The 113,871-nt window shown below is 68.5% G+C and carries 96 protein-coding genes, 3 tRNA genes and 1 riboswitch (2 of these 100 cut by a window edge); of the genes, 55 read left to right on the forward strand and 44 right to left on the reverse strand.

Annotated features, from left to right (window positions below; genetic code table 11):
- Both ACG00X_RS01015 and ACG00X_RS01020 read left to right on the forward strand, forming a co-directional pair.
- A protein-coding gene (locus tag ACG00X_RS01015) for an adenylosuccinate synthase (RefSeq protein ID WP_394486045.1) crosses the window boundary here: on the forward strand, positions 1-1,316 show its 3' portion. Its footprint begins 16 nt before the window's first position; only the last 1,316 of its 1,332 coding nucleotides appear in the window; the start codon falls outside the window, past its left edge; its stop codon occupies positions 1,314-1,316.
- A 28-nt stretch (positions 1,317-1,344) separates the two neighbouring features.
- Positions 1,345-1,866, forward strand: a complete 522-nt coding sequence (locus tag ACG00X_RS01020; protein WP_394486047.1) for a phosphoribosyltransferase — start codon at positions 1,345-1,347, stop codon at positions 1,864-1,866.
- Positions 1,867-2,131: 265 nt separating this feature from the next.
- Here ACG00X_RS01020 and ACG00X_RS01025 read toward each other — a convergent pair.
- Positions 2,132-2,216: transfer RNA gene (locus tag ACG00X_RS01025), tRNA-Leu, on the reverse strand.
- 68 nt (positions 2,217-2,284) lie between these two features.
- Here ACG00X_RS01025 and rnr point away from each other — a divergent pair.
- A complete protein-coding gene (gene rnr, locus ACG00X_RS01030) occupies positions 2,285-4,597 on the forward strand; it encodes a ribonuclease R (protein ID WP_394486048.1) in 2,313 nt (770 codons plus the stop codon).
- Positions 4,598-4,611: 14 nt separating this feature from the next.
- On the opposite strand, the gene ACG00X_RS01035 is transcribed toward rnr, so the two are convergent.
- The gene (locus ACG00X_RS01035; RefSeq protein WP_394486050.1) at positions 4,612-5,964 is read right to left on the reverse strand and encodes an NAD(P)H-hydrate dehydratase; all 1,353 of its coding nucleotides are present in this window, start codon (positions 5,962-5,964) and stop codon (positions 4,612-4,614) included.
- Positions 5,965-5,974: 10 nt separating this feature from the next.
- Complete coding sequence (locus tag ACG00X_RS01040) at positions 5,975-7,228, reverse strand: NAD(P)/FAD-dependent oxidoreductase (RefSeq protein WP_394486053.1); 1,254 nt, start codon at positions 7,226-7,228, stop codon at positions 5,975-5,977.
- Between the two features lie 317 nt (positions 7,229-7,545).
- Between ACG00X_RS01040 and rpsB the strand changes: the two genes are divergently transcribed.
- From rpsB to ACG00X_RS01140, 20 genes are all read left to right on the forward strand, one after another.
- Positions 7,546-8,292 (forward strand): 30S ribosomal protein S2, encoded by a 747-nt coding sequence (gene rpsB, locus ACG00X_RS01045; RefSeq protein WP_394409478.1) that lies wholly within the window; start codon positions 7,546-7,548, stop codon positions 8,290-8,292.
- 69 nt (positions 8,293-8,361) lie between these two features.
- Entirely contained in the window at positions 8,362-9,255 is an 894-nt protein-coding gene (tsf, locus tag ACG00X_RS01050) for a translation elongation factor Ts (RefSeq protein ID WP_394486055.1), read from the forward strand.
- Positions 9,256-9,337: 82 nt separating this feature from the next.
- Complete coding sequence (gene pyrH / locus ACG00X_RS01055; protein ID WP_394486056.1) at positions 9,338-10,048, forward strand: UMP kinase; 711 nt, start codon at positions 9,338-9,340, stop codon at positions 10,046-10,048.
- Between the two features lie 25 nt (positions 10,049-10,073).
- Positions 10,074-10,634, forward strand: a complete 561-nt coding sequence (gene frr, locus ACG00X_RS01060; protein WP_394486058.1) for a ribosome recycling factor — start codon at positions 10,074-10,076, stop codon at positions 10,632-10,634.
- An 8-nt stretch (positions 10,635-10,642) separates the two neighbouring features.
- Positions 10,643-11,383: a polyprenyl diphosphate synthase gene (uppS, locus tag ACG00X_RS01065; protein ID WP_394486060.1), complete on the forward strand. Its 741-nt coding sequence runs from the start codon at positions 10,643-10,645 to the stop codon at positions 11,381-11,383.
- A gap of 15 nt (positions 11,384-11,398) precedes the next feature.
- Positions 11,399-12,235, forward strand: coding sequence for a phosphatidate cytidylyltransferase (locus ACG00X_RS01070; protein WP_394486061.1), 837 nt, complete (start codon positions 11,399-11,401; stop codon positions 12,233-12,235).
- A 7-nt stretch (positions 12,236-12,242) separates the two neighbouring features.
- Positions 12,243-13,427, forward strand: coding sequence for a 1-deoxy-D-xylulose-5-phosphate reductoisomerase (ispC, locus tag ACG00X_RS01075; protein ID WP_394486062.1), 1,185 nt, complete (start codon positions 12,243-12,245; stop codon positions 13,425-13,427).
- Positions 13,418-14,782, forward strand: coding sequence for an RIP metalloprotease RseP (rseP, locus tag ACG00X_RS01080; RefSeq protein WP_394486063.1), 1,365 nt, complete (start codon positions 13,418-13,420; stop codon positions 14,780-14,782). The genes ispC and rseP overlap by 10 nt, the downstream gene beginning before the upstream one ends.
- Positions 14,783-14,801: 19 nt before the next feature.
- Entirely contained in the window at positions 14,802-17,159 is a 2,358-nt protein-coding gene (gene bamA, locus ACG00X_RS01085; protein WP_394486064.1) for an outer membrane protein assembly factor BamA, read from the forward strand.
- A 2-nt stretch (positions 17,160-17,161) separates the two neighbouring features.
- Entirely contained in the window at positions 17,162-17,668 is a 507-nt protein-coding gene (locus ACG00X_RS01090; protein ID WP_394486066.1) for an OmpH/Skp family outer membrane protein, read from the forward strand.
- Positions 17,669-17,680: 12 nt separating this feature from the next.
- Entirely contained in the window at positions 17,681-18,709 is a 1,029-nt protein-coding gene (lpxD, locus tag ACG00X_RS01095) for a UDP-3-O-(3-hydroxymyristoyl)glucosamine N-acyltransferase (protein WP_394486067.1), read from the forward strand.
- Complete coding sequence (gene fabZ, locus ACG00X_RS01100; RefSeq protein ID WP_394486069.1) at positions 18,706-19,167, forward strand: 3-hydroxyacyl-ACP dehydratase FabZ; 462 nt, start codon at positions 18,706-18,708, stop codon at positions 19,165-19,167. Before lpxD ends, fabZ begins: the two co-directional genes overlap by 4 nt.
- A gap of 162 nt (positions 19,168-19,329) precedes the next feature.
- Complete coding sequence (lpxA, locus tag ACG00X_RS01105; protein ID WP_394486071.1) at positions 19,330-20,121, forward strand: acyl-ACP--UDP-N-acetylglucosamine O-acyltransferase; 792 nt, start codon at positions 19,330-19,332, stop codon at positions 20,119-20,121.
- Between the two features lie 3 nt (positions 20,122-20,124).
- Positions 20,125-21,258 (forward strand): lipid-A-disaccharide synthase, encoded by a 1,134-nt coding sequence (gene lpxB, locus ACG00X_RS01110; RefSeq protein ID WP_394486073.1) that lies wholly within the window; start codon positions 20,125-20,127, stop codon positions 21,256-21,258.
- Positions 21,230-21,850 (forward strand): ribonuclease HII, encoded by a 621-nt coding sequence (gene rnhB, locus ACG00X_RS01115; protein ID WP_394486074.1) that lies wholly within the window; start codon positions 21,230-21,232, stop codon positions 21,848-21,850. Before lpxB ends, rnhB begins: the two co-directional genes overlap by 29 nt.
- Complete coding sequence (locus ACG00X_RS01120) at positions 21,838-22,617, forward strand: TrmH family RNA methyltransferase (protein WP_394486076.1); 780 nt, start codon at positions 21,838-21,840, stop codon at positions 22,615-22,617. Before rnhB ends, ACG00X_RS01120 begins: the two co-directional genes overlap by 13 nt.
- Positions 22,618-22,940: 323 nt before the next feature.
- Complete coding sequence (gene hemP / locus ACG00X_RS01125) at positions 22,941-23,129, forward strand: hemin uptake protein HemP (protein WP_394486079.1); 189 nt, start codon at positions 22,941-22,943, stop codon at positions 23,127-23,129.
- Positions 23,130-23,215: 86 nt separating this feature from the next.
- Positions 23,216-24,409, forward strand: a complete 1,194-nt coding sequence (locus tag ACG00X_RS01130) for a hemin-degrading factor (RefSeq protein WP_394486081.1) — start codon at positions 23,216-23,218, stop codon at positions 24,407-24,409.
- 93 nt (positions 24,410-24,502) lie between these two features.
- Positions 24,503-25,684, forward strand: a complete 1,182-nt coding sequence (locus ACG00X_RS01135) for a DUF2325 domain-containing protein (RefSeq protein ID WP_394486083.1) — start codon at positions 24,503-24,505, stop codon at positions 25,682-25,684.
- Complete coding sequence (locus ACG00X_RS01140) at positions 25,681-26,049, forward strand: hypothetical protein (RefSeq protein WP_394486085.1); 369 nt, start codon at positions 25,681-25,683, stop codon at positions 26,047-26,049. Before ACG00X_RS01135 ends, ACG00X_RS01140 begins: the two co-directional genes overlap by 4 nt.
- A gap of 45 nt (positions 26,050-26,094) precedes the next feature.
- On the opposite strand, the gene ACG00X_RS01145 is transcribed toward ACG00X_RS01140, so the two are convergent.
- Positions 26,095-28,206: a TonB-dependent siderophore receptor gene (locus tag ACG00X_RS01145; protein ID WP_394486086.1), complete on the reverse strand. Its 2,112-nt coding sequence runs from the start codon at positions 28,204-28,206 to the stop codon at positions 26,095-26,097.
- Positions 28,207-28,394: 188 nt separating this feature from the next.
- On the opposite strand from ACG00X_RS01145, the gene ACG00X_RS01150 reads away from it, so the two are divergent.
- From ACG00X_RS01150 to ACG00X_RS01175, 6 genes are all read left to right on the forward strand, one after another.
- Positions 28,395-28,571, forward strand: a complete 177-nt coding sequence (locus ACG00X_RS01150; RefSeq protein WP_394486088.1) for a hypothetical protein — start codon at positions 28,395-28,397, stop codon at positions 28,569-28,571.
- Entirely contained in the window at positions 28,568-29,719 is a 1,152-nt protein-coding gene (locus tag ACG00X_RS01155) for a PepSY-associated TM helix domain-containing protein (RefSeq protein WP_394486090.1), read from the forward strand. Before ACG00X_RS01150 ends, ACG00X_RS01155 begins: the two co-directional genes overlap by 4 nt.
- 75 nt (positions 29,720-29,794) lie before the next feature.
- Positions 29,795-31,054, forward strand: a complete 1,260-nt coding sequence (gene glgC, locus ACG00X_RS01160) for a glucose-1-phosphate adenylyltransferase (protein ID WP_394486091.1) — start codon at positions 29,795-29,797, stop codon at positions 31,052-31,054.
- The gene (gene glgA / locus ACG00X_RS01165; RefSeq protein ID WP_394486092.1) at positions 31,051-32,511 is read left to right on the forward strand and encodes a glycogen synthase GlgA; all 1,461 of its coding nucleotides are present in this window, start codon (positions 31,051-31,053) and stop codon (positions 32,509-32,511) included. The genes glgC and glgA overlap by 4 nt, the downstream gene beginning before the upstream one ends.
- Positions 32,512-32,587: 76 nt before the next feature.
- Complete coding sequence (locus ACG00X_RS01170; RefSeq protein ID WP_394486093.1) at positions 32,588-34,102, forward strand: S1/P1 nuclease; 1,515 nt, start codon at positions 32,588-32,590, stop codon at positions 34,100-34,102.
- A gap of 20 nt (positions 34,103-34,122) precedes the next feature.
- Entirely contained in the window at positions 34,123-34,464 is a 342-nt protein-coding gene (locus ACG00X_RS01175) for a hypothetical protein (protein WP_394486094.1), read from the forward strand.
- Position 34,465: 1 nt separating this feature from the next.
- Here the strand turns inward: ACG00X_RS01175 and ACG00X_RS01180 are convergent, their stop codons facing one another.
- The 3 genes from ACG00X_RS01180 to ACG00X_RS01190 form a co-directional block, all read right to left on the reverse strand.
- Positions 34,466-35,350 (reverse strand): EamA family transporter, encoded by an 885-nt coding sequence (locus tag ACG00X_RS01180; protein ID WP_394486096.1) that lies wholly within the window; start codon positions 35,348-35,350, stop codon positions 34,466-34,468.
- Positions 35,350-36,171 carry a posphoenolpyruvate synthetase regulatory kinase/phosphorylase PpsR gene (gene ppsR, locus ACG00X_RS01185; protein ID WP_394486097.1) on the reverse strand — a complete coding sequence of 274 codons (822 nt, stop codon included), beginning with the start codon at positions 36,169-36,171 and terminating at the stop codon, positions 35,350-35,352. The genes ACG00X_RS01180 and ppsR overlap by 1 nt, the downstream gene beginning before the upstream one ends.
- A 166-nt stretch (positions 36,172-36,337) precedes the next feature.
- Positions 36,338-38,680 carry a YncE family protein gene (locus tag ACG00X_RS01190; protein WP_394486098.1) on the reverse strand — a complete coding sequence of 781 codons (2,343 nt, stop codon included), beginning with the start codon at positions 38,678-38,680 and terminating at the stop codon, positions 36,338-36,340.
- Between the two features lie 297 nt (positions 38,681-38,977).
- Between ACG00X_RS01190 and ppsA the strand changes: the two genes are divergently transcribed.
- The 7 genes from ppsA to dnaB all read left to right on the forward strand — a co-directional run bounded on the left by ppsA (position 38,978) and on the right by dnaB (position 46,731).
- Positions 38,978-41,374, forward strand: a complete 2,397-nt coding sequence (gene ppsA, locus ACG00X_RS01195; protein ID WP_394486099.1) for a phosphoenolpyruvate synthase — start codon at positions 38,978-38,980, stop codon at positions 41,372-41,374.
- Positions 41,375-41,453: 79 nt separating this feature from the next.
- A complete protein-coding gene (locus tag ACG00X_RS01200; protein WP_394486100.1) occupies positions 41,454-43,496 on the forward strand; it encodes a VC_2705 family sodium/solute symporter in 2,043 nt (680 codons plus the stop codon).
- A gap of 134 nt (positions 43,497-43,630) precedes the next feature.
- Positions 43,631-43,993 (forward strand): 30S ribosomal protein S6, encoded by a 363-nt coding sequence (rpsF, locus tag ACG00X_RS01205; RefSeq protein ID WP_373716746.1) that lies wholly within the window; start codon positions 43,631-43,633, stop codon positions 43,991-43,993.
- Positions 43,994-44,055: 62 nt separating this feature from the next.
- Positions 44,056-44,349 (forward strand): primosomal replication protein N, encoded by a 294-nt coding sequence (priB, locus tag ACG00X_RS01210; RefSeq protein ID WP_394486101.1) that lies wholly within the window; start codon positions 44,056-44,058, stop codon positions 44,347-44,349.
- A 44-nt stretch (positions 44,350-44,393) separates the two neighbouring features.
- Positions 44,394-44,684, forward strand: coding sequence for a 30S ribosomal protein S18 (gene rpsR / locus ACG00X_RS01215; protein WP_394486102.1), 291 nt, complete (start codon positions 44,394-44,396; stop codon positions 44,682-44,684).
- 12 nt (positions 44,685-44,696) lie between these two features.
- A complete protein-coding gene (gene rplI, locus ACG00X_RS01220) occupies positions 44,697-45,149 on the forward strand; it encodes a 50S ribosomal protein L9 (RefSeq protein WP_394486103.1) in 453 nt (150 codons plus the stop codon).
- 157 nt (positions 45,150-45,306) lie between these two features.
- On the forward strand, positions 45,307-46,731 hold the full coding sequence (gene dnaB, locus ACG00X_RS01225) for a replicative DNA helicase (RefSeq protein ID WP_394486104.1): 1,425 nt from the start codon (positions 45,307-45,309) through the stop codon (positions 46,729-46,731).
- Positions 46,732-46,766: 35 nt separating this feature from the next.
- Here the strand turns inward: dnaB and ACG00X_RS01230 are convergent, their stop codons facing one another.
- Positions 46,767-48,068, reverse strand: a complete 1,302-nt coding sequence (locus ACG00X_RS01230) for an MFS transporter (protein WP_394486105.1) — start codon at positions 48,066-48,068, stop codon at positions 46,767-46,769.
- Positions 48,069-48,267: 199 nt separating this feature from the next.
- Here ACG00X_RS01230 and ACG00X_RS01235 point away from each other — a divergent pair, with 199 nt between their 5' ends.
- A complete protein-coding gene (locus tag ACG00X_RS01235; RefSeq protein WP_394486106.1) occupies positions 48,268-49,392 on the forward strand; it encodes a PA0069 family radical SAM protein in 1,125 nt (374 codons plus the stop codon).
- A 54-nt stretch (positions 49,393-49,446) separates the two neighbouring features.
- On the opposite strand, the gene ACG00X_RS01240 is transcribed toward ACG00X_RS01235, so the two are convergent.
- The 14 genes from ACG00X_RS01240 to argA form a co-directional block, all read right to left on the reverse strand.
- On the reverse strand, positions 49,447-51,120 hold the full coding sequence (locus ACG00X_RS01240; RefSeq protein ID WP_394486107.1) for a phosphoethanolamine transferase: 1,674 nt from the start codon (positions 51,118-51,120) through the stop codon (positions 49,447-49,449).
- 112 nt (positions 51,121-51,232) lie between these two features.
- Entirely contained in the window at positions 51,233-52,864 is a 1,632-nt protein-coding gene (locus tag ACG00X_RS01245; RefSeq protein ID WP_394486108.1) for a response regulator, read from the reverse strand.
- Between the two features lie 265 nt (positions 52,865-53,129).
- Positions 53,130-54,281 carry a molecular chaperone DnaJ gene (gene dnaJ / locus ACG00X_RS01250; protein WP_394486109.1) on the reverse strand — a complete coding sequence of 384 codons (1,152 nt, stop codon included), beginning with the start codon at positions 54,279-54,281 and terminating at the stop codon, positions 53,130-53,132.
- 68 nt (positions 54,282-54,349) lie between these two features.
- On the reverse strand, positions 54,350-56,320 hold the full coding sequence (dnaK, locus tag ACG00X_RS01255) for a molecular chaperone DnaK (protein WP_394486110.1): 1,971 nt from the start codon (positions 56,318-56,320) through the stop codon (positions 54,350-54,352).
- 129 nt (positions 56,321-56,449) lie between these two features.
- A complete protein-coding gene (gene grpE, locus ACG00X_RS01260) occupies positions 56,450-56,965 on the reverse strand; it encodes a nucleotide exchange factor GrpE (RefSeq protein ID WP_394486111.1) in 516 nt (171 codons plus the stop codon).
- A gap of 80 nt (positions 56,966-57,045) precedes the next feature.
- Positions 57,046-57,468 (reverse strand): RNA-binding S4 domain-containing protein, encoded by a 423-nt coding sequence (locus tag ACG00X_RS01265; RefSeq protein WP_394486112.1) that lies wholly within the window; start codon positions 57,466-57,468, stop codon positions 57,046-57,048.
- A complete protein-coding gene (gene hemH, locus ACG00X_RS01270) occupies positions 57,465-58,559 on the reverse strand; it encodes a ferrochelatase (protein WP_394486113.1) in 1,095 nt (364 codons plus the stop codon). The genes ACG00X_RS01265 and hemH overlap by 4 nt, the downstream gene beginning before the upstream one ends.
- A 19-nt stretch (positions 58,560-58,578) precedes the next feature.
- Positions 58,579-59,547, reverse strand: coding sequence for an adenylate/guanylate cyclase domain-containing protein (locus tag ACG00X_RS01275; RefSeq protein WP_394486114.1), 969 nt, complete (start codon positions 59,545-59,547; stop codon positions 58,579-58,581).
- Between the two features lie 161 nt (positions 59,548-59,708).
- Positions 59,709-61,913, reverse strand: coding sequence for an RNA polymerase sigma factor RpoD (gene rpoD / locus ACG00X_RS01280; protein WP_394486115.1), 2,205 nt, complete (start codon positions 61,911-61,913; stop codon positions 59,709-59,711).
- A gap of 335 nt (positions 61,914-62,248) precedes the next feature.
- Positions 62,249-64,195: a DNA primase gene (gene dnaG, locus ACG00X_RS01285; protein ID WP_394486116.1), complete on the reverse strand. Its 1,947-nt coding sequence runs from the start codon at positions 64,193-64,195 to the stop codon at positions 62,249-62,251.
- Between the two features lie 9 nt (positions 64,196-64,204).
- Positions 64,205-67,114, reverse strand: coding sequence for a putative bifunctional diguanylate cyclase/phosphodiesterase (locus ACG00X_RS01290; RefSeq protein ID WP_394486117.1), 2,910 nt, complete (start codon positions 67,112-67,114; stop codon positions 64,205-64,207).
- 541 nt (positions 67,115-67,655) lie between these two features.
- Positions 67,656-67,952 carry an H-NS histone family protein gene (locus ACG00X_RS01295; protein WP_394486118.1) on the reverse strand — a complete coding sequence of 99 codons (297 nt, stop codon included), beginning with the start codon at positions 67,950-67,952 and terminating at the stop codon, positions 67,656-67,658.
- A 447-nt stretch (positions 67,953-68,399) separates the two neighbouring features.
- Positions 68,400-68,678, reverse strand: coding sequence for an oxidative damage protection protein (locus ACG00X_RS01300; RefSeq protein ID WP_394486119.1), 279 nt, complete (start codon positions 68,676-68,678; stop codon positions 68,400-68,402).
- A gap of 77 nt (positions 68,679-68,755) precedes the next feature.
- The gene (argA, locus tag ACG00X_RS01305) at positions 68,756-70,099 is read right to left on the reverse strand and encodes an amino-acid N-acetyltransferase (protein WP_394486120.1); all 1,344 of its coding nucleotides are present in this window, start codon (positions 70,097-70,099) and stop codon (positions 68,756-68,758) included.
- Positions 70,100-70,186: 87 nt separating this feature from the next.
- Here argA and ACG00X_RS01310 point away from each other — a divergent pair, with 87 nt between their 5' ends.
- From ACG00X_RS01310 to ACG00X_RS01340, 7 genes are all read left to right on the forward strand, one after another.
- Complete coding sequence (locus tag ACG00X_RS01310) at positions 70,187-70,579, forward strand: VOC family protein (RefSeq protein WP_394486121.1); 393 nt, start codon at positions 70,187-70,189, stop codon at positions 70,577-70,579.
- A gap of 28 nt (positions 70,580-70,607) precedes the next feature.
- Positions 70,608-74,531 carry an ATP-dependent RNA helicase HrpA gene (gene hrpA, locus ACG00X_RS01315; protein ID WP_394486122.1) on the forward strand — a complete coding sequence of 1,308 codons (3,924 nt, stop codon included), beginning with the start codon at positions 70,608-70,610 and terminating at the stop codon, positions 74,529-74,531.
- A 175-nt stretch (positions 74,532-74,706) separates the two neighbouring features.
- The gene (locus ACG00X_RS01320; RefSeq protein WP_394486123.1) at positions 74,707-76,500 is read left to right on the forward strand and encodes an HDOD domain-containing protein; all 1,794 of its coding nucleotides are present in this window, start codon (positions 74,707-74,709) and stop codon (positions 76,498-76,500) included.
- 10 nt (positions 76,501-76,510) lie between these two features.
- Entirely contained in the window at positions 76,511-78,901 is a 2,391-nt protein-coding gene (locus ACG00X_RS01325; protein WP_394486124.1) for a protein kinase domain-containing protein, read from the forward strand.
- A gap of 226 nt (positions 78,902-79,127) precedes the next feature.
- Positions 79,128-79,496, forward strand: coding sequence for a DUF4398 domain-containing protein (locus tag ACG00X_RS01330; protein WP_394486125.1), 369 nt, complete (start codon positions 79,128-79,130; stop codon positions 79,494-79,496).
- 23 nt (positions 79,497-79,519) lie between these two features.
- Positions 79,520-80,431, forward strand: a complete 912-nt coding sequence (locus ACG00X_RS01335; protein WP_394486126.1) for an OmpA family protein — start codon at positions 79,520-79,522, stop codon at positions 80,429-80,431.
- A 57-nt stretch (positions 80,432-80,488) separates the two neighbouring features.
- Positions 80,489-80,905: a hypothetical protein gene (locus tag ACG00X_RS01340; protein ID WP_394486127.1), complete on the forward strand. Its 417-nt coding sequence runs from the start codon at positions 80,489-80,491 to the stop codon at positions 80,903-80,905.
- A gap of 172 nt (positions 80,906-81,077) precedes the next feature.
- Here ACG00X_RS01340 and ACG00X_RS01345 read toward each other — a convergent pair whose 3' ends face one another.
- From ACG00X_RS01345 to ACG00X_RS01415, 15 genes are all read right to left on the reverse strand, one after another.
- Positions 81,078-81,422: a zinc ribbon domain-containing protein YjdM gene (locus tag ACG00X_RS01345; RefSeq protein WP_394486128.1), complete on the reverse strand. Its 345-nt coding sequence runs from the start codon at positions 81,420-81,422 to the stop codon at positions 81,078-81,080.
- A 65-nt stretch (positions 81,423-81,487) separates the two neighbouring features.
- Positions 81,488-81,563 (reverse strand) — tRNA-Asn (locus tag ACG00X_RS01350).
- Positions 81,564-81,635: 72 nt separating this feature from the next.
- Positions 81,636-81,711: transfer RNA gene (locus tag ACG00X_RS01355), tRNA-Asn, on the reverse strand.
- A gap of 36 nt (positions 81,712-81,747) precedes the next feature.
- Positions 81,748-83,883: a TonB-dependent siderophore receptor gene (locus ACG00X_RS01360; protein WP_394486129.1), complete on the reverse strand. Its 2,136-nt coding sequence runs from the start codon at positions 83,881-83,883 to the stop codon at positions 81,748-81,750.
- 68 nt (positions 83,884-83,951) lie between these two features.
- Positions 83,952-84,056, reverse strand: a riboswitch (TPP riboswitch).
- 88 nt (positions 84,057-84,144) lie between these two features.
- A complete protein-coding gene (locus ACG00X_RS01365; protein WP_394486130.1) occupies positions 84,145-85,206 on the reverse strand; it encodes an NAD(P)/FAD-dependent oxidoreductase in 1,062 nt (353 codons plus the stop codon).
- 136 nt (positions 85,207-85,342) lie between these two features.
- Positions 85,343-85,666, reverse strand: coding sequence for a ferredoxin FdxA (gene fdxA / locus ACG00X_RS01370; RefSeq protein WP_394486131.1), 324 nt, complete (start codon positions 85,664-85,666; stop codon positions 85,343-85,345).
- Positions 85,663-86,415 carry a uroporphyrinogen-III C-methyltransferase gene (gene cobA, locus ACG00X_RS01375; protein ID WP_394486132.1) on the reverse strand — a complete coding sequence of 251 codons (753 nt, stop codon included), beginning with the start codon at positions 86,413-86,415 and terminating at the stop codon, positions 85,663-85,665. The genes fdxA and cobA overlap by 4 nt, the downstream gene beginning before the upstream one ends.
- Before the next feature lie 82 nt (positions 86,416-86,497).
- The gene (locus ACG00X_RS01380; protein ID WP_394486133.1) at positions 86,498-87,784 is read right to left on the reverse strand and encodes a sulfate adenylyltransferase subunit 1; all 1,287 of its coding nucleotides are present in this window, start codon (positions 87,782-87,784) and stop codon (positions 86,498-86,500) included.
- Positions 87,785-87,921: 137 nt separating this feature from the next.
- Positions 87,922-88,887, reverse strand: a complete 966-nt coding sequence (gene cysD, locus ACG00X_RS01385) for a sulfate adenylyltransferase subunit CysD (protein ID WP_394486134.1) — start codon at positions 88,885-88,887, stop codon at positions 87,922-87,924.
- A complete protein-coding gene (locus ACG00X_RS01390; RefSeq protein ID WP_394486135.1) occupies positions 88,884-89,642 on the reverse strand; it encodes a phosphoadenylyl-sulfate reductase in 759 nt (252 codons plus the stop codon). Before ACG00X_RS01390 ends, cysD begins: the two co-directional genes overlap by 4 nt.
- Entirely contained in the window at positions 89,639-90,133 is a 495-nt protein-coding gene (locus ACG00X_RS01395; protein ID WP_394486136.1) for a DUF934 domain-containing protein, read from the reverse strand. The genes ACG00X_RS01390 and ACG00X_RS01395 overlap by 4 nt, the downstream gene beginning before the upstream one ends.
- A 7-nt stretch (positions 90,134-90,140) precedes the next feature.
- Positions 90,141-91,856 (reverse strand): nitrite/sulfite reductase, encoded by a 1,716-nt coding sequence (locus tag ACG00X_RS01400; protein ID WP_394486137.1) that lies wholly within the window; start codon positions 91,854-91,856, stop codon positions 90,141-90,143.
- Between the two features lie 12 nt (positions 91,857-91,868).
- On the reverse strand, positions 91,869-92,633 hold the full coding sequence (locus ACG00X_RS01405; protein ID WP_394486138.1) for a sulfite exporter TauE/SafE family protein: 765 nt from the start codon (positions 92,631-92,633) through the stop codon (positions 91,869-91,871).
- A 127-nt stretch (positions 92,634-92,760) separates the two neighbouring features.
- Entirely contained in the window at positions 92,761-93,684 is a 924-nt protein-coding gene (gene ybiB / locus ACG00X_RS01410) for a DNA-binding protein YbiB (RefSeq protein ID WP_394486139.1), read from the reverse strand.
- Between the two features lie 70 nt (positions 93,685-93,754).
- Complete coding sequence (locus ACG00X_RS01415) at positions 93,755-94,315, reverse strand: outer membrane beta-barrel protein (protein ID WP_394486140.1); 561 nt, start codon at positions 94,313-94,315, stop codon at positions 93,755-93,757.
- Between the two features lie 240 nt (positions 94,316-94,555).
- Here ACG00X_RS01415 and ACG00X_RS01420 point away from each other — a divergent pair, with 240 nt between their 5' ends.
- Positions 94,556-97,486: an HD domain-containing phosphohydrolase gene (locus tag ACG00X_RS01420; protein WP_394486141.1), complete on the forward strand. Its 2,931-nt coding sequence runs from the start codon at positions 94,556-94,558 to the stop codon at positions 97,484-97,486.
- 22 nt (positions 97,487-97,508) lie between these two features.
- Here ACG00X_RS01420 and ACG00X_RS01425 read toward each other — a convergent pair whose 3' ends face one another.
- Positions 97,509-98,546 (reverse strand): ornithine cyclodeaminase, encoded by a 1,038-nt coding sequence (locus tag ACG00X_RS01425; protein WP_394486142.1) that lies wholly within the window; start codon positions 98,544-98,546, stop codon positions 97,509-97,511.
- 358 nt (positions 98,547-98,904) lie between these two features.
- On the opposite strand from ACG00X_RS01425, the gene ACG00X_RS01430 reads away from it, so the two are divergent.
- Positions 98,905-99,330 carry an Lrp/AsnC family transcriptional regulator gene (locus ACG00X_RS01430; protein WP_394486143.1) on the forward strand — a complete coding sequence of 142 codons (426 nt, stop codon included), beginning with the start codon at positions 98,905-98,907 and terminating at the stop codon, positions 99,328-99,330.
- 40 nt (positions 99,331-99,370) lie between these two features.
- Here ACG00X_RS01430 and ACG00X_RS01435 read toward each other — a convergent pair whose 3' ends face one another.
- Positions 99,371-100,861 carry a Ppx/GppA phosphatase family protein gene (locus ACG00X_RS01435; RefSeq protein ID WP_394486144.1) on the reverse strand — a complete coding sequence of 497 codons (1,491 nt, stop codon included), beginning with the start codon at positions 100,859-100,861 and terminating at the stop codon, positions 99,371-99,373.
- A 67-nt stretch (positions 100,862-100,928) separates the two neighbouring features.
- On the opposite strand from ACG00X_RS01435, the gene ACG00X_RS01440 reads away from it, so the two are divergent.
- Positions 100,929-101,792, forward strand: a complete 864-nt coding sequence (locus tag ACG00X_RS01440) for a dienelactone hydrolase family protein (RefSeq protein WP_394486145.1) — start codon at positions 100,929-100,931, stop codon at positions 101,790-101,792.
- 81 nt (positions 101,793-101,873) lie between these two features.
- Positions 101,874-102,656, forward strand: a complete 783-nt coding sequence (locus ACG00X_RS01445) for a ZIP family metal transporter (RefSeq protein WP_394486146.1) — start codon at positions 101,874-101,876, stop codon at positions 102,654-102,656.
- Positions 102,657-102,735: 79 nt separating this feature from the next.
- On the opposite strand, the gene ACG00X_RS01450 is transcribed toward ACG00X_RS01445, so the two are convergent.
- On the reverse strand, positions 102,736-103,437 hold the full coding sequence (locus ACG00X_RS01450) for a TetR/AcrR family transcriptional regulator (protein WP_394486147.1): 702 nt from the start codon (positions 103,435-103,437) through the stop codon (positions 102,736-102,738).
- A gap of 150 nt (positions 103,438-103,587) precedes the next feature.
- On the opposite strand from ACG00X_RS01450, the gene ACG00X_RS01455 reads away from it, so the two are divergent.
- From ACG00X_RS01455 to ACG00X_RS01485, 7 genes are all read left to right on the forward strand, one after another.
- Positions 103,588-104,736: an MFS transporter gene (locus ACG00X_RS01455; protein WP_394486148.1), complete on the forward strand. Its 1,149-nt coding sequence runs from the start codon at positions 103,588-103,590 to the stop codon at positions 104,734-104,736.
- Positions 104,737-104,847: 111 nt separating this feature from the next.
- Positions 104,848-105,261: a DUF2147 domain-containing protein gene (locus ACG00X_RS01460; protein WP_394486149.1), complete on the forward strand. Its 414-nt coding sequence runs from the start codon at positions 104,848-104,850 to the stop codon at positions 105,259-105,261.
- A 17-nt stretch (positions 105,262-105,278) separates the two neighbouring features.
- Positions 105,279-106,175, forward strand: a complete 897-nt coding sequence (locus ACG00X_RS01465; protein ID WP_394486150.1) for a TorF family putative porin — start codon at positions 105,279-105,281, stop codon at positions 106,173-106,175.
- An 11-nt stretch (positions 106,176-106,186) separates the two neighbouring features.
- The gene (locus ACG00X_RS01470) at positions 106,187-107,794 is read left to right on the forward strand and encodes a xylulokinase (protein ID WP_394486151.1); all 1,608 of its coding nucleotides are present in this window, start codon (positions 106,187-106,189) and stop codon (positions 107,792-107,794) included.
- Between the two features lie 13 nt (positions 107,795-107,807).
- Complete coding sequence (locus ACG00X_RS01475) at positions 107,808-108,500, forward strand: class II aldolase/adducin family protein (protein WP_394486152.1); 693 nt, start codon at positions 107,808-107,810, stop codon at positions 108,498-108,500.
- Positions 108,493-109,995 carry an aspartate aminotransferase family protein gene (locus tag ACG00X_RS01480; protein ID WP_394486153.1) on the forward strand — a complete coding sequence of 501 codons (1,503 nt, stop codon included), beginning with the start codon at positions 108,493-108,495 and terminating at the stop codon, positions 109,993-109,995. Before ACG00X_RS01475 ends, ACG00X_RS01480 begins: the two co-directional genes overlap by 8 nt.
- Positions 109,976-110,650 (forward strand): hypothetical protein, encoded by a 675-nt coding sequence (locus ACG00X_RS01485; RefSeq protein WP_394486154.1) that lies wholly within the window; start codon positions 109,976-109,978, stop codon positions 110,648-110,650. The genes ACG00X_RS01480 and ACG00X_RS01485 overlap by 20 nt, the downstream gene beginning before the upstream one ends.
- A gap of 76 nt (positions 110,651-110,726) precedes the next feature.
- Here the strand turns inward: ACG00X_RS01485 and ACG00X_RS01490 are convergent, their stop codons facing one another.
- From ACG00X_RS01490 to ACG00X_RS01505, 4 genes are all read right to left on the reverse strand, one after another.
- Entirely contained in the window at positions 110,727-111,161 is a 435-nt protein-coding gene (locus ACG00X_RS01490) for a universal stress protein (protein WP_394486155.1), read from the reverse strand.
- Between the two features lie 81 nt (positions 111,162-111,242).
- Entirely contained in the window at positions 111,243-112,055 is an 813-nt protein-coding gene (locus ACG00X_RS01495; protein ID WP_394486156.1) for a sulfurtransferase, read from the reverse strand.
- Between the two features lie 107 nt (positions 112,056-112,162).
- Positions 112,163-113,065, reverse strand: a complete 903-nt coding sequence (locus tag ACG00X_RS01500; protein ID WP_394486157.1) for a DMT family transporter — start codon at positions 113,063-113,065, stop codon at positions 112,163-112,165.
- On the reverse strand, positions 113,065-113,871 hold the 3' portion of the coding sequence (locus tag ACG00X_RS01505; protein ID WP_394486158.1) for an aromatic ring-hydroxylating oxygenase subunit alpha. 327 nt of this gene lie beyond the right edge of the window; 807 of the gene's 1,134 nt are visible here — the last part of the coding sequence; the start codon falls outside the window, past its right edge; it ends in the stop codon at positions 113,065-113,067. Before ACG00X_RS01505 ends, ACG00X_RS01500 begins: the two co-directional genes overlap by 1 nt.

The following is a 113,871-nucleotide window of genomic DNA, read 5'->3' on the forward strand; positions in this document are numbered from 1 at the left end:
GTGGACGCAATGTGGTCGTCGTCGGCACCCAATGGGGTGACGAAGGCAAGGGCAAGGTCGTCGACTGGATGACCGATCACGCCGAAGGCGTCGTGCGCTTCCAGGGCGGCCACAACGCCGGCCACACACTGGTCATCAAGGGCGTGAAGACCGCGCTGCAACTGATCCCCAGCGGCATCATGCGCGACGGCGTGGCCTGCTACATCGGCAACGGCGTTGTGCTGGACCCGACGCATTTGCTGTCGGAAATCGAGCGGCTGGAGAAGGCGGGCGTCGAGGTGCGTTCGCGCTTGTTCATCAGCGAGTCCTGCCCGCTGATCCTGCCCTTCCACGTGGCCGTCGACAAGGCGCGTGAGGCGCTGCGCGAGACCAGTGGCAGCGGCAAGATCGGCACCACCGGCAAGGGCATCGGCCCGGCCTACGAAGACAAGGTGGCCCGCCGCGCGCTGCGCGCCCAGGACCTGAAGCATCCCGAGCGTTTCGCCAAGAAGCTGCGCGAATTGCTGGAGCTGCATAACTTCGCTTTGCGTGGCTATCTGAAGGGCGAGGAGCTGGCGTTCGAGCCCATCTTCGAGCAGGCCATGAAGATGGCTGAAGCCATCAAGCCCATGCTGGCCGACGTCGGCTACCTGATCCACAAGGCTCACCAGGCCGGCCAGAACATCCTGTTCGAGGGTGCGCAGGGCACGCTGCTGGACATCGACCACGGCACCTACCCCTACGTGACATCCAGCAACTGCGTGGCCGGCAACGCGGCGGCCGGTGCCGGCGTGGGGCCGCAGATGCTGCACTACATGCTGGGCATCACCAAGGCCTACACGACGCGCGTCGGCTCGGGTCCGTTCCCGACCGAGCTGGACTGGGAAGTGCCCGACACGGTCGGCCACCACCTCTCGACCGTTGGCCAGGAGCGCGGCACCGTGACCGGCCGCGCGCGCCGTTGCGGCTGGCTGGACGCTGCGGCGCTGAAGCGTTCCATTATCATCAATGGCATCACCGGCCTGTGCCTGACCAAGCTCGACGTGCTGGACGGCCTGCCGGAGATCAAGGTCTGCGTCGGCTACGAGCTGGACGGCAAGCAGCTCGACATCCTGCCGCTGGATGCCGACGAGATCGAGGCCTGCACGCCGATCTACGAAACCTTCCCGGGTTGGACGGAAACCACCTTCGGCATGACGTCCTGGGACAAGCTGCCGGCGAACGCGCGCAGCTACCTCAAGCGGGTCGAAGAGGTCATCGGCGCGCCCATCGACATGGTGTCCACCGGCCCCGACCGCGAGCACACGATCGTGCTGCGCCACCCTTATTCCGCTTGAACCTCTCACTCCACGGAGACGCCACACCATGCTGACCGACGACGGCAAACACCTTTACGTATCCTGGGACGAGTACCACCTGCTCACCGAACGCCTTGCCCTGAAGGTGCATGCTTCGGGCTGGCAGTTTGATCAGATCCTCTGCCTGGCCCGCGGCGGCATGCGCCCGGGCGACGTGCTGTCCCGCGTGTTCGACAAGCCGCTGGGCATCATGTCCACGAGCTCCTACCGTGCCGAGGCCGGCACCATCCAGGGCCGCCTGGACATGGCCAAGTACATCACCATGCCCAAGGGCGAGCTGGCGGGCCGTGTGCTGCTGGTGGACGACCTGGCCGACTCCGGCGTGACGCTGAAGGCGGTGGTCGAGCGCCTGCGCGGCATGCCGGCCATCACCGAGCTGCGCTCGGCCGTGATCTGGACCAAGAAGGTGTCGGCCTACACGCCCGACTACTACTGCGAGATGCTGGAAACCTCGCCGTGGATTCACCAGCCGTTCGAAGAGTACGACGGCATGGGGCCGGAAGCGCTGGCGAAGAAATTCGTCGTTTGACGGGAATGGGTGAGTGGCACGACTTGAAAGCTCGGTTTGTGCCGCCACTCGACGATGGGCCCATCGAGGGCCCATCGTCGGGGACTCGGTCACGCAAGCGCGACCCCGGTTTGCCGGTTCAGCGCTTGCATGCACAGAAGCTTCGCCTGGCGTCGGGCAAGCCGCAGGGCTTGCCCGCGGTCCCGGCGGCAAACCCTTCGAGTTCTCTCCTGGGTGCCAAAAGAAAAAAGGCCGGCGCTTGCGCGTCGGCCTTTTTTCTTTTGTTTGGTGCCCAGGAGAGGACTCGAACCTCCACGGAGTTACCCGCTAGTACCTGAAACTAGTGCGTCTACCAATTCCGCCACCTGGGCAAGGTGCTCAAAACTTCTGTTGAAGTCCTGAGCCGTTTCAGGGAAAGAGGGACTATATCATCAAAAACTTGAAGAACACAAATGTTTCGCCTGCGGGCGAGGGCGCCGGGTTGCTCGGCGAGGTTGAAGGCACGCTGCAAGGCCACCGGGACGGGCATGGATTCCTGATCCCTGACGATGGCTCAGCCGATGTCTATCTGTCGGCACAGGAAACCCATGCCGTCATGCATGGTGACCGCCTGCGGGTGCGCGTCACGCGTTTCGACAAGCGTGGGCGGCCCGAGGGGCGTGTGCTGGAGATCCTGGACCGCAAGAAGCGGCCCATCATCGGCCGGCTGCTGCTGGAGTCCGGCGTCTGGCTCGTCGCACCCGAGGACCGGCGCATGGGGCAGGACATCCTGATCCCCAAGAACGGCATCGCCAATGCGGCCGCAGGCCAGGTCGTTGCGGTCGAGCTGACCGAGCCGCCGTCGCTGTACTCGCAGCCGGTGGGGCGTGTCGTCGAGGTGCTCGGCGAGATCGACGACCCGGGCATGGAGATCGAGATCGCCGTGCGCAAGTACGACGTGCCGCATCGTTTCAGCCCCGACACGCTGGCGCAAAGTGCCAAGCTGCCCGAGCGGCTGCGCGCCGTGGACCTGAAGCAGCGGGTGGACCTGCGTGACGTGCCGCTGGTGACGATCGACGGCGAGGACGCGCGCGACTTCGACGATGCCGTCTACTGCGAGCCCTTCAAGCAGGGGCGTGGCAAGAAGGCCTTCGACGGCTGGCGGCTGCTGGTCGCCATCGCCGACGTGTCGCACTACGTGAAGCCCGGTGAACCGCTGGACGCCGACGCCTATGAGCGCGCGACATCGGTCTACTTTCCGCGCCGCGTCATCCCGATGCTGCCGGAGAAGCTGTCCAACGGCCTGTGCTCGCTGAACCCCTACGAGGACAGGCTGAGCATGGTGTGCGACATGCTGGTGTCGAGCGACGGCACCGTCAGCGCCTACCAGTTCTATCCGGCGGTGATCAGCTCGCATGCGCGCTTCACCTACACCGAGGTCGCGGCCATTCTCGGCAACACGCACGGCCCCGAGGCGGCAAAGCGCCGTGAACTGGTGCCGCACTTGCTGCACCTGCACGAGGTCTACCGCGCGCTGTTGGCCGAGCGTCAGCGCCGCGGCGCGATCGATTTCGAAACCACCGAGACGCAGATCGTCTGCGACGACAACGGGCGTATCGAGAAGATCATCCCGCGCACACGCAACGAGGCGCATCGGCTGATCGAGGAGGCCATGCTGGCCGCCAACACCTGCTCGGCGGACTTCATCCTGACCAACAAGCATGCGGCGCTGTACCGCGTGCACGAAGGGCCGACGCCCGAGAAGCGCCAGACGCTGCAGGCCTACCTGCGGTCGCTGGGCATCGGCATGGGCATCTCCGACGACCCGGTGCCGCGCGAGTTCCAGCAGCTCGCCGAGGCGACGAAGGACCGCCCCGACGCGCAGCAGATTCACCAGATGCTGTTGCGGTCCATGCAGCAGGCCATCTACACGGGCACGAACTCCGGCCACTTCGGTCTGGCGTATCCGGCCTACACGCATTTCACGAGTCCCATTCGGCGCTACCCCGACCTGTTGGTGCACCGGGTGATCAAGGCGCTGCTGGCATCCAAGCGCTACACGCTCGATGCGGCCAAGATGCAGGTGCCGCAGGCGCCCAAGCGGCCCGGTCGAGCGGCGCCGCCGAACCCGGCGGAGGCGCGCAACGAGGCGGAGCGCTGGGAGGTCGTCGGGGCGCATTGCAGCGCGAACGAGCGCCGCGCCGACGAGGCCAGCCGCGACGTCGAGGCGTGGCTGAAATGCCGCTACATGCGCGACCGGCTGGGCGAAGAGTTCGCCGGCACGGTCAGCGCGGTCACGTCGTTCGGCCTGTTCGTCCAGCTGGATGCGCTGTACGTGGAGGGGCTGGTGCACATCACCGAGCTCGGCGGCGAGTACTTCAAGTTCGACGATGTGCGGCAGGAACTGCGCGGCGAGCGCACCGGCATTCGCTACGCCACGGGCGCGCGCGTGCAGGTGCAGGTCAGCCGTGTCGACCTGGACGGGCGTCGCATCGACTTCCGGTTGGTGCGCGACGCCGACGACGTTCGAGCGCCCGGGCGAGGTGCGGCGGGCAAGCCGGCCGCCAAGGCGCCATCCAAGGCTCCGGCCAAGAAGCGCGCCCCCAAGACGGCCGTCGAGGTGTTGGACGAGGTGCGCCAGGCGGACCGCGACGTGAAGAAGAGCCGCAAGGAAGTCGTGGCCACGCTGCATCCGATCAAGGCGGCCAAGCGGGCGGCGACCAAGGCCGCGAAGAAGACGTCGGCCAAGCCGCCCGCTCGCAAGCGCCGCTGAGCCAGCGGCGCTTGTCAGCGCCGTGCGGCCAGGCGTTCGATGAGATCGCCGGCGCGCAGCACGCCGCCGGCTTCGCCGGCCCGGCCGTGCGCGTCGACGCCCGCGCAGGCGATGGCATGGCCGCTGGCGCCAGGCTGCTGCGCCCACAAGCCACCCAACCAGCCGGCCAGCACATCGCCGCTGCCGGCGGTGGCCAAAGCCGGCCCGCCGCTGGCGCAGATGGCCGGGCGTTCGCCGGGCGACGCGATGATGCTGCCGGAGCCCTTGAGCACGACCGTGCAGGCCAGGCGTCGGGCCAGTTCGCTCGCGGCGGCGAGGCGGTCGGCCTGCACAGCGCTCGTGTCGCAGCCCAGCAGGCGGGCGGCTTCGAGCGGGTGCGGCGTCAGCAGCGTCGAGCCGGCGGTGCGTGCGCGCACGAGGGTCTGCAGTTCGTCGTCGGCTGCGATGGCGTTCAGCGCATCGGCGTCGATGACCAGCTTTGGTGCCTCGCGCAGCAGGGCGGGCAGCGCATCGGCGATGGTGGGCCCCGCGCCGCAGCCGACGACGCCCACCGCCTGCGGCAGGTCTGCGAGCCGGCCGCGCATCAACTCGGGCTGGCCGGGGTCGGCTGGTTCGGTGGCCGGCAGGCCCAGCAGGTCGACATAGACGCGGCCTGCGCCACAGGCCAGTGCCGCGCGTGCGGCGAGCCGTGCGGCGCCCTGCATGCCGGGCGCGCCACCGACGATGAGCACCTGGCCGTGGCTGCCCTTGTGGCTGGTGGGGTTGCGCTGCGGGAGGGGCGACGGGCCGAGCAGGTCGGCGCTGGCCACCTCGTCGGGTGTGATGCCGAGGTCGTCGAACCACAGCTGGCCGCCATAGCCGCGGCCCTCGCCGGTGAAGAGCCCCGGCTTCAGGGTCAGCAGCGCCAGCGTGTGGTCGGCCCTGACGGCCGCGCCGCCCGCCGCCTGGCCGGTGTCGGCCAGCAGGCCGCTGGGCAGGTCGACGGCGAGGATGGTTGCGCCGCAGGTCTGCATCGCGGCGATGGTGGTCTGCAGCGCAGCATCGGGCGGGCGGTTCAGCCCCAGGCCCAGCAAGGCGTCGATGACCAGAGACGGCTGGGGTGGCGCCGTGTGGCCGACGTGCACGGGCAAGCCGATCTCTGACAGTCGCCGCGCTGCGACCCGTCCATCGCCGCCGTTGTTGCCTGGCCCGCAGGCGATCCAGATCGGCCCTTCGCCCCGCCGCAACGCGAGCGCCAGCTTGGCGACGGCCAGGCCGGCGCGCTCCATGAGGTCTGGTGAGTGCGCCAGCGCGCGCGCCTCGATGCGCCGGCTGGCGGCCACGTCGAACAGGGGCAGGGTGGAGCGGGTGGGCAGCAGCGCTTGCATGCCCGCGAGCTTAGGCGAGCCGCTGCGGCCCCAGTGCGGCGATGTCCATCGCGGGGTGGGTGCCGGCGATCTGCTGGGCAAGCACCAGTGCCGCGCCGCACGACTGCCCCCAGCCCTGGCCACCTGGCGACAGGTTGAGCCACACACCCGGCCGGCCGCTGGCGCCCAGCACCGGCAGCCCGTCGGCGGCCACGGCGCGCCGGCTCTGGCTGTGCTGCACCTGCTGCCGCAGCACTGAGCCAGGGAACCAATGCTGCAGGCCGCGATGCAGACCTTCGAAGTCCGGCTTGTGCTTGGCCTTGGCATCGGTCACGGCAAGGTCGCCGCTGATGCGCACGCGCTGGCCGGTGCGGGCCACGACGATGCCGCGGGAGGCATCGATCCAGGCGGCCTTGGGGCCGAGGTCGGGATGAGCTTCCAGCAGGCGTATCGGGGCGGTGACGGAGGTCTCGTGCTGGGCCGCCAGTGGCAGCCGTTGCGCGCCCAGCAGCGATTGCGCGGCCAGACCGTTGCACAGCACGACGGCGTCGAAGCGCTCGTCGCGCACTTCCGGCCGCTGCGACACGATGTCGCTGGCATCGCGCTCCGCGAAACGCGAGGAGTTGTCCGCTGGCGGCACGTATTCGTGGCGCAGCGTCGGCCCGCTGCCATCGGCGCTGAGCGCTCGCACCGTCGTGTTGAACCGGAATCGCACGCCCAGGCGCTGTGCGTGGTGACGCATCTGTTGTGCAAACAGCCGCGGGTTGCCGGCGCCGCCGCCCGTCAGCGCGAGGGCGCCGGCCAGCGGGGCGTCGGGGTCGAGCCCGGGCTCGCGCAGCCGGGCCTGGCTCGCGTCGAGCAGTTGCACCTGCGCGCCGAGTGCCGCCCAGCTGTCGAGTCGCGACTCGGCGGCTGCCAGGCGCTTGGCGTCCGTCAGTGCCACGAGTAGGCCATCGGTGCTTTCGTCTTCCAGGCGCAGGCTCTGGCGCAACACGGCCGTCCGGGCGAGTCCCAGCAGGCTCAGGGCTGCCAGTGCGGCGCCCGCCTCGCCGCCGCGGCGCCCGGCGCGCCAGCGGCGCCAGCGCCACATCAATGGCGCGGGCGGTGCCGTGTTGATGAGTTGCGGCAGAAACGGAGACAGCAGCGCGCTGCTGGCGAAGCTGGCGCGCCCGGCGATGCTGCCGCCGCGCTCGAAGACGTGCACCTGGCAGCCGAGCGCGGCCAGCTCATAGGCAGTCGTCACGCCAGCCAGGCCGGCGCCAACCACCGCGACGCGGCGGCTCAAGCGAGCACCTGCGAGGGGGCGGCTGCGCGCAGGCAGGTGGCCGCAGCAAGGCGGCGTCGGCGGAGGAGGGCCATCGGTCGTGTATACTCTGCAGGTTTTGCTGGTGGCTGGCGCACTCGATGCGCTGCAAAAGCCCCGGCGAAACGGTTGTGAGGGTGTGTGGCTGAGGTATTCAGCGCCACTCGTCACAGCAAATCGCAAACCGGCCACTCAAAGGTGTTGTGTTTGCGGCCTTGAAAGCCAGCTCCGACGGCTGTTTTCAGGCGCTGCAACGCAATTCGGGCCGGATTTTAGACACAACCTTCGGAGTTAGACCCATGTCTGTCACGATGCGCGAGATGCTGGAAGCCGGCGTCCATTTCGGCCACCAAACCCGCTTCTGGAACCCCAAGATGGCCCCGTATATCTACGGCCATCGCAACAAGATCCACATCATCAACCTCGAGAAGACGCTGCCCGCGTTCAACGATGCGATGAAGTTCGTGCGCTCGCTGGCTGCCAAGCGCGGCACGATCCTGATGATCGGCACGAAGCGCCAAGCCCGTGAGTTCATCGCCGCCGAAGCGCAGCGCGCCGGCATGCCCTATGTCGACTCGCGTTGGCTGGGCGGCATGATGACCAACTTCAAGACGGTCAAGACCTCGCTGAAGAACCTGAAGGACATGCAAGCCCAGGTCGAAGCCGGCACGCAGCCCGCGATCAAGAAGGAAGCCCTGCTGTTCCAGCGCGACATCGCCAAGCTGGAAAAGAACATCGGCGGCATCCAGGACATGACTGCGCTGCCCGACGCCATCTTCGTCATCGACGTCGGCTATCACAAGATTGCCGTCGCCGAAGCCAAGAAGCTGGGCATTCCCGTCATCGGCGTGGTTGACACCAACCACTCGCCCGAAGGCATCGACTACGTCATCCCCGGCAATGACGACTCGGCCAAGGCTGTGGCGCTGTACGCCCGCGCCGTCGCCGACGCCGTGCTCGAAGGCAAGGCCAACGCCACTGCCGACGTGCTGGCTGCCGTCGCCCCCGCTGGCGACGAGTTCGTCGAGGTTTCCGAAGAGGCTTAAGCCCCTTCCACCCTGCATTGAAAGGGGCCGTCGTGCCCCTTTTTCTCAACTGAGATCTGGAGAAACGAAATGGCTGCTATCACCGCAAGCATGGTGGGCGAACTGCGTGCCCGCACTGACGCCCCGATGATGGAGTGCAAGAAGGCGCTGACCGAGGCCGATGGCGACCTGGGCCGTGCTGAAGAGATCCTGCGCGTCAAGCTGGGCAACAAGGCCGGCAAGGCCGCCTCGCGCATCACCGCCGAAGGCGTGGTGTCGTCTGCTGTGGTCAATGGCAATGGCGCACTGATCGAAGTGAACTGCGAGACCGACTTCGTCTCGAAGAACGACGCGTTCCTGGCCTTCGTGGGCGCGCTGGCCGGCCTGGTGGCCGAGCACAACCCGGCCGACGTGGCTGCGCTGGCTGCGCTGCCCCTGTCGCAAGAAGGCTTCGGCCCGACGGTGGAAGACGTGCGCAAGGGCCTGATCGGCAAGATCGGCGAGAACATGACGATCCGCCGCTTCCAGCGCTACAGCGGCAGCAAGCTGGCTGCTTACCTGCACGGCACCCGCATCGGCGTGGTCGTCGAGTTCGAGGGTGACGAAGTGGCCGCCAAGGACGTGGCGATGCACATCGCCGCCATGAAGCCTGCCGCGCTGTCCAGCGCCGACGTGCCGGCCGACCTGGTGGAGAAGGAGCGCAAGATCGCCACCGAGAAGGCTGCCGAATCCGGCAAGCCGGCCGACATCGTCGCCAAGATGGTCGAAGGCTCGGTGCAGAAGTTCCTGAAGGAAGTCTCGCTGCTGGACCAGGTCTTCGTGAAGGCCGCCGACGGCAAGCAGACCGTGGGCGCCCACCTGAAGGCTGCCAACACGACGGTCAAGGGCTTCACGCTGTACGTCGTGGGTGAAGGCATCGAGAAGAAGGTCGATGACTTCGCGGCCGAAGTGGCCGCCCAGGTGGCGGCAGCCAAGGGTCAGTAAGACTCTTGCGATAGAAGAAGGGCGCCAAGTTGGCGCCCTTTAAACTTGCGGGCCACGCAGCCCCCCGAATTCAGAGGACACCATGCCCGCGTACAAACGCATCCTGCTCAAACTTTCCGGTGAAGCCCTGATGGGCGACGACTCCTACGGCATCAATCGCGCGACCATCGTCCGCATGGTGCAGGAAGTCCGTGAAGTGACGCAGTTGGGCGTGGAAGTGGCCGTCGTCATCGGCGGCGGCAATATCTTCCGCGGTGTGGCCGGCGGCTCCGTCGGCATGGACCGTGCCACGGCCGACTACATGGGCATGCTGGCCACGGTGATGAACTCGCTCGCGCTGGCCGACACGATGCGCCAGGAAGGCATGACGGCACGCGTGATGTCGGCCATCGCCATCGAGCAGGTCGTCGAGCCCTATGTGCGCCCCAAGGCGCTGCAGTATCTGGAAGAGGGCAAGGTCGTCGTCTTCGCCGCCGGCACCGGCAACCCCTTCTTCACGACCGACACCGCCGCGGCGCTGCGGGGTGCGGAGATCGGCGCCGAGATCGTGCTGAAGGCCACCAAGGTCGACGGCGTCTACACGGCCGACCCCAAGAAGGACCCGCAGGCCACGCGCTACGCCAGCATCACGTTCGACGAGGCGATCTCGCGCAACCTGCAGGTCATGGACGGCGCTGCCTTTGCGCTGTGCCGCGACCAGAAACTGCCGATCAAGGTGTTCAGCATCTTCAAGGCCGGCGCGCTGAAGCGCGTGGTCCAGGGCGAAGACGAAGGCACGCTGGTCCACGTTTGAGCGAATCCACGAGAGACGACAGATCATGAGTACTGCTGACATCAAGAAAAACGCCGAGGCCAAGATGGCCAAGTCCGTCGATTCGTTGAAGGGCGAGCTGCAAAAGATCCGTACGGGCCGTGCCCACCCTGGCATCCTCGATCAGGTCAGCGTCGACTACTACGGCTCCATGGTGCCCATCTCGCAGGTGGCCAATGTGACGCTGCTGGATGCCCGCACCATCTCCGTCCAGCCCTGGGAAAAGGGCATGGGCGCCAAGATCGAGAAGGCCATCCGCGAGAGCGACCTGGGCCTGAACCCGTCTTCTCAGGGCGACCTGATCCGCGTGCCGATGCCGCCGCTGACCGAAGAGCGCCGCAAGGACCTGACCAAGGTCGTGCGCAACACCGGTGAAGACGCCAAGGTGGCCGTGCGCAATCTGCGCCGCGACGCCAACGAGCAGGCCAAGAAGCTGCTGAAGGACAAGGAAATCGGCGAGGACGACGAGCGCCGCAGCCTCGACGAGGTGCAGAAGCTCACCGACCGCGTGATCAACGAGATCGACAAGCTGGTCGCGGCCAAGGAAGCCGAGATCATGGCGGTTTGAGCACCGCCTTGAGCAAGACTGCCAACCCGGCGCAAGACCGCCTGCCCCCGCCGCGCCACGTCGCCATCGTCATGGATGGCAATGGCCGTTGGGCCAAGAAGCGCTTCCTGCCGCGCTTTTTCGGCCACAAGGCCGGCGTGGACACCCTCGTCAAGGTGGTGCAGGCCTGCATCGACCGTGACATCGAGCAACTGACCGTTTTCGCGTTTTCCAGCGAGAACTGGAAGCGCCCGAGCGACGAAGTGTCCGGCCTGATGGGGCTGGTGCTGGCGGCCGTCAGCCGCTACCTCGCCAAGATGGGCGCGATGGGCGTGCGCATCCGCATCGTCGGGGACCGCGAGGCGGTTTCCGAGAAGCTGCGCCAGGCCTGGGACGAAGCCGAGACGGCGACGCTCGACAACACCAAGCTGACGCTGAACGTCGCGTTCAACTACGGTGGTCGCTGGGACATCGTCCAGGCCTGCCGCAAGGCCATGGCTGCGGGCGTTCCGGCGGCGGAGCTGACGGAGGCCAGGTTGTCCGAGTTCATGGCGCTGGCCCACGCGCCGGACCCGGACCTCTTCATCCGCACCGGCGGCGAGGTGCGCATCAGCAACTTCATGCTGTGGCAGGTCGCGTACACCGAGTTCGTGTTTTCCGATTGCCTCTGGCCCGAGTTCGGCGAGAGTGAGCTCGACGCTGCCATTGCCGCTTTCCACGCACGTGATCGGCGCTTCGGCGGTGTCAAGGAAGCGCCGAGCGGCGCCTGACCGGAATCCCCTGCCATGTTGAAGACCCGTGTCATCACCGCCATCGTCATGTTGGCCATCCTGTTGCCGGCGCTCTTCGCGGCATCGCCCTGGCCCTTCGCCGGGCTGACCGTTCTCATGATCGGCGCCGCCGGGTGGGAATGGTCCCGTCTCAACGGGCTGCCTGGCACCGGCGCCATGGCCGCCGGCATGGCCCTGGCGCTGGCCTGCGTCTGGACGCTGCTGATCGGCGGGCTCAACGCGCCGCCGGGCTGGGTCTGGTGGCTGGCCAGCGGCATCTGGGTGCTGGGCGGCGCGTATGCGCTGCGTGCCGGCCCGTCGGGCTGGCCGCGCATCGCGCCGGCCGGCCGGCTGGCGCTGGGTGGCCTGCTGCTGTGGGGCGCCTGGCTGGCCATCGTGCAGGCCAAGGTGCTGGGCATCAACTTCCTGCTGTCGGTGTTCTGCCTTGTGTGGATGGCCGACATTGCGGCCTACTTCTGCGGTCGGGCCTTCGGCCGGCGCAAGCTCGCACCGGCCATCAGCCCGGGCAAGAGCTGGGAAGGCGTTTGGGGCGGGCTGGCCGGTGTCATCGTGCTGGGCTTCGTGTGGGTGCATGTCATCGACAAGCAACTGGCGGTCGACTCCCCGAGCCTCTACACGGTGCTCGTGCAAAGCCGCGGCTGGGTGTCGCTGCTGGCGCTCGTGTTCCTCGCCGCGATGAGCGTCGTCGGCGACCTCTTCGAATCCCTCGTCAAGCGCGCCGTCGGGGCCAAGGACAGCAGCAACCTGCTGCCCGGCCATGGTGGCGTGCTGGACCGCATCGACGCGCTGCTGCCGGTGTTCCCGCTCGCTCTCGCGCTGATCAGCCTCTGATCCCACCATGACCCGCCAACGCATCTGCGTCCTCGGCTCGACCGGTTCCATCGGCGTCAACACGCTGGATGTCATCGCCCGTCACCCCGAACGTTTCGAAGTCGTGGCGCTCAGCGCCATGAGCCGTGTGGACGAGCTGCTGGCGCAGTGCCTGCAGTGGACGCCGCGTTTCGCCGTGATGCCCGAACGGGCCGCCGCAGCGCAGTTGCGCGAGCGGCTGCGTGAGGCCGGTTGCGCGACGGAAGTGCTCGACGGCGCCGCGGCGCTGGCCGATGTGGCGGCCCACCCCGACGTGGACGTGGTCATGGCGGCCATCGTCGGCGCGGCGGGCCTGGCGCCGGCGATTGCCGCCGCACGCGCGGGCAAGCGGCTGTTGCTGGCCAACAAGGAGGCCATCGTCGTCGGCGGCGCGCTGTTCATGCGCGCGGTGGAGGAGGGTGGTGCCACGCTGCTGCCCATCGACAGCGAGCACTCGGCCATCTTCCAGTGCCTGCCCGAGGACCGCTCGACCTGGCACGACCGCATCGATCACATCGTGCTGACGGCCTCCGGCGGCCCGTTCCGCAGCCGCGACCCGAAGACGCTGGCCGACGTGACGCCCGAGCAGGCCTGCGCCCATCCGAACTGGGTCATGGGTCGCAAGATCTCGGTCGACTCCGCGACGATGATGAACAAGGCGCTGGAGGTCATCGAGGCGCGTTGGTTGTTCGACCTCGCGCCCGAGCAGATCCGCGTGCTGATCCACCCGCAGAGCATCATCCACTCGATGGTGGTCTGCCGTGACCAGTCGGTGCTGGCGCAACTCGGCACGCCCGACATGCGCGTGCCCATCGCCTACGGCCTGTCCTTCCCCGAGCGCATCACGTCGGGCGCGAGCCGGCTGGACCTGCTGACCACGCCCAGCCTGACGTTCGAGGAAGCGGATGCGACGCGCTTTCCCGGTCTTCACCTGTCCTGGCAGGCGCTGCGGGCGCCGGAAGGCAGCACGACGGTGCTGAACGCGGCCAATGAGGTTGCCGTCGATGCCTTCCTGAATGGCCGCCTGCGCTTCGACCGCATCCACGCGCTGAACGCGCACTGCCTCGAGGCGATCGCGCCGGACGCCGCGGACTGCGCCAGCATCGAGGGCCTGCTCGCACTGGACGCCCGCGTGCGCGTGCGAGCCCAACAGCAGGTGTTGGCATGGAGCTGATCCAGAAGGCCTTCTGGTTCCTCATCGCGATCGGCATCCTGGTGCCCATCCATGAATGGGGGCATTACCGCGTCGCTCGCGCCTGCGGCGTCAAGGTGCTGCGCTTCTCGGTCGGTTTCGGCCGTGTGCTGTGGCGCCGCGTCGGCCGCGACGGCACCGAGTTCGTGATCAGCGCCATCCCGCTGGGCGGTTATGTGCGCATGCTGGGCATGGGTGATGAGCCCGTGGCTCCGCATCAGCGCGATCAAGCCTTCCGCTACCTGTCGGTGGGCCGGCGTGCCGCCATCCTGGCTGCCGGGCCCGCGGCCAACTGGCTGCTGGCGATCGGCTTGTTCGCGCTGGTTGCCTGCATGGGCAGCGAGCAACCCAAGGCGCTGCTTGGCACGCCGCCGGCCGCGTCGCTGGCCGAGCGTGCCGGCGTACAGGCCGGTGACTGGGTGCGGGCCGTGTCGCCCGACGGGCAGCAATGGAGCGATGTGCAGTCCTTGCCGGAGCTGCATGCCGCCGTCGCACGGGCGCAGGCGCTGGGTGAGAGCCTGTACCTGACCGTCACCGATGTGCAAGGGCACGGATCGCGCAGTGTTCGGCTGGAAACCGAACGGCTGGCGGGGCGTTCGCCGGATGCGCGACTCGCTGCCGACATCGGCCTGGTGCCGGAGGCCGAGCCGGTGATCCGTCAGGTCGTGGCTGGTGGCGCGGGCGCTGCCGCCGGCCTGCAGCCGGGCGATCGCGTGCTGACCATCGACGGCCAGTCGGTGCCGGACGCGGGCTTTCTGCGCGATGCCATCCAGCGCGCGCATGACGGCGAGCAGCCCCGCACCATGGCCTGGCGCGTCGAGCGTGCCGGTCAGGTGGTCGAGCTGAGCCCAACGCCGCGCCTGGCAGACGATGCCGGGCGACGTGTGGGGCGGCTGGAGGTCGGGGTGGGCACCATGCCGGCGATGGTCGTCGTGAGTTACGGGCCGCTGGAGAGCCTGTGGCGCGGCGCGCAGCAGAGCTGGGACATGGCCGTGACGACCGTGAAGCTGATCGGGCGCATGCTGGTCGGTGAAGCGTCGGTAAAGAATTTCAGCGGGCCGCTGACCATTGCAGACTACGCCGGGCAGTCGGCGCGCGCCGGGCTCTCTCCGTTCCTCGACTTTCTGGCGAAGATTTCCATGAGTCTGGCTGTCTTGAACCTGCTGCCGCTGCCGATGCTCGATGGCGGACACCTCATGTATTATCTTTTCGAGGGTCTGAGTGGCCGCCCCGTCTCCGACTGGTGGCAGCAGCAACTGCAGCGAGCGGGTTTGCTGATCCTGATGGTGATCATGGCCTTGGCCCTTTCCAACGATTTCAGCCGCTACGCGGGCTGACACTGAAACTCCCGGTCTCATGTCCTTTTCTTTCAGTTCGGGAGCGCCGCGCCGCCCCTTCCGCCTCGGCTTGCTGGCTTTGGCTGTCACGGGGATGTTCCAGTCCGGGATGGCTTGGGCGGTTGATCCCTTCGTGCTGAAGGACATCCGCGTCGAGGGCCTGCAGCGCACCGACCCGGGTACGGTGTTCGCGTCGCTGCCGTTCCGCATCGGCGATACGTACAACGACGAGAAGGGCGCGGCCGCACTGCGCGCGCTGTTCGCCACGGGGCTCTTCAAGGACGTGCGCATCAGCATCGAAGGTGATGCGGTCGTCGTCATCATCGACGAGCGCCCGATCATCGCCAACGTGAACTTCGTCGGCCTGAAGGAGTTCGATACCGAGGCGCTGTCCAAGTCGCTGAAGGATGTCGGCATCGGCGAAGGCAAGCCTTTCGACAAGGCGCTGGCCGACCGCGCCGAGCAGGAGCTCAAGCGCCAGTACCTGACGCGCAGTCTCTATGGCGCCGAGGTCACGACGACGATCACGCCGATCGAGCGCAATCGCGTCAACGTCAGCTTCAACGTGACCGAGGGCGAGCCGGCCAAGATCGCCGAGATCCGCATCCTGGGCAGCAAGGTGTTCTCCGAGAGCACGCTGCTGGGCCTGCTGGAGCAGACGACCTCGGGCTGGCTGACCTGGTACACCAAGACCGACCGCTACTCGCGCGCCAAGCTCAATGCGGACCTGGAAACCATCCGCAGCTACTACCTGAATCGCGGCTACCTGGAGTTCGCCGTCACCTCCACGCAGGTGACGATCTCGCCGGACAAGCAGAGCATCAGCATCGCCGTCACGGTCAGCGAAGGCCAGCCCTACACGGTCACCGGTGTGAAGCTCGAGGGTGATTTCCTCGGCCGCGAGGAAGACTTCAAGCATCTCGTGTTCACCAAGCCCGGCCAGGCCTACAACGGCGAGGCCGTGGCGCAGACGACGCGTGCGTTCAGCGACCTGTACGGCACCTACGGCTATGCGTTTGCGCGCGTCGACAGCAAGCCCGAGATCGACCGCGCGACCGGCCAGGTCGTCGTCACCTTCGTCGGCGAGCCGCAGCGCCGCGTGTATGTGCGCAAGGTCATCATCTCCGGCAACTCGCGCACGCGTGACGAAGTCATCCGCCGCGAATTCCGCCAGTTCGAGGCGGCCTGGTACGACGGCCAGAAGATCAAGGCCTCGCGCGACCGGGTCGAGCGCCTGGGCTACTTCAAGGACAAGGAAGTCAACATCGACACCCAGGAGGTGCCGGGTGCGCAGGATCAGGTGGATGTGATCCTGACGGTCGCCGAGCGCCCCACCGGCGCCATCACCGTGGGTGCGGGTTATTCCAGTCAGCAGAAGCTCTCGTTCACGGGCTCCATCCGCCAGGACAACGTGTTCGGCTCCGGCAACTATCTGGGCATTGACGTCTCCACGGCGAGCACTGGTCGGCAGTTGCAGATCAGCACGGTGGACCCCTATTTCACGGTGGATGGTGTCTCCCGGGCCATCGATCTGTTCTACCGCACCACCAAGCCGATCAACACGCTCGGCGAGGAGTACCGGTACATCACCAAGGGCGGTTCGATCCGGTTCGGCGTGCCGTTCTCCGAGCTCGACACAGTGTTCTTCGGCGTCGGCTATGAGCAGACGGACATCACGACGTCCAAGGGCCTGCCGCAGGCGTACTTCCTGTTCACCCACCAGTACGGCCAGCGCAGCAACTCCATCCCGCTGACGATTGGCTGGCAGCGTGACAGCCGAGACAGTGTCGTCACCCCGATGAAGGGCCGCTACCAGCGCCTGAACATCGAGGCCAGCGCCATCGGCGATGTGCAGTACGCGCGCCTGAATGCCCAGTACCAGGAGTACTTCGAGGTCACCAACAAGATCACGCTGGGCATCAACAGCGAACTGGGCTGGGGCGAAGGGCTGGGTGGCAAGCCCTACCCGATCTTCAAGAACTTCTACGCTGGCGGTCTGGGTTCGGTGCGGGTCTTCGAAGCGGGCTCTCTGGGGCCGGTGGACCCGACGGGTTCCTACAGTGGCGGCAATCGGCGCTTCAACGCCAATGCGGAGCTGTACCTGCCGGTGCCTGGCAGCGGCAACGACAAGAGCTTCCGCATCTTCGGCTTCCTGGACATGGGCGGTGTCTGGGGGCCGGAGACCAAGCTCAACTGGAAAACACTGAGTGAAGACACCGCGCATGACGGGCGTTACATGATGCGCATGTCCGGCGGTATCGGCCTGAGCTGGCTTTCGCCGATGGGTCCGCTGCGCCTCAGCTACGGCAAGCCGATCCGCAAATCCAGCAAGGATAGAATCGAAAAATTCCAATTCCAGATCGGGACTGCATTCTGATGATGAGCAAGCTCTTGCAATCGGCGGCTCTGGCCGCGTCGATGATGGTGGCCAGCGCGGCCGTGCAAGCCCAGGACCTGAAGATCGGCTTCGTCAGCAGCGAGCGCGTGCTGCGCGAGGCCAATCTCGCCAAGGCAGCCCAGATCAAGCTGGAGACGGAATTCGGCAAGCGCGAGAAGGATCTGCGCGATCTGGAAACCAAGCTGCGCGGTGCCGCCGAGAAGCTCGAGAAGGACGCTCCCACGCTGTCCGAGGCTGAACGCAACCGCCGCCAGCGCGACATCGTCGAGCAGGACCGTGACCTGCAGCGCAAGAAGCGCGAATGGCAGGAAGACCTGACCCAGCGCAAGAACGAGGAGCTGTCGGTCGTGGTCGAGAAGGCGAACAAGGTCATCAAGCAGATCTTCGAAACCGAGAAGTACGACCTCATCCTGCAGGACGCCATTCACTTCAGCCCGCGCGTGGACATCACCAAGAAGGTGATCGACACGCTGAACGCGCAGAAGTAAGCCGGGCCCGCCATGAGCTCGACAGCCGTCGCGCTCTCCGACCTGATCGCCGCCTTGGGCGGCGATTTGCTTGGTGGAGCCGATATTCGCATCGATGCCATCGCGCCGCTGGACGAAGCGGGCGAGCACGGCATCAGCTTCCTCGCCAACCCGCGCTATCAGTCGCAGCTGGCGACCACCAAGGCCGCTTGCGTCATCGTGGCGCCCGCGCTGGCCGAGGCCGCTGCTGCGCGGGGTGCGGCCATCGTCACGCCCGATCCCTATCTGTACTTCGCCCGCCTGACGCAGTGGTGGGCTGCGCGCGTGCGCCCCGCCGCGCAGCCCGGCGTGCATGCCAGTGCCATCGTGTCGCCGCAGGCGCAGCTGGGCCGGGATGTCGAGATCGGCCCGCTGGCGGTTGTCGAGGCCGGTGCCGTCATCGGTGACGGTGCGCGCATCGGGGCGCACTGTGTCGTCGAGCGCGGCGCGCAGGTTGGTGCGGGCACCCGCCTGGCGCCGCGTGTCGTGCTGGGCCATGGCTGCCGCATCGGGGCGCGCGGCATCGTGCACAGCGGTGTGGTCATCGGTGCGGATGGTTTCGGCTTCGCGCCATCGCGCCAGGGGTACGTGAAGATCGAGCAGCTCGGCAACGTGCGCATCGGCGACGACGTCGAGATCGGCGCCAACACCTGCATCGACCGCGGCGCGCTGGCCGACACTGTCATCGAGGATGGCGTCAAGCTCGACAACCTCATCCAGATCGCGCATAACGTGCACATCGGCCGCAACACGGCGATGGCAGGTTGCGCGGCCGTGGCGGGCTCCACACGCATCGGCGCGAACTGCACCATCGGTGGCGCGGCCAACATCATCGGCCACCTGACGTTGGTGGACGGCGTGCACATCTCCGCCGCCACGACCGTCACCCGCAGCATCAGCGAGCCGGGCGTTTACAGCGGCCCTCACCCCTTCGAAGAAAATTCGAGCTGGCAGAAGAACGCGGCAACGCTGCGCCAGCTTCACAGCCTCAGAGAGCGTGTGCGCGCGCTGGAAAAGAAATGACGACAGACACGATCACGATGGACATCCACGAAATCCTGAAGCGCCTGCCGCATCGCTATCCCATCCTGCTGGTGGACCGTGTGGTCGAGCTGGTCAAGGGTGAGCGCATCCGTGCCATCAAGAACGTCTCGATCAACGAGCCCTTCTTCCTGGGGCACTTTCCGCACCGGCCCGTGATGCCGGGCGTGCTCATCCTCGAAGCCATGGCCCAGGCCGCGACGCTGCTGGCGCTGCGCAGCATGGACATGGTGCTGGACGAGAACTCGGTGGTGTACTTCGCCGGCATCGACGGTGCGCGCTTCAAGCGCCCGGTCGAGCCGGGTGACCAGCTCGTGCTGGAAGTGACCTTGGGCCGCGCCAAGGCCGGCATCTACAAGTTCGCTGCCAAGGCGCTCGTTGGCGACCAGGTGGCCGCTGAGGCCGAACTGATGTGCACGATGCGTCGCATCGAGGCATGAAATGAAGCCCCTCGTCCAGTCCCGCGCTGCTGAACGCAGGCGTGCCCAGCCGGTCCCCCGAGGGGACGGCGATGCTTGCCGGGTTGACCGGCAAGCACATCGCCTGGGCGGGCCGGCTTGGGAGCGGCCCGGCGCTCGGCCCGCAAATTGAGTCTGCGACCCATGTCATTGATCCATCCCACCGCCATCGTCGACCCTGCGGCGCAGCTGGATAGCAGCGTCGAGGTCGGCGCTTACTCGCTGATCGGGCCGCACGTGAAGATCGGCGCCGGCACCAAGGTCGGCCCGCATGTCGTCATCGAAGGCCACACGACGATCGGCCGCGACAACACCTTCTTCCAGTTCAGCTCCATCGGCGCGGCGAACCAGGACAAGAAGTACGCGGGCGAGCCGACGACGCTGGTCATCGGTCACCGCAACACCATCCGCGAGTTCTGCACGCTGAACATCGGCACGGTCCAGGACCGTGGCGAGACCCGGCTCGGCGACGACAACTGGATCATGGCTTACTGCCATATCGCGCACGACACGGTGCTGGGCAACCAGAACACGCTGGCCAACGGTGTGACCTTTGCCGGCCACGTGACGGTGGGCAATTGGGTGACCATCGGTGGCTTGAGCGGCATCCTGCAGCGCATGCGCATCGGCGACCACGCCATGATCGGCTTCCAGGCCCACGTGGCCCATGACGTGCCGCCGTTCATGACGGTGGACGGCAATCCGCTGGCGGCGCGCGCCGTCAACGTCGTCGGCCTCAAGCGCCGCGACTTCAGCACCGAGCGCATCGGCGTCATCCGCCAGATCCACAAGCTGCTCTACCGCAGCGGCCATTCGCTGGACGAGGCCCGCGTGGCGATCGAGGCCTTGCGCGGCTCGGAGGGCGGCGTGGCCGATGGCGACATCGACAACATGCTCGCCTTCCTTGCCGCGTCCACGCGCGGCATCGTTCGCTGATCGATGCACAGCGCGCCACGTCTGGGCATGGTGGCCGGCGAGGCCAGCGGCGATCTGCTGGCCGGCCTGCTGCTGCAGGGGCTGCGCGAGCGCTGGCCCGGGCTGGTGTCGCAAGGCATTGGTGGCCCGAAGATGATCGCCCAGGGCTTCGAGACCTGGTGGCCGCACAGCAAGCTGTCGATCTTCGGGTACGTGGATGCGCTGCTGAACATCCGCGAGCTGCTGGCCATCCGCAAGCAACTGGGCAACCGCCTGATCGAGCGTCGCCCCGATGTCTTCATCGGCGTCGATGCGCCGGACTTCAATTTCGGCCTGGAGACGCGGCTTCGCGAGGCGGGCCTCAAGACCGTGCACTTCGTCTGCCCGTCGATCTGGGCCTGGCGGCCCGAGCGCGTGCAGAAGATCAAGGCGGCGGCCGACCACGTGCTGTGCCTGTTCCCTTTCGAGCCCGAGATCCTGCATCGCGCCGGCATCGGGGCGACCTATGTCGGCCACCCGCTGGCCGATGCCATTCCCATGGAGCCACCGCGTGTGGCCGCGCGCGAGGCCTTGCAACTGCCCGAGGGTGACACGGTCATCGCGCTGCTGCCGGGCAGCCGCAAGAGCGAGATCAACTACATCGCGCCGGCGCTGATCGGTGCGGCCCGCCTGCTGGCCCGGCCGGGGCGGCGTTTCGTCATGCCCGTCGTGCCTGGGCTGCGCGCGCTGGTCGAGCCTTTGCTCCGAGACATGGGCGGCGCGGACATCCAGCTCGTGGATGGCCAATCGCACGCTGCGCTGGCGGCCTGCGACCTGACGCTGGTGGCCAGCGGCACGGCCACGCTGGAGGCGGCGCTGTTCAAGCGGCCCATGGTCATTGCTTACCGCATGAACTGGCTGAACTGGTGGCGCATGAAGGACAAGGGGCTGCTGCCCTGGGTGGGGCTGCCCAACATCCTGGCGCGCGAGTTCCTGGTGCCCGAGCTGCTGCAGCAGGCCTGCACGGCCGAGGCGCTGGCGCGCGAGGCCGAGGGCCTGCTGGCCGACGCGCCGCGCCGCGCCGCGCTGCACGGGCGTTTCGTGCAACTCCATGAGCTGCTGCGGCAAGACACCGCGCGGCGAGCCAGTGATGCGATCGCGACGCTCATCGCAGCCTGAGCAGGTGTCCCTGGACTGGGCGCCCGCGGGCCTTGTGGCCGGCGTGGACGAGGCCGGACGCGGCCCGCTGGCCGGCCCGGTGTTCGCGGCCGCCGTCATCCTCGATGACCTCCAGCCCATCGCCGGCCTGGCGGATTCCAAGGCGTTGACGGCCGCCCGGCGTGCGCGGCTGTATGACGAGATTCGCGCCAAGGCGCTGTGCTGCTGCATCGCGCAGGCATCGACCGAGGAGATCGACCGCATCAACATCCTGCAGGCCACGATGCTGGCCATGCAGCGCGCGGTGCAGGGGCTGCGCCTGAAGCCGGTGCTGGTGCAGGTGGACGGCAACCGTCTGCCCACGCTGCCCATGGCCGCCGAGGCCATCGTGAAGGGCGATGCCAAGGTGCAGGCGATCTCGGCGGCGTCCATCCTGGCGAAGGTGGCGCGTGATCTGTTCTGCGAGCAGATGCATGCGAGCCACCCGCAGTACGGCTTCGCCACGCACAAGGGCTATGGCACGGCCGAACACCTGGCCGCGCTGAAGGCGCACGGCGCCAGCCCCTGGCACCGCCGCAGCTTCGGCCCGGTGCGGGAGGTATGCGCCAAATGAAGCTCGATCACATCACCTCGCGCGACAACCCGGCGCTGGTGCGCCTGCGCAAGCTCGGGCTCGATGCCGGCGGCTACCGCAAGACCGGCAGCGTGTGGATCGAGGGCGACCACCTGCTGCGCGCTGCGCTGCAGCGGGGCTGGCAGCCGGCGCTGGTGGTGCTCACCGAAGGCGCGATGCAGGATGCTGCGCTCGCCGCGTTGGCGGAGTCCGCGCCGCGGGCGTTGGTCGTGCCAACGGCACTGTTCAAGGGCTTGAGCGGGCTGGAGTCGCCGGCGCAGATTGGCGCCGAGCTGACGCTGCCCGCCTCACCGGCCATCGAACCGCAGGCCGCCTCCGTCGTGTTGGACCGTCTGCAGGACGCTGGCAACGTCGGCGCCATCCTGCGCAGCGCGGCTGCTTTCGGCGTGCGCCAGGTGTTGGCGTTGAAGGGCACGGCGGCGCTGTGGTCGCCCAAGGTCGTGCGGGCCGGGCAGGGGGCGCACTTCGGCTTGCGCCTGATCGAAGGTCTTTCGGCCGATGACCTTGCGTCACTTGCCGTGCCGATGATCGCCACGAGCTCGCACACCGAGCATGTGCTGCATCGTGTGGCTTTGCCATCGCCCTGTGCGTGGGTCATGGGGCATGAAGGGCAGGGGGTGTCGCCTGCGTTGATGGCCCGTTGTGCGCTGACCGTCGGCATTCCGCAGCCTGGGGGCGAGGAGTCCCTGAACGTCGCGGCGGCGGCGGCCATCTGCCTGTACGAGAGCGAGCGGCAGAAGGGCTGAGAAGCCCCTCGAGGGGGGGCGCGAGCGGCCTGTTCAGTCGCCGAAGAAGCAAAGCGCTGCCGGCACTTCAGGCCCAACTCGGTCTTCGCCGCCTCGTCATGAAGGCAGCGCCCGCTGCGTTTGCGACCCGCCACCCGGCGCCGCTTGGCGTCTTTCAGATCAGTCGCCATACGTGCCCACGTCGATGTGCGTGGGCACCTGGGTTCTCAGCTCAACGCTTGGAGGGGCGGTTTGTCGATCGCTTGCGGTGCGATGGCCGTCCTGTCGAACGGGAGGCAATGACAGGGCTTGTAATCAAGAATGATTCTCATTACAGTGCTTCCATGCCCGCTGAATCCCAATCGCCCCAACTCCTGGCTTCCCCGGTCGGCGTGCCGCAGCGTGCGGGCGAGCCGCCGCGCATCGACAGTGCCGCACTGCTGGGCCCGCAGGGCGAGGTGGTCATCGTGCACCAGCAGCAGCTCTACCGGCTGCGCGTCACGTCCCTGGGTAAGTTGATCCTCACCAAGTAGTCCTCGCGTCTTTTCATTCACTCCTTCTTTCGATACTCGCGCCAGCCAGCCGCCGCCAGCCCGCGCTCTTTTTTACGGAGCCCCCCGTGCGGAAGACTGTCGACGCGCTGGCCGATGCGGCCGGCCCCGAGCTTGCAAAACGAGATGAAGGCTTGTTGCCGCTGGCCCGCCTGGCGGCCGGCACGAATGCGGCGCGCATGGATCTGCGACAGGCCTATCTCGACGCCCGTGCCATCGACGGTACGGCACAGCACCGCGACATCGCGTCGGCCCTCGGGGCCACCGAAGGCATGTTGATCGACGCGCATGTCGACGCGCCGATCGAGGCCGGTGGGCGCGGGCTTCAGGCGCAGCGTCTGCGCGGTGACTTTCCGCGCCTGTTGTCGGCGCTGAGTCGCGCTGGTGAGTTGATGGCGCTGACACGCAATGCTTACTGCGTGCATGAGCGCACCGGCGTCTATGAGCACTTGAGCGCCTACGGTGAGCCCGGGCGGGAGACCGGCATGGCGCTCGGTGATGAGATCGATCTGCGCCTGTACTACAGCCATTGGGCCCATGGCTACGCGGTGCGTGAAGGCGAGCAGCAAAGCCTGCAGTTCTTCGACGCCCATGGCGTCGCGGTGCACAAGGTCTACACGCGGCCGGCCACCCATATGGCTGCCTGGCAGGCGCTGCGGCTCGGCTGGATCGATGCCAAGGCGTCGGCTCCGCAGTGGCGCCCTTTGCACGAGCCAACCCTTCAGGTCGATGCGGACGTGGATGCCGATGCCTTTCGTGCCGGCTGGTCGTCGCTGCGCGATACGCATGAGTTGTTCGGCCTGCTGCGTCGGCATGGCCTGCGGCGGCTTCGCGCGATGGAACTGGCGGCGCCCGGGTTTGCGCAGCCCGTCGATCACCACGCGGCGCGTGTGCTGCTGCAGGGCGCGGCGGCCAGCGGCCTGCCCCTCATGGTGTTTGTGGGCAACCCGGGCGTCACGCAGATTCACGCGGGTCCGGTGCGGCGCGTGGCGGTCACCGGGCCATGGCTCAGCGTGCAGGACCCGCGGTTCAGCCTGCAGCTGCGTGAGGATGCCATTGCACAGGCCTGGGCGGTGCGTACCCCCACGGTGGATGGCCTGGTCAGCTCGCTGGAGCTGTACGCGCATGACGGCGAGCTCATGGCGCAGTTCTTCGGGCAGCGCAAACCCGGCCAGCCCGAGCGTTGTGCCTGGCGCGAGTTGCTGAACGCCCAGGTGGACGACGGCGGCTGGCGCCATGAGGCGGCGGGGTGCGCGGCATGAGCGGTCCTCGATTCAAAACCGCGCGGTGCGTGGACCCGTCGAGCCGCACCCAGCCTGATTTCGCAACCTGCATCGACCTGGAGACCCCATCAAATGGCTGAAGCCTGTTGTGCCGCGCATGCGGCCCTGCCGCCCGTCACCGGTTCACGCCGACGTCGGCTCTGGGAGCTGGGCAGCCATGCACACTGCCCCGTCATCGGCGTGTGCGTGCCGCTGGAGCGCGTGCGCGTGCTTGCGAAGAAGCTGCTCGTGCTGCAGGGCGACGAGGACGACTACACGCTGCACTGCAGCCTGGTGACGGCCGCCGCACGGCGCAACGCCGTGGCCGAGGCGCTGCAGAAAGACCTGGAGCAGCGTTTTGCGCTCGACCTGCGGGCCGCTGCCCAGTGCAAATGCAGCAACAGCCTGATGACCTGGTGGCGCAACCGCGTCGCGCAGGGCGAAGGCATTGCCGGCGCACTGTGGGCGACGCTCACGCATCCACGTTGCGACGAGTGGCTGGAGATGCGCGTGCTCGGGCAGATCCACATGCTGCAACACCAGGTGGGCGCCGCGCAGCGGGTGGATGTGGCGCGCCACCGCGAGCTGGCGGCCGAACACCAGGCGCTGACGCGCGACTATGCCGAAGTGCAGCAGCGCGTGACAGCCTGGAGTCAGGAGCGCGCGCGTGAGCAGCAGGCCTGGGAGCAGGAGCGCATGCGCCAGCGCGCCACGTTGATCGCGCTGCAGACGCAGCTGGCGCAGGCGCAGGAGCAACTGCAGCACTGGCAGGCGGCGCGCCCGGACCTGCCGGAGCGCGAGCAACTGCGCGAGCGCCTGGCCGAACAGATCGAGCGCAACCAGGCGCTGCAGCGAGAGGTGACGCGACTGTCGTCACGCGTGACCGTTGCGACGACCGCCGAAGCGGTGAGCGCGGCGTTGCCGGCGGACGCTGAGCCTGACTTGCCGCCGCCGCCCGTGCGCCTGGAGCACCGGGTCATCCTGTGCGTGGGCGGGCGTGGCGGCAGCGTGCCGCAGTACCGTCAGGCGGTGGAGGGCTGCGGTGCGCAGTTCCTGCATCACGATGGTGGCGCCGAGCACAAGCCGGCGCAGCTGGAGCCGCAGTTGGCGGCGGCCGACGTCGTCATTTGCCAGACCGGTTGCATCAGCCATGACGCCTATTGGCGTGTGAAAGACCACTGCAAGCGCCATCACAAGCGCTGCGTGTTCGTCGACACGCCCAGCCGCAGCGCGTTCGAGCGCGCACTGGCCCAGGCGGCCACGGAGGCCGCATGACCCGGGCGGCGTCTGGTTCTGCGCAGTTGCTGACGCACTGGCAGCGGCAAAGCCTGGCCGTGCGCCTGGCCTACGACACGGCTCGCCCGTGTGCGATCGGCTGCTATCTGGCACTGGGGCGCAAGCTCATCGACCGAGGTCTGGTGAGTGCGGTCGATGGCGAGGAGCGCATGTACCGCCTGCTGATGCAGACGGCCACCGATGTGATGCTGCCGGAGCCGTGGCGCGAGTTCTGCCTGCGAGCGGCCCTGCATCCGCTGGCTCGCCTGGCGCCGCTGCTGGAGGCGGCCGGCGACGTCGAGCGTGCGGGCGCGCTGTATGCGCGCTGGGACCTTGCCTGGCGTCAGCTGCAAGCCGACGCCTGATGTCGCAGACGCCCCGGCTCGTGGGGCCGGGGTGTTGTCACGACGTCAGAGCTTGTAGCTCAGGGACAGGCCGTAGTTGCGCGGCGGGATGTAGATGGCGCCGGATTGCAGGCCGCCGATGGCCTTCTTGTCGAACAAGTTGTTGACGTTCACGCGCACGGTGGCCTTGTCGTTGAGCTCGTAGGCCGCGAAGGCGTCGGCCTTCACATAGGCGCCCTGCTTGAGGCCGGCGGTGCTGGCGACGTCCGACTGCCAGCGTGCGGCGACGCCCACGCGCAGCGCCGGCAGCGTCGGTACGGTGCTGTCGACCCGCACGTTGAAGGTATTGCGCGGCACCCAGTGGTAGATGTCCTTGCCGTCATCGCCGGTCAGAATCAGCCGGGTGTAGCCTGTCGTGACCTTGGTGTTCTTGCCCAGCCGGCCGGTGGCTTCGACCTCGAAACCCTTGGAATCCACGTCCACCGGCATGTACCAGTACTGGCCGGTCGGCGTCAGGCCTGCGTAGGTCGCCAGGCCTTCCTGTTTGGCGGTGAACAGTGCGAACGTCGTCAGCAGCGACTTGTTCAGCCACTCGGCCTTCACGCCCACCTCGGTGTTCAGGCCTTTGACGGGCGCCAGCAGGTCTCCGTTGATGTCGGCCTGCTCCTGCGGCAGGAAGATGTCGGAGTACGACACATAGCCCAGCACGTCGGGCGTGATGTCGTAGGTGAAGCCGACGTAGGGGCTGACCTTCTCGGTCTTGGGGTCGATCAGCTTGCCGCCGCTGCCGTAGCGCGACTGGCCGCCGCGCACATGGCGCATCGCGTTCACGCCGAGGATGGCCTTGAACGAGTCGGTCAGCTGCAGGCGCGACGCGGCGTACAGGCGAGTCAGGGACTGTTCGCCTGTTGTGCAGGTGGCGCGCTGGCCCCAAGTGGGCTCTGGCACAACGTCACCACCAAACGGCAGCGCCGGCAGCGTCGGGTTCACGTAGCCGGCCGCGCAATCGCCATCCGGCACGAAGATGTCTGTGCTCAGCTCTTCCTCGGAGCGGTTCAGGCCCAGCAGGACCTCATGCTTGCGGCCAAAGGCGCTGAAGCGACCACTGAGGTTGACGTCCAGCACCTCGTTGTCGGTCTTGCCTTCGCTACGGTAGTGCTGGCCGACGAGGCCGGTGTTGTCCGGCTTGAGCGTGCCGTAAACGTAGAACAGGTTGGTCGATTCATTGCCATGGCGCTTGTTGTAAGTGACCTTGGCCTCCCAATCGTCCGACAGGCGGTGCGCGTATTCGATGAAGGCGCTGCGCGATTCGACGTTCCAGTAGTTGTACTTCTGCGCGGTCGAAGAACCCACCGGCAGGTCGGCTTGCGTGCCGTCGGAGCGCAGCAGCGTCAGCGAGCCCCACATGGCGCCGTCCTGCTTGGAGTCGGTAGCGGTCACACCCACGGTCAGCACGCCGTTACGGCCGATCTGGCCGTCCACCACACCGTAGACGGTGGTGCGCTGGTCCTGAAGATCGCGCAGGTAGGAGTCCTTGTCTTCGCGCGCCACCACCAGGCGGCCGGCCCACGAGCCGTCTTTGCTCAGCACTTTGTTGTAGTCCAGGCCGACGCGCTTCTTGTTCCACGAGCCGAAGCCGAGCTCGACCTCGCCGCCGTCTTCATTGGTCGGACGCTTGCGCACGTAGTTGATGGTGCCGGACGCGTTGCCCACACCGGTCAGCAGGCCGTTGGCGCCGCGGATGAGTTCGATCTTCTCGAACAGGAAGGTGTCCTCGCGGCCGACGACCGTGCCCCAGGAGTTGCTCATGCCCAGACCGTCGAGCTGCGTCAACTGGATGTCGAAGCCGCGTGAGTTGAACGTCGCGCGGTTGGTTTCCCATTGCTCGACGTTGATGCCGGTGCCCAGCGCCAGCGCTTCATTGCTGCCAGTCAGGCCGAAGTTGGTGATGTCTTCGCGGTCCAGCGTGCTGATGGTTTGCGGGGTGTCCTTCAGCTCCAGCGCCAGGCCGGTCGCACCCTTGGAAATGCGGTTGGCGCGCTTGCCGGTGACGACGACGGACTCGATGCGCTGCGTTTCGGCCTTGTCCTGCGGCTTGTCCACGGCCTGCGCGTGCACATCGGTCAGCAGGGCGAGGGTGGCCAGCGCACAGGCGCTCAACGGGAACTTGTTCTTCATGGAAGGCGAGGGGAGAAGGAGAGGGTGCCAGGCCGCCGGGGTTCGGGCGGCGCCAGTTGCACGACAGGTTGAAAGGAGGTTCTGACGACATAATAAATACAAATGAGAATGAGTCGCATGTAGTTTCATTTAGACTCCGAAAGGTCGGGCGCCGTTTGTGGTGCGGTGCCGACATGTCAGGAGTCCTCATGTCCACCCACTTCCGTCGCGTCTGGGCCTGGCCCATCGCGCTATCCGTTCTCAGCGCCTCCGGCCTCATCAGCGCCCTCGTCTCCGACGACTGGGGCGACGGCTGGTCATGGCTCGCGCTGGGCCTGCCGCTGGTCGTCATGGCGCGCTACAGCTTCCGCAAGGAGCCCGCATGAGCCCGCGCGCGATTCGCCTTTGGGCCTGGGTGCACAAGTGGAGCAGCCTGGTCTGCACCGTCTTCATGCTGCTGCTGTGCCTGACCGGCCTGCCGCTGATCTTTGCGCACGAGATTGCCCACCTGACCGGCAAGGCGGTGGAGCTGCCTGAGCTGTCCAAGGCTGGGGCGACCGGGCCGCTGGCGACGCTGGATGAAGTGGTCGCGGCCGGCCGCTCGCGCCACCCCGACCGGGTCGTGCAGTACGCATCGCCCGACGAGGAAGACGCCCGCCTCTGGTACGTCACGCTGACGCCGGGGCTCGAGCCCACCGATGACTTCCGCTCCGTGGCGATCGACCGGCGCAACGGCCAGGTGCTGGCCGAGCCCCGCTTCGACCAGGGCTTCATGTACTGGATGGCGCGGTTGCACATCGACCTCTTCGCCGGCCTGCCGGGCAAGCTCTTCCTCGGCTTCATGGGGCTGCTGCTGGTGATTGCCATCGTGTCCGGCGTCGTGCTGTATGCGCCGTTCATGCGCAAGTTGGACTTCGGCACCGTGCGCCAGAGCCGCGGGCCGCGCACGCGCTGGCTGGACCTGCACAACCTGCTGGGCATCGTCACGCTGGTGTGGGCGATGGTCGTGGGCGCGACCGGCGTCATCAACACCTGGGCCGACCTGCTGATCAAGTACTGGCAGCATGACCAGCTCAGCGCGCTGCTGGCGCCCTACCAGGGCCAGCCCCTGGTGCCGCTGGCCGAGCGCGCGCCGCTGCAGCAGACGCAGGCCGCGGCGCAGGCCCACCTGCCCGGCAAGACGATCAGCTTCATCGCCTTTCCCGGCACCGCCTTCTCCAGCCCGCATCACATCACCTACTTCATGAAGGGTGACACCCCGCTGACCGCCAAGCTGCTGCAGCCGGTGCTCGTCGATGCCCGCACCGCCCAGGTGACGGTCGCCCCCGCGCTGCCCTGGTACGTGACGGCGCTGCTGGTGTCGCAGCCCCTGCACTTTGGTGATTACGGCGGTATGCCGATGAAGATCATCTGGGCGCTGCTGGACGTGGTGACGGTCATCGTGCTGGGCAGCGGCCTGTATTTGTGGCTGAAGAAGCGTCGTCAGGCCCCGGCGCCGGCGCGCGCGCTGATGAGGGCCGACGCGGCGGTGTAGTCTGCGGGGAACTCCCGCTGGTGGCGCCCAGGTTGTGCCCGCAGACTGGGAGTCACCCGCCACTGCTGCCGCGTCATGCCCCCCACCCCCTCGCCCCACCAGCTCTCCCGCCGCGCCATTGCCCTCGTCCTGGCCGGCGGCCGCGGCTCCCGCCTCAAGCAACTGACCGATGCGCGCGCCAAGCCGGCGGTCTATTTCGGTGGCAAGTTCCGCATCATCGACTTTGCGCTCAGCAACTGCGTCAACAGCGGCATCCGGCGCATCGGGGTCGTCACGCAGTACAAGAGCCACTCGCTGCTGCGCCACATCCAGCGCGGCTGGAGCTTTCTGCGCGCCGAGCTGAACGAGACGGTGGACCTCATGCCCGCCCAGCAGCGGGTGAACGAGGAGCACTGGTACCGCGGCACGGCCGACGCCGTCTATCAGAACCTGGACATCATCCAGAGCACGGGTGCCGAGTACATCGTCGTGCTGGCGGGCGACCACATCTACAAGATGGACTACTCCAGCATGCTGGCCGACCACGCCGCCACCGGCGCCGGCTGCACGGTGGGATGCATCGAGGTGCCGCGCGCGGAGGCCAGCGCCTTCGGCGTGATGGCGGTGGACGGTGAGCGGCGCATCACGGCGTTCAAGGAAAAGCCCGCCGACCCGCCCAGCATGCCCGGCCGCGACGGCACCTGCCTGGCCAGCATGGGCATCTACATCTTCAACGCCGACTACCTCTACCGGTTGCTCGCCGAAGACCTGGCCGAGCCGGATTCCAGCCACGACTTCGGCAAGGACGTGATCCCCAAGACCGTCGCCGAGGGGCGGGCCGTGGCGCACCCCTTCAGCATGAGCTGCATCAGCAACCCCAACGGTGCGCCGCCCTACTGGCGCGACGTGGGCACGCTGGACGCGTTCTGGGCGGCCAATCTCGACCTCGCCTCCATCAGCCCCGAACTCGACATCTACGACACCGACTGGCCCATCTGGACCTACCAGCGGCAGTTGCCACCGGCCAAGTTCATCCCTGATCACAACGGCATGCACGGCATGACCGTCAATGCCATCGTCAGCGCGGGCTGCATCGTGTCCGGGTCACATGTCGTGCAGTCCGTGCTGTTCAACAACGTGCGCATCCGCTCGTTCTGCAACGTGCACCAGGGCGTGCTGCTGCCCGGCGTCGTGCTGGGGCGCCACTGCCGGCTCACCAAGGTCATCGTCGACCGTGCCTGCGAGGTGCCGGACGGTCTCGTCGTCGGCGAGGACCCGGCGCTGGATGCCGCGCGGTTCGAGCGCACGGAAAACGGCGTGGTGCTCATCACGCGCCAGATGCTGGCCCGGCTGTGACCCGGGTCCTGCAGGTCAGCGCGGAGCTGTTCCCGCTGCTGAAGACGGGCGGCCTGGCCGATGTAGCGGCGGCGTTGCCAGCCGCGCTGGCAGCGGCGGGCCTGCAGCCACGCCTGCTGGTGCCGGGCTTTCCGGCAATTCGCCAATCCTTGAGCCAGGCCAGCGCGGTGGGGCCGGTCGCGCTGCCCTGGGGTGAGGGCGCCGCCACCTTGCTGCGCGGGCGGCTGCCCGGTTTCGAGCTGCCCATCTACGTGCTGGACGCTCCCGGCCTGTTCGACCGCCCGGGCAGCCCCTATGCCAACGAGGTGGGCGAGGCCTACGCGGACAACCATCGCCGCTTCGCGCTGCTGGGCCTGGCCGCCGCGCAGCTGGCTGAGGGCGTGGACCCGGGCTGGCAGCCGGACATCGTGCATGCCCACGACTGGCACGCGGGCCTGGCCTGCGCCCATATCGCCGCCAGCCGCGCGCGCCGTCTCACGCAGGCGCGCACCGTCTTCACCGTGCACAACCTGGCCTATCAGGGCGTGTTCGCGGCCGACCATTTCCGGGATCTGGGGCTGCCCGCTGCTTACTTCGCCGTCGAGGGCCTGGAGTTCTACGGCCAGGTCAGCTTCATGAAGGCGGGGCTGCATTTCGCCGATGCGATCACGACGGTCAGCCCGACCTACGCGCGCGAGATCCAGACGCCGGAGCAGGGCTTCGGGCTCGACGGCTTGCTGCGCCATCGGGCCGGTGTGCTGCACGGCATCCTGAACGGGGTCGACTACGACATCTGGTCGCCCGCGCATGACCCCGTGCTGGCCAGCGCTTACGACGCCCACGACGCCGCCGGCAAAGCCGCCTGCAAGGCCGCACTGCAGCGCGAATGCGGCCTGCAGGAACGCCCCGGTGCGCCGCTCTTCGGCATCGTCAGCCGGCTGACCGAGCAGAAAGGCCTGCCGCTCGTGCTGCAGGCCTTGCCCGGCCTGCTGGAGGCGGGCGGTCAGCTGGTGGTGCTCGGCAGCGGGGACGCGTGGTTGGAGGCCGAGTTCAGCGCGGCCGAGGCCCGCCACCCAGGGCAGGTGGTGCGCCGCACCGGCATGGACGAACGGCTGGCGCACCACATCTATGCCGGCAGCGACGTGATGCTCGTGCCCAGCCGCTTCGAGCCCTGTGGCCTCACACAGCTCTACGGCCTGCGCTACGGCGCGCTGCCGCTGGTCCACGGCGTCGGTGGCCTGGCCGACACGGTGGTGGACGCGACGCTGGAGGATCTGGCCGCAGACACGGCCACCGGCTTCGTGTTCAACGCCTACACGGCCGAGGCCTACGGCCGCGCGCTGCGGCGCGTGTTCGCGCTGTGGAGCCAGCCGGCGTGCTGGGCGCGTGTGCGGGCCGCGGCCATGCGCCAGCGCTTCGGCTGGGAAGGCGCGGCGCAGCGCTATGTGGAGGTCTACGCCCGCGCCATGCAAAGCTGAGGCAAAGGGCGCGATGACTTCCCGCTGCGGCCGCCCGCGCAGCGCAAACTCCACGCTTTTTCGTCCGTCGCCTGCCATGTCCGCCCTCCCACTCGTCCTGCTCCGCCGCCTCGGCGCCGCCGCCCTGGCCGTGGCGCCCCTCTGGTGCCACGCCTGGGGCCAGGAAGGCCATTCCATCGTGGCCGAGATCGCCCAGCGCCGGCTCACGCCGGCAGCGGCGGCAGCGGTCGCCAAGCTGCAGGCAGGGGCCAGCCTGGCCTCGGTGGCGAGCTGGGCCGACGACGTGCGCGGTGAGCGCAAGGCTGACTTCAACCAACACTTCGTCGACATTCCGCGCGGTCAGCACGAGTACGACGAGAAGGTCCATTGCGCGCCGACCGACAAGGGCGACTGCGTCGTGAAGGCGCTGCAGCGCGCCCAGGAGGCCTTGCGCTGCGCGCCCACCGAAGAGGCCCGGCGCGAGGCGCTGCGCTACGTCGTCCACTTCGTCGGCGACATCCACCAGCCGATGCACGCCACCGGCGATCTCGAGGGCGGCAACGGCTTCAAGGTGCATGGCAGCCTGCACGGCCTGACCTGCAAGGGCGCCTGCGCGCTGGAGAGCGGCAACTTCCACTCGCTGTGGGATTCAGGCCTGATCCGCCGCACCGTGTGGAACTGGGGCGCCTACGTCGAGCGCCTGGAGAAGACCTTGCTGGCCACGCAGGACTTCGACCTCAAGAGCGGCGGCGACCAGCCCGCCGACTGGGCCATCCAGTCGCACGCCGTCGGTGAGCTGGTCTGGAACGACAAGCTGATTCCGGCAGACGGCACCATCGACGATGCCTACTACGCGGCCGTGCTGCCCGTGCTGGACCAGCAGCTCGCACTCGGCGGCCTGCGCCTGGCGCGGCTGCTCAACGAGACCTTCGCCGCCGGTTCCTGCAGCGCGCCGGTCGCCGCGTCGGCCTGGCCCGCCGCCGAGAAAGGCCTGCAACCCGCCGCCAACCTCGGCGAGCTGAAGGCGCAGTTCAAGGCCTATCGCGATACCGGTTATGCGCGTGACCAGGCCGTGGTGGCCGACGCCGCCACGGCCTGGGTGCTGTCCCGCGCCAAGCAGGTGGCCAAGCCGGCGCTGGTGCTGGACATCGACGAGACCTCGCTCGACAACTGGCCACTGATGGCGCAGAACGACTACGGCTACATCGTGGGCGGCGACTGCACGATGGCCCCGGGCAGTGCCTGCGGTTCGCTGGCCTGGGAGTCGCAAGGCCGCGCGCCGGCCATTGCCGCGACGCTCAAGCTCTACAAGGCCGCCCGCGCCGCCGGCGTGGCCGTGTTCTTCATCACCGGCCGCAAGGAGGCCGAGCGCGCCGGCACCGAAGCCAACCTGCGCGCCGTCGGCTACGACGGCTGGGCGGGCCTCGTGCTGCGCCCGGACGGCACGCACAGCCGCTACTCCGCCGCCAGCTTCAAGGCCGGCGAACGCGCTCGCATCGTCATGCAGGGCTACCAGGTGCTCGCAACGGTGGGCGACCAGCCCAGCGACCTGGCCGGCGGCTATGCCGAGAAGGCCTTTCTGATGCCCAATCCGTTCTACCGGATTCCGTGAGTTCTTCCAGCAGGCCACCCATGAGCGCAGCCGTTCCCGACCGCATGCAGGACATCTTTGACGAGCGCGTCACTCATTTCGCGCAGGCGGCGCAGCGCCACTTCAAGACCAACGATCTCGTCGTCGTGCTGGACTTCCGTGAGGACCCGGCGCAGCTGGAGGCGATGGACCGACAGCAACTCGCGGCGGCCGATGAGCTGTCGCTGGACCTCCAGTTGAAGCTGGCCCAGCCTGCCGGCGAACTGCTGGCCGAGCACGGCTCGCCGGCGCAATCGTTCTGGTTCCTCGTCATCTTTGACGACGAGCAGGCCGAGTGCGGCGCCGTCAATGCCGCGATGCTGGACGCCGGCGGCGCCGGCTGACTCAAGCCGCCAGGGCGATCACCCCCGCGCCGATCAGCGCCGCGCCGGCAATGCGCCAGGCTTTCTCCTTTTCGCCCAGCAACTGCCCGCCCAGCAGCGCGGCGAACAGCATGGACACCTCGCGGGCCGGCGCCACGCGCGACAGCGGCGCGTCACGCACGGCCAGCAGCACCAGCACATAGGCCAGCGGGCTGATCGTCGCGACGGTCAGCACGCCCTTCCACGTGCGGCGCATCTCGGCCTTGAAGCTGTGCCGGTGGCGCAGCACGACGGGCAGTTGCATCGGCACACGCAGCACGTTGCCGCAGTAGTCCAGCAACAGCGGCGACACGGCCAGCACCTTGACCGCATAGCCGTCCAGCACCGTGTAGCCGGCGATCAGCGTGCCGGTGGCCACGCCCCAGTACACGCCCTTGCGGCGGCGGATGGTGGCGGTGACTTCGGGGTCGGCGCCCCGGCCCAGCAGCCGCGGCCCCATCGTGATCAGCAGGATGCCGCCCACCACGCCGGCCAGCCCCGCCACGCCCAGCGCGCCCAGGTGCTCGTCCAGCAGCAGCACGGCGGCCGTGGCCGACAGCAGCGGCCCGCTGCCGCGCGCCACGGGGTAGACGACGGTCAGGTCGCTGGCCTTGTAGCCGGCGATCAGGCAGTTGAAGTACAGCAGGTGCACGACGGCGCTGGCGACGACGAAACCCCAGGCCATGGGCGACCAGGTCGGCAGCGCGTCCAGGCCAATCCACAGCACGGCCGGCAGCCAGAACACGACGACGCCCACGGAGCAGGCGAACACGAAATGAGGCCCGCCGCCCCATTGCTTGGCGGCGAGGTTCCAGAGCGCGTGGAGGAGGGCGGCGGTGAGAACGAGCGCGAGGGCGGATGCCGGCATCAGTAGATGAGCCGGTCCGGGCGGATGTCGCGCAGGATGGTGGTCGCGATCTCTTCGATGGACTTGTGCGTGGACGACAGCCACGAGATGCCTTCGCGCTTCATCATCGCCTCGGCCTCGTTGACCTCGTAGCGGCAGTTCAGCGGGTCGGCGTACTTGCTGCCGGGGCGGCGCTCGTTGCGGATGGAGGCCAGCCGCTCGGGGTCGATGGTGAGGCCAAAACACTTGCGCCGGTGCGGCACCAGCGATGGCGGCAGCTTGCGGCGCTCGAAGTCCTCGGGGATCAGCGGGTAGTTGGCGGCCTTGATGCCGTGCTGCATGGCGAGGTAGAGCGACGTCGGCGTCTTGCCTGAGCGCGACACGCCGACGAGGATGACGTCGGCCACGTCCAGGTTCTTGGATGACTGCCCGTCGTCATGCGCCAGCGAGAAGTTGATGGCCTCGATGCGGTCGTGGTACTCCTGGCTCTGCGCCACGTCGGAGAAGCGGCCCACGCGGTGGTTGCTCTTGATGCCGAACTCTTCCTCCAGCGGCTCGATGAAGGTGCCGAACATGTCCATCACGCGGCCCTGGCAGTGCTCGCGCACGACCTTGAGCACCTCGCGGTCCACCAGCGTCGCAAAGACGATGGGCCGCTCGCCCTCGCGCATGGCCAGCTCGTTGATCTCGGTGACGACGGCATGCGCCTTCTCCGCCGTGTCGATGAAGGGCCGGCGCACATGGCGCGGCTTGATGGAGAACTGCGCGAGGATGGAGTTGCCGAAGGTCTCGGCGGTGATGCCGGTGCCGTCAGAGACGAAGTAGACGGTTCGGGCGGTCATGGCGGTGGCTCGTGGAGTTCAGGTCGAAGCCATGATATCGACCAGCTCAGGCGCTGGTACTGTTGCGCCCGGGTGTCGATCGACGAGCTTGCGCAGCAAGGGGCCGGCGCGCGCATGCCTGCCGCGCCATCCGCTACTGCCAGGGCCCGCACGCTACCGCAGGGTCTCAGTGGAATGTCCAGACCTGAAGCGCGCAAGCCGTGGCGCCGCTTTTCAGTGTGCTGACTAGGACGCTATTGGCCCCGATGGGCGTGAGCTCGGCATCGTCCAGCCCCATGGAGCCAGTGCGCACGCCGACGTTGTCGCAGCCAGACTTGACGTCTGCGTCGGCCACCGTCGGCGGCTGGTAGGAACCGATGAACTCGCCGCTGGCGTGGTCCAGCAGGACCCGGTAGCCCGGCGCCACGCTAACGGCCGGCGCACAGACGTCGACGTCACCCAAGCGCCGGCAGTCGGTCAGACCGAACTGGCCCAGTTGCAGTTGTCGTAGCGGGGTGAAGTCCGCAGCCTTCAGCACCGCGCCCTTGCCGGTGAGGACTTCGCCATTGATGTCGTACAGGCCCACGTCATCGACGCGGGTCAGGCTGGCGACGTCGGTAAAGCTGGTGGCCCCGGCGTGGAAGCGATAGACGCTCTGGGGCGACCCGTTGAAAAGAGTCATGAATTCAGCGGGGGTTGACGTCCAGGCAAGCGCTGTCGGGCCGTAGTAGCCCCAGCCGTAGTCTGTGGCGTAGTAGCGCGGCGCGTCGCGCAGCAGCAGCGTGCCGCTGTCATACAGCAGGACGGCCCCGGACGGTACGGTGTGGCTCGAAGCTGCGAGCACGAGCAGGCGCTCCGGGTCGGCCGGGTCTACCGCGAGGTCGTTCACCTGGTCATAAGGGACGCCATAGGGGTCGGCGATGGGGGTGATGCTGCGAACGGTTGACAGATCAGTTGTCGACAGCTCGGTGACCGTGCCGCCGGCCAGGGCCGCGTACAGCCGCCTTCCGTCGGACGAGACGGCCAAGTGGGTGGGGGCTCGGCCCAGCGGCGCCGTGCGCAATGTCGCAAGCGTGCTGGGGTGCAGTTCGAGCACCTGGCCGCCGTTGTCGGGCGAGGCCGCGTAGATCACGCCAAGCGCCTGAGCGTAGACGGCGTGGTTGCTGCGCAGGGGGCGGATCACTGTGTCGGTCGGCGCTGCGAAGGGCGCCACCGGGCCGGGGAAGAAGCTGCCCTTGACTGCATTGGCGACGACAGAGGTGGCCGCGTTCTGCACTTGCGTGCCGCTCCGCGCCAGGCCCGACGATTCGATGCGGACCCGTCCGCCACGGGGCGCGAACCAGCGGGTTTCGCGCGCCAGCAGGTCGGCCTGCTTGAAGGTCGTCGTGTCCATCACCGCGATTTCGTAGTCGAGCACCACGCGGATCGCCGGCACTGTGCCGTCCAGGGCCTGCAAGGCCGACACAGGGTAGGTGCGGCGCGTGATCCTGACTGCGGCGTGGACGTTGGTACTGCCCTGCAGAATGAGTTGCGGGTTGTCGACGAGCACCTTCGTTCCCACCGCGTAGGGGAACTCGACAAGGGGCAGGTCGCCCACCTGGGCCAGCACCTGGTCCAGCACCTCGGGCGAGCTCAGGTTCTGCAGCCGGATCGCGTCCTGCCGGACGGTCAGTTGCTCCGACAGGTCGGGCAGTGTGGTTGAGGCGATGCCGCAAGTGGTGGTCGAGCCGGTGCTGTCTGCAAAACAGTGGGCCGTGAGGGTGTCAGTTGACACCTTGCCATTCGCATTGACGCTGACGTCCCAGGTCGCACCGTCAGCTGCCATTAGCCCGGCGATGTCGCCTGTGCCTGTATCTGGGGTAGGCAAGGCGAGGTGGGCCAACATCGCATTCCAGCGCGCCTGCAAGCGCAGGGCGTCGCGTGTCGCGGCCACTGCCGCAGCAGGACTCCTGGCCACCGCGTCGCCCTGCCAGTACAGCGTCGCGGCCTGCTGGGCGCCATCCAGCTCAGCCCGGGTCAGTGCCCGGCCTGCAAATGCGCCGGACTTGAGCAGCCGTGCTACCTCCTGCACCGCGACCTCGGTACCCGGTGATACCTCCACCCAGCCCGTGGCGAAGGCGCGCAGCACGGTGCCGTCGGCCAGCGTCACGCGGATCCATAGGTCCGTGAGCTTGCGGCTGCCGCTGGGCTCGTTGAGGGTGAAGGTGCCGGCATCGGTGGTGCGCGTGCTGGACAGCACCACGGGCGTGGCTGCGGTGGTCGCGTCGACCAACTCGACCAAAGCGCCTGTGGAGGCCGGAACTGTCGCGGCAATCAGAAGGCGGCCTTGTTGCTGGCCGGTGGTGGCATCTTGCGCGGCTGGTGCGTCTATCGCGGGCAAGGAGAACGAGGCGCTGGTTACCAGCGTCGGGAATCCAGGTTGCGCTGGCGTGGTGATAGGCCCGGCGTCACTCCCCATCGAGCCGCCGCCTCCGCCGCAGGCGGACAGGACGCACAGCGACAGCGCGGACACCACGGTTGTCAATCTCATTCTTCGCTCCCTGTTGATCCCCGACTGTCGGGTTTTGCAACCCGTCGTCGTCTTCTAGCTATTGTTGCTCACGTCCTAGAGGGACCTTTGACACCAGCGGCCGATATGGGGTGGGTTACGTGCAGGTACGAACCACCTAGAATCCGCTGCAATTCCTCGCGATCAGCCCATGCGCGCCGCCACCCTCCGACAAGAATCCAGAAATGGGTGGAGCCGCGCCTGCCTTGAGCACCTCTGCTCGGCGAAGGGCCCGGACGACGCGACGACACCGGTTTTTCAACCTCCCGGAGTTTTTCCATGTCCACCCTGTTCGAGGCGACCGCCCTGGTCGTACCGTTTGAGAACCTGAGGATGACCGATGTCGAGGCAGTTGGCGGCAAGAACGCCAGCCTCGGCGAAATGATCTCGCAGCTCGCCGCCAGCGGCGTGCGCGTCCCCGGCGGCTTTGCGACCACGGCGCATGCCTTCCGGCAGTTCCTCAAGCACGAGGGCCTGGACGCGCGCATCGCGGCGCGGCTGAGCTCGCTCAACACCGACGACGTCCGCGCGCTGGCCGAGGCCGGCGCCGAGATCCGCCGCTGGATCGAGAGCCAGCCGTTCCCGGCAGACCTGGAGGCCGGTGTGCGCGCTGCCTACGCGCAGCTCACCGCCGACAACCCGGACGCCACCTTCGCCGTGCGTTCGTCCGCCACGGCCGAGGACCTGCCCGACGCGTCGTTCGCCGGCCAGCAGGAGACCTTCCTGAACGTGCACGGCATCGACGAGGTGCTGCACAAGATGCGCGAGGTGTTCGCCTCGCTCTACAACGACCGCGCCATCAGCTACCGCGTGCACAAGGGCTTCGCCCATGGCGACGTGGCGCTGTCGGCCGGCGTGCAGCGCATGGTGCGCTCCGACCTGGGTTCGGCCGGCGTGATGTTCACCATCGACACCGAGAGCGGCTTCCCCGACGTCGTCTTCATCACGTCCAGCTACGGCCTGGGCGAGACGGTGGTGCAGGGCGCCGTGAACCCGGACGAGTTCTACGTTCACAAGCCGGCCCTGAAGAACGGCAAGCTGGCCATCATCCGCCGCAACCTGGGCAGCAAGCTGCTGCGCATGGAATTCGCGACACCGGAAGAGAAGGCGGCCAGCGGCAAGCTCGTGAAGACGGTCGACACGGTGCCCGAGCACCGCAATCGCTACTCGCTGAACGACGCCGAGGTGACCGAGCTGGCGCAGTACGCGCTCATCATCGAGCAGCACTATGGCCGCGCGATGGACATCGAGTGGGGCCGTGACGGTGTCGACGGCAAGCTCTACATCCTGCAAGCCCGCCCCGAGACGGTGAAGAGCCAGGCCGCCGGCCAGGTCGAGCTGGCCTACAAGCTCAAGGCGCACAGCGCCGTGCTGGCCGAAGGCCGCGCCATCGGCCAGAAGATCGGTACCGGCCCGGTCCGCCTCGTCGACAGCGTCGCCGAGATGGAGCGCGTGCAGCCGGGCGACGTGCTCGTCACCGACATGACCGACCCGAACTGGGAGCCGGTCATGAAGCGCGCCAGCGCCATCGTGACCAACCGCGGCGGCCGCACCTGCCACGCGGCCATCATTGCCCGCGAACTCGGCATCCCCGCCGTCGTCGGCTGCGGCGACGCGACGGACAAGCTGAAGGACGGCCAACTCGTGACGGTGGCCTGCTCCGAGGGCGACACCGGCTACATCTACGACGGCCTGCTGGAAACCGAGGTCAGCGAGGTGCACCGCGGCGAGCTGCCGTACTGCCCCATCAAGATCATGATGAACGTCGGCAACCCGCAGCTGGCGTTCAACTTCGCGCAGATGCCGTCGGGCGGCGTGGGCCTGGCCCGTCTCGAGTTCATCATCAACAACAACATCGGCGTCCACCCCAAGGCCATCCTGGACTATCCGAACATCGACGCCGACCTGAAGAAGGCCGTCGAGTCGGTCGCTCGCGGCCATGCGTCGCCGCGTGCGTTCTACGTCGACAAGCTGGCCGAAGGCATTGCCACCATCGCCGCCGCGTTCTTCCCGCGCCCGGTCATCGTGCGCCTGTCCGACTTCAAGTCCAACGAGTACCGCAAGCTCATCGGCGGCACGCGTTACGAGCCGGACGAAGAGAACCCGATGCTGGGCTTCCGTGGTGCCTCGCGCTACATCAGCGGCGAGTTCCAGGACGCGTTCGCGATGGAGTGCGAGGCCTTGAAGCGCGTGCGCAAGGAGATGGGCCTGACCAACGTCGAGGTCATGGTGCCCTTCGTGCGCACGGTGAAGCAGGCGGCCAAGGTCGTCGACATGCTGGCCGAGAAGGGCCTGAAGCGCGGCGTGGACGGCCTGCGCGTCATCATGATGTGCGAGGTGCCCAGCAACGCCATCCTGGCCGAGCAGTTCCTGGAGCACTTCGACGGCATGTCCATCGGCTCCAACGACCTGACGCAGCTGACACTGGGCCTGGACCGCGACTCCGGCCTGGAACAACTCGCCGGCGATTTCGACGAGCGCGACCCGGCCGTCAAGGCCATGATCTCGCGCGCCATCCGCGCCTGCCGCGCCACGGGCAAGTACATCGGCATCTGCGGCCAGGGCCCCAGCGACCACCCGGACTTCGCCGACTGGCTGGCCGAGGAGGGCATCGTGTCGATCTCGCTGAACCCCGACACGGTCATCGACACCTGGCAGCGCCTGGCGGCCAAGTAAGGCCCCGGCTTCACGACTGAAGCGCGGCCCGGGTTCTCCGCGAGGGGAGCCCGGGCTTTTTCTTGCCATCATCCGGGCCGTGTCCGACGCCTTCCTGCATCGCCGTTACCTGCTGTTCGCGCTGAGCTTCGTGGTGCTGCTGGCTGGCCTGGGGCTGGGCGAGCACTTCGGCCTGGCCAAGGCCTGGATCGGCTACACCTTTCTCGGGGTGACCGTGGCGGTCTATGCCGTCATCGGCATCCTGTGCCGCACGACGGACCCGGCCGAGTATTTCGTCGCGGGCCGCCGTGTGCCGCCGCTCTACAACGGCATGGCGGCCGGCGCCGACTGGATTAGCGCGGCCAGCTTCATCGGCCTGGTCGGCACCCTCTACGCCAGCGGCTACGCGGGCCTGGCCTATGTGCTGGGGTGGACGGGCGGCTTCGTGCTGGTGGCGCTTTGCATCGCGCCCTATCTGCGGCGATTCGGCCAGTACACGCTGGGCGACTTCCTGGCCGAACGCTTCCAGAGCCGCGCGTTGCGCCTGGTCGGGGCGTCAGCGGCCATCCTCGTGTCTTTCGTCTACCTGGTCGCGCAGATCTACGGCGTGGGCCTGATCACGACGCGGCTGACCGGTCTGGCCTTCGAGGTCGGCGTGTTCGTGGGGCTGGGCGGCGTGCTGGTGTGCTCCTTCCTCGGCGGCATGCGGGCGGTCACGTGGACCCAGGTCGCCCAGTACTTCATCATGATCCTGGCCTACCTGGTGCCGGTGATCTGGCTCTCGGTCAAGCAGACCGGGTGGCCGCTGCCCCAGCTGGCCTATGGTCAGCAGCTGCACCAGCTGGCCGAGCGAGAGCGGGCCTTGGTCAACGATCCGGCCGAGCTGCAGGTGCGGGCCATCCACCAGCAGCGTGCGGATGCCGCGGCCGCCCGGCTGGCCGATGTGCCGCGGGCGCTCGCCGAGGATCGCGCGCGCGCGGCGGCGCAGGTGGCGGCGCTGAAGCTTGCGGATGCGCCGCTCGCCAGCATCCAGGCCGCCGAGAAGCAGCGCGCGGCCTTGCCGCGCACACCGGCGGAGGCCGAGGAGCAATGGCGGCGGGAGCAGGTCAGCGAGGCCCGGCTGGCCTTGCCGCTGTCGGGCCTGGTGCCGCACATGCAGCCGTTTGCCGGCAATGCGGAGGGGGCGCCGGCCGGCGAGGCGCAGCGCAATTTCATCGCGCTGGTGCTGTGCCTGATGGTGGGTACGGCCGGCCTGCCGCATCTGTTGACGCGCTACTACACGACCGGCTCGGTCGCCAAGGCGCGCGAATCCGTCGCGTGGTCGCTGGTGTTCATCAGCCTGCTCTATCTGACGGCGCCGACGCTGGCCGTCATGGTGAAGACGGAGGTGTTCAACAGCCTGGTCGGAACCAGTTTCGATCAGCTGCCCGCCTGGATACGTCAGTGGCAACGTGTGGATGCCGGCCTGCTGTCGGCGGTAGACCTCAACGGCGACGGCCGGCTGCAGCTGGGCGAGCTGCGCCTGCACCCGGACCTCGTCATGCTGGTCATGCCGGAGCTGGGCGGGCTGCCCTATGTCATCTCCGGCATGGTGGCCGCCGGCGGGCTGGCGGCGGCTTTGTCCACGGCCGACGGCCTGTTGCTGTCGATCTCCAGCGCGCTCTCGCACGACGTCTACTTCAAGGCCATCAACCCGGACGCGTCGCGCACGCGGCGGGTCACGCTGTCGAAGGCGTTGCTGCTCGTCGCGGCGCTGGCCGCCGCCGCCGTTGCGTCCAGCCGGCCGGCAGACATCCTGGCCGTCGTCACGGCGGCCTTCTCCATCGCCGGGTCCACGTTCTTCCCGGCGTTGATCGCGGGCGTCTTCTGGCGCCGCGCCAACCGGGCCGGTGCGCTGGCCGGCATGCTCGTCGGGCTGGCGGTCTGCCTGTGCTACCTGGCCGCCTCGCATCCGGCCCTGCGGTCCCTCGTCGGCCTGCCCGGCCCGCCGGCGCTGGTGTGGGGCATCCAGCCGGCGTCTGCCGGCGTGTTCGGCGTGCCGGCCGGTGCGCTGGCCCTGGTGCTCGTCAGCCTGCTGACGGCGGCGCCGACGCGGCGCGACCGCGAGTTTGTCGACCAGCTGCGCAGCCGGCCTTCGCCCTGATTTGATCGATCAGCTCTTCCGGGCTAGAATCCTCGGTTCCGCCTTGCTGCGCCCACGTGTCGACGCCGTGGCGCGGCTTCCACAGACCGGCCGTCATCCCGACAACGCCGGGCTGGAATCCACAAGGAGTACTCATGCGTCACTATGAAATCGTTCTGCTGATCCATCCGGATCAAAGCGAACAGGTTCCGGCCATGCTGGAGCGCTACAAGGGTCTGATCACCGCCGGCGGCGGTGTCGTGCACCGTGTCGAAGACTGGGGTCGCCGTCAACTGGCTTACCAGATCCAGAAGCTCGCCAAGGCCCACTACCTGTGCCTGAACATCGAAGCCAGCAAGGAAATCCTCGCTGAGCTCGAAACCGGCTTCCGCTTCAACGACGCCGTGCTGCGCCACCTGACCGTGGTGCAGGACAAGGCCATCACGACCCCGTCGGTCATGATGAAGGCCGTCGAGCGCGAAGAAGCCCGCAAGGCGCCGCAGCAAGAAGCGGCCTGAGCGCAGGTCATCGCTAGAGAACCAGGTTTTCCAAGCAGCAGTGGTTTGAGCGTCAGCACAGCGTGAACCAGCTTCACCTGAAGGCGCAGATCCAGCAACTCGGACAAGTTCGCTACACCCCCGCCGGGCTGATGGCCCTGGATGCAAGCCTCAAGGCTGAATCCGAAGTCATCGAAGCCGGCAAACCGCGCAAAGTCTCCCTGGAGATCAAGGCGGTCGCGGTGGGCGAGGTGGCCAAGCAGTTGCAGGCGCTGGGAGTCGGAGGCGACGCGATTTTTCGCGGTTTCCTGACCCATCAGCGCAACGGCCGGGGCTTCATCGCCCATGTCACCGTGATCGAACCCGCTGCTCCGTAAGACCCGGAAGTTTTGAATCCGGATAGATTTAACAGAGGTCCAACATGCCCCCTCTTCGTGGTAAGGGTCGCTTCTCCAAGGACAAGAAGCCCAAGCGCAACCAACAATCGTTGCTGTTCCGCCGCAAGCGTTTCTGCCGCTTCACCGTCGCTGGTGTCGAGCAGATCGACTACAAGGACATCGACACGCTGCGCGACTTCGTCGCCGAGAACGGCAAGATCACGCCCGCTCGCCTGACCGGCACGCGCGCTTTCTTCCAGCGTCAGCTGACGGTTGCCATCAAGCGTGCGCGCTTCCTGGCCCTGCTGCCGTACAGCGACCAGCACAAGGTCTAAGGAGCTGACGACATGCAAGTGATCCTGCTCGAAAAAGTCGCCAACCTCGGCAACCTCGGCGATGTCGTCAAGGTCAAGGACGGCTACGCCCGCAACTTCCTGATCCCGACCAAGGCCGCTCGCCGCGCCACGGAAGCCGCGATCAAGGAATTCGAAGCCAAGCGCGCCGAACTGGAAAAGATCGCCGCTGCCAAGCTGGCCGATGCCCAGAAGCTGGGTGAAGCTCTCTCCGGCAAGACCGTTCGCATCGCCCAAAAGGCCGGTGTGGATGGCCGCCTGTTCGGTTCCGTGACGAACGCCGACGTGGCCGATGCGCTGACCAAGGCCGGCACCGCCATCGCCAAGTCTCAAGTTCGCCTGCCGAACGGCCCGCTGAAGACCGTGGGCGAGTTCCCGGTCAGCGTCGTGGCTCACACCGATGTGGTCGTGGAAGTCACCGTCCAGGTGGTTGCCGAAGCCGAGTAAATCTCGCTTCCCCTGATGGCGCGGTGACATCGAGTCACCGCAACATCGAACGAAGGCCGATACCCTCCAGGGTTTCGGCCTTCGGTTTTTCCGGCCAGCGTTTTCCCGCACAACCCACCGGTTGGGCCCAGCTCGTCCACAGCGTTATCCACAAGCGATGTCCGCGATCCTTCCCGCTTCTTCCTCCTCCGCGTCGCAAGACGACGAAGTCGCGCGGCTGCGCGTGCCGCCGCATTCGGTCGAGGCCGAGTACAGCGTGCTCGGCGGCTTGCTGATCGACAACTCCGCGTGGGACCGCGCGGGCGACTTGCTGACCGACAGCGACTTCTATCGCTTCGAGCACAAGCACATCTTTGCGGCCATCGGCAAGCTCATCAACGCAGGCAAGCCGGCCGACGTGGTGACGGTGTTCGACGAACTCACATCCGTCGGGCGCGCCGAGGAATGCGGCGGCTTGGCCTACCTGAATTCCATTGCGCAGAGCGTGCCCAGCGCCGCCAACCTGCGCCGTTACGCCGAGATCGTTCGTGAGCGCGCCATCCTGCGCAAGCTGGTGGCCACCAGCGACGAGATCGCGACCGCCGCGCTGAACCCCCAGGGCCGCGCGGTCACGCAGATCCTCGACGAGGCCGAGGGCAAGATCTTTCGCATCGGCGAAGAAGGCTCGCGCAGCCGCCAGGGCTTCCAGAGCATGGACAACCTCGTCGTCGCGCTGATCGACCGCGTCAACGAGCTGGCGGAGGCCGGCCACCAGGACGTCACCGGCGTGCGCACGGGCTTCTACGACCTCGACAAGCAGACCGCCGGCCTGCAGCCGGGCGACCTGATCGTGCTGGCGGCGCGCCCGTCCATGGGCAAGACGGCGTTCGCGGTGAACATCGCCGAGAACGTGGCCATCAACGAGGGCCTGCCCGTCGTCATCTACTCGATGGAAATGGGCGCTGCGCAGCTGGCCTTGCGGATGGTGGGCTCCATCGGTCGTATCGACCAGAGCCACCTGCGCACCGGCCAGTTGGCCGACGACGAATGGGGGCGGCTGTCGGAGGCGGTCGACAAGCTGGGCAAGGCCAGCATCTTCATCGACGAGAGCCCGGGCCTGAGTCCGTCCGAAGTGCGCGCTCGCGCCCGCCGCCAGGCCCGCATCTGCGGTCAGCTCGGTCTGATCGTCATCGACTACCTGCAGCTGATGACGGGCAACGGCGGTGGCAACGAGGAAAACCGGGCGACCGTGCTGGGCGAGATCTCGCGGGGCCTGAAGGCGCTGGCGAAGGAGCTGAAGTGCCCGGTCATTGCGCTGTCGCAGCTGAACCGCTCGGTGGAGCAGCGTCCTGACAAGCGGCCCATGATGTCCGACCTGCGCGAATCCGGCGCCATCGAGCAGGACGCCGACATCATCATGTTCATCTATCGGGACGAGTACTACACCAAGGACGAGTGCAAGGAGCCGGGTGTGGCCGAGATCATCATCGCCAAGCAGCGTAACGGCCCGGTGGGCACGGTGAAGCTGGCCTTCCAGCGCATGCACACCAAGTTCGAGAACCTCGCGCCGGGCTATATCGGCGTGGAGCGCGACGAATACTGAGCGCCGTTCCCGGCGGGCCTTGGAGGCGTGGCCCGTCAGTGTGCCGTCGGCTGCAGGCTGTCCCGCTGCGCCAGCGCAGGGAAGAGCTTGAACCACACGCCGACGACCACCAGCACGCCGACGCCGCCCAGTAGCACCGAGCCGACGGGGCCCAGTAGCGCAGCGGTCGCGCCGGACTCGAACTCGCCGAGCTGGTTGCTGGCGCCGATGAAGACGGAGTTGACGGCGCCCACGCGGCCGCGCATGTCGTCGGGCGTTTCCAGCTGCACCAGCGACTGGCGGATGACCACGCTTACCATGTCGGCGGCGCCGCTGATGGCCAAGGCGATGAAGGCGACGGCGAACGACGTGGTCAGCGCGAAGCCGATCATCGACAGGCCGAATACCGCCACGGCGCTCAGCAGCCAGTGGCCGGCGCGGCGGGCGATGGGCCGGCGTGACAGCCACAGGCCCACCAGCACGGCGCCCAGTGCCGGCGCACCGCGCAGCAGCCCCAGGCCTTCGGGGCCGGTGTGGAGGATGTCGCGCACGAAGATGGGCAGCAGGGCGGTCGCCCCGCCCAGCAGCACGGCGAACAAGTCCAGCGAGATGGCACCCAGCACGACGGGCCGCTGCCAGATGAAGCGGATGCCGGCGGTCAGCTGCGCGATGCCCGGTGCTGCACGGCGCGCCTGCAGCGGCCGGTGCCGGATGGCCAGCACGGCCACCACGGCCGCCACCAGCAGCGCCAGCGACACGCCGTAGACGATGGCGGCGCCCCAGTGCGCTGCGGCACTGCTGGCCGTGCTGTGCTCGATGAGCGCGGCGGCCCAGGGGCCCAGCGCGTACAGCACGCCGCCGAGCGCCGGGCCGGCGATGATGGCCGCCTGCATGGTCGAACTGGACGTGGCGACCGCGCGCGGCAGCAGGGTGGGCGGCACCAGGGCCGGCAGCAAGGCCTGCTGTGCCGGCATCTGCAGCGCGCGCGCACAGCCCAGCACCACCGACAGCGCCAGGATGAGATGCGGCCCGACCCAGCCACCGCCACTGGCCAGCGCCAGGCAGGTGGCCGTCAGCAACTGCAGCCCGAGGCTGGCGGCCAGCAGCAGCCGGCGGTCATGCGAGTCGACCAGATGGCCGGCGGGCAGTGTCAGCAGCAGCGCTGGCAGGAACTGCGCCAGGCCGACGAGGCCCAGGTCCCAGGCGCTGGCGGTCAGGTCGTACATCTGCCAGCCCAGGGCCACCATCAGCATCTGGTTGGCGGCGCCGCCGGTCACGCGCGCGGCCAGCAGCCGCAGGTAGTCGAATTGGTCGCGCAGCCGGGCGCTGCCTGGGGCACTGGGTTCTTGCAGGATCATCGGCGCGAGTCTACTGACGGGATGGGGGTCTACCCTGAGGTCATGGGGGCGGCGCCTTCGTCAATCACTGGTCGCCCTTGCGGCGCGGCGTGAACCGCAGAGGCACGCTGCGCGGGCTGGTGCGCTGCGCCGGGCGCCCAGCCGGGCTGGCGCGCCGTGTCTGCAAGCGCAGCCATTGAATGCTGTATATATTTACAGCATGTCGCGCACGCCATCCCGCATCGCCACCGCCCAGCCGGCGCTGGTCCCCATCGACGCCATCAAGGGCCGCGGCACGGCCACGGCCATGCCGCACCGGTTCGAGCAGCGCGAGCGCGAGCAGTATGACGACGGCTGGGGCTCGCTGGACCAGCAGGCCGCCGAGGAGCATGTGCCCGTTGCCACGCAAGTCATCGAGGAGCTGGCCAAAAAGATCGTCACCAGCAACCAGTCGCCCGACATCTCCTTCGACTATTCGATCAACCCGTATCGCGGCTGCGAGCACGGCTGCGTGTACTGCTTCGCGCGGCCCACGCACAGCTACCTGAACCTCTCGCCGGGGCTGGATTTCGAGACCCGCATCGTCGCCAAAATCAACGCCGCCGAACGCCTGCGCGAGACGCTGGCGTCGCCACGCTACGAGCCGCGCTCGCTGGTGCTCGGCACGGCGACAGACGCCTACCAGCCCGTCGAGCGCCGCCTCTGCATCACCCGCCGCATCGTCGAGGTGCTGGCCGAGGCGCAGCACCCGTTCTCCGTCGTCACGAAGAGCAGCGGCATCGAGCGCGACCTCGACCTCATCGCGCCCCTGGCCGCGCAAGGCTTGGTGTCGGTCTACCTGTCGGTCACGACGCTGGACAACGATCTGGCCCGCATCCTGGAGCCGCGCGCGGCAGCGCCGGCGCGGCGGCTGCGCACGATCAAGGCGTTGGCGGATGCCGGCGTGCCGGTGGGCGTCAGCGTGTCGCCCATCATCCCGTTCATCAACGAGCCGGAGCTGGAGCGCATCCTCGAAGCCGCCGCCGAGGCTGGCGCGCAAAGCGCCTTCAGCATCCCGGTGCGGCTGCCCTGGGAGGTGAACCCGTTGTTCCAGGACTGGCTGCGGCAGCACTTCCCCGACCGTGCCGACCGCGTGATGGCCCGCATCCGCGACATGCGCGGCGGCAAGGACAACGACGCCCGCTTCGGTACGCGCTTCACGGGTGAGGGCGTGTGGGCCGAGCTGCTGCGCGCGCGCCTGCGTCGGGCTGCCGCCAAGCTGGGGTTGCGCACCGAGCGCCGGCCGGTGCAGCTGGCGCTGTTCAACCGGCCACGCAAGCCGTCGGCGCAGGGGGATCTTTTTTAGTCGGTTGGGGACAGAGCTACTCGCTGCGCTCGGGCGGTCTGTCCCGCAAGGTCTTCAGTTTCGGCAACCCGCCAGCAAGTCCCACTCCGGCTTGTAGACATCCGCCCGCGCGCCCACCCAGCCCATCGTGGTGTGGAACAGGTTGTCGTGCGACGCCGGCTTGTCACGCAGCGCAGCCAGGCAGCCGGGCTTCAGTGACGCGGCCAGCGCGCCGTTCTCGGGCACCCACAGGATCATGGGCACATGCGTCTGCTCGGCCGGCGCCATCGCGTAGGGCATGCCGTGCAGGTAGAGGCCGTTCTCGCCCAGCGATTCGCCATGGTCGGAGACGTAGAGCATGCCGACATCGAAGGCCTGCTGCGTCTGCAGCCAGGCGATGGAGCGGGCCAGCAGGCGGTCGGTCGTCACCAGCGTGTTGTCGTACCCGTTGACGACCTGCTGGCGTTCGCAGGATTGCAGCTGGTTGCTCTTGCACTCGGGCAGGAAGGCCTTGAGGTCGTCGGGCGAACGCTTGAAGTAGGCGGGGCCGTGGCTGCCCATCTGGTGCATGACCAGCACGAGGCCGCGCTTGACGCGCTCGGGGTCCAGTGCGGCGATGCGCTTGTCCAGCTCGTGCAGCAGCGCCTCGTCGAAGCACTCGTCGCCGTCGAGTTCGTCCTTGTGGCACAGGCTGCCCGGCAGCGGCGCGGCACCCTCGGGCAGCTTGGACGTGGGGCTGTTGGGCACGCGGTCGCACAGGCCTTTGCAGCCGCTCTGGTTGTCCAGCCACAGCACGGCCAGGCCGGCGCGCTGCAGCACGTCGAGCAGGTTCTCCTGCGGCTTGTCGGCATTGAAGCCGCCGCGCCCCTGCGGCGCGAACATGCAGGGCAGCGAGGCGGCCGTGGCGGTGCCGCAGGAGCTCACGTCCTTCAGGCTGACGACCGGCAGTTTCGACAGTTCCGGGTTGGTGTTGCGCGCGTAGCCGTTGAGGCTGAAGTTCATCGACCGCGCCGTCTCGCCGACGACCAACAGCAGCAGCGGCGGCTTGCTGCCTTCGGCGCGCGGCAGCAGATGAGCATCGGCGCCGATGACGACCGGCGGGCCCTTGGGGCCGGACAGGCTGCGCACGCCGACGATGCTGACCGAGTACACGGCGTTCAGCGGCGTGACCATGTAGCGGATGGACTTGTTGTTGCGCATGGTCGAGGACAGCGTCGCGAACACGCTGATCGCGAGCACCACCATGGCCACCAGGCCCAGGCCGAAGCTGGCCAGATTGCCGCCCAGCCGTTTGCCGGCCGATTGCGCCGGCGCCTTGGGCCGACGCAGCAGCCACCAGGCGGGCAGGGCGCCCAGCACGATCAGGCTGGCGAACAGCTTCCAGCTCAGCAGGTCGCGGGTTTCGCGCACGTCGGTCTGCGCCATGTTCACGACCATGGTGGGATCGAACACGATGCCGTAGCTGCCGATGAAGTAGGCGAGCGAGCCGGCACTCAGCAGCAGCACGACGAGCACGCCCTTGATGAGCCGCGGCCAGGCCAGCAGGCTCAGCACGGCGCCGGTGGCGGCCACCACCATGCCGGCGAAGGCCAGCGTGAAGCCGATGCCGATGCCGGGCTGGGCCTGCAACTGCTTCCACAGCGGCCAGTTGGCCAGCAAGCCCATCCACAGCGCGGCCAGCCAGGCCTGGGTGAGGGGGCGGGAGGTGTCGGGGCGGAACCAGGACAGCAGGCGGGCGGGCAGGGACATCGGCTAGGTGGCGAGGGAAGGGCTGGTAGGGGCCGGGCGGAGGAGGGAACGGCCGGCTGCATTCTCGCGGCGCCGCATGACGGCAAGCCTCGGGAAAAACGGTGGTGAACCTTCAGGCCGCGGCCGGCGTGGAATGGGTGCGCAGCGCCAGCCCGCCGGTTGCGCGGGCCTTGGCGTGATCGCTGCCCATGGGCAGCACATAGCGGGCGTGCAGGTCCTCGATGCGCACGGCCAGCTCGGCGGCTTCTTCGATCTTGTCGGCATGGCGCTTGAGCACCAGGCCGGCCATGTCGATGAGCTTGGCGTTACGCGTCAAGCCGCCCTGCTGGATGAGCAGCTCCACCGCCACCTTGGCCGTGCCGCGCATGGAGTGGCGCATCGCCGTTTCGGCGACGCTGAAGATCTGATGGTGGCAGTCACGGAACTGGTCGACCGCGCCCTGGTGCGCCTCGGAGATGGCCACCAGGATCTCGGTGCTGGCCTTGGCCGAGCAGTGCCGCATGCCCAGGGTCTTCAGGATGGGCATCATCTCCTCGAGCTCGACTTCCTGGCTGGACAGGCGGATCCACAGCGCCGTCAGCAGCGACGCAGCTTCGAGGTCGAAATTACCCTCGTCGGCATGAGCGGTGAACTCGCGCGCCATCACGAGCGCCTGGCCGACGCGGCGCTCCAGCAAGAACGCGAGGCCGCGAAAGACGAGGTCGAAGCGACGCAGCCGGATGGAGCCCGGGGCGCGTTCCATCGCGGCGGTCAGCGCGTCGTGGGCGTACTTGAAGCCTTTGAAGTCTTTCTGGTCGAAGCGCATGAGGCCGACAAGCACGAGGCTGAGCATGTCGAACAGCTTGGAGCGCAGGCCTTGCGACATGGCGCGCTCCAGCATGCGCAGCGCCTCCTCGCGCTGCCCGGCATAAAAACCCAGCGCCCCGCAGCGCTGCAGCCGCAGCAGGCAGCCCGGCGTCAGCGTGGTGGCGATCTGGTAGGTCTTCAGCGCTTCTTGCAGGTCGCCCTGCTCCATCTGCACATGGCCCATCAGGTCGTGGGAGTCCGCGTAGTCGGGCAGCTCGCCGATGAGGTTCTCCAGCGTGCGCCGGGCCTTCTGCAGATTGCCGCTGGCCACTTCGGCGCGCGCGACACCCAGCCGCGCCCAGGGCACGGTCTTGGCGGCGATGATGGCTTCGTACAGCAGCCGGGCGTCATCGAAACGCTTGAGCCGCAACAGCAGCTCGGCGCCGATGCGTGCGGCGTACAGCCAGTACTTGCCCTTGGCTTCGAAACGCGCCAGGCACAGGTTGGCGGCCGTCTCGAAATCCTGGTTTTCGATGGCCTCGAAGATGTCCTTCAGGATGCGCTTGCGCAAGCGGGCGCTGGCCAGCCGCTCGGCGAGGTTGGCGCTGGTGTAGGGCTTGATCAGGTAGGCGTCCAGCGCCGCCTCGGCGGCCTCCGCCACCTTGGCGTAGGTGGCTTCGCTGGTCACCATGACGAAGACGGTGGAGTAGGGCAGCAGGCCCTCGCGGCGCAGTTCGTCCAGCAGGTCCTGCCCCGACGCGTCCGTGCCACCGAAGTGGTAGTCGCACAGCACGATGTCGAAGGTCTGGTGCTCCAGCATGACGCGGGCATCCTTCACGCGCGGCGTCTGGCGCACCGTGCCGACGCCCAGGTCGCGCAGCTGCGCAGACATCAGGCTGCGTGAGGTGGCATTGCTGTCGATGATGAGTGCCGACGCGTCCTGGATGGTGTCGTCCATCAGGAACATGCGACCCCCATGACCGGCCCGGGGCCGGGATGTTGGGTGGGCGCGCGCTTCGTACGGGTCACGGGTGGGTCATCGGTCGGGCAACCCGTTGACTGTAGGACGTCGTCAACCGGCAGCGTGAGCTGGTTTGCCTGGAGTGAGGGCCTGACGTGACTTTAGGCGCAGGGCCGTGCGGATGCAGTCGGGCCGACCCCTTGACACAAAAAAAGCCGCAGGGCCCGGGCGGGCCGCTGCGGCTTGGCGCGTGAGCGCGGGCTTACTTGAACAGGTCCTTGACCCGGTCCGTCCAGCTCTTGGCATTGGGCGAGTGCTTCTCGCCGCCCTTCTTGAGCGATTCGTCGAGCTCCTTGAGCAGCTTCTTCTGGTGCTCGGTGAGCTTGACCGGCGTCTCCACGGCGATGTGGCAGTACAGGTCGCCGGGGTAGCTGGAGCGCACGCCCTTGATGCCCTTGCCGCGCAGGCGGAAGGTCTTGCCGTGCTGCGTGCCCTCGGGCAGCTCGATCTCGGCCTTGCCGCCCAGCGTGGGCACCTCGATGCTGCCGCCCAGCGCCGCCGTGACGAGCGAGACGGGCATGGTGCAGTGCAGGTCGTCGCCGTCGCGCTCGAAGAGGTCGTGCTGCTTGATGCGGATCTCGATGTAGAGGTCGCCCGCCGGGCCGCCGTTCACGCCGGGCTCGCCATTGCCCGCCGAGCGGATGCGCATGCCCTCGTTGATGCCGGCCGGGATCTTGACCTCCAGCGTCTTCTGCTTCTTGACCTTGCCCTGGCCGTTGCAGCTGGTGCAGGGGTCGGGAATGATCTTGCCGGTGCCGTGGCAGTGCGGGCAGGTCTGCTGGATGCTGAAGAAGCCCTGGCGCATGTGCACGGTGCCGGAGCCCCCACATGAGCCGCAGCTCTTGGCGCTGGTGCCCGGCTTGGCGCCCGTGCCGCCGCAGGTCTCGCAGCCTTCCCAGCTGGGGATGCGGATCTGCGTTTCCTTGCCGCGGGCGGCTTCTTCCAGCGTGATCTCCATCGCGTAGCTGAGGTCGCTGCCGCGATAGACCTGCTGGCCGCCGCCGCCGCGGCGGCCGCCACTCTGGCCGCCGAAGATGTCGCCGAAGATGTCGCCGAAGGCCTCGGCAAAGCCGCCAAAGCCTTCCGCGCCCGGGCCGCCACGGCCGGCGCCCATGTTGGGGTCCACGCCGGCATGGCCGTACTGGTCGTAGGCCGCGCGCTTTTGCGCATCGGAGAGCATCTCGTAGGCCTCCTTGGCCTCCTTGAATTTCTCCTCGGCCGCCTTGGCTTCGTCACCCTGGTTGCGGTCAGGGTGGAACTTCATGGCCAGCTTGCGGTAGGCCTTCTTGATCTCGTCCTCGGACGCGGTCTTGGCGACGCCGAGGACCTCGTAGTAATCGCGCTTGGAAGCCATGCTCGTCTCTCAAAAGCAGCAAAGGCCCGGATGCGTCTGGACGCTTCCGGGCCGAGGTCGTCGAAGGATTACTTGCTGTCCTTGACTTCCTTGAACTCGGCATCGACGACGTTGTCGTCGGCCGGGCGCTTGGTTTCGCCCTGATGGGACGAGGACTGCGTGGCCTGCGGCTGCTCGGCGCCACCGGCGGCGGCGCCCGCAGCGGCCTGGGCGGCCTGCTGGTCAGCGTAGATCTTCTCGCCCAGCTTCTGGCTGGCCGTCATCAGCGCCTCGGTCTTGGACTCGATGGCCGCCTGGTCGTCGCCCTTGATGGCTTCTTCCAGGTCCTTGGCGGCGGCTTCGATCTTGTCCTTCTCGGCCGCATCCAGCTTGTCGCCATGCTCGGCCACGGACTTGCGCACGCTGTGCACCAGGCCGTCGGCCTGGTTGCGGGCCTGCACCAGCTCGACCTTCTTCTTGTCCTCGGCCGCGTTGGCTTCGGCGTCCTTCACCATCTTCTCGATCTCGGCCTCAGACAGGCCCGAGTTCGCCTTGATGGTGATCTTGTTTTCCTTGCCGGTGCCCTTGTCCTTGGCGCCGACGTGCAGGATGCCGTTGGCGTCGATGTCGAAGGAGACCTCGATCTGCGGGATGCCGCGCGGTGCCGGCGGGATGCCTTCGAGGTTGAACTCGCCCAGCGACTTGTTGGCCTGGGCCAGCTCGCGCTCGCCCTGGTAGACCTTGATGGTCACGGCCGGCTGGTTGTCGTCAGCGGTCGAGAAGGTCTGAGAGAACTTGGTCGGGATGGTCGTGTTCTTCTTGATCATCTTCGTCATCACGCCGCCCAGGGTCTCGATGCCCAGGGACAGCGGGGTGACGTCCAGCAGCAGCACGTCCTTGCGCTCGCCGCCCAGGACCTGGCCCTGGATGGCGGCACCGACGGCCACGGCCTCGTCGGGGTTGACGTCCTTGCGCGGCTCCTTGCCGAAGAACTCCTTGACCTTGTCCTGCACCTTGGGCATGCGGGTCATGCCGCCGACCAGGATCACGTCATCGATGTCCGACACCGACACGCCGGCATCCTTGATGGCGATGCGGCAGGGCGCGATGGTGCGCTCGATCAGCTCGTCCACCAGGCTCTCCAGCTTGGCGCGGGTGAGCTTCACGTTCAGGTGCTTCGGGCCCGAGGCGTCGGCCGTGATGTAGGGCAGGTTGACGTCGGTCTGCGACGAGTTGGACAGCTCGATCTTGGCCTTCTCGGCGGCTTCCTTCAGGCGCTGCAGGGCCAGCACGTCCTTGGTCAGGTCGACGCCTTGTTCCTTTTTGAACTCGGTGACGATGTAGTCGATGATGCGCTGGTCGAAGTCTTCACCGCCCAGGAAGGTGTCGCCGTTGGTCGACAGCACTTCGAACTGCTTCTCGCCGTCCACGTCGGCGATCTCGATGATGGACACGTCGAACGTGCCGCCACCCAGGTCATACACGGCGATCTTGCGGTCGCCCTTGCCGTGCTTGTCCAGGCCGAAGGCCAGGGCCGCAGCGGTGGGCTCGTTGATGATGCGCTTGACGTCCAGGCCGGCGATGCGGCCGGCGTCCTTGGTGGCCTGGCGCTGGGCGTCGTTGAAGTAGGCCGGCACCGTGATGACGGCTTCGGTCACTTCCTCGCCGAGGTAGTCCTCGGCCGTCTTCTTCATCTTGCGCAGCACTTCGGCGCTGACCTGCGGCGGCGCGAACTTCTTGCCGCGCACTTCCACCCAGGCGTCACCGTTGTCGGCAGCGGCGATGGTGTAGGGCATCAGGTCGATGTCCTTCTGCACTTCCTTCTCGGCGAACTTGCGGCCGATCAGGCGCTTCACCGCGTACAGCGTGTTCTTCGGGTTGGTCACCGACTGGCGCTTGGCCGAGGCGCCGACGAGGATCTCGCCGTCTTCCTGGTAAGCAATGATGGACGGCGTGGTGCGGGCACCTTCGGCGTTTTCGATCACGCGGGTGGTGTTGCCTTCCATGACCGCGACGCACGAGTTGGTGGTGCCGAGGTCAATGCCGATGATCTTTCCCATGTGGAACTCCTGAAGAATCTGTTGGATGTTTTCGAGTTGTGGATAACTTGCGCCGTTTCAAGGGACGGCAGCAGGTGAACTAGTGAGGACAGAGCATGTTGCTGCGCGCCAAGGTCTGTCCCCAAGTCATTAGCGAGGTGCGGCAACCGTCACGAGCGCGGGCCGCAGCACGCGGTCGGCAATCAGGAAGCCCTTTTGCAGCACGGTGACGACCGTGTTGGCGTCCTGGTCGGCGGGCACCATGGAGATGGCCTGGTGCTGGTGCGGATCGAACTTCGTGCCGGCGGCCGGGTTGATCTCGATGACCTTGTTGCGCTCCAGCGCGCTGGCCAGCTGGCGGCGCGTGGCGTGCACGCCTTCGAGCACCACCTCGGCGGCAGCGCCGGGCGTCGCGATGGCGCCTTCCAGGCTGTCCATCACCGGCAGCATGGCCTCGGCGAAAGCCTCGACGGCGAACTTGCGGGCCTTGGCGATGTCTTCGTCGGCGCGGCGGCGCACGTTCTCGACTTCAGCCTTGGCGCGCAGGTAGGCGTCGCTCATCTCGGCGAGGCGGCCCTCCAGCTCGGCAATCTTGATCTCGGGGTTCAGGTCGGCGGCCGTGGGGGGGGTGGCGCCGTCTTCGGGCAGGGGGTTTTCGGTCGTCATGGCATGAAAGGATCGAATCGCGTCGAATTGAGGCGCGATGTCCCGGTTTCAAGAGGGGGATTGGAAAAGTTTGCTCGGGGTCAACCCGGATCGTCGTCGTCCAGCACGGCGGACCAGCGGTCCCAGTCGGCGAGCCGGCGGCGGTCCTGCTTGGTGGGGCGGCCCTGCTCGATGCTGGCGGCCGGCTCGGGTGCCAGGCGCCTGGCCTCGGCGGCCGCCTCGCGTGCGGTGATGCTGGCGGCTGTCTCGGCATAGAGCAGCTGCGCCTGTGGTGCCGGCCCGCGCTGCTGGGACAGGCCCTTGACCTCCACCTCGCGCGCCACCGTGCCGGTGCGCACGCTCAGCAGGTCGCCGACCTTGACGTCACGCGCCGGCTTGACCGGCTGGCCGGCCACCCGCACGCGGCCCAGGTTGATCTCGTCGACGGCCAGCGCGCGGGTCTTGTAGAAGCGGGCGGCCCACAGCCATTTGTCCAGGCGCATGCCGGCCGGCGCGTCGCTCATTCGCTCGCTCCGGCGGTGAGGGCGCGCTGGCGCTGCAGGGCCAGCGTGTCCGGGTGCGGCGCGTCGAGGGGCCAGCCCTGCAGATGCCTCTGCGCGAGGCCGGTGAGCGCGCGCATGCCGGCCGTGTGGTCGTTCAGGCAGGCGATGTAGCCGAAACGCTGGCCACCGGCCGCGAGGAAGGCGGCGCGCGCTTCCTGGTCGATCTCCTCCAGCGTCTCCAGGCAGTCGGCCGCAAACCCGGGGCAGATGACATCGACGGTCTTCAGCCCGCCCTTGGCCAGCTTCACGAGGCTGGGTTCGGTGTAGGGCTCCAGCCACTTGGCCTTGCCGAAGCGGCTCTGGAAGGTGACCAGCCACTGGCCGTCCTTCAGGCCCAGCGCCTCGGCCAGCAGGCGACCGGTCTTCAGGCATTCGCAGTGATACGGGTCGCCGAGCTGCAAGGTGCGGGCGGGCATGCCGTGAAAGCTCATCACCAGCTTGTCGGCGCGACCCTCGCGCTGCCAGTGTTCGCGCACCGTCTGCGCCAACGCGGCGATGTAGGCCGGGTCATCGTGGTAGCGGTTGATGAAGCGCAGCTCCGGCACATGGCGCGTGCGCAGCGCCCAGCGGGCCACGTCGTCGATGACGCTGGCCGTCGTCGCGCCGGAGTACTGCGGGTAGGCCGGCAGCACCAGCACGCGGCGCACGCCTTTGCGCTTGAGGGCGTCGAGCGCGTGCGCGATGGCCGGCTGGCCGTAGCGCATCGCATGCGCGACCCGCACGCGCAACCCGCGCTCGCCGAGCATGCCTTGCAGCAGCTTGGCCTGTTTTTCGGTCCACACCTTCAGCGGCGAGCCATCGGGCGTCCAGACGGTGGCGTACTTCGCTGCCGACTTGGCCGGGCGCACGCGCAGGATGATGCCGTGCAGGATCAGTGCCCACAGCAGCCGCGGGATCTCGACGACGCGCGGGTCCGACAGGAACTGCGCCAGGTAGCGGCGCAGCGCGGGCGCCGTCGGCGCGTCGGGCGTGCCGAGGTTGACGAGCAACACGGCCGTCTCGACGGCGGGGCCGGCGCCGTGGCGCTGCGGCGGTTCGGGGAGGAAGGGCATATCAGCAGGGCGCGGGCGGTCAGCGGCGAGGGCGCGTGCTGCCCAGGCCTTGCGGCACCGTGTCGGCGAAGTGCAGCACCTCGAAGCGCACGACGGGTGATTGCTCGTCGGTAGGCGGGCCGCCGAGGCCGATGACGCCGCGGCCATGCAGCGTGCAGCTGCCGCGCTTGAGGCTCAGCAGTTCGCCCGAATCGCCGAAGCGCACATAGGTGCCGTTGTAGGAGAGGTCGGTCAGCTCGAAGCTGCTGCCCTGCCAGTCGATGCGGGCATGCGAGCGCGACACGCGGCCGTCGGTGATGCAGTAGGTCGCCTGCACGCTGCGGCCCAGCACGATGGGCATGGCGCCGATGTCGAACACGCGGTCCAGGTCGTGCCACACGAGGCGCATGCCGTCGGGATCGACAGAGCGCATGGGTTCGCCGAACTGCGTCGCCGTGTCGTCCGCGCTGACGAGCGGCGCTGCATCCAGGCGATAGACGTGCACCGGCTCCACCCGCCCGCGCACGGGAATGCGGTCCAGGCTGCGGAAACGCCCCTTGGAGGCGTGGTGCAGGCCGGCCAGCACCTCGTCGGTGATGAGGATCTCGCCATCGCCGGCGTGGTCGATGAGCCGGGCTGCGACGTTCACTGCATCGCCGAAGCAGTCGCCGTTGAGCTCCACGACTTCGCCGCGCGCCAGCGCCACCTGCAGGCGCAGGGCCAGCATGGCGGGGTTGCTCTGGCGGCGCGCGCGCTGCACGGTCTTCTCCAGCAGCTCCTGCATGCGCTGCGCCGAGCGCACGCCGTCGCGCGGCGTCTCGAAGGCGGCCATCAGGCCATCGCCCAGCGTCTTGATCAGGTGGCCGCCGCTCTCCAGCACGGCTTCGCTGATCTGGCTCACGGTTTGCGTGACGAGGCCGCTGGCCTCTGCGTTGCCGAGGGATTCGTACAGCCCAGTGCTGCCACGCAGGTCGGCGAAGAGGACGGTGCGCTCGCGGATCGCAGTCATGAAAAGAAGTGTAGGACGCAAAAAAGGCCGGGAGCGCCGGCCTATGTGTCGGTGTGTGCGCAGCTTGTGCCGTGCCTCGCTGTGCGAGTCCCGCCGCAAACGCCGTGCGAGCTGCTGTGCAGCCCGCACCGCCTGGCGGCGGCCACGTTCCCGGCCAACCTTTACAGGTTGTCCAGGTACGTGCGGAGTTTGTCCGAGCGGCTGGGGTGCTTGAGCTTGCGGATGGCCTTGGCCTCGATCTGGCGGATGCGCTCACGCGTGACGTCGAACTGCTTGCCGACTTCTTCCAGCGTGTGGTCGCTCTGCATTTCGATGCCGAAGCGCATGCGCAGCACCTTGGCTTCGCGCGGCGTCAGCGAGTCGAGGATGTCCTTCACCACGTCGCGCAGGCCGGCCTGCATGGCGGCCTCGATGGGCGCCGTGTTGTTGGTGTCCTCGATGAAGTCGCCCAGGTGGCTGTCGTCGTCGTCGCCGATCGGCGTTTCCATGGAGATCGGCTCCTTGGCGATCTTCATGATCTTGCGGATCTTGTCTTCCGGGATCTCCATCTTCTCGGCCAGCGTCGGGGCGTCCGGCTCGTAGCCGAATTCCTGCAAGTGCTGGCGCGAGATGCGGTTCATCTTGTTGATCGTCTCGATCATGTGAACCGGGATGCGGATGGTGCGGGCCTGGTCGGCGATGGAGCGCGTGATGGCCTGGCGGATCCACCACGTGGCGTACGTCGAGAACTTGTAGCCGCGGCGGTATTCGAACTTGTCCACCGCCTTCATTAGGCCGATGTTGCCTTCCTGGATCAGGTCGAGGAACTGCAGGCCGCGGTTGGTGTACTTCTTGGCGATCGAGATCACGAGGCGCAGGTTGGCCTCGATCATTTCCTTCTTCGCGTCACGAGAGGCCTTCTCGCCCTCGTTCATCTTCTTGTTGATGTCCTTCAGGTCATCCAGCGGCACGACGGCCTTGGCCTGGATGTCCGTCAGCTTCTGCTGCAGTTCCTGCACGGGCGGCAGGTTGCGCGCGAGGATGGCGCTGTAGGGCTTGCCGGCCGCCACTTCCTTCTCGGCCCACTGCAGGTTCAGTGCGTTGGGCGGGAAGGTCTTGATGAAGTGCTCCTGCGGCATGCCGCACTTGTCCACGACGATCTTGCGCAGTTCGCGCTCGTAGCGGCGCACGTCGTCCACCTGGCTGCGCAGGATGTCGCACAGCTTCTCGATGGTCTTGACCGTGAAGCGGATCGTCATCAGCTCACTGCTGATGGCCTGCTGGGCCTTGTTGTAGGAGGCGGACTTGTAGCCTTCCTTCTCGAAGGCCTTGCGCATCTTGTCGAACGAGGCGGACATGGAGTCCAGCTTGAGCAGGGCGGCGTTCTTCAGCTCTTCGAGCTTCTTGGTCAGCGCCTTGGAGCCGCCATTGCCGTCGTCGTCGTCTTCCTCGTCGAACTCGTCGAAGTCTTCCTCGGCCACGTAGTCGTCGGCCTCGTCTTCGGCGACGAAGCCGTCGACGACGTCGGAGATCTGCATCTCGCCGGCGCGGATCTTGGTGGCGAACTCGAGGATGTGGGCGATGGTCGTCGGGGACGCCGAGATCGCCAGCATCATGGCCTGCAGGCCGCCTTCGATGCGCTTGGCGATCTCGATTTCGCCTTCACGCGTCAGCAGTTCCACCGTGCCCATTTCGCGCATGTACATGCGCACCGGGTCGGTCGTGCGGCCGAACTCGGAGTCCACCGTCGACAGCGCGGCTTCCGCAGCTTCTTCGGCTTCTTCTTCGGTCGACGTGGCTGTCGTGTTGCCCTGGATCAGCAGCGTGGCGGCGTCGGGCGCCTGCTCGTACACCGCGATGCCCATGTCGTTGAGCATGGACACGATGGCTTCGAGGATTTCCTCGCTGACCAGCTTCTCGGGCAAGTGGTCGTTGATTTCCTGATGCGTCAGGAAACCCCGCGTCTTGCCCATCTTGATGAGGGTCTTCAGCTCGCTGCGGCGCTTGAGGGCTTCTTCCTCGGTCAGCGCGGTCTCTTCGAGGCCGAATTCCCGCATCAGCGCGCGCTCCTTGGCGCGGCTGACCTTCATGCGCAGTGGCTTGGCCTTGGGCGTGTCTTCCGCGGCGGCGGCTTCCTCGACCTCGGGCTCCTCGGCTTCGCCTTCGACTTCGGCGTCGATGTCGGAGAAGTCCTCGTCTTCGTCGGCGTCCTTCTTGCCGGCCTTCTTGGACGTGGTTTCAGCCTTGGGCTTGCGGCCGCGCTTGGGCTTGTCTTCGTCCGCCCCCGCCTTGGCGGTCTTGGCGGCCGCAGCCTTGGCGGCGGGCTTCTTCTTCAGCTCTTCGGCGGGAGCGGGGCTGGCCTTGGTCGCGGTCTTCTTGGCGGTCATGCAGGTCCTTCGGCAGGTGCGCGGGAGGTTCTAAGGTTCAGATCGGAAATGCAGCAGCCACCGCAACCTGCCCGGGCGGGTCGTCAAGACCGGCGGGGCTGGGGCGGTGGCTTTCGTCACCGGGGTATCGACCGTCGAGTGGTGGAGGGACCCTGGCGTGCCGCGAACAAGCTGGCGTGATCGTTTGGTATGCAGAGCTGGCGGGTGTTTTGGCCATCAAAACTCTTGAATGAGTTGCCCAGTGTCGATGGGTGGCCGGGTCCGGCATTTCTCTGCCGTCACTCTTGTTGACGCGCGCGGAAAACGAGAGATTATCGGCGAAATTCGTCGGCAGTTCAAAGATCGGACGGTTTGGCCGCCGTGATGCCGTGCCGCTCCCGGGTGCGGGCGAGCGCTTCGAGGGCCCGGCGGCGGTCTTCGTCGGAGGCGCCGCTGCCGCCAGGCAAGGGGGCCGAGGTCTGCGAGCGCAGCCGCGAGACGGCATGGCCCAGGTCGCCGGCGGGGTCGGATTCCTCGATGCCGAGCGCCTGCACATGGCCGACCAGCCGGCCCAGCGCGTCGCCGAAGCCGTCGGCCGCCAGGCCGGCCTCGATGACGGCCCACGGGCTGGTGCCATGGTGGGTGAGGTGGCGCTCCAGCCAGTGGATCAGCTCGCCATGCGTGCCGGGCAGGTCGTGCAGCAGCGAGCGGTCTTCCTCGGCCAGCGCTTCCCACAGCTCGCTGTGCTGCAGCAGCAGCCGTACGGCGTTGTCGGTGGGTGTGACGGGTGTAGCGCGCGGCCCGGCCGGGCGCTGCTCCTCATCACGGCGCTTGCCTTTCCACTCGCCCTTGGGCTTCCATTCCCCCTTGGGCTTCCACTCGCTCTTGCTCTTGGATTTCCATGCCGGCTGGCCGTCTGGGGCGGCCGCTTGCTCCGGGTCGGTGGCCGGGGGGGGCGCAGGTTCGCCCAGCCACAGCGACTGGAGCTCCGCTTCGGGCATCTGGCCCTGGCGGGCCAGCTCGCCCAGCAGCTGGCGGCGCAGCAGGCCGTCGGGCAGCAGGTTCCACAGCGGGTGGGCCTGTTTGAGCATGCGTGCACGGCCCTCAGGCGTGCCGAGATCGCAGCCTTCGCCCGCAACCGTGCCGAGCTGGCGCGACAACGGCACGGCGCCCTCCACGCAGCGCTCGAACGCCTCGGCGCCGAGGTCGCGAACATAGGAGTCCGGGTCGTGCTCGGGTGGCAGGAACAGGAACTTGACGGTGCGCGTCTCGGTCACATGGGGCAGGGCAGCCTCCAGGGCTCGCACGGCGGCGCGACGGCCGGCGGCATCACCGTCGAAGCTGAAGACGACGCTGTCGGTGAAGCGAAAGAGCTTGTGGACGTGGTCGGCCGTGCAGGCCGTGCCCAGCGTCGCCACGGCGTTGCCAAAGCCGTGCTGGGCCAGGGCGACGACGTCCATATAGCCTTCGACGACCAGCGCATAGCCACGCTGGCGCAGCGCGGTGCGGGCTTCGTAGAGCCCGTAGAGCTCGCGCCCCTTGCTGAAGACCGGTGTTTCCGGGGAGTTCAGGTACTTGGGCTCGCCGCGGTCCAGCACGCGGCCGCCGAAGCCGATCACGTCGCCCTGCACGTTGCGGATCGGGAACATGACGCGGTCGCGGAAGCGGTCGTAGCGCTTGCTGGACTGCGCGCCTCGGCCGCCGGTTGCGGCGCCGGGCTCCTCGCCCGGCCCGGCGTCCGGTGTGATGACGAGGCCGGACTCGACGAGCTGCGGGTCGTCGTAGGACGGGAAGCCACTGGCCAGCGAACGCCAGCCTTCCGGGGCATAACCCAGGCCGAAGCGGGCGGCGATCTGCCCGGTCAGGCCGCGTCCCTTCAGGTAGGCGACGGCCCGCTCGGACTTGCGCAGCTGCGCCTTGTAGAACTCGGTGGCGCGGGCCAGCACGTCGGTGAGGCTGTGCTGCTTCTCCTTTTCGGCCTTGGCCCGCTCGCGTTGTTCGGGGCTGCGCTCGTCCTGTGGCACCACCATGCCGACCTGCTGGGCCAGGTCCTCCACGGCTTCGACGAAGCTCGCGCCGGTGTGCTCCATCAGGAAGCCGATGGCGTTGCCGTGCACGCCGCAGCCGAAGCAGTGGTAGGTCTGGCGGCTGGGGCTGACGATGAAGCTGGGCGACTTCTCGCCGTGGAAAGGGCACAGGCCTTTGTGGTTGATGCCGGCCTTCTTCAGGTCGACATGACGGCCGACCACCTCGACGACGTCGACACGTGCCAGCAGATCGTGGATGAAGCCTTGGGGAATCACCCCGACAGTTTAAAGACCGGCTTTCGTGGGCGCCTTGAGTTGGCCGATCCAGTGGTCAGCGGTGAAGCCCTGGATCCAGCCCGGCAGGCTGGCTGGCGGCATCGCCGCCGCGATGCCGTTGCCCTGGCCCAGGCGGCAGCCCAGGCGCAGCAGCTCACGGGCGTGGGCGCGGCTTTCGATGCCCTTGGCCAGCACGGCGCAGCCGATGTTGCGCCCCAGCCCGATGACGCTCTCCACGAGCGACAGGTCTTGCGCGTCACCCAGCATGCCCTGCACATAGCTGCGATGCAGCTTCAGCGTGTCGAAGGACAGCCGTTTCAGCGTGGCCAGATGCGAGTAGCCCGCGCCGAAGTCGTCCAGCGCGATGCCCACGCCGAGGTGCATGCAGCGCTGGATCAGGGCCTGCGTCGCGGCGGTCTCCGCCAGCGCATCGGACTCCAGCACGTCGAGGTGCAGCAGCCGGGCGACCGCGGCATCCTGGCGCTGCATCAGTTCCTGCAGGCGCTGCGGAAAGTCGGCGCGGTTCAGCTGCCGGGCGCCGACATTCACGCTCACCGGCAGGCCGCGTCCGCCATTCAAGCCCGCGTGCTGCCAGATCGCTGACTGGGCCAAGGCTTGTTCGATGACCCAGTCGCCCACCTGCACGGCCAGCCCGGTGGCCTCCAGCTGCGGCAGGAAGTGCGCGGGCGTGAGCAGGCCACGCTCGGGGTGCTGCCAGCGCAGCAAGGCCTCGACGCCCATCACCTGGCCGGTGCGAAGGTCGATCTGCGGCTGGTAGTGCAGCAGCAGCTCGTTGGCGTCGAGGGCTTGCTGCAGGCGGGCGGTGGCGATGAGGCCGGCTTCGTCGCGTTGGTCTCGCGCCGTGTCATGGAACTGCACGTGGTGGCGACCGGCATGTTTGGCGCGGTAGAGCGCGTGCCCGGCATGGCGCAGCAGGGTCTCCGGGTCAGCGTCGTCCAGCGGATAGACCGTGGCGCCCATGCTGGCGCCGATTTCAAGCACCAGGCCCTGGCCGACGCGGCTTTCGCGCAAGGCCACGGGCATCGACAGCTGTCGCAGAAGGCGGTCGACCGCGCGCTGCGCCTCCTCCGGCGTCTGCACGCGCAGCAGCACGCCGAATTCGTCGCCATGAAAGCGGGCGAGATGGTCGGCCGTGTCGGGCCAGTTGCCGCGAGCGCTGCGAAGCGTGGTTTGCAGCCGGGCGCTCAGCTGCAGCAGTACGGCATCCGCGACGAGCTGGCCGTGCTCGGCGTTGAGCCGGCCGAAGTCGTCGAGGTCGATGATGGCCACCACGAGCTTGAAGTTGTCCCGGTTTGCCGCCGCCATGGCCTGCTGCATCAGCCGTACGAATTCGTCGCGATTGGGCAGTCCCGTGGCGACGTCGTAGCGCAGGCTGCGACGCACCTGCTCCTGTTGGCGCAGGCTTTCCCCGAGATCGGTGAGGCCCAGCAGGCACCTGCGCGGGTGGGTGCCTGCGGCTTCCGGGACGGGGCTCAGGCGTGTGGCGAAGATGTGTTCCCCGCCGTCCTCCAGTGCCACCTTCAGCTGTCCGCTCCAGGGCTGCCCTTTATTCATCAGGGCTTGCAGTTCCGCCGGATCACGGCCGCTGCGTTGCAGATTGGCTGCGGTCAGCGGCGCAGCGGGGCGGCCGACAAGCGATTCCCGCGAAGCATGCAGCAGTTCGCAGAACGCCGGATTGACGTCGACGATGCGCCACTGCAAGTCCACGACGGCCAGCCCTTCGACGGTTTGCTGAAACAGCGTGGCAGACAGCCGCGCGCGCTCCTCGGCGGTGCGTTGCCAGGTCATGTCGGCCAGGGTGAGGATGAGACTGCGAGCGCGACCCTGGCGGTCGCGCTGGGCTGCGTGGGCTCGCAGCTCGTGCCATTGCCAGTCGCCGCCGTCCGCAGCCAGCCGTAACGACATGACCACGCGCTCGTCATCCGGGGTTGCGATCAGCTCGCGCAGCGCGCGGCGCACGGGCTCACGGTCTCGCGGGTGGACGGATCGCACCCAGTCCAGCGGTGCGCTGCCCGCCCGTGCATCGGGGTCGATGGGCGCCGTCAGTGTCAGCCAGCGGGCTGATGCATGGTGCCGCCCCCCGGGCAACTGCCATTCCGCCAGCGCGAGGCCCTGCGCGTCGAGCGCGCCGCGCCAGGCGTCGCGATCGCCCATCTGGCGTTGGTTGAGCGTAATGATGGCCAGCGGCATCAGGGCCAGCAGGGTTCCGGCGGCCCACGACAGCGGCGATGCGGGCGTTCCCAGCGCCCACAGTGCCAGCAGCCCCAAGCCGAGCGTCGCGTTGTGGCGCGGCGAGGCCTGCAGCGCGTGCAGGCACAGCAGCAGATGGGGGACCAGCAGCGCAGCCGGGCTGCCGGGTAGCCAGGGCGATGCCGCTTGCGCGGCGATGGCCGCAGCGGCAATCAGGTGGCCGGTCCGCCGTTCGTCGCGTCGTGGCCGCAACGTGCTGGCCTGCAGCAGCGTGCCGGTGCTCAGCAGGGCCAGCCCCCAGCCCCCGGCCAGCACGAGCGCGCCCGACTGAGCCTCGGGCCTGAGCACGCCGCCTGTGAGCAGCAGGGGCAGGCTGAGCAAGCCGGCGAGCAGCGGCGCCGCCAGGCCGGCCAGCAGCGCGAAGCCGGCGATGTCCTTGCCGGCAGCCAGGCGTCCATTGACGCCCAGCCGGTACAGCAGTCGGCGGTTCAGCAGTGCGGCCAGCAGCGGCAGCGCCAGGGTGCCGAGCACGGCGCCGGAACCGAGCAAGGCCGACGCCTGCAGCTCGGGGTGGCACCACAGGGGCAGGGCGCACCCCGCCAGCAGCCCGGCCATCACCAGTGGCAGCAGCCAGGCGCCCAGTCGCCACAGCGTCGCCAGGCCAATCGCGGCCAGCAACATCGGCACGAAGAGCTCCGATGCCGGCATGGCGCCGTTCGGCTGAGGGGGGCGAAGAGTCGTCGGCAGATCGCCGGCGCTGAGGGTCCAGGCGACGACGGCGCCGCCGGCAATGCCCGTCAGTGCGGCAATCCCAGTGCTGCGCCAGCGTCGCAGCCCGCGGCGGCTCTGAATGCGACGAGGACCGGCGGGCGGGGTGGTGGAGGGAGGGCCTCCGGGGAGGGTCGACATGGACGACCGCGTGTCGAGCGCGCCGCCGAGGCTGTCGTGCAGTGCCATGGTTCAGCACTGACCGTTGCAACGTGCCGAGGTTCTGGCGGGGCGGGAAGAGGGCGTGGCGCTGGCGGCGGTAGGCATAGCGGCAATCTCATCTCGGCGTCAGGGGGGCGGTTGTGGCGGGGAATCCCGTATCCAAACGTTGCGTCTGGAACAACCGGTGACGAGGCTGAGTTTAGGTGCGTGGCCGCTGCAAATGAAAAAGGCCACCGCAATGGTGGCCCTTGATTTGAGGGGGAGGCGTTCAGTCGCCGCCCCGAAGACGTGCAAACAAGCGCAAAGAGGTGCGCAGCGATTAAACGGCGAAATCGGTCAGCTTGGCGCCGCCGGCAATCGCGGCCTTCAGCCATTTGGGTTGCAGGCCGCGACCGCTCCAGGTTTCGCCCGTGGCCTGGTTGCGATACTTCGCAGCGACCTTGGAGACCTTGACCGGCTTCGGGGTGCGCACGCTGAGGTCGGCAATCGACAGGCCATATTCGGTCATCAGCGACTTAACCTTGTTGATGGCTTCGCTGCGTTCGCGTTCCTGGGTTTGATTGATCTGTTCATCCAGCGCGGCGCGTTGGGCCAGGAGATCCTTGAGACTGGACATGCTGCTATTCCTGTTGCGATTTGAGCGTTGAGACTCGCGGCGGTGGCCGCGCGGCCTCGGAGGCCTCGAGCTTATGGCAGGTCGAGTATCTCCGTGCCCGAATTAAATCGCGAGTTTGGGCATAAATGCAAGCGATTTTCGCCACTGCTTTGCAACTGTATGCCCTGCGCCGCAATAAATGGACATATGCACGAGCACCGCTTCTGTGCAGAGCCGGCAGGGCGCACTTACCTTTGGAAACTGCAGGCGTTGATCTGCGGTGGCGCGCGGGCGGGGCCGGTATTTGCGTGCCGGCGACAGAGGTATCGCCGGCCCCGCCGGGGCCTGTGGTGGTGGCGTGGGCCAGCAGGGCGGCGGGGCGCTGCGGGCGCGAGTGGAAATCAGCCGGCGGTGGTCGGAAACCCGGTAACGCCAATCAGCGCCGAAGCGGGTTTTGGCGCGTAGATGTCAGTTGGCCGGCGGCACGTAGCCAGCCACGGTTTCGGCGCCGGCGCCGAAGAAGAATTGGTCGGCCTGGCGCATCAGGTATTGGCGGGCGCGCAGGTCGGCGAGGTTCAGGCGATTTTCGTTGACCAGCATGGTCTGGTGCTTCATCCAGGCGGCCCAGGCCTCCTTGCTGACGTTTTCCCAGACCTTCTTGCCGAGCTCGGTGTGGACGGGATAGGGCGGGAAGTCCAGCCCTTCGGCTTCCTTCTTCAGATAGGCGCATTGAACGGTGCGGGGCATGGCAGGACTCCTGAGACGCGAGAAAGAAAAACGGCCCGCACTTTAGCTTGCGGGCCGTATCCAAGGGGATGGAGGGCTTAGTTGAATCGTTTGACGAGGACGAGCGAGCGGCGGTCCCAGTTGTATTTGCGCTTGCGTTCCTCGGGCAGCCATTCGGGGTCGACCTGCTGGAAACCGCGTTTGATGAACCAATGCATGGTGCGCGTGGTCAGCACGAAGATGCTGTCCAGCCCCATCGCCTTGGCGCGCTGTTCGATTCTCTTGAGCAACCGATCGCCATCGCCCTGGCCCTGCACTTCGGCGGATACGGTCAATGCCGCCATTTCCGCGGTGCGGGCTTCAACATAGGGATAAAGCGCCGCGCAACCGAAGATGACGCCGTCGTGCTCGATGACGGTATAGAGCTCCGCATCGCGTTCGATCTCCGTGCGGCTGCGCTTGACCAGCGTGCCGTCGCGCTCGAAGGGCTCGATGAGCTGGATGATGCCGGCCACGTCGTCGGAGCTGGCTTCACGCAGGCTCTCCAGCTTCTCGTCGACGACCATGGTGCCGATGCCGTCGTGCGTGTAGACCTCCTGCAGCAGCGCGCCATCCACCGCGAACGGGATGATGTGCGAGCGTTCGACGCCCGCCCGGCAGGCCTCGGCGCAGTGGCGCAGGTAGAAGGCCACGTCGGTCGGTTCGGGGGCCGGGCCGGCCTTGGCCACCATGCGTTCGGCGTCGGCCAGGGCCAGCTCGGTGTCGATGGGGCTTTCGGGGTCGGCCGGGTTTTCGGGCACGCCGGCGGATTCGCAGACGAACAGCAGCTTGTCGGCCTGCAGCGCGATGGCGGTCGACGTGGCGACATCCTCCATGCTGAGGTTGAACGCCTCGCCCGTGGGCGAGAAACCGAACGGCGACAGCAACACGATGGCGCCGATGTCGATGGCGCGCTGGATGGCGGCCCCGTCCACCTTGCGGACCAGCCCGGAGTGCTGGAAATCGACGCCGTCGACGATGCCGACGGGGCGCGCCGTCAGGAAGTTGCCCGAAACGACCCGCACGGTGGCGTTCGCCATCGGGGTGTTGGGCAGGCCCTGGCTGAAGGCGGCCTCGATCTCGAAGCGCAACTGGCCGGCGGCCTCCTGGGCGCAGTCCAGCGCGACCGCATCGGTCACGCGCCGGCCGTGGCTGAAGCGCGGGCTCTGGCCCTTGGCGGCCAGTTGCTCGTTCACCTGCGGGCGAAAGCCATGCACCAGCACGATCTTGATGCCCATGGCGTGCAGGATGGCCAGGTCCTGCACGAAGTTGTTCAGCTTGCCGGCCGCCACCAGCTCGCCCGGCATGCCGACGACGAAGGTTTCACCACGGTAGGCGTGGATATAGGGCGCCACCGAACGGAACCAGGGCACGAAAGTGTGGGGAAAGACAAGACCGGTCATGGGCCGGAATTGTGCGGCCTGACGAGCCGCACTTGACGCTGTCATGTCCGCCTTCGAGGATGACCTTTCCACCCCCTGGAGATCGCGATGAAGGACTATCAAGACATCTACATGACCCCGGGCGCGTTCAGCTGGAACGAGTTGTCCAGCCCCGACCCGAAGCAGGCCTGCGAGTTCTACGGCACCTTGTTCGGCTGGCGTTTCGACACGATGTCGATGGGCGACGGCCCCTATCACGTCATCAAGGTCGGTGACGTGGGTGTCGGCGGCATCATGGCGCAGCAGCAGCCCGGGCCGGCGCTGTGGGGTGCGTATGTGACGGTCGAGAACTGCGACGCGACGGCCGACAAGGCCCGGGGCCTGGGCGCGAAGGTGCTGGCCGGCCCGTTCGACATCCCCACCATCGGCCGCATGGCCGTGCTGCAGGACCCGCAGGGCGGCGTCGTCCAGGTCATCAGCTACTTCCCGCAGCCGGCGTAGGGCTTGCTTGCGGGACAATCCCGCGGCAATGAATTCCGAACGAACCGAGAGCCGGTCAGCAGCGGCGCAAGACCGCTCCCCAGCCGGCGCAGCCCCATCGCAGGGCAGCCCGCACAACGGGCGTGGGGGCCGACAAGCGCAGCCGGCCCTGTCCATTTCCTTCCCTGAGAGCCTGCCGGTCTCATCGCGCCGCGACGAGATCATGCAGGCGCTGGCTGAGCACCAGGTCGTCATCGTCTGCGGCGAAACGGGCTCAGGCAAGACCACGCAGCTGCCCAAGATCGCGCTGGCGATGGGGCGCGGCCGCGTGAACGGTGGCGGGCTGATCGGACACACGCAGCCGCGCCGCATTGCCGCCAGCAGCGTCGCCAAGCGCATTGCCGAGGAGTTGAAGACGCCGCTGGGCGAGGTCGTGGGCTACAAGGTGCGCTTCCAGGATCGCCTCTCGCGCGACGCCTCCGTCAAGCTGATGACCGACGGCATCCTGCTGGCCGAGACGCAGAGCGACCCGCTGCTCAAGGCCTACGACACGCTGATCATCGACGAGGCCCACGAGCGCAGCCTCAACATCGACTTCCTGCTGGGCTATCTGCGCGAGCTGCTGCCGCGCCGGCCGGACCTGAAGATCATCGTCACGTCGGCCACGATCGATGCGGACCGGTTCGCCAAACATTTCGAGTCCAGCAAGGGCCCGGCGCCGGTGTTGATGGTGTCGGGCCGGCTGTTCCCGGTCGAGCAGCGCTATCGCCCGTTCGAGGAGAGCCGCGAGTACGACCTGAACAACGCGATCTGCGACGCCGTGGACGAGCTGTGGCGCGAGGGCGGCGGCGACGTGCTGGTCTTCCTGCCCGGCGAGCGCGAGATCCGCGAGGCGGCCGAGGCGCTGCGCAAACACCACCCGCCGGGCGTGGACATCCTGCCGTTGTTCTCGCGGCTGTCCGAGGCCGAGCAGAACAAGGTGTTCGAGCCGCATGGCGCGCGTCGCATCGTGCTGGCGACCAACGTGGCCGAGACGTCGCTGACCGTGCCGGGCATCCGCTACGTCATCGACCCGGGCCTGGCGCGCGTGAAGCGCTACAGCTACCGCAACAAGGTCGAGCAGTTGCTGATCGAGAACATCAGCCAGGCGGCCGCCAACCAGCGCGCCGGCCGTTGCGGCCGGGTCAGCAATGGCATCTGCGTGCGGCTGTATTCCGAGAAGGAATTCAACGAGCGCCCGAAGTTCACCGACCCGGAAATCCTGCGCTCCAGCCTGGCCGGCGTCATCCTGCGCATGAAGTCGCTGCACCTGGGCGACGTGGAACGCTTCCCCTTCCTCGAGGCGCCGCGGCCCAAGGCGATCGCCGACGGCTACCAGCTGCTCAACGAGCTGGGCGCGACCGACGACGCCAACGAGCTGACACCGCTCGGCAAGGAACTGTCGCGCCTGCCGCTGGACCCGCGCGTGGGCCGGATGATTCTGGAAGCCCGCACGCGCGACGCGCTGACGGAAGTGCTGGTCATCGCATCGGCGCTGAGCGGCCAGGACGTGCGCGACCGCCCGCAGGAAGCGGCCCAGGCCGCCGACGAGAAGCACAAGAAGTTCGACGACGAGAAGTCGGAGTTCATGGGCTACCTCAAGCTGTGGAAGTGGCTGGGCGACTCGAAAGGCGGCGAGGGCGAGCACAAGCTGTCCCACCGCAAGCACGAGGCGTTGCTGCGCGAGAACTTCGTCAGCCCGCGCCGCGTGCGCGAGTGGCGCGACGTGCATTCGCAGCTGCAGACGGTCGTCACCGAGCATGGCTGGCGGCTGAACCAGAGTGACGCGACGTATGAGCAGATCCACCTGTCCATGCTGTCCGGCCTGCTGGGCAACATCGGCCAGAAGAGCGACGACGAGGACTGGTACCTCGGCGCGCGCGGCATCAAGTTCTACCGCCACCCGGGCGCGCACCTGAGCAAGAAGCCGGGCCGCTGGATCGTGGCGGCCGAGCTGGTGGACACCTCGCGCCTGTACGGCCGGGGCCTGGCCAACATCGAGCCGCAGTGGCTGCCGCCCATCGCCGGCCACCTGATCAAGACCCAGCTGCTGGAACCGCACTGGGAGAAGAAGGCCGCCGAGGTCGTGGCACTGGAGCGGGCCACGCTCTACGGCATCGTGCTCTACAGCAACAAGCGCGTGAACTTCGGCCGCGTGGATGCCAAGGCGGCGCGCGAGATCTTCATCCGGGAGGGCCTCGTCAACGACGAGCTGCCGGAAGACCTTGTCAAGCAGCTGCCCTTCATCGGCCACAACCGGCGCCAGATCAGCAAGGTTGAGGCGTTGGAGCACAAGTCCCGTCGCCAGGACGTGCTGGTCGACGACGAGCTCATCTACGCCTTCTACGACGACAAGCTGCCGCCGAACGTGTTCAGCGGCGCGACGCTGCTGAAGTGGTGGCGTGAGGCCAGCCGTGGCAACGACAAGCTGCTGCAGCTCAGCCAGGACGAGCTGATGCGCCATGAGGCGGCGGGCGTCACCAGCGAGGCCTTCCCCAAGGTCATCCGGCTGGGCGGTGTGGACTGCGCGGCGCAATACCTGCATCAACCGGGCGACGCGCGCGACGGGCTGACGGTGACCGTGCCCATCTTTGCGCTGAACCAGGTCAGCGAGGAGCGCGCCGAGTGGCTGGTGCCCGGCATGCTGGCGGCCAAGGTGACGGCGCTGCTGAAGAGCCTGCACCAGAAGCCGCGCGCGCGCCTCACGCCGCTGCCGGATTTCGTTGCCGAGTTCGTCGAGCTGCATCCGTTCGCCCAAGGGGGGCTCGTCGACGTGCTGCTCAAGGCCGTCAAGGAACGTACCCAGCTGGCCGTGCAGCGCAACGACTTCAAGCTGGAGCAGCTGGCGCCGCATCTGTTCATGAACTTCCGCGTCGTCGACGAGCATGGCCGCCAGCTGGGCCAGGGCCGCCAGCTCGCGGCGCTGAAGGCGGAGCTGGGCGGGCAGGCGAGGTCGGCCTTCCAGGCGCTGGCGGCGCTGAAGCTGCCGGCGGCCGAAGCGCCCAAGCCGGCGCCCGCGCCGGTGGCAGGCAAGGGCATCCGTGCCGAGGTCGTTGCAAAGAAGCCCGAGCCGGCCCGCGACGCGAATCAGGCGTACACCGACTGGACCTTCGGCGAACTCCCCGAGCTGCTGGAAGTCCGCAAGGGCGGCCAGACGCTGATCGGCTTCCCGGCGCTGATCGACAAGGGCGCGCATGTGGAGATCGAGGTGTTCGACGAGCCCGAGGTTGCCGCGGCCAAGCACCGCGCCGGGCTGCGCCGGCTCATCGCGCTGCAGTTGAAGGAGCCGCTGAAGTTCCTGGAAAAGAACATCCCCGACCTGCAGCGCATGTCGGTGCTCTTCATGGGCTTGGGCACGGCCGAGGAGTTGCGCGACCAGATCATCGGCGTGGCGCTGGACCGCGCCTTCCTGGGTGACCCGCTGCCCACCGACCCGTTCGCGTTCAAGAAGCGCATCGAAGAAGGCCGCAGCCGGCTCAACCTCATCGCCCAGGAAGTGGCGCGCGCCGTGCATGCCGTGCTGCAGGAGCTGGCCAACGCCACGCGCAAGCTGAAGGACTCACGCCCGGCCAAGGAGGTGGGCGACGACATCGCGGCCCAGCTGCAGCGCCTGGTGCCCAAGCGCTTTGCGCTCGACACGCCGTGGCCGCAGCTGCAGCATCTGCCGCGCTACCTGAAAGCCATCACCGGCCGGCTGGACAAATGGCGCGCCGACCCGGCCCGCGACACCAAGCTGATGAGCGAGGTCAAACCGCTGGAGCAGCGCTACACGCGCCGGCTGGCCGAGCTCAAGGGCGTGAGGGACGCGCGGCTGGACGACTTCCGCTGGCAGCTGGAGGAGCTGCGCGTGAGCCTGTTCGCGCAGGAGCTGCGCACGCCGCAGCCCGTCAGCGTGAAGCGGCTGGACAAGGTGTGGGCCCAGCTGACTGGCTGACCTCTTGCTTGCCGGAGTGGCCGAGGCTGGATCGTGAGCTGGTGCACGGAAGCGATCGATTGCACGAACTGGCGGTCGATTTCCGTCGCTATTCGGTGCTTCTTTCAGGTTCGCGCCAGCTCGCGTGGAGTCCAATGCGCGCATCACAAATGTCACTGTCTCGATCGTCCCCGTCGTGTCTGAATCCAGCCCCGCCGCCACGCCGCTGAGAAGCTTTGGACGCTTCGAGCTGCGCGCCCTGCTCTGCAAGAGCGGGCGCAGCCTCATCTGGCGCGTCTTCGATCCGCGCCATGGCCAGGAGCTGCTGCTGTGCATGCCGCGCGAGAAGCCCAACAGCGCGGCGGCGCTGGAGCATTGGCTGCGCATGGCCCAGGCCGGTGGGCGCGTGCAGCACCCCAACGTGGCACCGTTGTTCGAGGCGGGCCAGGTGGAGGGCTGGCCTTACGCCGCCTACGACCGCGCGTTCGGCGAGACGCTCGACGAACGCCTGGCGCGCCAATCCGCGCCGCTGCCGCTGGACGCTGCCGGCTGGGTGGCCCAGCTGCTCGAAGGCCTGGCCTTCGCCCACGAGGCCGGCCACGCGCACCGCGACCTGCAACTCGCCAGCGTCCTCATCGACGCGAACGACAAGGTCAGGCTGATGGGGCTGGAGGTGGCGCAGGAGGTGTTCCCGGCCTCGGTCGACTTCAGCACCGTGACCCGGCGCGCCGTGCGCGAGTCGGCCGAAGAGGACGTGTTGTGCGCCGGCCTGTTGCTCCACCGCATCCTCAGCGGCCGGCCGGTGCTGGAAGAGCCCGACCTGCTGGCCGTCGTGCAGCAGATGCAGCCCATCGGCCGGGAGATGGTGCGCCTGGGCTGGGAGACGCCGCACCCCATCCCCGACCCGCTGCGCGCCATCTGCAACCGCGCGACGGACCGCCAGCTGCGCCAGCGCTACCACCTCGCGCGCAGCTTCCTGCGCGCGCTCGACGGCTGGCGCCAGGCGGCCGCGCACGACGACGGCGGTCCCATCGTGCTGCTGCTCGACAAGCTGCAGCGCCAGGGCCATCTGCCCACGACGACGACCGGCATCCACCGCTTCACTGCCGGGTCGGGCCTGGAAGCCCAGCATGCGAGCGCGTTGTCGGAGATGGTGCTCAAGGACATGGCGCTCAGCCTGGAACTGCTGCGCCGTGTGAACAACGCACTGCGCCAGGCCGGGCATGGCGGCGACACGGTGCTCAACGTGCAGCGCGCCATCCAGATGATCGGCCTGGACGGGCTGCAGCAGGCGGCCAACGCGCTCAAACCCTGGCCGGGCCCGCTGCAGCCGGTGGCCGCCGAGATGCTGCGCAGCGTGATGGCACGCGTGGCCAAGGCCGCCCAGGTCGCGCAGGCGCTGCGCCCGGCGGGCTATGACGGCGAGGTCGTCTACCTGCTGACCATCATGCAGAACCTCGGCCGGCTGATGCTGCAGTACCACTTCCCCGAAGACGCGCAGCAGATCCGCCAGCTCATGGTGCCGCCCGAGCCGACCGAGGAGATCCCGAATCCGCCCTCGCTCAGCGAGCGGGCGGCCGCCTACGCCGTGCTGGGCTGCGACCTGGAGGCGCTGGGCATGGCCGTCGCGCGGCATTGGGGCCTGGGCGACGAGCTGCTGCAGATGATCCGCCGCCAGCCGCTGGACGCGCCGGTGCATGCGCCGCGCACGGATGCCGACACCTTGCGGCTGACCTGCAGTCTGGCCAACGAGCTGCTGGACGCGTTGGCCCAGCCAGAGGCGCGGCGGCGCGCCGGCGTGGAGGTGGCCACCCGTCGCTACGCCCGGGCGCTGGGGCTGGGGCTGCGCGAGGTCATGGAGGCGCTCAATCCCGGCGCCCAGCGGCCCGCAGCGTCCCCGCCTGCGCCGCTGCGCGGGGCGCCCGAGCGGCCCGCCGTCGTCACGCCCTCGCCGCTGCGCGAACGACTGACCGGCCGCGGCGAATCCTGAGCGTGGCGGCATGGTCGACGAACTCCCGCCCCAACTCGGCCGCTTTCGGCTGTTGAAGCGCCTGGGGGAGGGCGCGCAGGCCATGGTGTGGCTGGCGCACGACCCGCTGCTGGACCGTGAGGTCGCGCTCAAGCTGCTGAAGATGGAAGGGCCCGATGCCAGTGAAGCCGGCACGCTGGACGAATGGCTGCACGAGGCGCGGGCCGTCAGCCGGCTGACCCATCCCAACATCGTGCCGGTCTTCGAGGCCGACATGCAGGCCGGGCACGCCTACCTGGTCTTCGAGTACGTCAGCGGGGGCACGCTGAGCCAGCGCCTGCGGGCCGGGCCGCCGCTGACCGCCGCCGAGGCCGTCACGATCATGCTCGGCGTGCTCGATGGCCTGACGGCCGCTCATGCCGCCGGCATCGTCCACCGCGACCTCAAGCCCAGCAACATCCTGCTGGACGCGCGCGGCCGGCCCCGCGTCATGGACTTCGGCATCGCCGCGCGCGTGTCGTCAGGCGCTGCGGCGCCGGCGCGCATCATCGGCACGCCGGGCTATATCTCGCCCGAGGCCGCGGCCGGCGCGGCGCCACACCCGCAGATGGACGTGTTCGCGGCGGCCGTCATGCTGGCGGAGATGCTCAGCGGCCAGCGCCTGAACCACGACACCGACCCCTGGCGCGCCGTGCAGCGCGTGCGCACGACCGACCTGGTGCTGCCGTCGGGGCTGGGCAGCGATGTGGACGACGCGCTGCGATCCATCGTGCAGCGTGGCCTGGCACGTGACCCGGCGGCCCGCTGGGCGGGCGCGCGGCAACTGCACGATGCACTCGCCGCCTGGCTGCGCCCGGCGACCGAGCCCGATGCCGACGCGCAGGACGCGCCCGTGCTGGATTTCCTGTTGCGCCGCATGCGCCACAAGAGCGACTTTCCGGCGCTGTCCGAGGCCATGGCGCGCATCCAGCGGCTCACGCAGTCCGAGCACGAGAGCCTGGCCAGCCTGTCCAACGAGATCCTGAAGGACGTGGCGCTCACGCAGAAGCTGCTGCGCCTGGTCAACACGGCGGCCTACCGGCACACGGGCGGCGGCGGCATCAGCACCGTGTCGCGCGCCGTCGCGCTGATCGGCTTTGCCGGCATCCGCAACCTGGCGCTGAGCCTGGTGTTGCTGGAGCGCATGGAGAACAAAGGCCATGCCCAGCGGCTGCGCGAGGACTTCCTGCGTTCGCTGATGGCGGCGTCGGTGGCGCGCGAGCTGTGCACGGTGGAGCGCGAGGCCGAGGAGGCCTTTCTGGGCGCCATGCTGCACCACCTCGGCCGCACGCTCACCGAGTTCTATTTCCCCGAGGAGGCCGAGACCGTGCGCCGCCTGGCCAGCCCCGTGGACGACGGCCCCGCGCTCAGCGAGGCCACGGCCTCGGCCCAGGTGCTGGGCATGAGCTATGAGGCGCTGGGCCTGGGCGTGGCGCGCCAGTGGGGGCTGCCCGACAGCCTGCAGCGCGCCATGCGCCGCCCGCCTGGCGAGCCGCCGCTGCGCCGCGTGGAGGACCCGGCCGAGCGCCAGCGCTGGCTGGCCCGCGTGGCCAACGACATGGCCGACCTCATCCTCAACACGCCGCCCGAGCAGGCCCACGCCAGGGTGCGCGCGCTGGCGCAGCGGCATGCGCGCGCGCTGGGGCTGGGCGTGGAGGCGTTCGAGAAGGCGGCCGACACGGCGCGCCAGCGCCTCACGCAGGCCACCGAGGCGCTGGAGCTGCGGCTGCCGCAGCACTCCAAGGCGCAGCGCCTGCTGGCGCCGTTGCAGCCGTCGGTGCAGGACTCGCTCGCACAGCTGGAGCTGGCGCCGACGATGGTGCTGGACCGCCACGACGCGCCCGGCCAGCCCCAGGGTGCGGCCGCTGCCAGCGAGCTGCTGGCGGCCGGCATCCAGGAGATCACGGACACGATGGTCCACAGCTTCCAGCTCAACGCCGTGTTGCGCATGATCCTGGAGACCATGTACCGCGCGCTGGGGCTGCGCCGCGTCATCTTCTGTCTGCGCGATGCACGCGGCCAGATGCTGAGTGGGCGTCTCGGCGTGGGGGACGACGTCGAGCGCCTCGCGCCGCTGCTGCGCGTGGACCTGACCGCCCAGCCACCCGACCTGCTCGCCGCCGTGTGCCTGAAGGGGGCGGACACGCTCATTCAGGACGCTCGCGCGCCCAACATCGCCGCGCGGCTGCCCGCCTGGGTCGGCGACGAGATGCAGGCGCAGAGCTTTCTGCTGCTGCCGCTGGTGCTCAAGGGTGCGCCGCTGGGCCTCATCTACGCGGACCACCCGCGGGCCGGCGCCGTGGCGCTGGACGACAAGCAGCTGTCGCTGCTGCGCACGCTGCGCAACCAGGCCGTGATGGCCTTCAGGCAGGCCGCCGGCTGAGGCGGCCGCCCGCGCGCCGCGCGGGCGGGCAGCACGCAATCGCCACTGCCCTACAGGGGCGTAGGGCCCGTCCCACAACCCACGAGGCCCGAGGCCGACCTTCGGCGCGTGGCCCCTCCGACCCTGGCCGACACGCCGCTTGCGAATACTGCATGGGCAGTCCGCTGCAACAGAGCCGACCCGGTGGCCCGCCGCCGAACGGCCCGTTCATAACCAGGAGTTCCAGATGAATCCGCAATCGATGAAGACCAAGGGCCGTGTCGTCCTCGTGGCGTGCGCTGCCGCTGCGCTGGCGGCCTGCGCCTCGGCCCCGGAGCCCAAGGAGCAGATGGCGGTCGCCAATTCGGCCGTCGACCAGGCCACCGGCAACGCCGCCGAGGCCCCGGCCGAATTGGCCACCGCCCGCGACAAGCTGGCACGCGCCAACGCCGCGATGGCTCGCCAGGACTACGTTGCCGCCCGCCAGCTGGCCGATGAAGCCGCTGCCGACGCAGCACTCGCCCAGGCCACGGCGCGCTCCGCCCGCGCCGGCCGTGCGCTGGCCGAAGTGCGCCAGAGCATCCAGCAGCTGCAGAGCCAGCTGAACCGTTCCTGAGCATCCGAGAAAGAGGACCCACGATGAGAACCACCGCCACCCTGACCGCCCTGGCCGCCGCCGCCCTGATGGCCGCCTGCGCCAGCGCCCCCACCGTCACTCCCGGCCTGCAGCAGGCACGCGCCACGGTGCGCAGCGCCGAGTCCGACCCGGCTGCGCTGAAGTACGCATCGCTGGACGTGAAGAAGGCGTCTGACTCGCTCAAGCGCGCCGAGGAACTGAGCGCTCACCGCGAAGCGCCGGCCGACATCGACTCGGCGGCCTATGTCGCCACCACGCAGGCCCGCACGGCACTGGCGCTGGCCAAGGCTGCGCGCGAAGAGGAGGCCATCAAGACGGCCGAGGCCGACCGCGAGCGCGCCCGTGCCGACGCCAATGCCCGCCGCGCCAACGCCGCCCAGGCCCAGGCTGCCAATGCGCAGATCGCTGCGGCCAACGCCAGCGCCGATGCCGACGCCGCACGCCAGCAGGCCGCGAGCGCGCAAGCCGACGCCGCCACCGCCCAGGCCCAGGCCGCCGCGCTGCAGCAGGAGCTGGCCGAACTGCAAGCCAAGCAGACCGACCGCGGCATGCTCGTCACGCTGGGCGACGTGCTGTTCGAGTTCGGCCGTGCCGAGATCAAGCCGGGCGCCCAGACGGCCGTGGCCAAGCTGGCGCACTACCTGAACCAGCACCCGGACCGCCGCATCCTGATCGAGGGCTTCACCGACAGCGTCGGCAGCGACTCGGCCAACCTGACGCTGTCGCAACGCCGCTCGCAGGCCGTGGCCGACGCGCTGCGTGCCCAGGGCGTGGACACGTCGCGCATCAGCACCCGCGGCTACGGCGAGCAATACCCCGTCGCCAGCAACGAGAGCTCGTCCGACCGCGCGCTGAACCGTCGCGTCGAGGTCTACATCTCGAACGACAGCCAGCCGGTCCGCGCACGCGGCTGAGCCTGACCCCGGCGCGGCCCGCCGGGCCGCGCTGCCAACCCGTCCAAGGAGATCGCGATGACCATCACCTTCACTCCCCTGCGATGCGTGGCAGCCGCCCTGCTGGCATTCGGCGCCGTGGCTTCTCACGCTGCCCCCGCCGGCAAGCCGTTGGACCCGGTGCGCCTGCAGTACGAGCGCGAACGCGCCGATTGCATGATGGGCCGTACCCACCAGCCGCGAAACGTGTGCCTGCGTGAAGCCCGCGCGGCCTACGCCGAGGCGCGCAGCGGCCAGCTCAGCCGCGCGAACGACGGCCCCCAGCAATGGCAGGCCAACGCGCTGCAGCGCTGCCAGGCGCACCCGCCCGAGGACCGTGACCTGTGCGAGCGCCGCGTGCGCGAGGGGCAGGTGATGGGCAGCGTCGACGGCGGCGGGCAGATCACCACGCTGACGGTGCGTTCGACGGACATCGCCCGTTCGTCGGGCGGCTGAGGCCCGCAGGCCACCCAGCTGGGAGAAGCCGTGGTGGCCTAGCGCCATGCCGGCGTCGAGGATGGGCACACGGCGGTCGATCTGTCCTGGCGCCGTGCTGCTTCAGTGCAGCCGGCCACTGGCAGTTCAGCTTCTCGGCCTCAGCCACCGCCGTTGGTGTGGCCGAGGCTGCTCACGCCTTCTTCACGAACTCCGACTTCAGCCCCATCGCGCCGATGCCATCGATCTTGCAGTCGATGTCGTGGTCGCCATCGGTGAGGCGGATGTTCTTGACCTTGGTACCGACCTTCACGACCAGCGACGAGCCCTTGATCTTCAAGTCCTTGATGACGGTCACGGTGTCGCCGTCCTGCAGCACGTTGCCCACGGCATCCTTGATCACGCGGGCCTCGTCGGCGGCCGCGGCGGGTGCTGCCTGGGCCGACCACTCATGGCCGCACTCGGGGCAGCTCAGCTGGTCGCCATCCTGGTAGGTGTAGGCGGAATGGCACTTCGGGCAGGCGGGCAGGGTGGACATGGCGGCTCCTGTAGAGCGTGACTAAAGAAAAAGCCTCATCCGCTTGCGCGAATGAGGCTTTGATTTGGCTCCCCGACCTGGGCTCGAACCAGGGACCTACGGATTAACAGTCCGGCGCTCTACCGACTGAGCTATCGAGGAATTGACTTCTATGTCGGCACGTCAAGCGGTTGCGACGTGCGTCTTTTTTGTTCGCCTTGCGACGAGATTCTGTGGCTCCCCGACCTGGGCTCGAACCAGGGACCTACGGATTAACAGTCCGGCGCTCTACCGACTGAGCTATCGAGGAACAGAGCCCACGACTATAGCAGTTTTTTCGGCCGCGTCACAGTTTGATCTCGAGACTTGCACGGAAAGTTCGTGGCGCGAGGGGGTAGAGGTAGCTGTGCTCGTATTGCCAGGGCGACTCGCGCCAGGCTCGGCGGTTGGCGAGGTTGTCGATGGCGGCACGCCAGATCCAGGTCTGGTTGCCCGCGCCCTGCAGGTAGCGCAGGCCGGCGTCGGCGACGGTCCACGCGGGCACCGAGACGCTGTTGTCGGGCGTCGCGTAGCGCCGCCCCTCGTAGCGCAGCCCGAGTTGTGCCTGCAGGCCGGGCAGCAGGTCCTGGCGGACCTGGGCCTTGACGGCGCTCTGCGGCACGTTGGGTGGCTTGCGGCCGTTGGTGCTGGCGTCGCTGCTGCCTTCACGGCGCGCGTGCAGCCACGTGGCGCTGGCGAACACGCCGCCGCCCTGCCACTTCAGGTCGGCGCTGGCTTCGAGGCCACGGTGGCGCTCGTCGCCGTCGATGCGGCGCTCGCAGCTGTCGACGTCACCGCAGGCTGCGAACCCGGGCAGCGCGATGTCCTGCGACGCCGGGCGGCGGATGTCGAACACCGTGAGTGCGCCTTCGACGCGCTGCGTGCCGGTCTTCAGGCCGACCTCGGTCTGCCGGCTCTTCAGCGCCGGCAACGCCTGGCCGTGGTTGATGTACATCGGCAGGTTCGGTGCGACCTGGCTCTCGATGCCTTGGCCCCAGCTGGCGTAGAGCAGCCAGTCGGCGGCGATGGCATGGCTCACGGCCAGCCAGGGCGTCGTCACGCCTTGCGAGTAGTTGGTCGGTTCGGAGCCGTCGGTGCCCACGCTCCGGCGGTGCAGCCGGGTGTGGCGCAACCCGAGCCAGGCGCTCGTGTCGGCGCTGAGTGCCACGTGATCGCGCAGGTAGAGCTCGTTGCTGCGTTCGTCGCGGTTGGTGTTGGCGTAGGCGAGCGTGGGGTCGGCCGGCGTTACCGCGCTGCCATCGATGTTGCCGGTGCCGACGCCGTTGTAGGCCTGGCCCTGCGAGCGGCTCTTGAAGCGGCTGGTCAGCCCACCGACGGTGAGGTCATGGCGCAAGCCCGCGAGCTGCAGCGGGCCGCTGGCGGACAGGTCCAGCGCCGTCGTGTCGCGGTGCTCGTGCTCACTGCGAAAGTCGTAGAGGTCGTAGCTGCCATCGGGGCAGAAGCTGGAGGCGTAGTAGGTGCCGTCGGCGGCCGTGCAGCCGAAGGCGTAGGCGAGCCTGTCGTCGGTGCGCAGGCGTTGCAGGCCCAGCGACGCCTGGGCGCGCCAGTCACCGGCCAGCTTCTGCTGCACGCGCAGCGATGCGTGCGTGTTGTCGAACACGACGGGCTGGCTCCAGGGCTGGTTGTTCAGGTTGAGGTTGGGGTCGATGCGCTTGGCGTCGGGCAGCGTGTTGCCCAGCAGGCTGAAGGCTTGCTGGCTGGGCTGGGCCTGGTGGTTGAACTCGACCTCGGCCTCGATCAGCGTGCTGGCGCTGACGCGCCAGTCGGTGGCGACGGCGACGGTGTTCGAGTGGCCCTGGCTGTTGCGCAGCGTCGGCTCCAGATGGGCGGCCGCGAGGTTCACGCGCAGGCCGAACTCGCGTTGGGCGCCCAGGCGCTGCGAGTGGTCGACGCTGGCCTCCACCGTGCCACCCTGGATGGCGCCGACGGTGAGCGTCGTGGCGTCGTCGGCCAGTGGGCGCTTGACGACGAAGTTCACGAGGCCGGCGGGCGAGCTGGTGCCGGCCTGGATGCCGGAGCTGCCTTTCAGGATCTCGATGCCCGACTTGTTGGCCAGCGACAGCGCGGTCTCGCCGCTGATTGGCAGGCCGTCGCGGCGCAGGTTGAAGCGGTTGTCGAGATCGAAACCGCGGATCTTCAGCTGCGACCAGTAGCCGACGGGGTTGTAGGCATCGGAGACCGACGCATCCAGCTTGGTGATGCCGGCCAACTGGTTGATGCCCAGGTCGTCCAGCCGTTCGGCGGACAGGCTCAGCGCCTGCATGGGCAGCTTGGCCGGCGGTTCGCTGAAGCCGGTCAGCGACGGCGCGGCTTCGGCGGCCTTGCCGGTCACGGTGACGGCGGGCAGCGTCTGGGCGGCCGCGAGGCCGGATGCGAGCAGGGCGGTCGCCGTGGCGATGTGGGAAAGAGAGGAGCGTGCCATCGGAATGCGAAGCGATGGCAGGTCGGCAAACGAGAACGCGCCAGGCCCGGAGACGGGTGATGGAGGGCCGGGCGGGTCGGCTGCTTCCCTGCGCGAGGATTACCTCAATCAGGTTCAAAGGGACTGTCTCAGTCGCACTGGCCGTGGCCGGTGCAACACCCCTAGCGAAGCGCGCTGCCGGAAGCAGCGCGTGGGCGGCATTCTATGGGCTGGCCGCCCGCCGGTGCGGGCGCGCCGAGTCAAGCAGCGCTGGTGGCCGGGTCAGTCGGCGGCGGGGGGCGTGACGCCGAGCCGCTCGTGCAGCTTGGGGCTGGTCGTCGTGTACTGCAGGTGGATGGTCTGCCCCGGGAAGACGCGCTCGGCGGCCGCGAATGCCGCGAGCGTGGCTTCGTGGAAGCCGCTGACCAGCAGCTTGCGTTTGCCGGGGTAGTGGTTGATGTCGCCGACGGCGTACACGCCGGGCAGCGAGGTCTCGAAGCGGGCGGTGTCGACCGTGACCAGCTTGCGCTCCAGCGCCAGCCCCCAGTCGGCGATGGCACCGAGGCGCGGGCTCAGGCCCAGGCGCACCAGCAGCAGGTCGGCCGCCAGCGCCTGCGTTTGCGCGTCGGCGTCGAGGATGTCCAGCCCTTGCAGCCGGTCACCGGCCAGGCGCAGTGCCACCGGCTGGCCGACGGCAACCCGCACGCGGCCGGCGTCGCGCAGCGCCTGCAGGCGGGCCAACAGGTCGGCCGGGGCCTTGAAGGCGTCCTTGCGGTGCACCAGCGTCACCTCGGCGGCGAGGCCGGTTTCGGCGAGCTGGACGGCGGCGTCCACGGCCGGCGCCTCGCCACCCAGCACCAGCACGCGCCGGCCGGTGGCGTCGAGCCCGTCGAGCTGGTGATGGATCTGCCCGCCTTCGAGCGCCTCGGCGCCGTCCAGGCGCAGGCGCTTAGGCTGAAAGGCGCCCACGCCGGCCGCGATGAACACGGTGCGCGCCAGCCATCGCGTGCCCGCAGTCGATTCGACCTGGTAGCGGCCATCCGGCAGCGGTTGCAGCGCCGTGACCTCCTGGCCCAGGTGCAGCGCCGGCGCAAAGGGGCGGATCTGCTGCTGCAGCCGCTCGATCAGCTCAAGCCCGCTGCACATCGGCACGCCGGGTACGTCGTAGATGGGCTTGTCGGCGTAGAGCTCGGCGCACTGGCCGCCCACGTGGGGCAGGGCGTCGACCACGTCGGCGCGCATGCCCAGCAGCCCGAGCTCGAAGACCTGGAAGAGGCCCACCGGGCCCGCGCCGACGATGACGGCGTCGGTCTCGATGATCGGAGTGGCACTGCTGTTCGTCATGGCGATGTCGCCTCAAGGGGTTTGGCGAGCGCTTCGCGCCTCGCGCCATCCAGCGACTCCCGCCGATCTGGCTTTGCCAGGCGGCCGGGAGTGCCCCCTTGAGGGGGCGCGCGAAGCGCGTAGGGGGGGCTCGTTTCTAGCGAATCAGCTCGGGCAGCTTGCCCGTCTTGTCCTTCCACTCCTCGGCGTCGGGCAGGGCGGGCTTGCGCTTGGTGATGCTGGGCCAGTTCTTGGCCAGGTCCGCGTTGATCTTGATCATGTGGATCTGGTCGCCCGGGACATCCTCCTCCGGCATGATCGCGTTGACCGGGCACTCGGGGATGCAGACGGCGCAGTCGATGCACTCGTCCGGGTCGATGGTCAGGAAGTTCGGGCCTTCGCGGAAGCAGTCGACCGGGCAGACGTCGACGCAGTCGGTGTATTTGCAGCGGATGCAGGCTTCGGTGACGACGTGGGTCATGAGCGGCTCTGATTGTTAAGGTGCCCCGGTTCGGGCGAAACGACGATTTTATTGGAGGCCGGGAGCGCGCCCGTCCCAACGATGAGAACGGCGGGGCGGCCGCCGTGAACAGGTGCAGCGTCGGCGAGGTCGCGCAGCAGGTGTTCGCTGGTCTGCGCATCGGCGCAGCCCGCGCGGCTGACGACCAGCGCGGGCGTGTCCGGCGGCCAGCCGGCGGCCAGCAGCTTCGGGCCCAGCGTGTCGAGCTGGCGTCCGGCCATGTAGAAGACTTCGGTGTCGGCCGACAGCGCCGCGCGCAGCTCGCCCTCGGCCGTCATGGCCGTCGTGAGGCTCACATTGCGGCCGCGGCCGCGGCGCGTCAGCGGGCGTTGCGTCAGCGCGGCGGCGGCTGACGCGGCCGTGACGCCGGGGATGACCTCGCTGGCGATGCCGGCATCGGCCAGGGCCTGCAACTCTTCCTCGAGCCGGCCGAAGACGCTGGCGTCGCCGCCCTTGAGCCGCACGACGACGGCATGCTGCTGCGCGGCCTGCACGAGCAGCGCGTTGATTTCGGCCTGCTTGGCCGAATGCTCGAAGCCACGCTTGCCGACGGACACCCAGCGGGCCTGCGGGGCGAGGTCTTGCAGCGCGGGGTCGGCCAGGGCATCGGCCAGCACGACGTCGGCCGTGGCCAGCGCGCGGGCGCCGCGCACCGTGATGAGGTCTGCCGCGCCGGGGCCGGCGCTGACGAAGATCACGCGGCCCGTCACCGGCACACCCGTCGCGCTTCGTGCGGCCCCGCCAAGCGGCAGCGAGCTTGCTCGGGGCGGCCCGGCGCGGCGCTCCTGCCCATCACCAGTCCTCTTCGGTGGTGGCGGCCTGGCGATCCACCAGCAGCGCGCCGCTGGTGCGGTGGCTGGTGGGGTCCACGACGATCAGCGCGCCGCCGACGCGGTTGTCGGCAAAGGGCTCGACGGGCAGCTCGTGCTGCACTTCCATCTGCACGCGGCCGATCGTGTTGACGGGCAGTTCGTGGGCGTCCTGCGGTGTCAGCGAGTTGATGTCGAGCACGGAGTCGATCGCCGAGATGCGCGCCTGCACCCAGCGGTTGCCGTGGCGCACCCAGTATTTGCGGCCGGGCTTGGCGGGCTCGGTGTCCAGCCAGGCCAGCGTGGCCGGGAAGGTCTTGGCCTGCGCAGCCGTGTTCGGCGTGACGATCCAGTCGCCGCGGCTCACGTCCAGCTGGCGGTCCAGCACCAGGCCGGCCGAGTCGCCGGCCGCGGCGCTGGCGACCGTCTCGCCGGCCAGGCGCACTTCGATGACCACGGCGCTCTGCTTCGACGGCAGCACCTCGATGGTGTCGCCGGCCTTCACCGCACCGTGAGCGATGCGGCCCCACAGCACGCGCGGCTGCACGCCGGTGCCTTGCGACTGGTAGGCGTCCTTCTGCACGTATTGCACGGGCAGGCTCAGCGGTGCGTCGGTGCGCTCGGTGCTGCTGGGCAGGCGCTCCAGCACCTGCAGCAGGCTCTCGCCGCTCCACCAGGGCGCGTCCAGCGGCTGGGTCACGTTGTCGCCGCGCAGCGCGCTGACGGGCACCGTGGCGGCCACGTTCAGGCCGGCGGCGGCTGCGAACTTGTCCAGCGCCGCCTTGACCTTGGCGAAGCCGGCGCCGGGGTCGGCGAGTGCATCGATCTTGTTGACGGCGAACACGAGGCTGGGCACGCGCAGCAGCTGGGCCAGCAGCGAGTGGCGGCGGGTCTGCGGCAGCAGCGTGACTTCGTCTTGCGTCAGGTCCAGCTTGGTGATGTCCACCAGCACGACGGCAGCGTCGCTGCCGGCTGCGGCCGTGACCATGTTGCGCGTGTACTGCTCATGGCCGGGCGCATCGGCAATGATGAACTTGCGCGTCTTGGTGGCGAAGTAGCGGTAGGCCACGTCGATGGTGATGCCTTGCTCGCGCTCGGCCTCCAGGCCGTCCGTCAGCAGGCTCAGGTCGATGGGCCGGCCGGCGGCGCGGCGCTCCAGCGTGTCGAGCTGGTCGGCCAGGATGGCCTGGCCGTCGAACAGCAGGCGGCCGATCAGCGTGCTCTTGCCGTCGTCAACGGAGCCCGCAGTCAGAAATCTCAGTGCCTTCATGTCAATTCTCAGTATTCGTTAGCGCTGACGCTGTGGGCCAGCAACCCATCACAATCCAGTGACTGCCGCGGAACCGGCTTTGCCGGGCCGCTGGCAGTGCCCCCTCGAGGGGGCTCGCGAAGCGAGTAGGGGGTGGGCTAGAAATACCCTTCTTTCTTGCGCTTCTCCATGGAAGCTTCACTGGTGCGGTCGTCCATGCGCGTGGCGCCGCGTTCGCTGACGGTGACGGTCAGCGTTTCTGCGACCACTTCGGTCGCGTTGGCGGCCGGGCTCTCGACCGGGCAGGTGCAGGTCATGTCGCCCACGGTGCGAAAGCGCACCTGCACCGTCTCGACGGTTTCGCCTTCCAGCGGCGGCGTCACGTCGGTCAGCGGCACCAGCAGGCCTTTGCGGCGCATGACCTGGCGGTCGTGCGCGTAGTACATCGGCGGCAGCGGGATGTTCTCGCGGGCGATGTAGAGCCACACGTCCAGCTCGGTCCAGTTGCTGATGGGGAAGCAGCGGAAATGCTCGCCCGGGCGGATGCGCGTGTTGAACAGCGTCCACAGCTCGGGGCGCTGCTCTTTGGGCTGCCATTGGCCGAAGCTGTCGCGGTGGCTGAAGATGCGCTCCTTGGCGCGCGCCTTCTCTTCATCCCGACGGGCGCCGCCGATCAGGCAGTCGAACTTGTGCTCTTCGATGGTCTCCAGCAGCGTGACCGTCTGGTGGCCGTTGCGGCTTTCCAGCGGGTGGGCCAGGCGGATGGTGCCGCGGGCCATGGAGTCTTCGAGGTGGCCCACGACGAGGCGCTCACCCATCTCGGCGACGCGCTGGTCGCGGAAGGTGATGACCTCGGGGAAGTTGTGGCCCGTGTCGATGTGCACCAGCGGGAAGGGCAGGCTGCCGGAATAACCGCTCGGATGAGCGGCGTTCTTCATCTTGAAGGCCTTCTCGGCCAGGCGCAGCACGACGCAGCTGTCCTTGCCGCCGGAGAAGAGCAGCGCGGGGCGCTCGAAGCTGGCCGCCACCTCGCGCAGGATGAAGATGGCCTCTTCTTCGAGTGCGTCGAGATGGGCGTGATCGACGTCAGCAATCATTTGTTCGGGTTTCACAGCAACATTCATGATTTGGCGTGCAGGCCGCATTCCTTGGTGGAGTCTTCCCACCACCAGCGGCCGGCGCGGAAGTCTTCTCCAACCGCGATCGCACGCGTGCAGGGCGCGCAGCCGATCGAGGGCATGAACTGGTCATGCAGCGGGTTGTACGGAACCTCGTATTTCTGAACATAGGCCCAGACCTCGGCCCAGGTCCAGTCGGCGAGGGGGCTGATCTTGCGGCGGCCATTGCCGTCGTCTTCATCAAACGCGACATCGCCGCGCGCGCCCGATTGCTCGCGGCGCAGCCCGGTGATCCAGGCGGTGCGGCCGGCCAGCATGCGGGAGAGCGGCTCCATCTTGCGCACGCCGCAGCAGGCCTTGCGCAGCTCGATGCTCTTGTACATCGCCTCTTCGCCCTCTTTGCGGACGAACTGGATGACGGCCTCGGCGACGGGTTTGAACACCTCGACGGCTAAGCCGTAGCGATCCTTGATCCGAGGCAGCAGCGCGAGCGTCTCGGCGTGCAGCTTGCCAGTGTCCAGCGTCGCGATGTGCACGTTCAGGCCGGCGCGCGAGATCAGGTCGGTGATGACCATGTCTTCCACGCCCAGGCTGCTGCTCTGCACCAGGCCGTCCCTGTGCGCGGCGCAGGCGTTGCGCAGGTGCTGCTGCGCGGCTTCGATCTTGGCGTCGAGGGCAGGCGTCCATTTGGCGTAAAGGCCGATGGCGTTGCCGGCCGCAGGCGCGGCAGCCCAGGGCAGGCTGGAAACGCCTTCGCTCACGCTGCGCTCCTGAGGAACCACGGCCGCGTCTCGGCCACGTCACCCTGGTAGAAGCCGACCGGCGCGAAGAGGTCCAGCGCCTTCTGCGCGGCCGCCTGCGACTGGTCGCCGCGCAGCACCACTTCGTCGAAGCCGGTGCGGGCCAGCAGCTGCATCATGTCCACCAGCACTTCACCGCGGGCGCGGATGGCGCCCTTGAACTTGAAGCGGCTGCGCAGGATGTGGGCCTGGCTGTAGGCGCGGCCGTCGGTCCACTTCGGGAAGTCCAGCACGACGACGGCGATGCGGCCCAGATCAGGCTGCAGCTGCGTGATGTCGGCGTCGTTCGGGAATTCGATGGCGACCTGCACGTCCTGGGGCCAGTGGGCGCGCACGGCGTGCCATTGCTCCAGGCTCAGCAGGCGGTTGGGCGCCGGATCCGGATCGGGCTTGGGGCCGTCTTCGCCGACGGCGTGCTGCCAGGGGCAGGTGGAGGCGTTGATGAACTTCATATCGTGATCAGGCCTTGGCAGTCGAAACACGCACGGCGTTGGCCGCGGTCTTGAAAGGGTCGAGCCCCAGCCGCTTCACCGCATCGATGAAGTGCTCGCCACTCAAGCGCTCGCGCTTGAAGGTGTCGATGACGGCGTCGATGGCGTCGGCGATCTCGTCGGCCGCGAAGCTCGGGCCGATGACCTTGCCGGCCACCGTGGCGCCGGCCAGCGTCGTGCCGTCGCCGCCGCCCAGCGTGAGCTGATACCACTCCGTGCCGTCCTTGTCGACGCCCAGCACGCCGATGTGGCCGCTGTGGTGGTGGCCGCAGGAGTTGATGCAGCCGCTGATGTGCAGGTCCAGCTCGCCGAGGTCTTCCAGCTCGTCGATGTCCTGGTAACGCTCGGCGATGGCGGCGGCCAGTGGCAGCGAGCGGGCGTTGGCCAGCGCGCAGAAGTCGCCGCCGGGGCAGGCGATCTGGTCGGTCAGCAAGCCGGCGTTGGGGGTGGCGAAGCCGGCGGCGCGGGCGGCCTGGAACAGTTCGGGCAGGTCGGCCTCGCGCACCCAGGGCAGCACGAGGTTCTGGCGGTGCGACACGCGCAGCTCACCGTGGCTGAAGCGGTCGGCCAGCGCGGCGGCGGTGTCCATCACGTCGGCGCTGGTGTCGCCGGGGGCGATGCCCACGCGCTTGAGGCTCAGCGTGACGGCGCGGTAGCCGCTGACGCGGTGGCCGTGCACGTTGCGCGAGAGCCAGCGCGCGAAGGCGGGGTCGCTGGTGTCCAGCTGCACGGTGGGTTCGGGCTTCACACCCGCGGGGTCGACGAAGCAGGCCGCCACGCGGTCCAGCTCGGCCTGCGGAATGATCTGCTCGTGGCCGGCCGGGTCGCCGGCGAGGATGCGCTGGTATTCCTCGTTGACGGCGTCGAAGAACTTCTGGCCCTCGGCCTTGACGAGGATCTTGATGCGGGCCTTGTAGAGGTTGTCACGGCGGCCGGCGAGGTTGTAGACGCGCACGATGGCCTCGATGTAGACGAGGATGTGATGCCACGGCACGAAGGCGTTGATCTCCACGCCCGGGATGGGCGTGCGGCCCATGCCACCGCCGACGAAGACCTGGAAGCCGACTTCGCCGGCGGCGGTCCTCTTGAGCTGCAGGCCGATGTCATGCCAGCCGATGGCGGCACGGTCTTCGGCGGCGCCGCTGATGGCGATCTTGAACTTGCGCGGCAGGTGGGCGAACTCGGGGTGCAGCGTGCTCCACTGGCGCAGCACCTCGGCGTAGGGGCGCGCGTCGACGATCTCGTCCGGCGCGATGCCCACGAAGGCGTCGCTGGTGATGTTGCGGATGCAGTTGCCGCTGGTCTGGATGCCGTGCATGTCCACGTCGGCCAGCAGGTCCATCACGTCGGCGCTCTTCACGAGCGGGATCCAGTTGTATTGCAGGTTCTGGCGCGTCGTGAAATGGCCGTAGCCGCCCTGGCCGGCGAACGGGCCGTCGGGCTGGCGGTCGTACTCGCGCGCAATCCTGGCGAGCTGGCGCAGCTGGCGGCTGCTCAGCTCGCCGTAGGGCACGGCCACGCGCAGCATCGGCGCGTGGCGCTGGATGTACCAGCCGTTTTGCAGGCGCAGCGCGCGGAACTCGTCGGCACCCAGCGTGCCGGCGAGGTGGCGCTCCAGCTGGTCACGGTATTGCGCGGCGCGGGCGCGGACGAAGCGGCGGTCGAAGTCGGTGTACTGGTACATCGAAGTAGTCTTTTAGTGAATCACTTTCCAGCCGGCCATCAGCAGCGACGCGCACAGCAGGCTGCGAACGATGCCGTCCGGCAGGCGGCGGGTCAATTGGGCGCCCAGCCAGATGCCCGGCAGGGAGCCGATGAGTAGCGTGCCGAGCAGGGCCCAGTCCACGTTGCCCAGGCTGGCGTGGCCCAGGCCGGCCACCAGGGTCAGCGGCACGGCGTGGGCGATGTCGGTGCCGACGATGTCGCGGGCCAGCATGCGGGGGTAGATCAGCAGGATCAGCGTTGCGCCGATGGCGCCCGCGCCGATCGACGACAGCGACACCAGCACGCCCAGCAGCAGGCCCGCCGCGACCGTCAGCCAGGGCTTGCGGGCCTCGGGAATCCAGCGCTCCAGCCACAGGCCCAGCGTCTGCCAGCTTTGCTTGAACGCCACGACGACGGCGGTCAGCAGCAGCGCGATGCCCAGCGAGAACTTCAGCGTCGACGCCCAGTTCTGCGTGATGCCGCTCAGGTGCATCAGCGCGATGGTGGCGATGGAAGCAGGCACGGAACCGGCCAACAGCCGGCGCACGATGACCCAGTTCACATGGCCGTGGCGGGCGTGGGCGATGGAGCCGCTCATCTTGGTGAGGCAGGCGAACCAGAGGTCGGTGCCGATGGCGACGGCCGGATGGAGCTTGAACACCGACAGCAGCAGCGGCGTCATCAGCGAGCCGCCGCCCACGCCGGTGATGCCGACGATGAGGCCGACCGCCAGTCCGCTCGCGATCGCGATCAGCATCCAGTCCAGCACTCGACAGCCTCCTGCGGCAACCCCATGTCACCCGAGGGCGCGACTCTAGGGAATCTGGCGCCGACGCAGAACAATTTAATTCTTCGGGCCATATGCCCTGGCTGAATAAGCAATCTCAGTTTGTGGCGAGCAGCCGCAGCGCGGCCACCTGCTCGGCGATGCGCGTGGGCACCGGCTCGCGGCCGGCGAGCATCGCGCGGATCAGGTCGGCGTTCTCGGCCGGGGCGCAGGCCGGCGACAGCGGCCAGTCCAGGTCGGTCGTGTCGGCGGCGTGCAAGGGCGCGACCTGGCCATCCTGGAAGCCTATCAGGTGGGCCTTGCGGCGCAGGTGGGCGTAGGCCTCGCCTTCGCTCGCGCGCATCAGCAGCGTTCGGCCGCCGTTCGCAGTCAGCGCGGGCAGGGCGCCGGCCATGCTGTCCAGGTATTCGGGGTGGGTGACAGCCACGACCCGCACACCCCGGCCGGCGGGGAAGGGGTCCAGCAACTTGGCCAGGCTGTGCGAGCTGTTGCGCAGGCCCAGGCGCGGGCGCAGGGCCATCAGCCGGTTCAAGCCCGGGTTCAGCAGTTGCAAAGGCAGCACGGCCAGCCGGTCGGCCGCCAGCCGCTGCTCGGCATCTGCCAGCGAGGCGCTGGCGGGCAGGTCGAGGGCGTCCAGCAGCTCAAAGGGGCTCACGCGGCTGTCGAAGTCATGCCGGCCGAAGATCAGCACCGGCACGCCCTCGCGGGCCAGCAGCAGCGCCACCAGCGGCATCAGGTTCGCCTGCTTGCGCGCGCCGTTGAAGCTGGGTAGCAGCACGGTGCGCGGCCCAGCGGGGGCGGCCAGCCGCGCCGTGCGGGCCGTGATCGCGGCCAGGAAGCCGGCCACCTCCTCGGCGCTTTCACCCTTCACGCGCAGCGCGATGAGCAGGGCGCCCAGTTCGAGGTCAGGCACCTGGCCGTCCAGCATCTCGCCGAACAGCTGCTCGGCCTGTTCACGCGTCAAGTCGCGCGCGCCACGGGCGCCGCGGCCCACTTCCTTGATCAACGGGGCGTAGTCCATGCCCGCAAGTGTAGAAACGTAGAAACGACAAAGGCCGCACGAGGCGGCCTTCAGGATCGGCAGGGGCCGATCAGAACGCGAAGGTGGCGCCCAGGGAGATCAGGCGCACGTTACCTCCCGCGTCAGCGTCCCCGGCTTTTGTCGAGTCAATACCCAGTTCCAGCTTGACGGCAGGGCTGATGGCGTACGACGCGCCGATACCGGCATAGACGTTGGTGTCGTTCCGTGAGCCTGTGCCGCTTCCATAACCCGTGATGAAGGAGTCGGCCTTGGTCTTGACCTGAGCCACGCCCAGGCGCAGGTTCAGGCCCCAATCGTTGTTCAGCGGCAGTGCGTATGCGCCGCCCAGCGCGATCGCCGATACCTTGACAGAAATCCAGTCGGCGCCGCCGGCGAGCTTGGACTTGCCGAAGTTGACGTAGCCCAGTTCGGCGCTGAAGCCGTTGCCGAACTTGTAGCCGCCGACCAGCTTGCCGCCGGTGTCGGAGGTGTCGCAGGAGGGCGCGCCCTCGCAGTCGAGGTTCAGGTGCGTGGTACCGACTGCGCCGGTCACGTAGAACTTGTCGCTCGACTGGGCCTGGGCGGAAGCCGCACCGATCAGTGCGGCCAGGATGATTGCTTGCTTCTTCATGGAGACTTTCCCTGTGTTTCTCTCCGGCGGCGGCTGGGCCGCTCGCCGACCTCGATGAGGCGGCGCGCATGCTAAGGGGCGGTGGGCAGAGCTCCGGCCGCTCAGGCCGCCCTGTCGCGGCGATGCGACGTGGCCAGTGCCGGAAAGGGAAAAATGCCATGCCGGGTGTCGTTGCGCGGCTGCGGCGGAGGCGCTGGCTGGCGCGTGGATACTCGGGCATCTCGGTCGCTGACGGGTCACATGCTGCGCCCCAAACCCAAGACGCTCTATGTCACGCTCAGCGTGGCGATGATCTGCCTGGTTGCGTTGGTCTATGGCGTGTTGATGCTCTACGAGCGCTCGCGCAACGACGCGTTGTTGCTGCAGCAGGCCGGGGCTGCGGCCCGGCGCATCGGGCGCGAGGCGGCGGCCGTCGTCGAATCGGAGCTGCGGCCGGCGCGCGTGAGTGTGGCGCTGATGGCCAGCGGGCCGCTGGGCCGGGCACGCACCGACGCTGAACGCCTGGCGGCGCTGCCGCAGATGGCCGCTGCCTTGCGCGGCAACGCGGCGGTGTCGGCCGTGTATGCGGGCACCACCGGCGGGGCGTTCCTGCTGCTGCGCCGTCTCGCGGACGACACGGCGCGCCAGCGCATGGGCGGGCCGCCGCAGGCCGAGCTGGCGCTGCAGATCGTGCGCCGCGACGGTGACGTGGTGACGGGCACCTACCGCTTCTATGACGCGGCGCTGAAGGAGCTGGCGGGCGCTGACCGGCCGGGCTATGACTTCGACCCCCGAACGCGCCCGTGGTTCGATCAGGCGCGGCGCGCCAAAGACGGCGCGGTCGTGCAGTCGGCGCCCTATCGCTTCTATACGACGGGCGAAGTCGGCGTCACGCTGGCGCAGGCGCAGGGTGAGGCGGTCATTGGTGCCGACGTGAGCCTGCGAGCGCTCGACGACATGCTGCTGCTGCCGCAGATCAGCCGTGCGTCGCAGCTGCTCATCGCCACGGAAGATGGCGGTGTGGTGGCGCAGGCGCGCCACGACGGCGAGCGCGTGTTGCGGGACGCGCAGACGATGGCCCGCGTGGCCGAGGCCGCGTCGCCGTTGATGCGGGCGCTGTGGCAGCGGCGCGATGGCGCCGGCCATCTGGCGCCGGTGCAGGTGGTGGACGGTGTGGAGTGGGTCAGCCACGCGTTGCCGCTGCCGGGCGCGGCGGCGGCGGGCGCGCCCTTGGTGCTGCTGATGGCGGCGCCGCGCGAGGAGTTGCAGGCCTTCCAGATCGAGAGCCGCCGGCATGGCTTCTACATCTCGCTGGCGCTCGTGTTGCTGCTGTTGCCCGTCGTGCACTGGCTGGCCGACCGGGTGTCGCGACCCCTGCGCCAGCTGGCGCGGCAGGTCGAGGCGATCGAGCGCTTCGAGTTTGGCGGCGATGACCCGTCGCGCAGCCTGATCCGCGAGGTGGACCGTCTCGCCGAGACCATGACGTCGATGAAGCACTCGCTGCGGCATTTCCTCGACATCAGCGATGCGCTCGGCGCGGAGCGCGACTTCGACGCGCTGCTGGACCTCATCCTGCGCGAGACCATCGCCGTCAGTGGCGCCAGCGGCGGCGCGCTGCACCTGTTGTCGGATGACGGGGTGATGCTCTTGCCGGCATCCGCGCGGCTCAATGGCGAGCTGGCGCCCGAGGCGGGGCGGCGCTGGCCGCTGGACATGGCCGACAACCCCAGCGCGCCCGTGCAGGCGTTGCGGGCCGATGGCCCGGTGCTGCTGGAGCTGAGCTGGGACAACCCGGGGCACGTGGCGTCTTATGGTTACCTGTTTTCCAGCCTGGCGGCCGCGCGGCTGCGGCTGCTGTCGCTGCCGTTGAAGAACCACCGCAACGAGACGCTCGGCGCGCTCACGCTGAGCTTTCCGTTGCCGGTCAACGGCGGCAGCGAGCCGCTGGGGTCGGCGCTGGTGGCGTTCGTGCGCGCGCTGTCGGGCACGGCGGCGGCGGCGCTGGACAACCAGCTGCTGCTGCGCGGGCGCAAGGCCTTGCTGGACAGCTTCATCCAGCTCGTCGCTGGTGCCATCGATGCCAAGAGCCCCTACACGGCCGGGCACTGCCAGCGTGTGCCGGCGCTGACGCGCCTGCTGGCCCAGGCCGCGTGCGACGCGACGGCGGGGCCTTACGCCGGTTTCTCGCTGACCGCCGAGCAATGGGAGGCGCTGCACATCGCGGCCTGGCTGCACGACTGCGGCAAGGTGACGATCCCGGAATTCGTCGTCGACAAGGCCACCAAGCTGGAGACGCTGCACAACCGCATCCACGAGATCCGCACGCGCTTCGAGGTGCTCAAGCGGGATGTGCTGATCGAGCGGCTGCAGGCCGAGCTGGGCGAAGACGGCGCCGCCCGTGCACAGGCCGCTGCGGCGACGGCGCAGGCCGAGCTGGACGCGGATTTCGCCTTCGTGGCGGCCTGCAATGCGGGGGGCGAGGCGCTGGCGCCGGAATCGCTGGCGCGGCTGCGCCAGATTGCCGAGCGCCGCTGGCTGCGCACGCTGGACGACAGCCTCGGCTTGTCGGTGGAGGAGGCGCGCCGCCAGCCCCGGCCCCGGCCGGCGCTGCCCGCCGCCGAGACGCTGCTGCAGGACCGCCCCGAACACCGCGTGCCGCGGCCGGCGGGCGACGCCTTGCCCGCAGGCAACCGCTGGGGCTTGCGTCTGCGGCCGCCCGAGCACCTGTACGACCGCGGCGAGCTGCACAACCTGAGCATCGCCCGCGGCACGCTGACCGAGGAAGAGCGCTACAAGATCAACGACCACATCGTGCAGACCATCAAGATGCTGGAGGAGTTGCCTTTCCCCCGGCATCTGCGCGCGGTGCCGGAGATGGCCGGCGGCCATCACGAGCGCATGGACGGCGGCGGCTACCCGCGCGGCTTGACCGGTGAGCAGATGAGCCCGCAGGCGCGCATGATCGCCATCGCCGATGTCTTCGAGGCGCTGACCGCCGACGACCGCCCCTACAAGCCCAGCAAGCCGCTGTCGGAGGCGCTGACCATCATGCAGCGCATGGCCCGCGAGGGGCATCTGGACGCGGACCTGTTCGACCTGTTCCTGGCGGCCGGCGTCTGCCAGGCCTACACGGCGCGCTTCATGCCATCGGCCTTGGTGGATGTGACGGACTTGAACGCCTACCGGCCCTGAGCCGCCGCGGTCCGCGCGCGGATCAGGCCGCCTGGCGCTGGCCGCCCAGCTGCAACTGGCCGTACAAGTCCTTGGGATCGGCCATCGGCGGCACGAGGTCCAGCGGCGTGCCCAGGCCCAGTTGCCGGCTCAGGTCGTGCAGCAGTCGCAGCGCCGAGAAGTCTTCCAGCGCGAAGCCGACCGAGTCGAACACCGTGACCTGGCCTGCCGATTCGCGGCCCGGCGCGAGACCGGCCAGCACGCGCCAGAACTCGGTGACGGGGAACTCGGCCGGCATCTGCTGCACATCGCCCTCGGCACGCGATTGCGGCTCGTACTCGACAACCACGCGGGCCTGTGTCAGCACCCCGGGATGCAGTTCGGTCTTGCCGGGGCAGTCGCCGCCGACGCCGTTGATGTGCATGCCGGGCTCGATGAGATCGGGCGTGAGGATGGTGGCGTTGGTCTTGTCGGCGGTGACGGTGGTGACGATGTCCGCGCCGCGCACGGCGTCGGCGATCGAGCCGCAGGACACCAGCGTCAGGCCCGGCGTGGCTTGCAGGTGGCGCTGGAGGCGGGCGGTCGCGGCGGGGTCGATGTCGAACAGCCGCAGTTCGCCGATGCCCAGCAGGTGATGGAAGGCCAGCGCCTGGAATTCGCTCTGGGCGCCGTTGCCGATGATGGCCATGACGCGGCTGTCGGGCCGGGCCAGCCGCCGCGCCACCATGGCCGACGTCGCGGCGGTGCGCATAGCCGTCGCCAGCGTCAGCTCGGACAGCAGCAGCGGCGCGCCCGTGGCGACGTCGGCCAGCACGCCGAAGGCCATCACCGTGGGCAGGCCGGCGCGGTGGTTTTTCGGGTGGCCGTTGACGTACTTGAAGCTGTAGAGCTTGGCGTCGGCGATGGGCATCAGCTCGATGACGCCGTCGGCCGAATGCGCGGCGACGCGCGGCGTCTTGTCGAACGCGGCCCAGCGGCCGTAGTCCGCCTCCAGGTAACTCACCAGACGGCGCAGCAGATCGGGCAGCCCGACGCGTTGCACGAGGCGGGCGATGTCCTGGGTGGCGAGGAAGGTGGTCATGGCGGTCTCCGGCAGCTGCGGCCATTCTTCCGAGCCCGCCTGCCAGCCAGAAGCGCAAAACATGCTCAGGAATGCATGCTTGTTTGCCACAATGGCAGCCATCATTGACGATTTGCTCGACCTAGACCCAGCAGTCGACCGCTCGGTATGTTGCGGGAGAGCCTATGCATCACAAGCTTCACGGTGGGCGAACCGCCGACCACGTCGATCAACAGCGCTGCACGCCCGCTGGCCTGGCGCTTCGGGAGGCTGGCTGCGTTGCTCCTCCTTGTGGGCATGAGCCCACCGCGTCGTCGCGTCTTGTCTGCCCCCCGCCTCGCCAGGCCCTCGGGCGCGCTCAACTGCAGGATCTAGGTTGATGGACGCCCTCGACCAGCAACTCATCGCCCTGCTGCGTGCCGACGCCCGCGCCAGCGTGGCCACGCTGGCCGCCCGGCTGAAGGTGTCGCGCGGCACGGTGACCAACCGCATCGCGCGGCTGGAGGACAGCGGCGTCATCACCGGCTATACCGTCAAGCTGCGGCCCGATGCCGTGCCGGATCAGATCCGTGCGTGGATGAGCATCACCGTGGAGGGCAACCGCACGCGGGAGGTGGTGGCCATGCTGCTGGGCGAGCCCGGCATCACCGGGTTGTTCGACACCAATGGCCGCTGGGACCTGCTGGCCGAGATCGGCAGCGCCAGCCTGCAGGAGCTGGCGGACGTGCTGGAGCGAGTGCGGCTCATCAAGGGCATCGCCAGCACCGAGACCAGCATCCACCTGCAGAGCTACAAGCTGGGTTGAGCGCGGCACCGGCGCGGCGTGCCGCGTGCCGCGCGTCGCCTCAATGGATGGCCAGCTCCAGCAGCGCGCTGCGGGCCCAGGCCTCGGCCTCTTCCTTCAGCAGGTAATGCGTGCGCGCCTGGCCGTCAGTCCAACTGCGCGGGCAGTGCAGCGCGAGCTGCTTGCCGTCGCGCTCCAGCCGCAGGCTGCCGGCCGGCACGCTGCGCGCGTGGCACAGGATGACCGCCAGGCGCAGCGCGACGAGCTGTTCCAGCAACTGCGCGTCGGCCAGTTGCGGCTCGAGCTTGCGCAGGCCGCCGCGCTGGCCCAACGCCAACGCCGCCAGGCGCTGCAGCTGGTTGGTGGAGAAGCCGGCCGCGTCCACATGGCCAATGAGGTAGGCGCTGTGGCGGTGGTGGTCGTGGTGCGACACCAGCATGCCGATCTCGTGCAGCGCGGCGGCCCAGCGCAGTTCGCGCAGCAGCTCCGGCGCGGGCTTGCCGACGAGCTGGCGGTACAGCTTCTCGGCTTGCGCGGCGACACGGTCGGCCTGCGCGCGGTCCACGCCGAAGCGCTCCTGCAGCGCGATGACGGACGCGCCGCGTGGGTCGCGCGCGCCGCTGGGCTGGCGGCGTTCGGCCAGGTCGAAGATGACGCCCTGGCGCAGCGCGCCCTTGGTGGGCATCAGTTCGTCGATGCCGAACTGCGTCAGCAGGGTGTAGAGGATGCACAGCCCGCCGGCCACGACGGGGCGGCGGTCGTCCTTCAGGCCCGGCAGCTGCAGCTTGTCCTGCGAGCCGGCTTCCAGGCAGCGCTCGATGCACCAGCGCAGCGCGGCCGGCGTCACGCGGCCGTCGGTCTGCCCGGTCGCTGCCAGCACCTGCGCCACCGCGCCCACGGTGCCCGAAGAGCCCAGCGCCTCGCGCCACAGCTCGGGGCGGAACAGCGTCAGCGCCTCCTCCAGCTCGGCGCCCGCCGCGACCTGGGCGGCGCGGAAGGCTTCGGGTGTGTAGCGGCCGTCGGCAAAGAAGCGCATGGACAGCCCGACGCTGCCCACGCCAAAGGATTCGGCGCGCACCGGCTTCTCGCCGCGGCCCAGGATCATCTCGGTGGACCGGCCACCGATGTCGATGACCAGGCGCGGCTTGTCCGACGGCTGCAGCCGGGCCACGCCGGCGAAGATCAGCCGGGCTTCCTCGCGGCCGGCGATGACCTCGATGGGGTGGCCCAGCACCGCCTGCGCGCGCTCGAGGAAGGCGTTGCGGTTGCGGGCCTCGCGCAGCGTCTGCGTCGCGACGGCGCGAATGCGTTCGGGCGCGATGCCGACGAGCTGGGTGCCGAAGCCCTTCAGGCATTCCAGGCCGCGCTGCATGGCGGCCTCGGTGAGCATGCCGTTGGCGTCCAGCCCGGCGCCCAGGCGCACGCTTTCCTTGGTGTAGCTGACGCGCTGGTAGCGGTCGCCCGAGAGGCGGGCCAGCTCCAGCCGGAAGCTGTTGGAGCCGATGTCGATGGAGGCCCAGATCGGTTGGCTGGCTTGGGGGCGTGTCGTCATGGCGGGCGATTGTCCGGGCAAAATTTGAAGCGCCACCCCTGAAACCACCCACACCGTTGGAGCCCCCATGCTGAAAGAAGAGATCGACAGCCTCGCCCCCGGACGCGATTTCAACCGCCGCGGCTTTGTGCAGACCGCCGTTGGCAGTGGTTTCGCGGCGGCCGTGCTGCCGGTGACCGCCCAGACGATCTCGACCGACACGGCGGGCCTGGACGCCGGCACGGTCAGCATCGAGGTGGGCGACTTCAAGATGCCCGCCTACCGGGCGCAGCCCGCAGGCCGCAAGAACCTGCCGATCATCCTGGTGGCCAGCGAGATCTTCGGCGTGCACGAGCACATCGCCGACGTGTGCCGGCGCTTCGCCAAGCAGGGCTATCTGGCGATCGCGCCGTCGCTGTTCGTGCGCCACGGCGATGCCGGCGCCTACACCGACATCCCCAAGCTCATCGCCGAGGTCGTGGCCAAGGCCTCCGATGTGCAGGTTGCCGGCGACCTCGATGCGACCGTGGCCTGGGCGGCCCGCCACGGTGGCGACGCGAGCCGGCTCGGCATCACCGGCTTCTGCTGGGGCGGCCGCACCACCTGGGCCTACACCGCCCACAACCCCGCCGTGAAGGCCGCGGTGGCCTGGTATGGGCCGGTGGCGCGCAGCTACTTTGCCGGCGACAAGACCATCATCGAGCAGGCTGCGGCCATCAAGGCGCCGGTGCTGGGCCTGTACGGCGCGGCGGACACGGGCATCCCGGTCGGGACGCTGACGCAGCTGGAAGCCGCGCTGAAGGCGGCCGGCCACCTGAAGAGCGAGTTCGTCGTCTACCCCGACACGCCCCACGCCTTTCACGCCGACTACCGCCCGAGCTATCGCAAGGCGGCGGCCGACGACGGCTGGGCGAAGTGCCTGGCCTGGTTCAAGAAGCAGGGCGTGGCGTGAAGGCTTGACAGCTCTGCTAGGCTGACGGAGTCGGGCCGCCGTACCTCGTCGTACAGGCGGCCCATTGCTTTGCCTGATCCCATGACCCTTCTTTCCATCGTGCTCGCCACCTTCGCCGGCGGGCTGCTGTCGGTGCTCGTCGCCGCAAGTCTCACCGTGGGCGTGCTGACGCGCCTCGTCAAAAGCCTCGTCAGCCTGTCGGCCGGCATCCTGCTGGGCACGTCACTGCTCAACGTGCTGCCCGAGGCGTTTGAGACCCACACGGCCCAGCCGCAGACGCTGTTCGCGGTGCTGCTGGCCGGTCTCTTGTTCTTCTGGTTGCTGGAGAAGGTGGAGCTGTACCGCCACGTGCACCATCACGAGGGCGACGGCCACCATCACCACCATCATTTCGACGCCGAGCAGGCGGGGCGCGGCGGCCTCACGGTGCTGGTGGGCGACAGCATCCACAACTTCTGCGATGGCGCCATCATCGCGGCGGCCTTTCTGGCGGATGCCAAGCTGGGCTGGGCCACCGCGCTGGCCATCGTCGCGCACGAGATTCCGCAGGAGGTGGGCGACTACATCGTGCTGCTGAACGCCGGCCTCTCTCGCGCCAAGGCGTTGCTGTTCAACGCGATCTCGGGCATGGCCTCGGTCGTCGGCGGCGTGCTGGGCTATTTCCTGATCGGCAGTTTCGACGGCGTGCTGCCCTACCTGCTCGTGCTGGCTTCCAGCAGCTTCATCTACATCTCGGTGGCCGACCTGCTGCCGCAGCTGCAGCAGCGCCTGGCCTGGCGCGACACGCTGGCCCAGGTGGCCTGGCTGGCCATCGGCCTGGGCGTGGCGTTCGCGGTGTCGCAGATGCTGCATGGCAGCCATTGAGGCTGGCCCGCGTCGCGCGTCCATCGAGCGGCGGGCCTTCTGACCGCAGCGCGGCCTGCTCCCTTTGGGTTAACAGGCCCTATGAGGCCGTGCCAGGCGCCGGCAGGCCTGCCGGGTTGGGCTGCACACCAGGCTCGGGGGCTAGCCGGTGCAGGTGGCTGGCCAGCATGCCGGCCACGATGCGGGCGACCGCCTTCGGGGGCAGCTTGGCGTCGAACAGCATCTCGACCGCCGCATAAATCAGCTCCACGGCAATGCGGCTGAGCACCTGCAACTCGGCCCGCTTCACATGCGGCAAGGCCTGCGCCAGCAGGCGCGCCTGGGCCGCCGTCACGGCCGCGTGCGAGGCCAGGCGAACCTCCTGCAGCGCCGGCACGGCGCGCATGGCCCGCATGATCCAGACCCCGGCCTCCACCTTGCGCGTGGCCTTGTAGGTGTCCAGCAGCAGGCCGGCAATGGCGGGTTCGAGCGTGGCCACGCCGCCGGCAAACACCCGGGGGCAAATCCAGCGCTCGATGCACTCGTTTTGCCGCTGCATCAGGCGCTTGCCCAGTTCGCTCAGCAGCGCGTACTTGTTGGGGAAATAGCGGTAGAGGGCCGGCGGCGTCACGCCTGCCCGCTCTGCGACGAGGTTGGTGGACCAGCGCTCGATGCCGAACTCCGCCAGCGTTTTGGCTGCGGAGTCCAGCAGCAGCTCGTAGGTCTCTGACGCGCGCTTCTGCGCGGGCTGAACCTTGGTCTCCAGCGAGGGGCGGCTGCGGGTGGATGAACGATTAGGCATGGTCGCTATCAGGGATTGTCCCTGATGTTTTTGGCTTCTTAAAAAATAGTTATGACTAGAAAATGAAGGCGTCAAAACTCGTTGGCAATGAGGCTCGACGTGCAGACATCGCCGTTGCATCCATCGACAGGGCACCTTCTGCCGCCGACCGTGGGCGGCCTGCTGGTGCCCATGGTGTCGGGCTCCGTCGCCTTGCTGATGCTGGGCGTTCAGCCGATTGTTCTGGGCGAGATGCTGGGGGCGGGTCGTGTCAGCCTGGAGGGCGTGGGCGTGGTGGCGATGGCCGAGATCGTCACCTTGGGCCTGGGGGTGTTGCTGGGTGACTTGCTGGCCTGGTTGCACCGCCTGCGCTGGCTGACGCTGGGCGCGGTCATCGCCATCGTGGCCTTGAATCTGCTGACGCCCTCCATGCAGGGCGACGCGGCGCTGGCGCTGGTGCGCGCCGCGGCGGGGCTGGCTGAAGGGCTGCTGCTGTGGGTGACAACGGCCTTCATCGTGCGCAGCGAGCGCCCGGCTCGCATGGCCGGGGTGTTCTTCGTGCTGCAGACGGGGGCGCAGGCCTTGGTCGGCCTGGTGCTGGCCCGCTGGCTGATCCCGTCGTATGGCTGGCCGGCGGCGTTCTGGGTGTTGGCTGTGGCTGCGGTGCTGCCGCTGTTATTGCTGGATGGCCTGCCCGCGGCACTGGCACCGCAGGTGGCGGCGGGCGTGGACCCGCGCGCCGAACCCGGGCGTTGGCGCTGGACGCCCGCCGCGGTGCTGTCCTTGCTGGCGGTGTTCCTGTTGATGGCCACACTGGGGGCGCTGTGGGCCTATGCCGAGCCGCTGGGCCAGCGCGCCGGGCTGGACGCGCTGGCGGCACAAACCGTCATCGCAGCCGCGCTGTTGGCGCAGATCGCTGGCGGCACGGCGGGCACGGCGCTGGTGGGGCGATTGCCGCCGGCTCCGGTGTTGGCGCTGGCTGCGCTGTTGCTCGGAGGCGTGGCGCTGGCGGTCTACGCCACTGCGGCTCAGCCGGCATGGTTTTCTCCGCTGTGCATGGTGTTTGCCTTTGTCTGGCTGTTCATGGTGCCGTTTCACACGGCGCTGGCCTTCGCGGTCGACCGCAGTGGCCGCGTGGCGTCGCTGATGCCGGCCGCCCAGCTGCTCGGCTCGGCGGCCGGGCCCTTGGTGGCGTCGCTGGTTGTGGAGGGCGACGACGCCAGCCGCGCGGCGCTGGTCAGCTTTGGCTGCGGTGCGGCCGTGTTGGTGGTGCTGCTGTCGATGCGCGCACTTCGGGCGCTCGCGGGGCGCACTGCCTAGCGCAGCGCTCACCTCGTTTTTTTTGCGCAAAAAGCTAGTCATGAATACCGTTGCTGTTTTGAAGCTTCCTCCTGCCCTTGCTTGAAAGGACTGTTCGTGAGACGCAAATGCATGCTGTTGCTATCGGCGCTGACCCTGACGGTGGGCGCGATGAATGCCCGCGCCGAGGGGCAGGACGAGGCCAAGGGGCTGTGGCTCACGGCTGACGGAGATGCGGTGCTTCGCTTCGAGCCCTGTGTCGACAAGCCCAGCGCGCTGTGCGGCCGCATTGCCTGGGACAAGGACGCTGGCAAGCCCAACGACACCTGTGGCGTGCAGATCGCCCAACTGGAGCGCTACGGCGACGGTGCCTGGCGAGACGGCTGGATCTTCGACCCGCGAGACCGCAAGAAGTACCGCGGCGTGGTGCGCGTGAAGAACGGCGAGCTGCACGTTCGCGCCTTTGTCGGCGCCGAGATCCTTGGGCAGACCGAGCAGTTCAAGCGCGTTGCCCAGTTGCCTGCCACCCCTGTCTGCAAGTCCTGATCTGCCGAGGAAACACCATGAGCAATGCCCCCCGAGACCTGAAGGCCGCCTGGCTTGTTGCCTGCGCCGCGTTGACCCTGTTGCCGCACGCCGTACAGGCGGCCGGTGACGATGTGGCCAGCTATGCGGTGGAAACCGAGATCAAGCTCGTCAGCGATCAGCGCACGCGCGGGGTGTCGGACTCCATGCGTGGGCCTGGCGTGCAGATGAGCGTGCAGCTGGCGCACGAGAGCGGCGTGATCGCGCTGGCCCAGCTGGCCAGCGTCAGCAAGAAGTACTACACGAACAGCGACGGCTACAACCTGCTGCTGGCCACGGGCTATCGCTTCGGTGACCCGGAAGCCTGGCATTTCGGCGTGGGTGTGGCGGCCGAGTTTTTCCCTGGCGCGAAGTTCGACGCGCCGTACGCCTTCGACATGGCCACGGGCACGCCCACCGACTTCCGCAACACCAACTACAACACGCGCTACCTGGTGCTCGAGGCCGGTTGGGGCGCCATCGAGGGCCGCGTGCTCAGCGTGCTGTCGGACGCCTACCGCGGTGCGAACACGGGCGGCGTGTGCGCGCAGATGCTGGCCTTCATGGCCGACCCGACACAGGCGCTGCAGTGTTATGCCCGCGGCGAGCATGGCGTGCGCGGCAGCGTGCTGCTGGACCTGGGCTACAAGGTCACCGTCGCGCCGCGCACACAGCTGACCTTTCATGCCGGCTACCAGCGCGTCAAGCACTTCAGCGAGGCCAACTTCGCCGACTATGCCGTCGGCATCACGCACAAGGCCTGGGGTGTGCAGTGGACCGCCGAATGGATGAAGGCCAACACGCGGGTGCGTGAGCTCTACCAGGCGCTGGATGGCGACCACGTGAAGGCGGCTGACAAGCAGACGGTGGTGCTGTCTGCGGCCTACAAGTTCTGAGCGGGCTGCCGATGGCGTTGTTGCCGGACACCCGGCTGGTGCTGGCCGTGGACTTGGGCACGTCGGGGTGCAAGTGTGCGTTGGTGTCGCTGGACGGGGCGGTGCATGGCTGGGCGTTTCGCCCCGTGAGCCTGCAGGTCGACGGCGCGCGGGCGGAGCAGGAGGCGCAGGACTGGTGGCAGGCTTTCCTGGCGGCCGCGGCGGAGCTGCTGCAGGACGCGTCATTGCGGTCACGCGTGGTGGCGGTGTGCTGCTCCACGCAGACCGAGGTCACGCTGTGCCTGGACCGGGACGGGCAGCCGCTGGCGCCGGCCATCAGCTGGCTGGATGCGCGCGGCGCCGCCGCCATGCGGCGCCGCACGCGCGGCCGGTGGCTGAATGTGGAGGGTTATGAGCCCTGGCGGCTGTGGCGCTGGTTGCGGTTGACGGGCGGCGCGCCCTCGCAGACCGGCCGCGACAGCGCCGGCCACATCGCCCATGTGCGTGACGAGCGGCCCGATCTCTACGAGCGCACGCACAAATTCGTCAACGCGCTGGACTTTCTGAACCTGCGCTTGTCCGGCCGCCTCTGCGCCACGCACGATTCCATCCTCACCGCCTGGGTCACGGACAACCGCGACCCTCAAGCGCCGCGTTACGACGACGCGCTGCTGCGCTGGCTGGACGTCGACCGCGACAAGCTGCCGGAGCTGGTGCGTTCCACCGACATCCTCGGCCCGCTGCTGCCCGAGGTGGCCCAGGCCCTGGGCCTGGCCGGCAGCGTGCAGGTGGTGGCCGGCGCGGTCGACAACTCGGCGGTGGCCGTGGGCGCGGCGGTGCGCGATTACGAGACCCACCTCTACCTGGGCACCTCGTCCTGGCTGGGCGCGCATGTGCCGGCGATGAAGACGGATGTGCTGCACAAGATCGCGGCCGTGCCCTGTGCGGTCAGCGGGCGCTACCTGGGTATGGCGCTGCAGTCGACGGCCGGCGCCAACCTGTCGTTCCTGCGCGACCGCATCCTGTTCCACCCCGACGAGTTGTCGCGCGACGAGGAGCATCCGGCGGTGTATGAAGTGCTCAACCAGATCGCGGCGCGCGTGCCGCCGGGTGCACGCGGGCTGATCTACACGCCCTGGCTGGCCGGCGAGCGCACGCCCGTGGATGACCCGCATCTGCGGGCCGGGCTGTTCAATCTGTCGCTCCAGCATTCGCGGGAAGACATCTTTCGCGCCTTCCTCGAAGGCGTGGCGTTCAACACGCGCTGGATGATGGAGCCCTTCGCCCGCTTTCTGGGGCAGGATCCCGGCGTGGTGACGGCCGTGGGCGGCGGCGCGCAAAGCGAGGTGTGGTGCCAGATCCTGGCCGATGTCACGGGCCAGGCGATCCGCCAGCCGCCCAACCCCATCCAGGCCAATGCACTGGGGGCGACCTTCATCGCCGGTGTGGGCCTGGGCGCCTTTGCGTCGCTGGCCGACACGGCGGCCCTGCAGCAGACGCGGCGTGTCTACGAACCGTCGACGGCCCTGCGTAGCCTTTACGCCGACAAGTTCGAGAGCTTCAAGGAATTGCGCCGCCGCCTGGCGCCGCTCTACCACCGGCTGAACGCGGCGCCAGCGGCGGCGGTCGCAACGGCCTGAGAACGGACTCGCCATGCCTTTTGAATCTGCCTGCGAACACGTGGTGGCGCTGTGCCTCGAACTCTCACGGCGGGGCTACTTCGCCGGCACGGGCGGCAACCTGATGTTGCGCATCGATGCCGAGCATGTGGCCGTCACGCCGTCGGCCACCGACTATGCCGAGATGCGGCCGGCCGATGTCGCCGTGCTGCGCCTGCGTGACCTCGCCCGCGTGGCGGGAGAGCGGCCCGCGTCTGTGGAGACGTCGCTGCACGCCCGCGTGCTGCGCGCCCGGCCCGAGGTGGGGTGCAGCATCCACACCCACCAGCCGGTGGCCAGTGCCTGCGCGCTGCTGGGCCGGCCGCTGACGGTGGCACCGCGCTGGCGCGCGAGCCTGGGCGACTGCGTGCCGCTGGTGGGCTATGCGCCTTCCGGCAGTGCGTGGCTGGCCGCGCGACTGGGTGCCGCGCTGCGGCCTCACTTGAACGCCTACCTGATGCGCAATCACGGCATCTTGTGCTGCGGGCCGGACAGCGCCGCGGCGCTGCAGGCGGTGGACGACCTTGAAGCCCTGGCCCGAGAGCACCTCGCCGAGCGGATTGCCGAGCAGGTGCGTGCGGGCCGCCAGCCCCAGTTGCAGCGCGTGATGGACGCGCTGCTCGCGTCGGCTCAGCCCGACACCCCCGATCAAGCCTTCGCGGCGCCGCCGCCCCAAGCCCATGTCTGACCTCTCCATGACGACCGCCCTCGAAACCGCCTCCGCTCAGAATGCGGCGGCGTCACCCTCGGCCATCTCCGCCTGGCCGGACGTGGACACGCTGTATCCGCGCTTTGCCGAACTGGTGAACCAGCCGATGCGCCCCATCCGCCCCTCGGCCATGGCCGACGTGATGGGCTATTTCGAGCAGCGTTGCCAGGCCAGCCGGCGCCTGGCCGAGCAGGCCAAGGCCGTGATTCCGGGCGGTGTGCAGCACAACCTGTCGTTCAACTACCCGTTTGCGCTGGCCTTCTCCACGGCCGACGGCGCCCATCTGCGCGATGTGGATGGCAACCGGTACATCGACTTCCTGCAGGCCGGCGGCCCCACCTTGCTGGGCAGCAATTACGCGCCCGTGCGGCAGAAGGTGCACGAGCTGATCGATGAATGCGGGCCCGTCACCGGCTTGCTGCACGAGTACGAGGTCAAGCTTGCCGAGCTGGTGTGCCGGCACATGCCTGCCGTGGAGATGCTGCGGCTGCTGGGCTCCGGCACCGAGGCGGTCATGGGGGCGGTGCGGCTGGCACGCACCTACACCGGCCACAAGTGGATCATCAAGGTGGGCGGCGCCTATCACGGCTGGAGCGACCAACTGGTCTATGGCATGCGGCTGCCCAAGACCGGCCGCATGGAGGCCACGGGCATCCCGGGCGGTGCCACGGCCTACACCCAGGAATGCCTGCCCAACGACCTCGATGAATTGCGCCGCAAGCTGCGGTGGAACCGGCTGCGTGGTGGCACAGCCGCCGTGCTGGTGGAGCCACTGGGGCCGGAAAGCGGCACGCGGCCGGTGCACCGCGACTACAACGCGCAGGTGCGCCGCCTGTGCGACGAGTTCGGCGCGCTGCTCGTGTTTGACGAGGTGGTCACGGGCTTTCGCGTGGGGCTGGGTGGCGCGCAGGCCTTCTTCGGCGTGCGACCCGACATCACGGTGCTGGGCAAGTGCCTGACGGGGGGCTATCCGATGGCGGGCGCCATTGGTGGGCGGCGCGAGGTGATGATGTCGCTGGTCGGCGGGCTGGGCACCACGTCCAGGCGCGCCTTCGTGGGCGGCACGCTGTCGGCCAACCCGCTGTCGTGTGTGGCGGGTTATCACGCCATCGTCGAGATGGAGCGCACGCAGGCGGCGCAGAAAGCCGGCCGCGCAGGCGACCGCCTGCGCGCGGGGCTGGACGAAATCATCCAGCGCCGCCGTCTGCCCTACGTCACCTACAACATGGGCTCCATCGTGCACTTGCAGACCTCGGGCGTGCTGCTGATGGACACCAGCAGCCTGTGGAAGCTGTTCCGCGCCAAGGACGAGGCCAAGCGCCGCAAGCACATGATGGAGGAGATGGGCGCGGCCTACACGGCGCACGGCCTGATCACGCTGGCCGGCAGCCGCATCTACACCAGCCTGGCCGACACCGACGACGTGATCGACGATGCACTCAACCGTTTTGACGATGTCTTCGCGCTGGTCTGAGCGAGCCGACGGCGAGGCGCTGGCAGCGTCGTTGCGCGACCAGTGGTGCGCGCTGCGTGAACGCCTGCAGCACAAGCAGTTGCTAGGAGGCGCGCAGCCCACGCTGACGCTGCGCATCCCCGGCAGCGCGGCGATGTGGCATGGCAGCACGCAGGCGGACGAGCCGGTGCTGTTGGATGGCGCCACCCCGCCGTCGGGACAGGGCTTGCCGCCTGCGGCTGCGGTGTTGGCGCGGCGCGCCGATGTGTGCGCCGTGCTGCACGGCGGCGGGGTTTTCGGGCAGCTGCTGGCGTCGCTTCAGCCGGCGGGAAGCGCCATGCCGCTGCTGTTCGACGAGCAGGTGCGCCATCTGGGCCGCATGCCTGTCACGCGTGGCAATGACTGGGCCGCCGGTCTGGGGCAGGGCGGCAACGTTCTGCTGCTGGAGGGCCAAGCATTGGTGCTGGGCATGACGGCGCAGCGGCTGGCCTTGAACGCCGAGCTGTTCGAGAAGTGCGCCAAGGCCTATGTGCTGGCGTGGGCCACGGGCGGGCGCATCCGGCCGCTGCCCTGGATTGTTCGCTACGTCGCCAACGGCCGCCTGATGAAAGACGAGGCGCGCGCCCGCGCGCGGGTGGCCGCCGGGCTGCTGCCCGAGGAGAGTCGGGGTTACTGACGCGGCGCTTCGCCGGGTGCTCTCGACAGCACGGCGGGGTGGCGCCCCGCCTGCGCCGGCTGCGCGCCACCAGCCATCACTTGACGATCAGCACCGGCAGCGCGATGTGCGTCAGCACCTTCTGCGTCTCGCTGCCCAGCAGCAGCGCCGCGAAGCCCTTGCGGCCGTGCGAGGCCATCACGATGAGGTCGGCGCTCTCGGCCTTGGCGTGGTCGATGATGGCTTCCCAGGCGTGCAGCGCCTCGACGGTGTGGGCCCGGCAGGACAGGCCCTGCGCGGCGGCCTGGGCGCAGACGGCCTCGACACGCTGGGTGGCGATTCGCAGCTGGGCGTCGATGAATTCCTGTGGCGGCACGGGCTGGATCTCAGACACCGCGCTGTAGGGGAAGGGCTCCATGACGCTCAGCGTCAGCAGCTGGGCACCGTGGATCTTGGCCAGCTGGATGGCGGTGTCGACCGCGTGGGCGGTGATGTCCGAACCATCGGTGGGGACGAGGATGCGCTTGAACATTCGGTCCTCCTGTCGTCGTTGCAGAGGCCTTCAGTGTGGACCATCGTCCGCGCCGTTAGTTGTCGGAGATCAAGCCTTTGTTCAACTGCGCGCAATCGGCCGGTTCGCGTCGGCCGACCATTCGCTCCAGGAGCCCGGGTAGAGCACGCCGTCACCCAGCCCGGCGTGCGCCATGGCCAGCAGGTTGTGGCAGGCGGTGACGCCCGAGCCGCATTGGTGCACCACGGTGTCAGCGTGCAGCAGCTGCAGTTCCGCGCGCAGTTGCGCGGCCGGCTTGAAGCGGCCGTCGGCGGCCAGGTTGTCCTTGAAGAAGCGATTGCGCGCGCCGGGGATGTGGCCGGCCGCCTTGTCCAGCGGCTCGACGTCGCCTCGAAACCGCTCGGCGGCGCGGGCATCGATGAGGCGGACGTTGCCAAGCTGCTTCAGCAGCGTGGCCGCATCGATCTGCCGCACCAGCGAGGTGCCGGGCTGCCAGTCCGTGGGCGTGGCGGTGGGCGCCTGCGTGTTGCGTTCACCGTCCCAGGCGCCGTCCAGCACGGCCACCTCGGCATGGCCCAGCCAGCGCAGCATCCACCATGCGCGTGCGGCGTACATGCCACCCTGCAGGTCATAGGTGACGACCTGGCGGCCGGCGCGCAAGCCCAGGCCACGCAGCCGCGCGGCGAAGGCGTCGCGCGCCGGCAGCGGGTGGCGGCCCTGGAAGCGGCCGTCGGCGGCGGTCTTGGGCCCGGCGAGATCGCGGTCCAGGTGCAGGTAGAAGGCGCTGGGAATGTGGCCCGCGGCATAGGCCCTTTCGCCGGCGGCGGTGTCGGCCAGGTCGAAGCTGCAGTCGAGGATCAGCGGGTCGGTCAGACCGCGCAGCTCGGTGGCAGAAATCAGCGTCGTGAACGGCATCTCGGATGCTCCCGGTGGGGTGTCTTGCCCAGCGACTGCCGCACAACCGGCTTTGGCGGGCGGCTGGCAGTGCCCGCTTGAGGACGCGCGGAGCGCGTAGGGGGTGGCTAGCCCTCGTTGGGATTGAACTGGCTGTCCTTCGGCGGCGGCGCCACCTTGGCCCGCAGCAGCGTGGCCGAGACGCCGGCCCCGATGATGATGATCATGCCGACCGTGGCGGGCCAGGTCAGTGGGTCCTTGAACAGCAGCATGCCGTAGCCGAAGGAGAACACGATGCCGAGGTATTGCAGGCAGGCGTTGACCAGCGGCCGGCCGATGGCGTAGGCGCGGGTCAGGCAGACCTGGGCAGCGGTGGCGAGCAGCCCGACGGCCAGCAGCAGCGCCGCTCCCTTGAGCGTGTGCGTCTGCAGGCCGCCTTCGGTGATGGCGGTGACCAGCCCGCCCGCGATGGCGCCGCCGGCCGAGAAGTAGAAGACGACGCGCAGGTCCGGCTCACCGGCGCGGCCCAGCGCCGTCACCTGCAGATAGGCCATGGCCGCGAGCATGCCCGAGACCAGGCCGGCCAGGCCGTGCCAGAGCTGCTGCTGGTCCAGCGTCGGGCGCAGGATCAGCGCCACGCCGACAAAGCCCAGCAAGACCGAGGCGAGCAGCCGCCAGTCCAGCTTGTTGGCGCCCATCAGCACGGCGCCGCCGAGCAGGAAGAGGGCCATCCAGACGGAGGACATGTAGTTCAGCGTCATGGCCGTGGCCAGCGGCAGCTTGCCGATGGCGTAGAACCACAGGCACAGCGACGTGACACCGGAGATGCTGCGCCAGATGTGCATGCCGGGCACCTTGGTGGCCAGCGTGAGGCCTTGGTGGCGTGTCAGCAGCGCCATCGACAGCATGCCGACGATGCCCCGGTACATGACGATCTCGCTGGCGGCGTAGAGGTCGCTGGCGAGCTTGACGCAGACCCCCATCGTGGCGAACAGGAAGGTCGCCACGATCATCAGCAGTGGTGCCGGCATCAGCGCAGCTGCCCGATGGCGTCGCCGAGTTCGTTGCGGCACCACTCGTGGAAGTGCTGCATGCCGTCTTCCATCGGGCTCTGGTACGGCCCCACCTCGTTGTCGCCGCGCATCATCAGCGCGCGGCGGCCGGCGTCCATGCGTTCGCCGATCTCGTCGTCCTCCACGCAGGTCTCCATGTAGGCGGCCTGGTGGGCCTCGACGAACTCGCGCTCGAACGCGGCGATTTCCTCGGGGTAGTAGAACTCGACGAGGTTGAGCGTCTTCTGCGGCCCCTGCGGGTGCAGTGTCGACACGACCAGCACGTGCGGATACCACTCCACCATGATGTGCGGGTAGTAGGTCAGCCAGATCGCGCCGGCCTCGGGTGGGCGGCCCTCCCGGTATTTCAGCAACTGATCGTGCCAGCGCTGGTAGACCGGCGAACCAGGGCGCTCCAGATCCTTGTGCACGCCGACGGTCTGCACGGAATGGTGCTTGCCGAACTCCCAGGCCAGGTCGTCGCAGGTGACGAAGCCGCCCAGGCCGGGGTGGAAGGGGCCGACGTGGTAGTCCTCGAGGTAGACCTCGATGAAGGTCTTCCAGTTGTAGTTGCACTCATGGGCCTGGACCTTGTCGAGCACATAGCCGGAGAAGTCCAGCTGCGCGCGTGGGCCCAGCTTTGCGAGTTCTGCCGCGACGTCGTGGCCGTTGTCCTCGAACAGCAGGCCGTTCCACTCCTGAAGCTTGTAGTTGTTCAGGTTCAGGCAGGGGTCGTGGTCGAAGTGCGGTGCGCCGATCAGTTCGCCCTGATGTGAATATGTCCA

This window comes from Pelomonas nitida (assembly GCF_043555975.1).
In the GTDB taxonomy this organism is placed as follows: Bacteria; Pseudomonadota; Gammaproteobacteria; order Burkholderiales; family Burkholderiaceae_C; genus Pelomonas; species Pelomonas nitida.

Excerpts from the sequence above, each read along its gene's own strand:
- ACG00X_RS01020 (WP_394486047.1), top strand. The coding sequence starts at position 1,345 with ATGCTGACCGACGACGGCAAACACCTTTACGTATCCTGGGACGAGTAC.
- ACG00X_RS01035 (WP_394486050.1), bottom strand. The coding sequence starts at position 5,964 with ATGCAAGCGCTGCTGCCCACCCGCTCCACCCTGCCCCTGTTCGACGTG.
- rpsB (WP_394409478.1), top strand. The coding sequence starts at position 7,546 with ATGTCTGTCACGATGCGCGAGATGCTGGAAGCCGGCGTCCATTTCGGC.
- tsf (WP_394486055.1), top strand. The coding sequence starts at position 8,362 with ATGGCTGCTATCACCGCAAGCATGGTGGGCGAACTGCGTGCCCGCACT.
- pyrH (WP_394486056.1), top strand. The coding sequence starts at position 9,338 with ATGCCCGCGTACAAACGCATCCTGCTCAAACTTTCCGGTGAAGCCCTG.
- frr (WP_394486058.1), top strand. The coding sequence starts at position 10,074 with ATGAGTACTGCTGACATCAAGAAAAACGCCGAGGCCAAGATGGCCAAG.
- ACG00X_RS01070 (WP_394486061.1), top strand. The coding sequence starts at position 11,399 with ATGTTGAAGACCCGTGTCATCACCGCCATCGTCATGTTGGCCATCCTG.
- ispC (WP_394486062.1), top strand. The coding sequence starts at position 12,243 with ATGACCCGCCAACGCATCTGCGTCCTCGGCTCGACCGGTTCCATCGGC.
- rseP (WP_394486063.1), top strand. The coding sequence starts at position 13,418 with ATGGAGCTGATCCAGAAGGCCTTCTGGTTCCTCATCGCGATCGGCATC.
- bamA (WP_394486064.1), top strand. The coding sequence starts at position 14,802 with ATGTCCTTTTCTTTCAGTTCGGGAGCGCCGCGCCGCCCCTTCCGCCTC.
- ACG00X_RS01090 (WP_394486066.1), top strand. The coding sequence starts at position 17,162 with ATGAGCAAGCTCTTGCAATCGGCGGCTCTGGCCGCGTCGATGATGGTG.
- lpxD (WP_394486067.1), top strand. The coding sequence starts at position 17,681 with ATGAGCTCGACAGCCGTCGCGCTCTCCGACCTGATCGCCGCCTTGGGC.
- fabZ (WP_394486069.1), top strand. The coding sequence starts at position 18,706 with ATGACGACAGACACGATCACGATGGACATCCACGAAATCCTGAAGCGC.
- lpxA (WP_394486071.1), top strand. The coding sequence starts at position 19,330 with ATGTCATTGATCCATCCCACCGCCATCGTCGACCCTGCGGCGCAGCTG.
- lpxB (WP_394486073.1), top strand. The coding sequence starts at position 20,125 with ATGCACAGCGCGCCACGTCTGGGCATGGTGGCCGGCGAGGCCAGCGGC.
- rnhB (WP_394486074.1), top strand. The coding sequence starts at position 21,230 with ATGCGATCGCGACGCTCATCGCAGCCTGAGCAGGTGTCCCTGGACTGG.
- ACG00X_RS01120 (WP_394486076.1), top strand. The coding sequence starts at position 21,838 with ATGCGCCAAATGAAGCTCGATCACATCACCTCGCGCGACAACCCGGCG.
- hemP (WP_394486079.1), top strand. The coding sequence starts at position 22,941 with ATGCCCGCTGAATCCCAATCGCCCCAACTCCTGGCTTCCCCGGTCGGC.
- ACG00X_RS01135 (WP_394486083.1), top strand. The coding sequence starts at position 24,503 with ATGGCTGAAGCCTGTTGTGCCGCGCATGCGGCCCTGCCGCCCGTCACC.
- ACG00X_RS01140 (WP_394486085.1), top strand. The coding sequence starts at position 25,681 with ATGACCCGGGCGGCGTCTGGTTCTGCGCAGTTGCTGACGCACTGGCAG.
- ACG00X_RS01145 (WP_394486086.1), bottom strand. The coding sequence starts at position 28,206 with ATGAAGAACAAGTTCCCGTTGAGCGCCTGTGCGCTGGCCACCCTCGCC.
- ACG00X_RS01150 (WP_394486088.1), top strand. The coding sequence starts at position 28,395 with ATGTCCACCCACTTCCGTCGCGTCTGGGCCTGGCCCATCGCGCTATCC.
- ACG00X_RS01155 (WP_394486090.1), top strand. The coding sequence starts at position 28,568 with ATGAGCCCGCGCGCGATTCGCCTTTGGGCCTGGGTGCACAAGTGGAGC.
- glgC (WP_394486091.1), top strand. The coding sequence starts at position 29,795 with ATGCCCCCCACCCCCTCGCCCCACCAGCTCTCCCGCCGCGCCATTGCC.
- ACG00X_RS01170 (WP_394486093.1), top strand. The coding sequence starts at position 32,588 with ATGTCCGCCCTCCCACTCGTCCTGCTCCGCCGCCTCGGCGCCGCCGCC.
- ACG00X_RS01175 (WP_394486094.1), top strand. The coding sequence starts at position 34,123 with ATGAGCGCAGCCGTTCCCGACCGCATGCAGGACATCTTTGACGAGCGC.
- ACG00X_RS01180 (WP_394486096.1), bottom strand. The coding sequence starts at position 35,350 with ATGCCGGCATCCGCCCTCGCGCTCGTTCTCACCGCCGCCCTCCTCCAC.
- ppsR (WP_394486097.1), bottom strand. The coding sequence starts at position 36,171 with ATGACCGCCCGAACCGTCTACTTCGTCTCTGACGGCACCGGCATCACC.
- ACG00X_RS01190 (WP_394486098.1), bottom strand. The coding sequence starts at position 38,680 with ATGAGATTGACAACCGTGGTGTCCGCGCTGTCGCTGTGCGTCCTGTCC.
- ppsA (WP_394486099.1), top strand. The coding sequence starts at position 38,978 with ATGTCCACCCTGTTCGAGGCGACCGCCCTGGTCGTACCGTTTGAGAAC.
- rpsF (WP_373716746.1), top strand. The coding sequence starts at position 43,631 with ATGCGTCACTATGAAATCGTTCTGCTGATCCATCCGGATCAAAGCGAA.
- rpsR (WP_394486102.1), top strand. The coding sequence starts at position 44,394 with ATGCCCCCTCTTCGTGGTAAGGGTCGCTTCTCCAAGGACAAGAAGCCC.
- rplI (WP_394486103.1), top strand. The coding sequence starts at position 44,697 with ATGCAAGTGATCCTGCTCGAAAAAGTCGCCAACCTCGGCAACCTCGGC.
- dnaB (WP_394486104.1), top strand. The coding sequence starts at position 45,307 with ATGTCCGCGATCCTTCCCGCTTCTTCCTCCTCCGCGTCGCAAGACGAC.
- ACG00X_RS01230 (WP_394486105.1), bottom strand. The coding sequence starts at position 48,068 with ATGATCCTGCAAGAACCCAGTGCCCCAGGCAGCGCCCGGCTGCGCGAC.
- ACG00X_RS01235 (WP_394486106.1), top strand. The coding sequence starts at position 48,268 with ATGTCGCGCACGCCATCCCGCATCGCCACCGCCCAGCCGGCGCTGGTC.
- ACG00X_RS01240 (WP_394486107.1), bottom strand. The coding sequence starts at position 51,120 with ATGTCCCTGCCCGCCCGCCTGCTGTCCTGGTTCCGCCCCGACACCTCC.
- ACG00X_RS01245 (WP_394486108.1), bottom strand. The coding sequence starts at position 52,864 with ATGGACGACACCATCCAGGACGCGTCGGCACTCATCATCGACAGCAAT.
- dnaJ (WP_394486109.1), bottom strand. The coding sequence starts at position 54,281 with ATGGCTTCCAAGCGCGATTACTACGAGGTCCTCGGCGTCGCCAAGACC.
- dnaK (WP_394486110.1), bottom strand. The coding sequence starts at position 56,320 with ATGGGAAAGATCATCGGCATTGACCTCGGCACCACCAACTCGTGCGTC.
- grpE (WP_394486111.1), bottom strand. The coding sequence starts at position 56,965 with ATGACGACCGAAAACCCCCTGCCCGAAGACGGCGCCACCCCCCCCACG.
- ACG00X_RS01265 (WP_394486112.1), bottom strand. The coding sequence starts at position 57,468 with ATGAGCGACGCGCCGGCCGGCATGCGCCTGGACAAATGGCTGTGGGCC.
- hemH (WP_394486113.1), bottom strand. The coding sequence starts at position 58,559 with ATGCCCTTCCTCCCCGAACCGCCGCAGCGCCACGGCGCCGGCCCCGCC.
- ACG00X_RS01275 (WP_394486114.1), bottom strand. The coding sequence starts at position 59,547 with ATGACTGCGATCCGCGAGCGCACCGTCCTCTTCGCCGACCTGCGTGGC.
- rpoD (WP_394486115.1), bottom strand. The coding sequence starts at position 61,913 with ATGACCGCCAAGAAGACCGCGACCAAGGCCAGCCCCGCTCCCGCCGAA.
- ACG00X_RS01290 (WP_394486117.1), bottom strand. The coding sequence starts at position 67,114 with ATGCCGGCATCGGAGCTCTTCGTGCCGATGTTGCTGGCCGCGATTGGC.
- ACG00X_RS01295 (WP_394486118.1), bottom strand. The coding sequence starts at position 67,952 with ATGTCCAGTCTCAAGGATCTCCTGGCCCAACGCGCCGCGCTGGATGAA.
- ACG00X_RS01300 (WP_394486119.1), bottom strand. The coding sequence starts at position 68,678 with ATGCCCCGCACCGTTCAATGCGCCTATCTGAAGAAGGAAGCCGAAGGG.
- argA (WP_394486120.1), bottom strand. The coding sequence starts at position 70,099 with ATGACCGGTCTTGTCTTTCCCCACACTTTCGTGCCCTGGTTCCGTTCG.
- ACG00X_RS01310 (WP_394486121.1), top strand. The coding sequence starts at position 70,187 with ATGAAGGACTATCAAGACATCTACATGACCCCGGGCGCGTTCAGCTGG.
- hrpA (WP_394486122.1), top strand. The coding sequence starts at position 70,608 with ATGAATTCCGAACGAACCGAGAGCCGGTCAGCAGCGGCGCAAGACCGC.
- ACG00X_RS01325 (WP_394486124.1), top strand. The coding sequence starts at position 76,511 with ATGGTCGACGAACTCCCGCCCCAACTCGGCCGCTTTCGGCTGTTGAAG.
- ACG00X_RS01330 (WP_394486125.1), top strand. The coding sequence starts at position 79,128 with ATGAATCCGCAATCGATGAAGACCAAGGGCCGTGTCGTCCTCGTGGCG.
- ACG00X_RS01335 (WP_394486126.1), top strand. The coding sequence starts at position 79,520 with ATGAGAACCACCGCCACCCTGACCGCCCTGGCCGCCGCCGCCCTGATG.
- ACG00X_RS01340 (WP_394486127.1), top strand. The coding sequence starts at position 80,489 with ATGACCATCACCTTCACTCCCCTGCGATGCGTGGCAGCCGCCCTGCTG.
- ACG00X_RS01345 (WP_394486128.1), bottom strand. The coding sequence starts at position 81,422 with ATGTCCACCCTGCCCGCCTGCCCGAAGTGCCATTCCGCCTACACCTAC.
- ACG00X_RS01360 (WP_394486129.1), bottom strand. The coding sequence starts at position 83,883 with ATGGCACGCTCCTCTCTTTCCCACATCGCCACGGCGACCGCCCTGCTC.
- ACG00X_RS01365 (WP_394486130.1), bottom strand. The coding sequence starts at position 85,206 with ATGACGAACAGCAGTGCCACTCCGATCATCGAGACCGACGCCGTCATC.
- fdxA (WP_394486131.1), bottom strand. The coding sequence starts at position 85,666 with ATGACCCACGTCGTCACCGAAGCCTGCATCCGCTGCAAATACACCGAC.
- ACG00X_RS01380 (WP_394486133.1), bottom strand. The coding sequence starts at position 87,784 with ATGAAGGCACTGAGATTTCTGACTGCGGGCTCCGTTGACGACGGCAAG.
- cysD (WP_394486134.1), bottom strand. The coding sequence starts at position 88,887 with ATGAATGTTGCTGTGAAACCCGAACAAATGATTGCTGACGTCGATCAC.
- ACG00X_RS01395 (WP_394486136.1), bottom strand. The coding sequence starts at position 90,133 with ATGAAGTTCATCAACGCCTCCACCTGCCCCTGGCAGCACGCCGTCGGC.
- ACG00X_RS01400 (WP_394486137.1), bottom strand. The coding sequence starts at position 91,856 with ATGTACCAGTACACCGACTTCGACCGCCGCTTCGTCCGCGCCCGCGCC.
- ACG00X_RS01405 (WP_394486138.1), bottom strand. The coding sequence starts at position 92,633 with ATGCTGATCGCGATCGCGAGCGGACTGGCGGTCGGCCTCATCGTCGGC.
- ybiB (WP_394486139.1), bottom strand. The coding sequence starts at position 93,684 with ATGGACTACGCCCCGTTGATCAAGGAAGTGGGCCGCGGCGCCCGTGGC.
- ACG00X_RS01415 (WP_394486140.1), bottom strand. The coding sequence starts at position 94,315 with ATGAAGAAGCAAGCAATCATCCTGGCCGCACTGATCGGTGCGGCTTCC.
- ACG00X_RS01420 (WP_394486141.1), top strand. The coding sequence starts at position 94,556 with ATGCTGCGCCCCAAACCCAAGACGCTCTATGTCACGCTCAGCGTGGCG.
- ACG00X_RS01425 (WP_394486142.1), bottom strand. The coding sequence starts at position 98,546 with ATGACCACCTTCCTCGCCACCCAGGACATCGCCCGCCTCGTGCAACGC.
- ACG00X_RS01430 (WP_394486143.1), top strand. The coding sequence starts at position 98,905 with ATGGACGCCCTCGACCAGCAACTCATCGCCCTGCTGCGTGCCGACGCC.
- ACG00X_RS01435 (WP_394486144.1), bottom strand. The coding sequence starts at position 100,861 with ATGACGACACGCCCCCAAGCCAGCCAACCGATCTGGGCCTCCATCGAC.
- ACG00X_RS01440 (WP_394486145.1), top strand. The coding sequence starts at position 100,929 with ATGCTGAAAGAAGAGATCGACAGCCTCGCCCCCGGACGCGATTTCAAC.
- ACG00X_RS01445 (WP_394486146.1), top strand. The coding sequence starts at position 101,874 with ATGACCCTTCTTTCCATCGTGCTCGCCACCTTCGCCGGCGGGCTGCTG.
- ACG00X_RS01450 (WP_394486147.1), bottom strand. The coding sequence starts at position 103,437 with ATGCCTAATCGTTCATCCACCCGCAGCCGCCCCTCGCTGGAGACCAAG.
- ACG00X_RS01460 (WP_394486149.1), top strand. The coding sequence starts at position 104,848 with ATGCTGTTGCTATCGGCGCTGACCCTGACGGTGGGCGCGATGAATGCC.
- ACG00X_RS01465 (WP_394486150.1), top strand. The coding sequence starts at position 105,279 with ATGAGCAATGCCCCCCGAGACCTGAAGGCCGCCTGGCTTGTTGCCTGC.
- ACG00X_RS01470 (WP_394486151.1), top strand. The coding sequence starts at position 106,187 with ATGGCGTTGTTGCCGGACACCCGGCTGGTGCTGGCCGTGGACTTGGGC.
- ACG00X_RS01475 (WP_394486152.1), top strand. The coding sequence starts at position 107,808 with ATGCCTTTTGAATCTGCCTGCGAACACGTGGTGGCGCTGTGCCTCGAA.
- ACG00X_RS01480 (WP_394486153.1), top strand. The coding sequence starts at position 108,493 with ATGTCTGACCTCTCCATGACGACCGCCCTCGAAACCGCCTCCGCTCAG.
- ACG00X_RS01485 (WP_394486154.1), top strand. The coding sequence starts at position 109,976 with ATGTCTTCGCGCTGGTCTGAGCGAGCCGACGGCGAGGCGCTGGCAGCG.
- ACG00X_RS01490 (WP_394486155.1), bottom strand. The coding sequence starts at position 111,161 with ATGTTCAAGCGCATCCTCGTCCCCACCGATGGTTCGGACATCACCGCC.
- ACG00X_RS01495 (WP_394486156.1), bottom strand. The coding sequence starts at position 112,055 with ATGCCGTTCACGACGCTGATTTCTGCCACCGAGCTGCGCGGTCTGACC.
- ACG00X_RS01500 (WP_394486157.1), bottom strand. The coding sequence starts at position 113,065 with ATGCCGGCACCACTGCTGATGATCGTGGCGACCTTCCTGTTCGCCACG.